The organism is Hyphomicrobium facile (genome assembly GCF_900116175.1).
Taxonomy (GTDB): domain Bacteria; phylum Pseudomonadota; class Alphaproteobacteria; order Rhizobiales; family Hyphomicrobiaceae; genus Hyphomicrobium_B; species Hyphomicrobium_B facile.
In genome coordinates, this window is sequence record NZ_FPCH01000005.1 from 116,340 (window position 1) to 231,682 (window position 115,343).

General features: G+C 60.6%; 100 protein-coding genes, 2 tRNA genes and 1 pseudogene (2 of these 103 cut by a window edge). 47 read left to right on the top strand and 56 right to left on the bottom strand.

The features are described 5' to 3' along the window. The 5 genes from BM399_RS20095 to carA all read right to left on the bottom strand — a co-directional run. Positions 1 to 516: the start of an MFS transporter gene (locus BM399_RS20095; RefSeq protein ID WP_092869579.1), read on the bottom strand. The gene continues 711 nt to the left of window position 1, outside the view; 516 of the gene's 1,227 nt are visible here — the first part of the coding sequence; the start codon lies at positions 514 to 516; its stop codon lies beyond the left edge, outside the window. A gap of 132 nt (positions 517 to 648) precedes the next feature. Then, positions 649 to 1,362 carry a hypothetical protein gene (locus BM399_RS20100; protein WP_092869580.1) on the bottom strand — a complete coding sequence of 238 codons (714 nt, stop codon included), beginning with the start codon at positions 1,360 to 1,362 and terminating at the stop codon, positions 649 to 651. Positions 1,363 to 1,413: 51 nt separating this feature from the next. Continuing rightward, on the bottom strand, positions 1,414 to 2,040 hold the full coding sequence (locus BM399_RS20105) for a hypothetical protein (protein ID WP_092869581.1): 627 nt from the start codon (positions 2,038 to 2,040) through the stop codon (positions 1,414 to 1,416). 115 nt (positions 2,041 to 2,155) lie between these two features. Then, a complete protein-coding gene (locus BM399_RS20110; RefSeq protein WP_092869582.1) occupies positions 2,156 to 3,223 on the bottom strand; it encodes a ChaN family lipoprotein in 1,068 nt (355 codons plus the stop codon). Positions 3,224 to 3,226: 3 nt separating this feature from the next. After that, the gene (carA, locus tag BM399_RS20115; RefSeq protein ID WP_092869583.1) at positions 3,227 to 4,426 is read right to left on the bottom strand and encodes a glutamine-hydrolyzing carbamoyl-phosphate synthase small subunit; all 1,200 of its coding nucleotides are present in this window, start codon (positions 4,424 to 4,426) and stop codon (positions 3,227 to 3,229) included. Positions 4,427 to 4,599: 173 nt separating this feature from the next. Between carA and BM399_RS20120 the strand changes: the two genes are divergently transcribed. The 4 genes from BM399_RS20120 (at position 4,600) to BM399_RS20135 (ending at position 10,178) form a co-directional block, all read left to right on the top strand. Then, positions 4,600 to 5,037 (top strand): GatB/YqeY domain-containing protein, encoded by a 438-nt coding sequence (locus BM399_RS20120; RefSeq protein WP_092869584.1) that lies wholly within the window; start codon positions 4,600 to 4,602, stop codon positions 5,035 to 5,037. Between the two features lie 182 nt (positions 5,038 to 5,219). Next, the gene (gene dnaG, locus BM399_RS20125; protein ID WP_092869585.1) at positions 5,220 to 7,187 is read left to right on the top strand and encodes a DNA primase; all 1,968 of its coding nucleotides are present in this window, start codon (positions 5,220 to 5,222) and stop codon (positions 7,185 to 7,187) included. Positions 7,188 to 7,303: 116 nt separating this feature from the next. Further along, positions 7,304 to 9,280 (top strand): RNA polymerase sigma factor RpoD, encoded by a 1,977-nt coding sequence (gene rpoD, locus BM399_RS20130; protein ID WP_092869586.1) that lies wholly within the window; start codon positions 7,304 to 7,306, stop codon positions 9,278 to 9,280. A gap of 394 nt (positions 9,281 to 9,674) precedes the next feature. Continuing rightward, positions 9,675 to 10,178 carry a VOC family protein gene (locus tag BM399_RS20135; protein WP_092869721.1) on the top strand — a complete coding sequence of 168 codons (504 nt, stop codon included), beginning with the start codon at positions 9,675 to 9,677 and terminating at the stop codon, positions 10,176 to 10,178. 43 nt (positions 10,179 to 10,221) lie between these two features. On the opposite strand, the gene greA is transcribed toward BM399_RS20135, so the two are convergent. Further along, positions 10,222 to 10,680 (bottom strand): transcription elongation factor GreA, encoded by a 459-nt coding sequence (gene greA / locus BM399_RS20140; RefSeq protein WP_092869587.1) that lies wholly within the window; start codon positions 10,678 to 10,680, stop codon positions 10,222 to 10,224. 37 nt (positions 10,681 to 10,717) lie between these two features. Here greA and BM399_RS20145 point away from each other — a divergent pair, with 37 nt between their 5' ends. Continuing rightward, the gene (locus BM399_RS20145) at positions 10,718 to 11,137 is read left to right on the top strand and encodes a secondary thiamine-phosphate synthase enzyme YjbQ (protein ID WP_092869588.1); all 420 of its coding nucleotides are present in this window, start codon (positions 10,718 to 10,720) and stop codon (positions 11,135 to 11,137) included. Between the two features lie 38 nt (positions 11,138 to 11,175). On the opposite strand, the gene BM399_RS20150 is transcribed toward BM399_RS20145, so the two are convergent. Then, entirely contained in the window at positions 11,176 to 11,796 is a 621-nt protein-coding gene (locus BM399_RS20150; RefSeq protein WP_092869589.1) for a TIGR02466 family protein, read from the bottom strand. 132 nt (positions 11,797 to 11,928) lie between these two features. Here BM399_RS20150 and BM399_RS20155 point away from each other — a divergent pair, with 132 nt between their 5' ends. From BM399_RS20155 to BM399_RS20165, 3 genes are read left to right on the top strand one after another with little or no spacing between them, the layout of a single operon-like run. Beyond that, on the top strand, positions 11,929 to 12,363 hold the full coding sequence (locus tag BM399_RS20155; RefSeq protein WP_092869590.1) for a ketosteroid isomerase-related protein: 435 nt from the start codon (positions 11,929 to 11,931) through the stop codon (positions 12,361 to 12,363). A gap of 14 nt (positions 12,364 to 12,377) precedes the next feature. Beyond that, positions 12,378 to 12,992 (top strand): GNAT family N-acetyltransferase, encoded by a 615-nt coding sequence (locus BM399_RS20160; protein ID WP_092869591.1) that lies wholly within the window; start codon positions 12,378 to 12,380, stop codon positions 12,990 to 12,992. Then, positions 12,992 to 13,900 (top strand): carbon-nitrogen hydrolase family protein, encoded by a 909-nt coding sequence (locus tag BM399_RS20165; RefSeq protein ID WP_092869592.1) that lies wholly within the window; start codon positions 12,992 to 12,994, stop codon positions 13,898 to 13,900. Before BM399_RS20160 ends, BM399_RS20165 begins: the two co-directional genes overlap by 1 nt. A gap of 12 nt (positions 13,901 to 13,912) precedes the next feature. On the opposite strand, the gene BM399_RS20170 is transcribed toward BM399_RS20165, so the two are convergent. Beyond that, on the bottom strand, positions 13,913 to 14,641 hold the full coding sequence (locus BM399_RS20170) for an SIMPL domain-containing protein (RefSeq protein WP_092869593.1): 729 nt from the start codon (positions 14,639 to 14,641) through the stop codon (positions 13,913 to 13,915). 192 nt (positions 14,642 to 14,833) lie between these two features. On the opposite strand from BM399_RS20170, the gene BM399_RS20175 reads away from it, so the two are divergent. From BM399_RS20175 to BM399_RS21600, 3 genes are all read left to right on the top strand, one after another. Then, positions 14,834 to 15,598 (top strand): hypothetical protein, encoded by a 765-nt coding sequence (locus BM399_RS20175; protein ID WP_092869594.1) that lies wholly within the window; start codon positions 14,834 to 14,836, stop codon positions 15,596 to 15,598. Between the two features lie 84 nt (positions 15,599 to 15,682). Next, positions 15,683 to 15,758 (top strand) — tRNA-Ile (locus BM399_RS20180). A gap of 127 nt (positions 15,759 to 15,885) precedes the next feature. After that, positions 15,886 to 15,975, top strand: a complete 90-nt coding sequence (locus tag BM399_RS21600; RefSeq protein WP_425284109.1) for a hypothetical protein — start codon at positions 15,886 to 15,888, stop codon at positions 15,973 to 15,975. A gap of 185 nt (positions 15,976 to 16,160) precedes the next feature. Here BM399_RS21600 and BM399_RS20185 read toward each other — a convergent pair whose 3' ends face one another. The 7 genes from BM399_RS20185 to BM399_RS20215 all read right to left on the bottom strand — a co-directional run bounded on the left by BM399_RS20185 (position 16,161) and on the right by BM399_RS20215 (position 22,538). Continuing rightward, the gene (locus BM399_RS20185) at positions 16,161 to 17,291 is read right to left on the bottom strand and encodes a M20 family metallopeptidase (RefSeq protein WP_092869595.1); all 1,131 of its coding nucleotides are present in this window, start codon (positions 17,289 to 17,291) and stop codon (positions 16,161 to 16,163) included. Between the two features lie 14 nt (positions 17,292 to 17,305). Further along, entirely contained in the window at positions 17,306 to 18,103 is a 798-nt protein-coding gene (locus BM399_RS20190) for an ABC transporter ATP-binding protein (RefSeq protein ID WP_092869596.1), read from the bottom strand. Continuing rightward, on the bottom strand, positions 18,100 to 18,906 hold the full coding sequence (locus BM399_RS20195; RefSeq protein WP_092869597.1) for an ABC transporter permease: 807 nt from the start codon (positions 18,904 to 18,906) through the stop codon (positions 18,100 to 18,102). Before BM399_RS20195 ends, BM399_RS20190 begins: the two co-directional genes overlap by 4 nt. Positions 18,907 to 18,984: 78 nt before the next feature. Then, positions 18,985 to 19,917, bottom strand: coding sequence for an ABC transporter substrate-binding protein (locus tag BM399_RS20200; protein ID WP_092869598.1), 933 nt, complete (start codon positions 19,915 to 19,917; stop codon positions 18,985 to 18,987). 79 nt (positions 19,918 to 19,996) lie between these two features. Further along, the gene (locus BM399_RS20205; RefSeq protein ID WP_092869599.1) at positions 19,997 to 20,950 is read right to left on the bottom strand and encodes an agmatinase family protein; all 954 of its coding nucleotides are present in this window, start codon (positions 20,948 to 20,950) and stop codon (positions 19,997 to 19,999) included. 15 nt (positions 20,951 to 20,965) lie between these two features. After that, the gene (locus BM399_RS20210; RefSeq protein WP_280140602.1) at positions 20,966 to 21,817 is read right to left on the bottom strand and encodes a nitrilase family protein; all 852 of its coding nucleotides are present in this window, start codon (positions 21,815 to 21,817) and stop codon (positions 20,966 to 20,968) included. A gap of 130 nt (positions 21,818 to 21,947) precedes the next feature. Beyond that, on the bottom strand, positions 21,948 to 22,538 hold the full coding sequence (locus BM399_RS20215) for a cupin domain-containing protein (protein ID WP_092869600.1): 591 nt from the start codon (positions 22,536 to 22,538) through the stop codon (positions 21,948 to 21,950). 466 nt (positions 22,539 to 23,004) lie between these two features. Here BM399_RS20215 and BM399_RS20220 point away from each other — a divergent pair. Then, positions 23,005 to 23,621 (top strand): annotated as a pseudogene (locus tag BM399_RS20220) (Y-family DNA polymerase). A gap of 167 nt (positions 23,622 to 23,788) precedes the next feature. On the opposite strand, the gene BM399_RS20225 reads toward BM399_RS20220, so the two are convergent. Further along, a complete protein-coding gene (locus BM399_RS20225; protein ID WP_244531409.1) occupies positions 23,789 to 24,889 on the bottom strand; it encodes an alpha/beta hydrolase family protein in 1,101 nt (366 codons plus the stop codon). Positions 24,890 to 25,523: 634 nt separating this feature from the next. Between BM399_RS20225 and BM399_RS20230 the strand changes: the two genes are divergently transcribed. The 3 genes from BM399_RS20230 to BM399_RS20240 are packed head-to-tail and all read left to right on the top strand — an operon-like array spanning position 25,524 to position 28,464. Next, positions 25,524 to 26,414, top strand: coding sequence for a glycosyltransferase family 2 protein (locus BM399_RS20230; protein ID WP_092869602.1), 891 nt, complete (start codon positions 25,524 to 25,526; stop codon positions 26,412 to 26,414). Next, positions 26,411 to 27,814 (top strand): sulfatase-like hydrolase/transferase, encoded by a 1,404-nt coding sequence (locus BM399_RS20235; RefSeq protein ID WP_143117881.1) that lies wholly within the window; start codon positions 26,411 to 26,413, stop codon positions 27,812 to 27,814. The genes BM399_RS20230 and BM399_RS20235 overlap by 4 nt, the downstream gene beginning before the upstream one ends. After that, entirely contained in the window at positions 27,811 to 28,464 is a 654-nt protein-coding gene (locus tag BM399_RS20240) for an IspD/TarI family cytidylyltransferase (protein WP_177228228.1), read from the top strand. Before BM399_RS20235 ends, BM399_RS20240 begins: the two co-directional genes overlap by 4 nt. 393 nt (positions 28,465 to 28,857) lie before the next feature. On the opposite strand, the gene BM399_RS20245 is transcribed toward BM399_RS20240, so the two are convergent. After that, the gene (locus BM399_RS20245) at positions 28,858 to 29,796 is read right to left on the bottom strand and encodes a Tim44 domain-containing protein (protein WP_092869605.1); all 939 of its coding nucleotides are present in this window, start codon (positions 29,794 to 29,796) and stop codon (positions 28,858 to 28,860) included. A 526-nt stretch (positions 29,797 to 30,322) separates the two neighbouring features. Between BM399_RS20245 and BM399_RS21445 the strand changes: the two genes are divergently transcribed. Next, the gene (locus BM399_RS21445) at positions 30,323 to 30,631 is read left to right on the top strand and encodes a septal ring lytic transglycosylase RlpA family protein (protein WP_280140603.1); all 309 of its coding nucleotides are present in this window, start codon (positions 30,323 to 30,325) and stop codon (positions 30,629 to 30,631) included. Positions 30,632 to 30,640: 9 nt separating this feature from the next. Here BM399_RS21445 and BM399_RS20255 read toward each other — a convergent pair whose 3' ends face one another. After that, positions 30,641 to 32,368, bottom strand: coding sequence for a sulfatase-like hydrolase/transferase (locus BM399_RS20255; RefSeq protein ID WP_244531410.1), 1,728 nt, complete (start codon positions 32,366 to 32,368; stop codon positions 30,641 to 30,643). Between the two features lie 464 nt (positions 32,369 to 32,832). On the opposite strand from BM399_RS20255, the gene BM399_RS20260 reads away from it, so the two are divergent. Next, positions 32,833 to 33,648, top strand: coding sequence for a glycosyltransferase family 2 protein (locus tag BM399_RS20260; RefSeq protein ID WP_092869607.1), 816 nt, complete (start codon positions 32,833 to 32,835; stop codon positions 33,646 to 33,648). Between the two features lie 14 nt (positions 33,649 to 33,662). Further along, positions 33,663 to 34,697, top strand: a complete 1,035-nt coding sequence (locus BM399_RS20265; protein WP_092869608.1) for a glycosyltransferase — start codon at positions 33,663 to 33,665, stop codon at positions 34,695 to 34,697. Here BM399_RS20265 and BM399_RS20270 read toward each other — a convergent pair. After that, positions 34,689 to 35,675, bottom strand: coding sequence for a glycosyltransferase family 4 protein (locus BM399_RS20270; RefSeq protein WP_244531411.1), 987 nt, complete (start codon positions 35,673 to 35,675; stop codon positions 34,689 to 34,691). The two genes, BM399_RS20265 and BM399_RS20270, sit on opposite strands and share 9 nt — an antisense overlap. 512 nt (positions 35,676 to 36,187) lie before the next feature. Between BM399_RS20270 and BM399_RS20275 the strand changes: the two genes are divergently transcribed. Continuing rightward, the gene (locus BM399_RS20275) at positions 36,188 to 36,448 is read left to right on the top strand and encodes a hypothetical protein (RefSeq protein WP_092869610.1); all 261 of its coding nucleotides are present in this window, start codon (positions 36,188 to 36,190) and stop codon (positions 36,446 to 36,448) included. On the opposite strand, the gene BM399_RS21285 is transcribed toward BM399_RS20275, so the two are convergent. Then, positions 36,442 to 37,200 (bottom strand): hypothetical protein, encoded by a 759-nt coding sequence (locus tag BM399_RS21285; protein ID WP_092869611.1) that lies wholly within the window; start codon positions 37,198 to 37,200, stop codon positions 36,442 to 36,444. The two genes, BM399_RS20275 and BM399_RS21285, sit on opposite strands and share 7 nt — an antisense overlap. A 189-nt stretch (positions 37,201 to 37,389) precedes the next feature. Here BM399_RS21285 and BM399_RS20285 point away from each other — a divergent pair, with 189 nt between their 5' ends. Beyond that, positions 37,390 to 38,478: a polysaccharide pyruvyl transferase family protein gene (locus BM399_RS20285; RefSeq protein WP_092869612.1), complete on the top strand. Its 1,089-nt coding sequence runs from the start codon at positions 37,390 to 37,392 to the stop codon at positions 38,476 to 38,478. Positions 38,479 to 38,487: 9 nt separating this feature from the next. Here BM399_RS20285 and BM399_RS20290 read toward each other — a convergent pair whose 3' ends face one another. Beyond that, positions 38,488 to 39,429, bottom strand: coding sequence for a glycosyltransferase family 2 protein (locus BM399_RS20290; protein WP_092869613.1), 942 nt, complete (start codon positions 39,427 to 39,429; stop codon positions 38,488 to 38,490). 144 nt (positions 39,430 to 39,573) lie between these two features. Continuing rightward, positions 39,574 to 40,830: a Mur ligase family protein gene (locus tag BM399_RS20295; RefSeq protein WP_177228229.1), complete on the bottom strand. Its 1,257-nt coding sequence runs from the start codon at positions 40,828 to 40,830 to the stop codon at positions 39,574 to 39,576. Positions 40,831 to 41,178: 348 nt separating this feature from the next. Between BM399_RS20295 and BM399_RS20300 the strand changes: the two genes are divergently transcribed. Next, the gene (locus BM399_RS20300) at positions 41,179 to 42,402 is read left to right on the top strand and encodes an MFS transporter (RefSeq protein ID WP_092869615.1); all 1,224 of its coding nucleotides are present in this window, start codon (positions 41,179 to 41,181) and stop codon (positions 42,400 to 42,402) included. Positions 42,403 to 42,408: 6 nt separating this feature from the next. On the opposite strand, the gene BM399_RS20305 is transcribed toward BM399_RS20300, so the two are convergent. The 4 genes from BM399_RS20305 to BM399_RS20320 form a co-directional block, all read right to left on the bottom strand. Further along, the gene (locus BM399_RS20305; RefSeq protein ID WP_092869616.1) at positions 42,409 to 43,551 is read right to left on the bottom strand and encodes an alpha-hydroxy acid oxidase; all 1,143 of its coding nucleotides are present in this window, start codon (positions 43,549 to 43,551) and stop codon (positions 42,409 to 42,411) included. Between the two features lie 46 nt (positions 43,552 to 43,597). Continuing rightward, positions 43,598 to 43,978, bottom strand: a complete 381-nt coding sequence (locus tag BM399_RS20310) for a cyclophilin-like fold protein (RefSeq protein ID WP_092869617.1) — start codon at positions 43,976 to 43,978, stop codon at positions 43,598 to 43,600. Between the two features lie 226 nt (positions 43,979 to 44,204). After that, entirely contained in the window at positions 44,205 to 45,446 is a 1,242-nt protein-coding gene (locus BM399_RS20315; protein ID WP_092869618.1) for a beta-ketoacyl-[acyl-carrier-protein] synthase family protein, read from the bottom strand. A gap of 92 nt (positions 45,447 to 45,538) precedes the next feature. Beyond that, positions 45,539 to 45,808, bottom strand: coding sequence for an acyl carrier protein (locus tag BM399_RS20320; RefSeq protein WP_045836129.1), 270 nt, complete (start codon positions 45,806 to 45,808; stop codon positions 45,539 to 45,541). Between the two features lie 317 nt (positions 45,809 to 46,125). Between BM399_RS20320 and BM399_RS20325 the strand changes: the two genes are divergently transcribed. Together BM399_RS20325 and BM399_RS20330 are read left to right on the top strand one after the other, a co-directional pair. Beyond that, positions 46,126 to 47,844 carry a long-chain-fatty-acid--CoA ligase gene (locus tag BM399_RS20325; RefSeq protein ID WP_092869619.1) on the top strand — a complete coding sequence of 573 codons (1,719 nt, stop codon included), beginning with the start codon at positions 46,126 to 46,128 and terminating at the stop codon, positions 47,842 to 47,844. Next, entirely contained in the window at positions 47,841 to 48,278 is a 438-nt protein-coding gene (locus BM399_RS20330; RefSeq protein ID WP_092869620.1) for a MerR family transcriptional regulator, read from the top strand. The genes BM399_RS20325 and BM399_RS20330 overlap by 4 nt, the downstream gene beginning before the upstream one ends. A 4-nt stretch (positions 48,279 to 48,282) precedes the next feature. On the opposite strand, the gene BM399_RS20335 is transcribed toward BM399_RS20330, so the two are convergent. The 5 genes from BM399_RS20335 to BM399_RS20355 form a co-directional block, all read right to left on the bottom strand. Further along, positions 48,283 to 49,602, bottom strand: coding sequence for an SAM-dependent methyltransferase (locus tag BM399_RS20335; RefSeq protein ID WP_092869723.1), 1,320 nt, complete (start codon positions 49,600 to 49,602; stop codon positions 48,283 to 48,285). 79 nt (positions 49,603 to 49,681) lie between these two features. Beyond that, entirely contained in the window at positions 49,682 to 50,986 is a 1,305-nt protein-coding gene (locus tag BM399_RS20340; RefSeq protein WP_092869621.1) for an acetyl-CoA C-acetyltransferase, read from the bottom strand. 67 nt (positions 50,987 to 51,053) lie between these two features. Beyond that, positions 51,054 to 53,075, bottom strand: coding sequence for a 3-hydroxyacyl-CoA dehydrogenase NAD-binding domain-containing protein (locus BM399_RS20345; RefSeq protein ID WP_092869622.1), 2,022 nt, complete (start codon positions 53,073 to 53,075; stop codon positions 51,054 to 51,056). A gap of 34 nt (positions 53,076 to 53,109) precedes the next feature. Next, positions 53,110 to 55,659 carry an acyl-CoA dehydrogenase gene (locus tag BM399_RS20350; protein WP_244531412.1) on the bottom strand — a complete coding sequence of 850 codons (2,550 nt, stop codon included), beginning with the start codon at positions 55,657 to 55,659 and terminating at the stop codon, positions 53,110 to 53,112. Between the two features lie 217 nt (positions 55,660 to 55,876). Continuing rightward, a complete protein-coding gene (locus BM399_RS20355) occupies positions 55,877 to 57,193 on the bottom strand; it encodes an NAD(P)/FAD-dependent oxidoreductase (RefSeq protein WP_092869623.1) in 1,317 nt (438 codons plus the stop codon). A gap of 191 nt (positions 57,194 to 57,384) precedes the next feature. On the opposite strand from BM399_RS20355, the gene soxY reads away from it, so the two are divergent. From soxY to BM399_RS20385, 6 genes are all read left to right on the top strand, one after another. After that, a complete protein-coding gene (gene soxY / locus BM399_RS20360) occupies positions 57,385 to 57,873 on the top strand; it encodes a thiosulfate oxidation carrier protein SoxY (RefSeq protein ID WP_092869624.1) in 489 nt (162 codons plus the stop codon). Between the two features lie 12 nt (positions 57,874 to 57,885). After that, entirely contained in the window at positions 57,886 to 58,209 is a 324-nt protein-coding gene (gene soxZ / locus BM399_RS20365) for a thiosulfate oxidation carrier complex protein SoxZ (RefSeq protein WP_092869625.1), read from the top strand. 378 nt (positions 58,210 to 58,587) lie between these two features. After that, a complete protein-coding gene (locus BM399_RS20370; protein ID WP_092869626.1) occupies positions 58,588 to 59,625 on the top strand; it encodes a DUF4331 family protein in 1,038 nt (345 codons plus the stop codon). A 620-nt stretch (positions 59,626 to 60,245) separates the two neighbouring features. After that, positions 60,246 to 60,929 carry an SH3 domain-containing protein gene (locus BM399_RS20375; protein WP_092869627.1) on the top strand — a complete coding sequence of 228 codons (684 nt, stop codon included), beginning with the start codon at positions 60,246 to 60,248 and terminating at the stop codon, positions 60,927 to 60,929. 144 nt (positions 60,930 to 61,073) lie between these two features. Then, positions 61,074 to 62,189: a WD40/YVTN/BNR-like repeat-containing protein gene (locus BM399_RS20380; RefSeq protein ID WP_092869628.1), complete on the top strand. Its 1,116-nt coding sequence runs from the start codon at positions 61,074 to 61,076 to the stop codon at positions 62,187 to 62,189. Beyond that, entirely contained in the window at positions 62,186 to 62,482 is a 297-nt protein-coding gene (locus BM399_RS20385; protein ID WP_092869629.1) for a MoaD/ThiS family protein, read from the top strand. The genes BM399_RS20380 and BM399_RS20385 overlap by 4 nt, the downstream gene beginning before the upstream one ends. 87 nt (positions 62,483 to 62,569) lie before the next feature. Here BM399_RS20385 and BM399_RS20390 read toward each other — a convergent pair whose 3' ends face one another. The 3 genes from BM399_RS20390 to BM399_RS20400 all read right to left on the bottom strand — a co-directional run bounded on the left by BM399_RS20390 (position 62,570) and on the right by BM399_RS20400 (position 65,914). Beyond that, entirely contained in the window at positions 62,570 to 63,424 is an 855-nt protein-coding gene (locus tag BM399_RS20390; RefSeq protein ID WP_092869630.1) for an outer membrane protein, read from the bottom strand. 349 nt (positions 63,425 to 63,773) lie between these two features. Next, entirely contained in the window at positions 63,774 to 65,405 is a 1,632-nt protein-coding gene (cimA, locus tag BM399_RS20395; RefSeq protein WP_092869631.1) for a citramalate synthase, read from the bottom strand. Then, positions 65,402 to 65,914 carry a GNAT family N-acetyltransferase gene (locus BM399_RS20400; protein WP_092869632.1) on the bottom strand — a complete coding sequence of 171 codons (513 nt, stop codon included), beginning with the start codon at positions 65,912 to 65,914 and terminating at the stop codon, positions 65,402 to 65,404. Before BM399_RS20400 ends, cimA begins: the two co-directional genes overlap by 4 nt. A gap of 292 nt (positions 65,915 to 66,206) precedes the next feature. Here BM399_RS20400 and BM399_RS20405 point away from each other — a divergent pair, with 292 nt between their 5' ends. Next, positions 66,207 to 66,707 carry a hypothetical protein gene (locus tag BM399_RS20405; protein WP_092869633.1) on the top strand — a complete coding sequence of 167 codons (501 nt, stop codon included), beginning with the start codon at positions 66,207 to 66,209 and terminating at the stop codon, positions 66,705 to 66,707. A 230-nt stretch (positions 66,708 to 66,937) separates the two neighbouring features. On the opposite strand, the gene cysS is transcribed toward BM399_RS20405, so the two are convergent. Beyond that, positions 66,938 to 68,347, bottom strand: coding sequence for a cysteine--tRNA ligase (gene cysS / locus BM399_RS20410; protein WP_092869634.1), 1,410 nt, complete (start codon positions 68,345 to 68,347; stop codon positions 66,938 to 66,940). A gap of 291 nt (positions 68,348 to 68,638) precedes the next feature. Between cysS and BM399_RS20415 the strand changes: the two genes are divergently transcribed. After that, on the top strand, positions 68,639 to 69,919 hold the full coding sequence (locus BM399_RS20415) for a DUF2865 domain-containing protein (protein ID WP_092869635.1): 1,281 nt from the start codon (positions 68,639 to 68,641) through the stop codon (positions 69,917 to 69,919). A 223-nt stretch (positions 69,920 to 70,142) separates the two neighbouring features. Here the strand turns inward: BM399_RS20415 and gltX are convergent, their stop codons facing one another. The 7 genes from gltX to rpiA form a co-directional block, all read right to left on the bottom strand. Continuing rightward, positions 70,143 to 71,513 carry a glutamate--tRNA ligase gene (gene gltX, locus BM399_RS20420; protein ID WP_092869636.1) on the bottom strand — a complete coding sequence of 457 codons (1,371 nt, stop codon included), beginning with the start codon at positions 71,511 to 71,513 and terminating at the stop codon, positions 70,143 to 70,145. Positions 71,514 to 71,666: 153 nt separating this feature from the next. Then, a complete protein-coding gene (locus BM399_RS20425; protein WP_092869637.1) occupies positions 71,667 to 73,379 on the bottom strand; it encodes an NAD+ synthase in 1,713 nt (570 codons plus the stop codon). A 330-nt stretch (positions 73,380 to 73,709) separates the two neighbouring features. Beyond that, positions 73,710 to 75,113, bottom strand: coding sequence for a class II 3-deoxy-7-phosphoheptulonate synthase (locus BM399_RS20435; RefSeq protein WP_092869639.1), 1,404 nt, complete (start codon positions 75,111 to 75,113; stop codon positions 73,710 to 73,712). 136 nt (positions 75,114 to 75,249) lie between these two features. Further along, on the bottom strand, positions 75,250 to 76,005 hold the full coding sequence (locus tag BM399_RS20440) for an SDR family NAD(P)-dependent oxidoreductase (protein WP_092869640.1): 756 nt from the start codon (positions 76,003 to 76,005) through the stop codon (positions 75,250 to 75,252). An 88-nt stretch (positions 76,006 to 76,093) separates the two neighbouring features. Beyond that, entirely contained in the window at positions 76,094 to 77,473 is a 1,380-nt protein-coding gene (gor, locus tag BM399_RS20445) for a glutathione-disulfide reductase (RefSeq protein ID WP_092869641.1), read from the bottom strand. Positions 77,474 to 77,491: 18 nt separating this feature from the next. Then, positions 77,492 to 77,983: a DUF2059 domain-containing protein gene (locus tag BM399_RS20450; protein ID WP_092869642.1), complete on the bottom strand. Its 492-nt coding sequence runs from the start codon at positions 77,981 to 77,983 to the stop codon at positions 77,492 to 77,494. Between the two features lie 2 nt (positions 77,984 to 77,985). After that, on the bottom strand, positions 77,986 to 78,708 hold the full coding sequence (rpiA, locus tag BM399_RS20455; protein ID WP_092869643.1) for a ribose-5-phosphate isomerase RpiA: 723 nt from the start codon (positions 78,706 to 78,708) through the stop codon (positions 77,986 to 77,988). 158 nt (positions 78,709 to 78,866) lie between these two features. On the opposite strand from rpiA, the gene BM399_RS20460 reads away from it, so the two are divergent. Beyond that, positions 78,867 to 79,574: an HAD family hydrolase gene (locus BM399_RS20460; protein WP_092869725.1), complete on the top strand. Its 708-nt coding sequence runs from the start codon at positions 78,867 to 78,869 to the stop codon at positions 79,572 to 79,574. On the opposite strand, the gene BM399_RS20465 is transcribed toward BM399_RS20460, so the two are convergent. Together BM399_RS20465 and BM399_RS20470 are read right to left on the bottom strand one after the other, a co-directional pair. Continuing rightward, positions 79,540 to 79,917 (bottom strand): DsrE family protein, encoded by a 378-nt coding sequence (locus BM399_RS20465; protein WP_092869644.1) that lies wholly within the window; start codon positions 79,915 to 79,917, stop codon positions 79,540 to 79,542. The two genes, BM399_RS20460 and BM399_RS20465, sit on opposite strands and share 35 nt — an antisense overlap. Positions 79,918 to 79,999: 82 nt before the next feature. Continuing rightward, entirely contained in the window at positions 80,000 to 82,279 is a 2,280-nt protein-coding gene (locus tag BM399_RS20470; protein ID WP_425284110.1) for an efflux RND transporter permease subunit, read from the bottom strand. A gap of 332 nt (positions 82,280 to 82,611) precedes the next feature. Between BM399_RS20470 and BM399_RS20475 the strand changes: the two genes are divergently transcribed. From BM399_RS20475 to msrA, 4 genes are all read left to right on the top strand, one after another. Next, positions 82,612 to 83,133: a hypothetical protein gene (locus BM399_RS20475; RefSeq protein WP_092869646.1), complete on the top strand. Its 522-nt coding sequence runs from the start codon at positions 82,612 to 82,614 to the stop codon at positions 83,131 to 83,133. 80 nt (positions 83,134 to 83,213) lie between these two features. After that, a tRNA-Val gene (locus BM399_RS20480) sits at positions 83,214 to 83,288 on the top strand. Positions 83,289 to 83,465: 177 nt separating this feature from the next. Beyond that, entirely contained in the window at positions 83,466 to 84,014 is a 549-nt protein-coding gene (locus tag BM399_RS20485) for a BPSL1445 family SYLF domain-containing lipoprotein (RefSeq protein WP_092869647.1), read from the top strand. A gap of 307 nt (positions 84,015 to 84,321) precedes the next feature. Next, on the top strand, positions 84,322 to 85,065 hold the full coding sequence (msrA, locus tag BM399_RS20490) for a peptide-methionine (S)-S-oxide reductase MsrA (RefSeq protein ID WP_092869648.1): 744 nt from the start codon (positions 84,322 to 84,324) through the stop codon (positions 85,063 to 85,065). 109 nt (positions 85,066 to 85,174) lie between these two features. On the opposite strand, the gene BM399_RS20495 is transcribed toward msrA, so the two are convergent. The 3 genes from BM399_RS20495 to BM399_RS20505 all read right to left on the bottom strand — a co-directional run bounded on the left by BM399_RS20495 (position 85,175) and on the right by BM399_RS20505 (position 90,794). After that, on the bottom strand, positions 85,175 to 86,353 hold the full coding sequence (locus BM399_RS20495; RefSeq protein ID WP_092869649.1) for a type III PLP-dependent enzyme domain-containing protein: 1,179 nt from the start codon (positions 86,351 to 86,353) through the stop codon (positions 85,175 to 85,177). A 280-nt stretch (positions 86,354 to 86,633) separates the two neighbouring features. Continuing rightward, the gene (locus BM399_RS20500; protein WP_244531413.1) at positions 86,634 to 88,928 is read right to left on the bottom strand and encodes a DUF4384 domain-containing protein; all 2,295 of its coding nucleotides are present in this window, start codon (positions 88,926 to 88,928) and stop codon (positions 86,634 to 86,636) included. 609 nt (positions 88,929 to 89,537) lie between these two features. After that, entirely contained in the window at positions 89,538 to 90,794 is a 1,257-nt protein-coding gene (locus BM399_RS20505; RefSeq protein ID WP_092869651.1) for a threonine ammonia-lyase, read from the bottom strand. A 214-nt stretch (positions 90,795 to 91,008) separates the two neighbouring features. Here BM399_RS20505 and BM399_RS20510 point away from each other — a divergent pair, with 214 nt between their 5' ends. After that, positions 91,009 to 91,671 (top strand): hypothetical protein, encoded by a 663-nt coding sequence (locus tag BM399_RS20510; RefSeq protein WP_092869652.1) that lies wholly within the window; start codon positions 91,009 to 91,011, stop codon positions 91,669 to 91,671. A gap of 169 nt (positions 91,672 to 91,840) precedes the next feature. Next, the gene (locus BM399_RS20515; RefSeq protein WP_092869726.1) at positions 91,841 to 92,722 is read left to right on the top strand and encodes an NAD(P)-dependent oxidoreductase; all 882 of its coding nucleotides are present in this window, start codon (positions 91,841 to 91,843) and stop codon (positions 92,720 to 92,722) included. Between the two features lie 99 nt (positions 92,723 to 92,821). Here the strand turns inward: BM399_RS20515 and BM399_RS20520 are convergent, their stop codons facing one another. Then, the gene (locus tag BM399_RS20520; RefSeq protein WP_177228233.1) at positions 92,822 to 93,319 is read right to left on the bottom strand and encodes an Lrp/AsnC family transcriptional regulator; all 498 of its coding nucleotides are present in this window, start codon (positions 93,317 to 93,319) and stop codon (positions 92,822 to 92,824) included. 196 nt (positions 93,320 to 93,515) lie between these two features. On the opposite strand from BM399_RS20520, the gene BM399_RS20525 reads away from it, so the two are divergent. After that, positions 93,516 to 93,947: a protein tyrosine phosphatase family protein gene (locus BM399_RS20525; protein WP_092869654.1), complete on the top strand. Its 432-nt coding sequence runs from the start codon at positions 93,516 to 93,518 to the stop codon at positions 93,945 to 93,947. A gap of 55 nt (positions 93,948 to 94,002) precedes the next feature. On the opposite strand, the gene BM399_RS20530 is transcribed toward BM399_RS20525, so the two are convergent. Both BM399_RS20530 and BM399_RS20535 read right to left on the bottom strand, forming a co-directional pair. Further along, a complete protein-coding gene (locus BM399_RS20530) occupies positions 94,003 to 94,614 on the bottom strand; it encodes a glutathione S-transferase (protein WP_092869655.1) in 612 nt (203 codons plus the stop codon). A 5-nt stretch (positions 94,615 to 94,619) separates the two neighbouring features. Further along, on the bottom strand, positions 94,620 to 95,096 hold the full coding sequence (locus tag BM399_RS20535; protein ID WP_244531414.1) for a thermonuclease family protein: 477 nt from the start codon (positions 95,094 to 95,096) through the stop codon (positions 94,620 to 94,622). 233 nt (positions 95,097 to 95,329) lie between these two features. On the opposite strand from BM399_RS20535, the gene BM399_RS20540 reads away from it, so the two are divergent. The 4 genes from BM399_RS20540 to BM399_RS20555 all read left to right on the top strand — a co-directional run bounded on the left by BM399_RS20540 (position 95,330) and on the right by BM399_RS20555 (position 99,952). After that, positions 95,330 to 96,964, top strand: a complete 1,635-nt coding sequence (locus BM399_RS20540) for a sensor histidine kinase (RefSeq protein WP_092869657.1) — start codon at positions 95,330 to 95,332, stop codon at positions 96,962 to 96,964. A 27-nt stretch (positions 96,965 to 96,991) separates the two neighbouring features. Beyond that, positions 96,992 to 97,684, top strand: coding sequence for a retropepsin-like aspartic protease family protein (locus BM399_RS20545; protein ID WP_092869658.1), 693 nt, complete (start codon positions 96,992 to 96,994; stop codon positions 97,682 to 97,684). A gap of 48 nt (positions 97,685 to 97,732) precedes the next feature. Beyond that, a complete protein-coding gene (locus BM399_RS20550) occupies positions 97,733 to 98,308 on the top strand; it encodes a retropepsin-like aspartic protease family protein (protein ID WP_092869659.1) in 576 nt (191 codons plus the stop codon). 138 nt (positions 98,309 to 98,446) lie between these two features. Then, complete coding sequence (locus BM399_RS20555) at positions 98,447 to 99,952, top strand: phosphomannomutase/phosphoglucomutase (RefSeq protein WP_092869660.1); 1,506 nt, start codon at positions 98,447 to 98,449, stop codon at positions 99,950 to 99,952. Between the two features lie 50 nt (positions 99,953 to 100,002). Here BM399_RS20555 and BM399_RS20560 read toward each other — a convergent pair whose 3' ends face one another. Further along, positions 100,003 to 100,830 carry a sulfite exporter TauE/SafE family protein gene (locus BM399_RS20560; protein WP_092869661.1) on the bottom strand — a complete coding sequence of 276 codons (828 nt, stop codon included), beginning with the start codon at positions 100,828 to 100,830 and terminating at the stop codon, positions 100,003 to 100,005. Between the two features lie 10 nt (positions 100,831 to 100,840). Continuing rightward, positions 100,841 to 101,845 carry a tRNA dihydrouridine(20/20a) synthase DusA gene (gene dusA, locus BM399_RS20565; RefSeq protein WP_092869662.1) on the bottom strand — a complete coding sequence of 335 codons (1,005 nt, stop codon included), beginning with the start codon at positions 101,843 to 101,845 and terminating at the stop codon, positions 100,841 to 100,843. Between the two features lie 260 nt (positions 101,846 to 102,105). Here dusA and BM399_RS20570 point away from each other — a divergent pair, with 260 nt between their 5' ends. Then, the gene (locus BM399_RS20570; protein ID WP_092869663.1) at positions 102,106 to 102,804 is read left to right on the top strand and encodes an SDR family NAD(P)-dependent oxidoreductase; all 699 of its coding nucleotides are present in this window, start codon (positions 102,106 to 102,108) and stop codon (positions 102,802 to 102,804) included. A 33-nt stretch (positions 102,805 to 102,837) separates the two neighbouring features. On the opposite strand, the gene BM399_RS20575 is transcribed toward BM399_RS20570, so the two are convergent. Then, complete coding sequence (locus BM399_RS20575) at positions 102,838 to 104,754, bottom strand: hypothetical protein (RefSeq protein WP_092869664.1); 1,917 nt, start codon at positions 104,752 to 104,754, stop codon at positions 102,838 to 102,840. A 461-nt stretch (positions 104,755 to 105,215) separates the two neighbouring features. Here BM399_RS20575 and BM399_RS20580 point away from each other — a divergent pair, with 461 nt between their 5' ends. The 3 genes from BM399_RS20580 (at position 105,216) to BM399_RS20590 (ending at position 108,162) form a co-directional block, all read left to right on the top strand. After that, entirely contained in the window at positions 105,216 to 105,671 is a 456-nt protein-coding gene (locus tag BM399_RS20580; protein ID WP_092869665.1) for a MarR family winged helix-turn-helix transcriptional regulator, read from the top strand. Positions 105,672 to 105,800: 129 nt separating this feature from the next. Further along, complete coding sequence (locus BM399_RS20585) at positions 105,801 to 106,802, top strand: AraC-like ligand-binding domain-containing protein (protein WP_092869666.1); 1,002 nt, start codon at positions 105,801 to 105,803, stop codon at positions 106,800 to 106,802. A 199-nt stretch (positions 106,803 to 107,001) separates the two neighbouring features. Next, positions 107,002 to 108,162: an extensin-like domain-containing protein gene (locus tag BM399_RS20590; protein ID WP_092869667.1), complete on the top strand. Its 1,161-nt coding sequence runs from the start codon at positions 107,002 to 107,004 to the stop codon at positions 108,160 to 108,162. Positions 108,163 to 108,213: 51 nt separating this feature from the next. Here the strand turns inward: BM399_RS20590 and BM399_RS20595 are convergent, their stop codons facing one another. The 3 genes from BM399_RS20595 to BM399_RS20605 all read right to left on the bottom strand — a co-directional run. Further along, on the bottom strand, positions 108,214 to 111,489 hold the full coding sequence (locus BM399_RS20595) for an O-linked N-acetylglucosamine transferase family protein (protein WP_092869668.1): 3,276 nt from the start codon (positions 111,487 to 111,489) through the stop codon (positions 108,214 to 108,216). A gap of 102 nt (positions 111,490 to 111,591) precedes the next feature. Continuing rightward, positions 111,592 to 114,765 carry an efflux RND transporter permease subunit gene (locus tag BM399_RS20600; RefSeq protein WP_092869669.1) on the bottom strand — a complete coding sequence of 1,058 codons (3,174 nt, stop codon included), beginning with the start codon at positions 114,763 to 114,765 and terminating at the stop codon, positions 111,592 to 111,594. A 15-nt stretch (positions 114,766 to 114,780) separates the two neighbouring features. Continuing rightward, a protein-coding gene (locus BM399_RS20605) for an efflux RND transporter periplasmic adaptor subunit (RefSeq protein WP_244531415.1) crosses the window boundary here: on the bottom strand, positions 114,781 to 115,343 show its 3' end. Its footprint extends 625 nt past the window's final position; only the last 563 of its 1,188 coding nucleotides appear in the window; the start codon falls outside the window, past its right edge — the gene reads right to left on this strand; the stop codon is at positions 114,781 to 114,783.

Sequence of the window (115,343 nt, forward strand, 5' to 3'; positions counted from 1 at the left end):
CCCACGCGGCAACACGATGAAGGCCGCGAGCAACGGGCCGAGCGCGGTGCCAAAATTGCCGCCGAGCTGAAACAGCGATTGTGCAAATCCATGACGCCCGCCAGATGCGAGCCGCGCGATGCGGGACGATTCCGGGTGAAAGATCGCGGAGCCGATGCCGACGCAGGCGGCTCCCGCGATGAGGACCGCATAGCTCGTCGCGTACGCCAGCATCATCAGCCCGATGAACGTCGACCCCATGCCGATGCTGGTCGAATAGGCAACGGGGCGCCTGTCGGTGAAGTGGCCGATGAAGGGTTGCAGCAACGACGCCGTTACCTGGAACGCCATCGTGAGAAGCCCGATCTGCCAAAAATCCAGGCCATAATCGTGCTTCAGCATCGGATAGACGGCTGCCAGCAGCGACTGCATCACATCGTTGAGGAGATGACAGAAGCTGACTGCGAAAAGGACAGTAAGGGAAGCTGTAGCCATCGGCGCGCGCAGCGCCGAGCGTGACGATTCTATCGTGGTCATGGAAGTCTCCGGCGCCGCTTTTAGCGCCGAAGGATGCTTCGGTCATAGGCCCAACCGGGCATACCAGCCATCTCAGGGAGCATGGCCGGTATCACAGCGAAGATGCGCGTAAAGACGGACGATGCTCGCGGCTTATTTGTCCGTGGACGGGTTAGCGGCAGGCGTCTGTGCAGCCGGCGGCGCCACCACGTCCTTCGGGGGATCGATCTTCATATCGAGCGGGAACGTATAGCTCGTCTTGAAGATCGGCTTGTCCTCGTGCCCCGGCGCCAGAAGCGTGTTGCTGACCGGCAGGCCCGTGAGCGCGTCGACGTAGAACATCCGGTACGCCTGATTGGGATCGGCGGTGGAGCCCTTTTCCATCTCCGAGTCGAGCCGGTACGAGAGGACATCACGGCCGTCGATGGTCGTGCGGCCCTTGCAGGCGTAGCTGCCGACGTCCGTCTGCTGCGTCACGACGGAGTCCTGCATCTGCTCCTTGATCTGGCTCGCGACTTTCGGCGCCAGCGGCTTCCAGCCGGTATCATCCTGCTTCGACCACGCTTCATTGCCGACGAGGATCAATTCCGTCGTCTTATTGGTCAGTTTCGCGGTGACCGTTTGATGCATGCGATCGGGAAGAACGTAATCGACCTGCATTGTCGACGGGCCGTTCTCGGTCAGCATGTGGGTGTCCATGCGGAACCACGACGACTTCCGCAGCTTTTGCAGCGCGGCCGAAACTTCATCGCTGCAGGGATTGGCGTTGGGCTTTGCTCCCGGAGCCGCATCGGGCGCCGGGGCTTGCGCCAGAACGTTGCTGGAGAAGGCTGCGACGGTAACAAGGGCGAGCGCGATGCGGCGCATAGGACTATCCTGAATAATGCCGGGCCTGAATAATGCCGGGTGCGGCTGGATTTAACGGAGCTTTTGCACGGGAGCGTTCGTTGGCGCAACGATGTCGATATCGGTCGGGTAGGAATACTTGACCTTCAAAACGGGGGTTGCCCCGTCCGCGCGGGACGCCACGACGTTGAAGGCCGGTAGTCCGCTCGTGGGATCGACATAGATCGTCCGCGCCATGATCTTCGTACGATCAGCTTCGGGCGCAGATTTGTCCGCGGTGCGGTAGGCGATGAGATCCTGGCCATCGAACTTCGCGGGGCCGAGACATTCGAAGTCGCCAAGGCCCTTCGGCGGCGCGTATACGGTCTGGTTCACCTCGGCGACGATCGACTGGGTAAACTGGGGCAGAAGCTCTTCCAAGGCGCCGCTCGTTCCCGCGAAGGCGCGGTCTCCGACCAACATCGTCTGCTGCTCGCCCGGCATCGCAGGCGACGTTACCGTCTGCAGCATACGATTGGGCGGCATGTAGTCTATTCGCATATGGGCCTCGCCCTCAGCCGTCGGCTGGCTGAATTCGACGCGGAAGGCCTTCGACGCGCGCTGCTTCTCAAATGCTGATAGAACGTCGTTCGTGCAGTCGGCGGCGAAGGCCGGTGCCGCTACAGCGAGCGAGAGGACGGCCAAGCAAAGCGCGCGCATCGATTTCCTCCAGATTTTTTCCTTGCGTTATACTCAGATCGGCACGTGAAGCGATCTTAAAGTTCAGCAAGGTTGATTTGTGGAATCGTCCTTTTGGGGCGCGCCTCAAACGGGCCTATTTTTTGCGCATCTTCTCGCAAGGGTCGCCGCGCTCAGTGCGTGCCGTAAAGACGACGAAATCGGCGGCCGGCTGGCCATCCGGACCGCGTGGTATGTAGGACTGAGCGTCGTCGTTGCCGTCTTCGACCTCGATGAACATGACGGAGACGATCTGCGTCTCGGGCGCACGCTTGCGAACGTACCAGGGCACGCCGCGATCCGTCCGCGCGTGTCCGGTGCCGGCGATCAGAAAGGCTGCGCCGTTGGTCTCGCCGGCCGCGATAACCGCGTCGGCCAGATGTGCATCGCGATAGCGCTGCGCGTAGGCCATGCCGCCGAATGCTTCTTTCGGAAGCGCGCCGCAATGGGAGTCCTCGATTTCCTTCACCGAGGCCGCGTCGAGCTTTTCGCCGAGGGGCACATCGAGACCGAGGCGCGAACGGTCCTCAGCGGCGAGGGCGCCCTCCCCTTCTTTGGCAGCCTTCCTGATTTCGGCGCGAGCGACATCGCCGGCATAGATCGGCAGGTCGAGCGCAATCGCGGCGCTGAAGAGAGGTTCGTAGACATCCTTCGGCCACTGGGACTTATCCCAGTCCACGAGGCGCTTCAGATTGTCGACGGTACGCGTCTCGGACGTGGCGCTTCCCGACAGCGCCCTGAAACTCGCGACGCCCGCCTCCTGGTCGGCGCGAAGTTGTTCGAAGACGACCGCAGGCCGTTTCGCATTCGAGGTGTCCGTGAATTCGGTGAGAGCGGCGGATTGCAGAAGATGATGCTCGGCGTTGTCGTGGGTCTCACCGAGGATCAGCGCGCCTCCGGATGACATCGCGGCGGACACGGCCGTTTTCAGACGCATCCACGGATGGGTCGTGCACGAAGCCTCCGGGGCTTCGGCAGTCGCCGGAGTAGTGGCCAGAATTTGTCCGCAAAGGGAGTGCGAACAGGTCTTGGCCTGTCGCGCGATCTCTTGCAGGAATGGGCCTTGCTCGAACGCACAAGCCTGCGCGTCCGATCCGAATGTCAGCGCCGAAAAAACGGCCGCGAGCAGGCTTCCGTAGCCTCTCGCCACCCCCGATTTTTTCACCGGTTAGCGCTCCCGGCTCGCCGGCAATCCCTTTTGCTTCCTCATCATGTTGACGAAGCGCGTGAACAGATAGTGGCTGTCCTGCGGGCCGGGCGAGGCTTCCGGGTGGTGCTGCACGGAGAACACGGGCTTGCCTTCGAGCGCCAAGCCGCAGTTCGAACCGTCGAACAACGAGACGTGCGTTTCAACGACGCCGCTCGGCAGGCTCTCGCGATCGACCGCGAAGCCGTGGTTCATCGAAACGATCTCGACCTTGTTCGTCGTGAAGTCCTTCACCGGGTGATTGGCGCCGTGGTGGCCTTGATGCATCTTCTTCGTCGTCGCGCCGAGCGCGAGGCCGAGCATCTGATGGCCAAGGCAAATGCCGAACACCGGCTTGCCGCTATCGACGAGCTTCTTGATTTCGGGCACCGCGTATTCGCCGGTCGCTGCGGGATCTCCCGGCCCATTCGACAGGAAGACGCCGTCCGGGTTGCGGGCAAGCACGTCCTCAGCTTTTTCCGTTGCCGGAACGACCGTGACTTTGCAGCCCGCTGACGCGAGGCAGCGAAGGATGTTGCGCTTCAAGCCGTAGTCGATGGCGACGACGTGGAAGTCAGGGTTCTCGTTGCGCTCGAAGCCTTTGCCCCACACCCAGCGCTGCTCATCCCAGGAGTAGCTTTGGCCGCTGGTGACTTCGGGGACGAGGTCGAGGCCCAGAAGGCCGTGCCAGGCTTTCGCCTCTGCCTTCAACGCGTCGATGTCGAACTTGCCGGATGGATCGTGCGCGATGACGCCGTTCGGCATGCCCTTCTCGCGGATGCGCGCCGTCAGCGCTCGCGTGTCGACACCCGAGATGGCGATGATCCCGCGGGTCTTCAGCCACTGATCGAGGTTCTCGGCGGCGCGGTAATTCGAAGGCTGGGTGATGTCGGCGCGCAAAATGCAGCCCCGGACACCCGAGCGCGACGCGAGATTGGACGTCTCGGTGTCTTCCGGATTGGCGCCGACGTTGCCGATATGCGGGAAGGTAAACGTAATGATCTGTCCGGCGTAGCTCGGGTCCGTCAGGATTTCCTGATAGCCGGTGATCGCGGTATTGAAGCAAACCTCGCCGACGGCGGTTCCGGTCGCACCGAGACCACGGCCCGCTATGACTGTGCCATCGTCAAGCACGAGGCGCGCCGTCAGAGGCACTTCTGTCCAGGGTTCAGGTGCGGTCATCTGTCATCCATTGAATGGGTCTTCGAGCAACGGCTCAAATCGCGCCGAACATCTAGGGGAACGACCATTCAACGTCAATTATGGTCACCTCCTAAAACTTCTGTCCTGCAACGCTTGCCGGGAGATACATGCACCTCGTAAACCAATCCCTCAGTTTCAAGGAGACGTTACCCATGCGCGCCAAGATCAGCGCCGATCTCAAGACGGCAATGAAAGCCGGTGACAAGCCAAAGGTCGCGACACTCAGGCTCATCAACGCCGCCATCCAAGCCGCGGAGATCGAAACGCGTAAGGAACTCGATGACGCGGGCGTCCTTGCGGTCATGACCAAGATGGTGAAGCAGCGCCGGGATTCCATCGCGCAGTACACAAGCGGCGGCCGCCCCGATCTTGCAGCCACCGAGCAGTCCGAGATCGACATCATCGAGGCCTACCTGCCAAAGCAGATGGACGAAGCCGCCGTCGCCGCTGCTGTCGCCGACGCAATCAAGGAAACGGGGGCCGCGTCCGCCAAAGACATGGGCAAGGTGATGGGCGTGCTCAAAGCCAAGTATGCGGGCCAAATGGATTTTCAGAAGGCGAGCGCTGCGGTCAAAGCGGCTCTTGGCTGAGCCCACCAACTGTAGCCGCAGGATCTGCTCAAAACGCGGCTCTGTGGAAAGCGGGTATGGTTTGGCGCGACAAGGCATTGAAGCGCCGTGCTTCTAGGCGAATCACCTATTCAGTTGCGTGCCGGGGCTGAGCCACAGAGGTCTCGGCATAAGAGTTCGCTTCATCGAGGCCCACCACGCCGATGCGCTTCAGTCCGAACCTTCTGGATGAAATCCGCTCCCGGCTGCTCGTGAGCCAGGTTGTCGGCCGCAAGGTTGCGCTGAAGAAATCCGGCCGTGAATTCAGGGGCCTCTCACCGTTCAAAGCGGAGAAATCGCCCTCGTTTTTCGTGAACGATCAGAAGGGCTTCTACCATTGCTTCGCGTCCGGCGAGCATGGGGACATCTTCACATTCCTGATGAAGACGGAGGGCCTCGAGTTCCCGGAGGCGGTCGAGCGGCTCGCGGCTGAAGCAGGCGTGGCGATGCCGAAGCCTGCCGAACGCAATGTCGAACAGGAAGACCAGCGCGATAGGCTTTACCGGCTGCTCGAGGCTTCGGCGGCGTTCTTCGAGGACAACTTGCGGACGGATCGGGGTTCCGAGGCCCGTGGGTATCTCGAGAGGCGCGGACTGGCGCGTGAGACGATAAAGACCTTTCGGCTCGGATTCGCGCCGAACTCGCGCTCAGCGCTCAGCGCGCACCTCAAGGGCAAGGGGTTCTCGGCTGCCGACATGGCGACCGCGGGCATGCTCATTTCCGGGGACGACATTCCCGAACCCTACGACCGTTTCCGCAATCGGGTGATCTTTCCGATCCTTAATTTGAAGGGACGTGTCATTGCGTTCGGCGGCCGGGCCCTCGACAAGGAGGCGCCCGCCAAATACCTGAACTCCCCGGAAACGCCTCTCTTCCACAAGGGCCACATCCTCTTCAACGCCGCGCGTGCCCGGGCCGCAGCCCACGACAAAAACAGGGTGATCGCGGTCGAGGGCTATATGGACGTCGTGGCGCTCGCCGAGGCGGGCTTCGTCGAAACCGTTGCGCCGCTTGGAACTGCGCTCACCGAAGACCAGTTGAAGCTCTTGTGGCGTTTTGCACCAGAACCGCTGTTGTGCTTCGACGGCGATGGCGCCGGCCGCAAGGCAGCTGACCGTGCCGTCGAAATCGCGCTCCCATTGGTCAAGCCTGGTTTCAGTGTCGCTTTCGCCTTTCTGCCAGACGGCCTCGACCCGGACGATCTCATTCGCCAGCGGGGCGCTGCCGCCATGACCGAGGTTCTGGAGAAGACGCGTCCGCTCATCGACGTTCTGTGGGACCGGGAGGTGAAAGCCCAGCCGGTCGGCACCCCGGAGCAGCGGGCGGCGCTCGAGGCCCGTCTCAAAGCGCTGACCGAATCGATTCAGGACGCGACAGTTCGCAGCTACTACTCCCGAGAGTTAAGGGATAGGTTGTATCAACTTGGACGGGAAAGGTTTTCGGCACAGAGCCGGGGCGCCGGTGGGCCATCCGTCCAGTCCTCGTACGCCCGGCCGGTGGCGGCCCCTGACTGGCGTGGACGCGAGCGCCATCGGCTCAATGGACCCGAGAAGCGCTTTCCGAAAAAGCCGGCTTATCCTGGCGCAATGACGGCCAGTCCGGAGCTCGTAAGCCATTTTCAGAGCATATTACCGCGCGAGGCTCTTATTCTGAAAACACTTATTAACCATCCATGGCTGATTGATGAGCATTCGGAGGCTGTTGCGGTCATCGAGTTCGCCTCCCCTGCGATTTCAGCGCTACGCGATGAGATTTTAGCGGTGCATGCGCGCCAGAATTCCCTTGACAGCGCAACTTTACGAACCCAATTGAGCAAATCGGGGGTTGCAAAGGTGGTGGACCTCGTCGCGCGAACGATTACGCACAAAAGCGACCGTTTTGCCGAGCCAGATGCCTCCGCCACCGATGTCGAAGCCGCCTGGCACCATATTCTTGCGCTCCAGCAGCGACAGGCCGAGCTCGGCCTTGCCCTGAAGAACGCCGAGGAGGCTTGGTATCGGGATTGCACGGAAGACGCAGAAAATCGCCTTCTCGACATCAAGCGCCAGATCGCCCGCGAAACGGCGGCAGAACAAATGGACGAGTTCGATCAACCCGACGACGACAATTCAGACTTCAAGCGCGCCGGATAGGCGTGTGGTTTGCATACCCGCTTCGGCGAGCTGCAGCATGCGGCCGTTCGAAGCCCAGGCTTTGTGAGATTTAGCCCCTCTCGTGCGGGAGCGGCGCAGACGACAAGGAACCAAGGATGGCACGCGCCCAGCAGGCAGTCCAGAAGACGGAAGACAAAGACCAGGCCGCCGACGCCCCAGAACGCGACAGCCCGCTACTCGACCTGTCGGACCAGGCTGTTAAGCGTCTTCTGAAGACAGCGAAGGCGAAAGGCTACGTCACGCTCGATCAGCTGAATTCGGTTCTGCCGTCGGAAGAGGTTTCTTCCGACCAGATCGAGGACCTTTACGCCACGCTGTCCGACATGGGCATCACGGTCGTCGAGACCGAAGAAGGCGAGGAAAAGGAAGAAGCAGCCGAAGAGCTGGCCGAGGATGAAGAGGGCCGCGCCCTCGTCACCCAGAGCAGCAGCTCTCTCGTCAAATCCGACACCAAGTCGGAGCCGGCCGAGCGCACCGACGATCCCGTCCGCATGTATTTGCGCGAAATGGGATCGGTCGAGCTTTTGTCGCGCGAGGGCGAGATCGCGATCGCAAAGCGCATCGAGGCCGGTCGCGAGGCGATGATCGCGGGTCTCTGCGAAAGCCCCCTCACCTTCCAGGCCATCATCATTTGGCGGGATGAGCTCAACGACGGCAAGATTCTTCTTCGCGACATCATCGATCTCGAAGCAACGTATGAAGGCCCCGAGGCCAAGGAAGTTTCGGCTATTCCGGGCGAAGGTCCGGCTGAGGCCGATTCCGAGAACCCGTCCGCCGAAGGCGAGGACGATGACGAGTTCGAGAACGCGATGTCGCTTGCCGCGATGGAAGCGGAACTGAAGCCGAAGGTTCTCGAGACCTTCGACAAGATCGCCGCGACCTACAAAAAGCTTCGCAAGCAGCAGGACAAGAAGCTCGAACAGCAACTCGTCGGCGATCAGGGCTCGCGCCAGCAGCAGAAAGCCTACGAGAAGATCCGCGACGAGATCATCGTCGACGTGAAGTCGCTGTCGCTCAACAACAACCGTATCGAAAGCCTTGTCGAGCAGCTTTACGCGATCAACAAGCGCCTCATCGGCCTTGAAGGACGTTTGATGCGCTTGGCCGACAGCTACGGCGTGCCGCGTCAGCACTTCATCGACGAATATTACGGCAACGAACTCGACCAGACATGGCTCGACCGCGTTGCCAACAACGGCAAAAAGTGGGGCTCGTTCGTCAAGACCGAACGCGGTCAGGTCGAGCAGATCCGTGGCGAGATCCATCAGCTCGCGACCGAGACGGGCCTCGAGATTCCGGAATACCGCCGCATCGTCAAAGCCGTTCAAAAGGGCGAGCGCGAAGCACGGCAGGCGAAGAAGGAAATGGTCGAGGCGAACCTTCGTCTCGTCATCTCGATCGCCAAGAAATACACGAACCGCGGTCTGCAGTTCCTGGATCTCATCCAGGAAGGCAACATCGGCTTGATGAAGGCCGTCGACAAGTTCGAGTACCGCCGCGGTTACAAGTTCTCGACCTACGCGACGTGGTGGATCCGGCAGGCGATCACGCGTTCGATCGCGGACCAAGCGCGAACGATCCGTATTCCCGTGCACATGATCGAGACGATCAACAAGATCGTGCGCACGTCGCGGCAGATGCTGCACGAGATCGGTCGCGAGCCGACGCCGGAAGAGCTGGCTGAAAAGCTCGCGATGCCGCTCGAGAAGGTGCGCAAGGTTCTAAAGATCGCCAAGGAGCCGATCTCTCTCGAGACGCCGATCGGCGACGAAGAGGATTCACATCTCGGCGACTTCATCGAGGACCGCAACGCGGTGCTGCCGATCGAGGCGGCGATCCAGTCGAACCTTCGGGATACGACGACGCGCGTTCTTGCTTCGCTGACGCCGCGCGAGGAGCGTGTTCTCCGCATGCGCTTCGGCATCGGCATGAATACCGATCACACGCTGGAAGAAGTCGGCCAGCAGTTCTCGGTGACGCGCGAACGTATCCGTCAGATCGAGGCGAAGGCTTTGCGAAAGCTGAAGCATCCGAGCCGCTCGCGGAAACTGCGCAGCTTCCTGGATAACTGATTGAAAGGGCCGCGAAAGCGGCCCTTTTTGTTTCCTGGCCCTGTCCGGATTCACGCCGCGCGCGCCTTGTTCCTCGGAAAGCCGCACAAAGCCGCGACATCCCAGCGCCGGCTACAGAGCCCGCGACCCGCTCGCCAGTGAACCTTTGAGTTCGCGCGCGGTAAACCATAACGTACACGCATTGCTGACCGCTGCAGCGCGCTTGAGCGCGTATTTCGGGTCCTCCATCCATGTCTCGAACCATCTCTCGAACCATTTCCGGCGCTTGGCATTTCTTGAAGAAGCCTACATCCTCGCGAAAGTTGCCGCAGGGAGCTTGGCAACGGCCTTCGATGACCCAGGCTCCCCAATAAAAAGTCTTACGCGGCCGCCAAATAAAAAATGGAGGAGCGAAATGACCCAAACACAGGAGAAGTCCGCCGACGGCATCCGAGCTGACGACCTTCAAACGATTACGCCGCATCTGGTCTGCGCAGGCGCCAGCGACGCCATCGACTTCTACAAGAAGGCTTTCGGCGCGGTCGAGATGATGCGATTGCCGGGCAAGAACGGCAAGCTGATGCACGGCGCCATCAAAATCGGCAATGCGCAGGTGATGCTCGTCGATGAGGACCCGGAATGGGGATCGCTTTCGCCACTAGCGCTCGGCGGCAGTCCCGTTACGATCCATCTGTACGTTGCCGACGTCGATGCGTTCATCGAGCGAGCGGTGAAAGCCGGCGCGATCCCTCTGATACCGATCGCCGATATGTTCTGGGGCGATCGATACGGCATCATCGAAGATCCGTTCGGTCACAAATGGTCGATCGCAACACATCAGCGCGACATGAGCGCCGCCGAAATCGAGGAAGCGATGAAGACGTTCATGCCGTCGCCCGACGCCGGCGATTGCAAATAACGATCAGCGTATTCGCCGCGATGCTTCGAGCCATTGAACGGCTCTACTCGATCTTCACGATCTCGGCTTCGCCTGTGCCCGCTTGAACGACGTCACCGACGCTCTTCTCCATCAGCGCCTGCGCTAATGGCGAGGTGTAGGAAATCTTGCCCTTCGCCGGGTTCGATTCATCTTCACCGACCAGGCGGTATTTCTGGACGCGGCCGTCGTCCCTCTCGAGGGTCACGAGTGATCCAAACGAGACGACCGATGAGCCGGTCGGCGGGTTCTGAACCTCGGCACTGCCGAGACGTTGATTCCAGTAGCGGAAATCGCGCGAAGCCCGTTGGATCGCATCCCGGTCGCCCGAACGCTGCGCCTCAGCAAGCTCCGCCTGCAGCCTTCCCACCTCGGCCTCGATGTGAGCCAAGCCTTCCGGCGTTACCAGATTACGATGCTCAGAGACGAGCTTCTCGGGAAGCTCCTCTACGGCGTCCGATTCTTTGACGAATGCTCTGCTCATCCCCCTTATATAGGCTCTCTCGGAGGCAGGCACCAGAATGCGACAGCACCAGGAAACGCTGGAAATCAAAACCAATGGCCCGGGCCTCGTGGAATTCACGGAGGCGGTGGTCCGGGTCGTTGAAGAGGCGGGCGTTTTGACCGGCTTGGTCCATGTTTTCTGCCGGCACACGTCGGCCTCGCTGCTGATCCAGGAGAACGCCGATCCGGACGTCCAGCTCGATCTCGCGGCCTTTTTCAGGCGTCTGGTGCCGGATGGCGATCCGCTCTTCTTGCACCAGTCGGAAGGTCCGGATGACATGGCGGCGCACGTTAAGAGTGCGCTAACCCAGACGACGCTCGCTATCCCCGTCGCGGATGGGCGAATGGCGCTCGGCACGTGGCAAGGCATCTACCTATTCGAGCACCGCCGACGGCCGCATACCCGGCAGGTCGTCATCCACGTGCTTGGAGCGTAGCGGACACGCTTTTCGCGCCCCTCACCCGAGGCGATCGATCAATCGAGACGATAATTGAAGCTAACCGACACGCGCTCGTCCTTGGCGTGATTGACGGGCACCTCGTGGCGGAGCCAGCTTTCCCAGAGCAACAGTGTCCCCGTGGCCGGGGCGAGCGCGACAAACGTCTTGTTCTTCTCTTTTGCCGATGGCTTGCGCGTGGGCGCGGCCATCATCATTGGCAACCGCGGATCTTCATATTTGATCGCGCTCGCGTCCTTGGGGACGGCGAGGTAAAGCGTGCCGCTGATCACCGAATGCGGGTGGATGTGCGCGGTGTGAAAGCCGCCCGGCTTCAGGACGTTGATCCATAGGCTGTCGAGGGCGAGGCGCTTTCCCGTCAGCTCGAATTCGAGCGTTTTCGCGAAGGCGCTCGCATGCCGATCCAACACCCTGACGAGATCGGCGAATGCCGGGTGCCTGTCTGGCAGGTCGTTTAGCGAAGCATAAGATGTATATCCCGCATAGTCGTTGGCCTTCGACCATGCCTGCCCTGCCCGGTCTTGGGTGGAGATTTCGCGCGCCGCCTCCCCAAGTTCTTGGATGAGCGACGATGTTGGGCCGCGCTGGAGCTCTTCCCGGTAGATCTGGGTGACGAAAAGCTCTTGAAGGCGCGCCATTGACTTCTCCCCGCTGCGCAATCGAAGGTGAAATGTCGCGTTTACCCCAGCACGCTTGCGCATGGAAGGGCCGGTTCCGACCTGCTAAACACCGCGGCAAATCAATCGTAGAGCCTTCCGGAGAGACAACCGATGTCCGACACTTCGCCTGAATCGCAAGCACGCGCCGCAACGGCTGCCCTGATCCGCGACTACTACGCGGCGTTCAATCGCGGCGATACCGACACCATGCTGGACTTCCTGACCGACGACGTGATTCACGACGTCAACCAGGGTGAGCGGCGCCAGGGCAAAGAGAAGTTCCGCGCCTTCAACGCGCGCATGACACACAATTACAAGGAAGAGCTGAAGGACATCGTCGTCCTCGTCTCCAAGGACGCGACGCGCGCGGCCGCCGAATTCAACGTGCATGGAACTTACAAGAACACGGAAGAGGGTTTGCCGGACGCCGTTGGCCAGAAATACGTTCTGCCGGCGGGCACGTTCTTCGCGATCCGCGACGGCAAGATCGCCCGCGTCACCACCTATTACAATCTGACGGATTGGATCGCGCAGGTCGCGGGCTGAGGAATCGACGAGACATGACGACTGCCGCAGGCGACAAGAAAAAACTCGACGTCAAATCGGTTACCGGGGAGGACATTCTCAAGGTCCTTCCCGATCTCAGCCGCCTGCGGATGATCGTCTTTCGCGATTGGCCGTATCTCTACGAGGGCACGCTCGAATACGAACAAAAGTATCTCGAGAAGTTCGCCAAGTCCAAAGGGGCCGTCGTCATCGCGGCCTATGATGGAGACCAGATGGTCGGCGCCTCGACCGGTGCGCCGATGATCGAGCACGCGGACGAATTCGGCGAGCCCTTCAGAAAAGCCGGCTACGACATCACGAAGATCTTCTATTGCGGCGAGAGCGTGCTGTTGAAGAGCCACCGTGGCCATGGACTGGGGCACGCTTTCTTCGATGGCCGTGAGGCTCAGGCGAAGAAGCTCGGCGGGTTCACCCATTCGACATTCTGCCGCGTCGTTCGGCCTGACGATCACCCGTTGAAGCCGGCGGATTATGCCCCACTTGATCCGTTCTGGCGCAAGCGCGGATATGCTCCTGTCGACGGGATCATCGCAACGTACGACTGGCAAGACATCGATCAACCCGGCGAGACGTCCCACAAGATGCAGTTCTGGATGAAGACCCTCTGATGACCCCGAAGCATCTTAAAGTTGCGAGCTCGCAATATCCGATCGGCCAGCCGAAGACGCTTGCCGAATGGGAGAAGAAGATCGCGCTGTGGGTGAAAAACGGCGCGGCCACCGGCGCGGAGCTTCTCGTATTCCCGGAATACGCGGCAATCGAGCAGGCTGCCTGCTTTGGCCCCGAGATCTACGAAGATTTGCAGGCGACGCTTACGAAAGTGGCGGAGCTGAAAGAGAGCCGCGTCCAGTTCCATCTGGAGCTCGCGGCGAAGCATAACGTGCATATCCTCGTTGGTTCGGGACCGACGAAGAAGATCGATGGCCGCTTCGTCAACGCCGCCCAGCTCGTTACGCCCAAAGGCTCAGTCGGCGAGCAGGAAAAGCTCGTGATGACGCCGTTCGAGCATGGTTGGGGCGTCACCGCAGGCGGCCCGGTGCGCGTGTTCTCGACATCGCTCGGCACCATCGGCGTCGCGATCTGTTATGACAGCGAATTCCCCCTCATCACGCGCGCAATGGCGGAAGCGGGAGCGGAAGTGTTGCTCGTTCCCTCATGCACGGAGCGGGTCTCCGGATATCACCGCGTTCGCACCGGCTCGATGGCGCGCGCGCTCGAGAATACGATTGCCGCCGTCCAGAGCCCGACCGTCGGCGACGCGCCTTGGTCGCCCGCGGTCGACTTCAATGCCGGCGCGGCAGGCATTTATGTGCCCTCCGAACATGGCGTATCGGATACCGGCGTGCTCGCCGAAGGCACATTGAACGCCGCTGAGTGGGTGACGGCCAGCATCGATCTCACCCGTCTCGCGCGCGTTCGCGAGACAGGCGAGATGCACAACTACGGCGACTGGTTGAAGCAGCCCGGCGGCGGAACGACGGCGAAGGTCGACGTCGAAATCGTCAAACTGATCTGATGGCGGTGGGCGCTACTTCAGCGCCCAGGTGACAGTCACGCGGGCCTCGAGCGTGCTCGTTCCGGCTTCGATCGGAACGGACATTTCGGCCTTTGCCAATCGCGGGGCGTAGGTCACAGGGCCGGTCGCCTGCGTTTCTTCCGATATCTGCAAGACGTTGCCGACTTCGGCTCCGGCGGCTGCGGCGAGAAGCTTGGCGCGCCGCAATGCGTTCGCGATGGCTTCCTTGCGGGCATCGTCCTTCAGCGTATCCTCTTTGGAAACCACGAACGACAATCCCTGAATTTGGTTGGCGCCTGCGCTTACGATCTCGTCGAGGACCTCGCCCAGTTTATCAAGAACGCGAACGTACACGACGACCTGATTGGTGACGCGATATCCCCTGAGCTGCGGCGGTTGTCCGTCCTTGGAATAATCCATCACCGGCTCGACGTTGAAAGCTGCGGTCTGGATATCCTTCGGGTTGATGCCTTTCGCTTTGAGCTCCGAGATGACCTTGCTCATCGTCTCGCTGTTGCCGGTCAAAGCTTCGCGCGCGGTCTTGGCTTCCGTCGTGACGCCTGAGGTGATGCGAGCGCTGTCGGGTTCGGCCTCGGCGGTGCCGGTTGCGGAGACCGTGATCGAGCGTTCGATAGGCATCTGCTGGGCCTGCAATCCTGTTGCCTGTGCCATGAGGAAACCCGTCACGACGGCGCCCGAGAGCGCCGAAACGAGAAATCGAGAACGCAGAGCTGTTGGCATGTTGGTCTCCTCACCTTTTCCCTGGTCGCTATAAGCGGTTCGCGGGCAAAAGAGGGCAAAATCCTGTATTTCAGCTGAACGCACGGCATTTAGCGCCGGTATGCGCTCTTGGGTTGTCTTGCGACCTTCGGTTCTCCTGATATAGCATTCACGTCAGGCAGCATGAACTCCCGAAGGCACTGAGACCAAGGAATGACTGAAACGCATCTTCGCGAGCGCGCCGCAAACAAGGCTGACGATTCAGACATTCGTCATTTCTTCGCAACGGACTTTCTCGTCGTCGGATTTTTCACTCCGAACTACGAGCCGGCCGCACGGGCCTTTGCGCAAAACCTCGCCGAGCATCAAATCTCGCATCACCTTTACGCGCGTCCGATCGTCGAAGGCGACTGGTACTCGCAGACCCGTCAGAAGCCGACTGTCCTGGCTCACGCCCGTCGCGATTATCCAGATGAAAATCTCATTTTCATGGATGTCGATTGCCGGGTCCGCGGTGATATCAGCGGGATACTGAACACGCGTGGTGACGTCGTCATGCGAACGAAGGGCACCGCAAAAGGAACGCAGCGCGCGCTGAAACCGACGACTCGCGTCCTGCTCCTTCGCCCGACGCCAGGGGCTGACGCCTTCGTTGCCGGATGGGAAGCCACGTGCCGCAGCGCGGGCCCCGGCCAATCAGCGGAATTCATGCTGATCCATGCGATGTCGGATAGTCCTGAGATTTACTCTGTCGGAACGCTGCCGATCAGGCTTGCAGGCATAGAACTGCACGATGCTCTTCCCGACGCCGTCATCGTGCACGACAGCATTCGCGACCCGACGCGTCGCGCCTGGGCGCTCCGCCGGGCCTTGCAGAAATATTTCCGCGCGGGACGTAACGCGGCTTTTCGTTTGGCGACCGGCAAAACCTATGATGAATTCCATGGCAAGCGCCGCGGGGGGCAGAAAATCCAGTAAAGTTGCGTCGGCGACAGAATGCCAACGCAGAATCGCCAGCCGGCACTGGTCCTTCTGCGAACATCTGTTAAGAGAAGCGCGCGCGGGCCCGTAGCTCAATGGTTAGAGCTGACGGCTCATAACCGTCTGGTTCCAGGTTCGAGTCCTGGCGGGCCCACCAATGAAATCAACAACTTAACTCAAGTTCTGGCGCTCGTTGCTGCCTAATATGCGCTGGTGATCTTCGCATCGCTTATGGCGCGCTCGATCGCGGTGATCGATGCAGATGCCCAAAGTGACAGGCCGGACTGACGATCATCGATCTGGCTCAAGCTGCGGGGGTCACTGAGCGCACAATTCGAAGGATCGAGGCTTGCCATTCAGAGTTAGTCCGCTGACCGTACAAAAGCGGACTTCATGCAAATCGGTTTATGGCGCTTCTGACGCGGAACTGACCTTAGCGTCGGAGCGTGGGACGATGTGCACTGTCGTTATTCGTGATCAATCTGGGGGCGCCCCTTCTTACCCCTTCCTCCGGAGGAATTTTTACCTGGGCCGTTCTCGGTGCTCTTCGGTACGGTGACTATGCGGATCGCTGCCAATCTTCGATGATCAGCTTGTACATCGCGCACGCCTCTTCGATCCTGTCTACGCTGCACCATTCGTCCGTCTGGTGCGCCAGAGAAGGTTCGCCTGGGCCGAGCAGGATCGTCGGCGCCAAGTCGAAGGCTTCGCGCAGTATCGCGCCATCGGTAAAGAAGGTTGCAGCGCTCGGCTTTTGACTTGCGCCCGTCACCGATTCAACGAGTTGCTCGACGCGCTTGACCCAAGGATCGTCGATATCGGTCGCCAAGCTCGGGACGGAGAGCTGCTGCGAAATATCGATGTCGGGGCCGATCGCGCTCGCAATCTGTTTCAGAATGCGATCCGTGCTCCTTGGCCATACCGTTCTGAGATCCAGCATGAGGCTGGCGGTATCGGGAACCGAATTGACGTTCTGTCCTCCGGTGATCGTACCGACGTTGAGGCTCGGGACACCGAGAAGCGGGTGCGGGTCCTCCGAAAATCTGAAGGCTCGGATGATCCTCACCGCATCCGCGAGTTTGTAAATAGCATTGACGCCCAAATCGGGCATCGAGCCATGAGCGGTTCTGCCCTTGGCGCTGAGGCGGGCCCAGGTCGCGCCCTTGTGTCCATGCATCACGGCGTTCGCCGTCGGTTCGGCGACGACGAATGCGCCGATTTTCCCGTATTTCCCGCGGCTCTCGGCGATTGCAGCCGCGCCCTGGCAGCCGGTTTCCTCAGACGCGCTCAGCATGAGGACGATATCGGCGACACGTTCCGTGGCGCCGGCGTAAGTCTCAGCCGCCACGATAAAGGCGGCGATGCCCCCCTTCATGTCGGTTGTTCCGCGACCCGATATCCGGCCGTCGTGAATTTCTCCGGCGAGCGGCGGTCGCGTCCAGCTCTCGGCGCCCAGTGGCACTGTGTCGAGGTGTCCGCTGAAGCATAACGCCGGTTTGCACGACGTGCCGCGCAGACGCGCGACGAGGTTGGGACGGCCGGGCGCAATTTCGCTGAGCTCTATCTCGAAGCCGGATTTAGCGAGGCGCTCAGCGAGAAGCCGCGCGCAGGCTTCTTCTTGTCCGGGCGGATTGACGGTGTCCACCCGAACCAGATCCTGGGTCAGTTGGACAGCCGGATGGGATGACATGGGTGAGGCCTAACTCAGATGGATTTGAAAACTTCTATGAGGCGCCGCTTGTTTTGCACGAATGCATCCGACACCTTGGTTGCGGCATCGCGCGGATATGGCAGCTCTATTTTGAACTCGTGAGCGACGCGGCCCGGCCTTGCCGCCATGATGCCGATCGTCTCCGACAGCAATATCGCTTCCTCGATATCGTGCGTGATGAACAAGACAGTCATGAACTCTTTGTTCCTGACGTTGAGCAAAAGCTCTTGCATTTGCTCCCGCGTTTCCGCATCGAGCGCGCCGAATGGCTCGTCCATCAGCAGGACGGCAGGTTTGTTCGCGAGCGCGCGAGCCAAGGCAACGCGTTGGCGCATGCCGCCCGAGAGTTCCTTCGGATAGGCATCGACGAACGCCGAGAGCTTGACGAGCTCGACGTAGTGCTGAGCGGCTTCTCTGCGCTCCTTCTTGCCCATGCCGCCCATCCGCATTCCGAATGCGACGTTCTCGATTACGCTCAGCCACGGGAACAGCGTGTAGCTTTGAAAGACCATGCCGCGATCGGGGCCAGGGCTCCGCCGCACGACACCATCGACGGCCACGACGCCGCTGGTCGCTTGGTCGAGGCCGGCCACGATATTCAGAAGGGTCGACTTTCCGCAGCCTGAGTGACCGATGATGGAATAGAAGCCGCCGCTCGGTACATCGAAAGAAACGCCTTTCAGTGCCTCGACGATTTTGCCGCGCGTTTCGAAGCGCCGGCTGATGTCGCGAACCGAGAGCTTGGCGACGCTTTCCGTGGATGTTGCATTTGCTCTTGCGGAAAGGTTCATCGGTCAAACGTCTCCGCCCAAGGCATGGTTTTCGATGAGATCCGCCGCATGATCTGATCGGATGCCAGTCCGAGAAGTCCGATGATGGCGATGTAGAGGAAAATCGTATCGGTCTTGAGGAAGCGCTGCGCCTCCATGATTCTGAACCCCAAACCCTGTTGCGCGGCGATCAGCTCGGCAACGATCACGTATGTCCAGGCCCAACCGAGGGTGATCCGCAAATTCTCCACGAGCCCGGGCAAGCTCGCCGGAACGACGACGTTCGTCAGCACCTGACGGCGACTTGCACCGAGCGTGTATGCGACGTTAATGACGTCGATCGGCACCGTCCGCGCGACTGCGGCCACAAGCAGTACGAGCTGAAAGTAGGTGCCGATGAAGATCATCAGGATCTTGGCCGTTTCGCCGATGCCGACGTAGAGCATGATGAGCGGAATGAACGCCGCCGCCGGCATGTAGCGAACAAAGTCCGTGAACGGCTCGAAGATCGCGTCGGCGATATGGTAGGTGCCCATCAGAATTCCGATGGGTATGGCGACGATCGCCGCCAGCGTGAAGCCCGCAAAAACGCGGAACACGCTCCATCCGATGTCGCTCCATAACCGGCCATTCTCAGCCAGAACGACGGCCTGTTTGGCAACGTCCGCAGGGCTCGGCAAAAAAAGGCGATCGACGTAGCCGCTGCTTGAGGCAAGCCACCAGATCGCAGCAGGTATAACGAATGTCGCCGCGGCAACTGTCCAGTAGAGCGCCGCCGGAATGGGAGCGCGAATGCGGCCGATTTGGCTCAACCAAGTGGGCATTTAAGCGGATGTTTCCTCGAACCGGAAAAAGGCGGCGAGTGATGCAACTTCGCTCGCCGCCAAAATGGAGTGTCTACGTTATTCCGTGACTGCACCGACAAACTGCGGCGCAACCAGCGAAGGAACGTCCGGTTTGCTATCGATCAACTTGCTCTTGAGGAGGAAGTCTGCCTGTTCATCAGCGGTCTTGAACAACGGGCCATCCGGAGCTGCGCCGAATTCGCGAACGTTATCGGCGAGCGAGTAGAGTTTGATCCCCGCGAGGTTCTGCTCCATCTCTTCCGCGCTGATCTCGGCGCCCTTGGCCATGATCTCCACCGCTTCCTTGCGGTTGGTCTTGATGAAGGCGAGCGCCTTGTTCCAGGCGGCGATGACCTTTTGGACGTCGGCGGAGCGCTTTTCGATCGTTTCCGCGCGGAAGACCAGAAGATCGGGCACCAAGCCTGGTGTGTCTGCGGTCGAGAAGACGACGCGGCCTTTGCCGTCCTTCGAAGCCTGGCTGAGATAGGGCTCCCAGGTTACGGCGACGTCGACGGCACCGGCGAGAAATGCCGTGCCTGCGTCTTCCGCCGACATGTTGACCGAGCTTACATCGTCAAGCGTCAGGCCTTCCTTTTCCAAGGCCCGCATCAGGATCAGCTGGCTGACGCCGCCGAGTTCATAGGCGACGCGTTTGCCTTTGAAATCCTTGATGCCGTCGATGCCGGTTTTGGCGATAATGCCGTCGGCGCCCGACGACTCGTCTGTGATGAGCACAATGCGTCCCGGAACGCCCTTCGATGCCGGTATGATGACGTCGGCAAGGATCATATGGGTGGCGTCGAGCTGCTTGCCGGCAAACGCGGACATATCGTCCGGATGCCGCTTGAACTTGACGATGTTGGCCTTGACGCCGACTTCGTCGAAGTAACCCTTCTCTTCAACAATCCACCACGGCATCCATCCAGGCCAGATAGTCACGCCGATCTGCAACGGAGCGTCGGCGGCTTTCGCTGCCGGTAAACCCATCATGGCTGTAGCCAAGGCCAGGGCTGTAAATACTTTCCTGATCAAGTCGCATGTCCTCCAGTGCTATCGAGAAATGAGCCCGTCAACGAGCTTGCAGCCCGTTTGCCGCGTGCGAGGCACCCAGCAAATTGAAGATGATGTAGCAGGCGAGCCGGGCTGTGATGCCCGAAGGATCGTATGCGGGGCACAGCTCGACGATGTCGAAAATGGTGACGCCGTGCCGCCCGAGCATGCGCGCCGCTGTGATGATTTCGCGTGACGTCAAGCCGCCGGGTTCAGGTCCGCTTGTTCCAGGCGCGTAGGCCGCGTCCACGCCATCGGTATCAAAGCTGACGTACAGCGCATCCGTGCCTGCGCCCGCGATGGCGATTGCTCTGTTCATGACCTCAACGATGCCGAGCTCGATGATATCGCGCATCGCGAAGACGGTGATGCCCTTGGATTTCACGTACTCGAATTGCCGGCGCGTATTGAGCGAGCCGCGAATGCCGATCATCACCATGTTCTTGGGATCGAGGTTCGGCAGCTCTGCAAGGCGGCACGCTTCCGACCAGTTCGAGAAGCGTTCGCCGTCGACCTCTTCTTCGGCGTCCATATTCGCGTCGAAGACGATGTAGCCGATTTTTCCAGGCGTCGCTTCCGAGAGCGCCTGACCGATGGGGATCGGAATGGAATGATCGCCGCCGATGAAGATGCCGGTGGCGCCGGAGCGGATGATCTCGGACGCGCCATGCTTCATCGCCGCCCGGCATTTCTCAGGGCTCGCTGGCACCATCGGCGCGTTGCCGCAATCGACGAGCTTGAAGGTCTCCAGCAAGTCGACGTCGTCGTCGAAGAAGTAGGGACCATATTGGCGAGAAGCGTCGCGGAGACCGCGCGGCCCATCGGCCGTTCCTGTGCGCCAAATGCCGCCCATGTCGTAAGGCATGCCGAGGAGAGCAGCCTTCGTGCCTCTCTCCTTCAGAAGCTTGGCGTCAGCTTCAACAAAAGGTGCACCGAGAAATGTAAAAGGAGGCGGACTGCTCGTAAGTTTCATGAAGCTAAAGATCCATCAAAGATCGTTGTCATACTGGTCTGGCCGGCGGTCGCGCACGACTTGATTGTGATCGTTCCAGCGCCGCTTTCGCCGCGCGTCGGAAACATTGACTGTGGCCAAGACGATCTCTTGCCTGTCGGAAGATGCAGGTCCGCCAACCGGCCAGCCGGTGTAGCTGACGATCAGGCTTTGTCCGATGAAAGGCTGGCCGCGCTCGGTGCCAATGCGGTCGGCAGCGGCCACGTAGATCGAGTTGGTGTGTGCGGCGGCCATTGCGATGATGTTCGCCATGGCTTCGCGCTTCGGATCTTGACCGGGAATTGGCACCCAGTTCGTTGGAATGCAGACGATGTCTGCGCCGCGCAACGTGCAGGTTCTATACGCTTCCGGAAACCACTGATCGTAACAGATCATCATGCCGATCCGGCCGAACGGTGTTGGGAAAACCGGAAACCCAAGATCGCCGGGTTCGAAGTAGAGGTTCTCATCGCCCCAAAGATGAACTTTGCGGAATGTGCCGATATAGCCGTCGGGGCCGATCATTACCGCGGAATTGAACAACCTCTCACCAGCGCGCTCGGCGATGCCCGCGACAATGTACAAGTCGCGCTTTTTCGCAGCCGCAGACCATGCCGCGACGGTTGGTCCATCCGGAATGCTTTCAGCTAATGCGAAAGCTTCGGCGCGTGAGTTGAAGACGTATCCGGTGTTGCAGAGTTCTGGAAGAACGACGAGACGAGCGCCCTTGTCGGCAGCTTCATCAATGAGGCGAATGATGCGCTCGACGTTGCCTGCCGTGTCGCCAAAAATTGGCTCCATCTGAATGCAAGCGATGCAGAGAGGTGTTTCGCCGGATCCCGCTGCCATGCTTCATCTCCACGTCTTTCGTACGTGGAAATTAGGTTGAGCATAGTTCAACTGGGCGTGCAACTCTGAAGTTGAGTTCAATTCAACTCGTCGCAGCCGCGCGAATTCTAAACTGCGCGGTGCTCGAATGTCAGAATGTCGGCGGCGTGTTGATCCAGATGACCTTCGCGATCTTGCGTCCTGGGTTGCGGTAGGCGTGATCGAGCCCCGATGAGAAAACGAAGCTGTCTCCCTCGGTTAGTCGAAAGGTTTCTTTGCCAATGGTGAGATCGAGGCGGCCTGCCAGCACGTAGCCGATTTCTTCGCCTTCGTGGGTGATCGAGCCGACGCTGCCATGGCCCGGCGGGATGATGTGGATATTTCCCTGAAGCTGATGGCCGGCGCCGTGCGGCACCAAACGCTCCAGGACGACCCCTACGGAAGCCCCGTTGGCTGCCGTATTTATGAGCGGCCTGCCATTGGCTTTCGACACATGCACCGTACTTGCCGGAACGTGATCGCAGAGTGCGCCAATATTGATGCCGAGAACTTGGACAATACGGTGCAAGGTCGCGAGAGAGGGCGATGCAGCACCGTGCTCGAATTTCGAGAGGAGGCTCTTTGAGCATCCAACTTGATCTGCCACCTCCCGCAAGAGCAGACCTTTCGACTTTCGCGCCGACTTCAACCGCTGGCCAAGCTCAATCGGTTGGTTATTCGAACGTTGGCCCCTAGCCGCCATGCTGTGAACTCACCTTGAGCGCGAGGTTTTTGAAAATTGATGCCTTCATTTGGCGGCCTTGTCTAACCGACGAGCAACCTAAGAGTAAATAACAGGCCTGCGAACAGCGATTTGCAGTGCGACTGAGATGCGCATGAGCACGACGGCGAAGCGCGCTGCGGGGGTTCGCGGCCTGGTCGCTGCGGCCGTCATGACAGCCACGCTCTCCCGATCAGCACCGTCCAGTGATACTTCGGGGCTCTTCCTCGAAGATAAACTGCGGTCTACTACACCCAAGCTCAAATCCTTGCATCCGTTAGTCCTTTCGAGACAAGCTTCGCCGTCCGAGAAAAATTTCGTTGATCGTCTGACCGAAAGCCTCGTTGATCGACATTCTTTTCGCGTCGCCGAGAGGGGAAAATCAAGAAGCACCGCACGCCCATGCGATGAGACGGGCGGTGCACATGGATCGTGCTAAACTTCCGCCATGAGTGAAGTCGCTGTTCGCAAAATCATTCACGTCGACATGGACGCCTTCTATGCCTCGGTTGAGCAACGGGATAATCCCGAGCTGCGCGGCAAGCCGGTTGCCGTCGGTTATGGCGCCAAGCGCGGCGTCGTCGCGGCCGCGAGTTATGAAGCACGCGTGTTCGGCGTGCGCTCGACGACGGCGCTCCGGCAATGCCCGATCTCATCTTCGTGCCTCCGCGCTTCGAGGTCTATCGCGCCGTCTCGCGCCAAAACAGGGAAATATTCGCCGCGTACACACCACTCATCGAACCGCTTTCGCTCGACGGGGCCTATCTCGACGTCACCGTCATCGAGATGGCCGATGAAGTCTGGGCCTGGTGCGAGAAAAATCAAAACTTCGGCGCGACCGTCACCGTGAAAATAAAATACGCGGATTTCAGAATTGTCACCCGCAGCCGCACCGAATCGCGAGTTGTCGCAACGCGCGACCGGCTTCACGAGATCAGCTTATCGCTTGTGCGATCCTTCTATCCGTTCACGACCGGCATTCGTCTCGTTGGCGTCGCCGTCTCCAAATTTGCATCCGACACCGACGGCCGGCTTGATCTCGCTTTAGATACAGAGCGCAGCTAGAAGCGCGGGATTGTCGGGGCACAACCGACGCCCGTATCTTCTGCTTTGGCCCTTGATGGAAAAAGCCCCGGCGGGTCGAGGTGAGCAAAACGAATAGTGGGAGGCGTCAGGCCATTAGCCCTGACGCCTCCCACTAATCCAACTCACTAAGTCCTTTGAGCTGCAGATCACTTGATGTTGGAGGTCAGCCAAGTGAGCAGCTTGTTGGCGATCAGGTCGCTGTTTTTGTCCATCATCATCATGTGAGTATTTCCCTTCATGCCGCTGTCGGGCAGGAGCCAGAACTTGGCGTTTCCGCCTGCCGCGTTGATCGAAGAAACGGCGGTTTGGCACTGCACGTTTCGGTCCGATGGACGGTTGTCGCCGATAATTGCCATGTAGGGCGAGCGAACGAAGGCAGAGGCGATTTCGGTTGGTGTTGCAGCGCATGAACCTTCGAGGAGGACCAGACCCTTCACAAGATTAGGTCTCTGAACCGTTGACGCCGCGCCGTAAGTGCTTCCCTGCGAGTGGGCAATGATGATGGCCGGTCCGATCTTGTCCAACAGCGCGACCATAGCGTCAGTACTGTTGTTTCCCCCGCCGGCCAGTGTGACCTCGGTATTCGGGACCAGCTGCGCTGCGTAATGCTCGAACTGCGCGGTAGGGAACTGCGTCCCAGGGTAAGCAACTCCGTACTCAGGTCCGATCCGGAAACCGACCCACGCACCTTCGAGCGTCGTTTTCACTATGCTGGGTAGGATCGCAGGATTGGAGTCGACTTTAGCCTGATTAATCACGTTAGGATCGAAGCCGGATCGTGCGCGTCCGGAATGATCGACAATGTACACGGGAAAACCTTGCCGGAGGAAATACGTCGCCCAGCCCTCGCGACCATCCGGAGTTGTCTCAAAGGTAGCCCCGGTATGTCCCGAACCGTGGATCATGATCACGGGCGGCACGTTGGTCTTTACCGTCTTCTTGCCGTTCTTCGTCGTGTATTGCCGCACCTTATCCGGGATCATGTACCGGACGTACATCTGATTGACGATCGTCTTGCCGGGTGCCGGAGAACCAGCCGTCGGGAATTGCGTGTTTTCGACTTTCCCGTTGATGAAAAAGCTACCTTCGTCCGACAGCACCAACGGCGGATTTTTGTGTGACTTTCCCTTGTCTGAATGTGCTTCGGCAGGAGGCGCCGACATCTGGGTTAAGGCGGTCACGCTGCAGGCAAGCAACATTGACCTCCCAAGCCCGCTTGAGAGACGTTTCCAAATCTTTTTTTTCATTGTGGCGAACCTCATTCAAGTTCCCGGTTTCTGACCCGGCGAGCTTATGGGTGAGGCACCTTGATAGTAATTGTTAACAGCCGGCACAGAGTGCACTTGATTGCCCCCTGAGAGAACCAAGCAATCGGGCTCTTCGGCGGATTTACGAAGACGAGGATGTGAGACCGGGAAGGAGAGCAGCGGACGTTCTATTTCCATTTATGCGACGTTTGCTGGGCATAATGGCGCTTGCGCCGGGAAGAATGGCAATGCGACGTCCATCTCCCCTCAATCGGGATCAACACATGTTGTTTTGGGAGCGCAATAGCGATCAGTCAGCGCAGGTAATGATTGATTAGGCGCGCAAAAACGTTGCGCAACGGTGGGCCTTCATAAAGATACCGATGTCATCGATGGCGTGGGGCTCTACGAAGGGTGGCGCGCGTTCACTTCTTTAAGGAGCGGACTCTCGTGCGGGCATCAAATCCCCGGTCGGGGGCGCTGTCCGAGCCTGACATTCTTGGTGGAAAACGTCGAGTCGAAGCACGTTTGCACTAGTGATCTCCAGCAACGAACCCTACCGTTCGAACCCTCTCGAAAATCGTAGCGGCCGCGTCGGGGCTGTCGTTTAACACCCTTAGCTCCACGGCCCTGCATGAACATCTTCGGTATCATCGCCGTTCGGAACGAAGAGCGATACCTTCCTGGATTTCTCTATCATCTTGCGCCGTATGTGAACGCAATCATCGCTCTTGATGATTGCTCAACGGATGCGACGGCGGACATACTCCGCTTGGAACCCAAAGTGGTATCGGTGCTGCGGGAGCACCGACCAGGTCCGGCCCATGCCCATGAAGTCTCAAATCGCCACCGTCTGATCATGGAGGCGGCGCGACTGGGGGCCGATTGGGTCCTGTGCGCCGACGCCGATGAGCGATTTGAGGAACGGTTCCTTCGACGCCTCCGAGCCGAGGCCCACATCGGCAATGAGCGCGGCGCGCCGGTTCGTCTCTTGCAACTCGTCAATCTCTGGAATTCGCGGAACCATTACCGCACCGATGGGCTGTGCCAGCCGCGCTGGTCCGCCCGCATGTTCCGGTTGCCCGACACGATCACCCGCCGAGATCCGGGAATGCACCAGCCTTGGTTCCCACCGGAAATGCAAGACTGTCCGCGCGCCAACATGCGCGCCAACCTTTATCATCTGCGGATGATCGAACGGCGCGACCGCGAGGTACGGTTCGAGAAATTCCGGAGCGTCGATCCAGACAACCACGACCAAGCCATAGGCTACGGCCACCTGATTGACGAAACCGGGCTGAAGTTGAAGCGTATCCCGCTGGGCAGGGGATATGTGGATTTGCCTGAGAACCGTCGGGCAGACGTTGGTCGTGCCATGTCATCCCGCCGGCGGTCGTTTTTTGGTTGGCGAAGGCCAGCCAAACTGGCGAAGTGGGTCGCACCAAAGCCCGTGTCAAGCCGTCCGGAACTTCTCGGCTTCGATTTCAAAGCGATTTTCGCCGATTGGCGGCAGCGCAGTTCATGACGTCGTCCCTTCGATCCAGCGCCCGGCGGAAAAACCTTCTGGTTTTTCATCTCGAAAGTGTCGCTTGGCAAAGGCTAACAGCCTTCCCGGAAGCGTTTCCGCACCTGCATCGCTTGATGGAGACGTCCCGCGTCTACCGTTCGTACTTCTCCTCGGCGACGTCGACGCAGATGGCCATATCGGCATTCATGCATGGCAACGACGGCGAATTCGATGCCGCTTCAGGCATTTCGCAGCCTGCAGGCGATACAGAGAGTTTGTTCGTGACATTACGGGAGGCGGGATACGAGACGTCCTTCTTATGCGCCACCGCCACCGTCAAACCGATGCTGCCGTTACTCTCCGCCAGCATACCTGCCGTCTGGAGCACGAACGATTTCCGCGATCTCGTGGGGCAGTTCGAACAGCGCATCGAGGGAATGCCATTCGCGATTTATATTTGGAATCTCCTGCCACACATTGAAACGAACATTGCACTCGCGCCGTATGCCGAGAGTATTGAGGATCTCATCGGCGGCGCATGCGCTGTCACCGATGCCTTACTCGGAGAGGTCCTTGATATCCTGCGTCGCCGCGGTCTGCTGGAAGACACGACCATCATCGCCTATGGCGATCATGGCGACGATCATTGGACGCATGGTTTCAAGAACGGCTTACTGCATGGGCTGGAACCTTTTACCCCGCTAGTGCACACTCCACTGGTGATATCAGATGCCGATGTGTCTGCCGGTATCGACAATAGGCTTGCCAGCACCGTCGATCTTGCACCGACCTGCCTTCAGCTCCTCGGGCTTTCCGGGATGGCGTCGCAGTACACTGCGGGGGTGAGTCTGATGGGTGCGCCATCCAGATCCGTCGCCTTTTCTCAGAACTTCGCCGCCAACCAACCGGATGCGCCTCATCTCGACGTGCGAAGGTCATTTGCTGCGATTGATCGAACACACGTCCTAATGGTCAGTTCGCGTGGACTCGAATTCTACGGCCACAAGCTCGATCCTGGAAACCACAGTAACCTGTTGCATCACTTTGAATTGACTGACGACGGCCTTCGCCTGCTGGAATTACAGCAACCGCGACATCCGCATTTCAATACGGTTCGTCACATGTGGCTGAGTAATGGCGCATTGCAGAACACATTCGCCAACTTGCGCCGGGCATTGAAAGATCATGTTGCGGCCAAAAATGCATATGTGAAGGCCCGCAAAAGCCGTCGTGATGCGCTGGAAGTTCTCGATCTTCAAATGTTTGACCGAGTTAACCGATACGGGCGCGATAGTTTCTTCGGATCGGCTGAGCCGAGACCAGAAGAGACTATCATCGGTGCAGCGCCTCGTCGCTCGCAGGTAGGTGGCGTGATGGGTTGGATTTGGGGCGCGGCTGCGGTCACGGCCGGAGAGTGATCGTTCAGGCCCTCATCCAGGCCGCAGGTAGCGGTGTGCGCCTGGGGCTTGGTCCCAAGGCATTCGTGCGCTTGGATGACTGCACGCTTTTGGAGCGCGCGGTGCGGCTGGCGAATAGAGTTGCGGCCTCCACGATCGTAGCTGTTCCAGCGTCTGAGATCGAACGAGCGACTGCTCTTGTCGGAGCCGAAGGAGTCCGGATCATCCCCGGTTGTTCCAGCAGGAGCGAAACCACCCGACGTCTGATCGCCGAGGCCACAGCGCCATGGCTTCTACTTCATGACGTGGTTCATCCATTCGTGGACCTTGATCTTGTCGAGCGATTGCTTGGCGAGGCTGCGCGAAGTGGTGCAGCAGCTCCCGGCCTGCCCAATTCCGAATTTCTATATGATAGATCTGGCGCCTTGCTGCACGGCCCGGAAGACGTTCTGATCGGGCAAAAACCGGTCGTTTTTTCTCGCGAGGCTGTTCTGGCTGGATATGCTTTCTCTCCGGCGTCCGACGGAAGCTCCGATCCCAGCCTTCTCGATATACTTGAGCGCGGTGGAGTGCGCACGACTTTCGTCGCCGGAAGATCCACCAACATCAAAATTACCACCGAAGATGATCTGCTCTTGGCTAAGGCACTTATAGAGCGAGAAAAGGCTTAGTTCGCAAGCATGGTGACGGGATGACAGATTCGCGTGCAACCCGCCTTACCAGTTTGCCGCCTAACCTCGCCCCCGCGAAGAACCAGCCGCCAGTCAGAACCTTCGACAATGCGATCGCACTTATGCAGAAGCAGAAGGAGCACCATCGTCCCCTATAAGGTGACGGCAAGACCGGTTCGGAACTATCAACAAATGCTTATTTTATCGGCGTTATTCGTGTTCCTTGGCGATCATGCGAGGTCAGGTGCGATCATGTGATATCAGACGAATAACCGTCGGGTTCCAGGTTCAAGTCTTGGCGGGCCACCAACCGTGTCAGATCCGTTTGAGATGCAAAAAAGGCGCTGACCGAAATCAGCGCCTTGAAATTTGCCCTCGCACGTCGGCTTCGGGTCACGCCTGCTGGATGGCGGAAAGCTGCCAGCCATCGGCACGAGCACGATCGTCACGACGGAACGTCCAGAGTTCTGTTGCTTCGGTGGGACGGTCAAGATCACCGGAGACGACGCGACCCGTCTCCCGTTCTACCGTTGCGTCGATGAGGGAGTAGCGCATCGCAACCGTCGCATAGTCCGAGCCGTTGTCGCGCCAAGCCTCCGCCAGGTCACCTTGCAGGAGTTTTACGCCGGAGATTTCATTGCGCAGACCCTGCTTTGCCTTTTCCGAAATTTCCTCGCTGAAATAGGAGAGCATCTCCGGCGTGGTCATGGCTCCCAGCTTGTCAACGTCCTCGCGGCCATATGCGGTTTGAATATCCCCGAGCCGTCTCTCGAACGAATCGAAGTCATCCCCACCGATCGTGAGCGCCGGTTCAGACGCACCGGCGCTGGTTGCGGAGGCGCGGGCGAGGCCGGCTTGCGCAAGCGTATCACGCTGCGGCGTCCGCCCAAGGCCCTGTGGGACGGCGCGCCCAAAAGCCGGCTGGTTGCGAATTCTAAGCAGCATCAGCACGAGGTAGACGATGCCGGCGATAAGCGCGAACTGCAGGAAAAATCCGAGGACACTCGCCAATGCGCCGAATCCGAAGATGCTTGCGAGGCCGGCTGCGAACAAACCGCCCAGGAGCAGGCCGCGCATTCCACCGAAGCGCGAGGGTTGCGCTGCCGCTGCGGCGGGCTGTGCGCTCGCGGGAGCGCTTTTCGGAGCCATGGATCTTTCGATCGGCGCGGCCTTCGGAGCCGTATTCGTCGGCGGCGGCGCCATGAAAGTTTTACCTGCCCTGCTACCGAAGCTTCTGCCGCCCCCAGCGCGTGCATTGGCGACGTCGGCTGCGACAATCGCGAACCCCGCCGCCAGAGTAAGGATGAGAGCGACTAAACGTGAAAGCGACATACATATCCCCGAATAGAAATGACTTCAGAGGGTATATGGGTGCGCGATCGCTGAATGTCACGGATTTGACCGACGCAAGACCCGTCTTTTTCGGGGTCGCAGCAGCCGCTCAATGGGACGGGTCGCAGATCTTGCGACAAACAAGTCCTCAGAGCGAAAGTGCTGGTAAGCCGGGATGAAGATTTTGGCGTCCGGCTTTGCGATGAGGTGCTGAGCGAGTGGCCCGGGTGCTGCGCCGCTTCTCGCTTCTTGTTGGCGATGCGAACGCGAATGGTCGCCATCCAGCGATCATCGAGCATTTCGATATTTGCTTCGATCCTGGGATATCTATCCCGCGCCCGTGCGTTTGCGGGAATGAGCGCAACTCAACCTTGATCCGTCAGTGGCCATAGGCTGCTGACATTCCGATCCGAACGATGCGCACGAATTTCTTTAACCACACAAATCTTGCAACCGTTTGTGTCCGCGCGTGGTTACAGCCCCGACATCGGTAAGCTGGCAGGCCAATATGCGCACAATCTTTTTTATGGCGGCTTTTGCGATCCTAGTTCCGGAGGGCGTCGCCGCCGGTCAGGTTGGGATCGCCTCTCGATATTGTCACCACGATAGTGCAAGCGGGCGAAAGATGACGTGCCGGAGCAAGGTGGCTGCGCATCGCACCATTCCCTTTGGAACGCGCATCAAGGTGAGGAACTTGGCCAATGGCCGCTCAGTGATCGTCACGATCGTCGATCGCGGTCCTTTTGTGAAAGGACGCATCATTGATTTATCGGAAGGAGCAGCGAACGCTATCGGCTCCTCCGACTTGATGCGTGTTGAACTTACCCGTCGTTAGCCGGGGCGATTATCGTGCATCGATGAGGCCCGAATCCATGAGACGGCGGTGGAACGCTAGGATTTCCTGCGATTTCTTGCACGTGAAGTAGCGTCCGTCGCAGAGACCCAAAAGGCGTAACCGTTCCTGATAGGAGTCGGGCAACGGCAACCGTGCGGCCTGTAGCATGATCGTGCCTAGATAAGGCACATCGACAACATCGACCTCCGGCAAGGACGGGGGACGGTAGTTCACGCCATCAACGGAATAGTACGTCAGCAGGCCCCGGCTTTCAGGGGTCAGCTTGATGTCTTCGGCGAACGAACTCTCGTCGAAGCCGAGCAGCATGCGCGTTGCGATCGGCTGGTGGTCGCCGTATTGCACGATGAGAAAGCGCTCGTTTGGAAAGCGTTTCGAGAGTGAAGTCCGAAATTCGTCGTAGTCCATGTGCGCCAACGCGAGACGGCGCAGATATTCATTCATTTCCGGATCGGTTCCCGGGCCGCCGCCCGAAACGTGCACGTTTGGTTCGTACGTCTTGTCGTACGGAAGGTGGGTCGCCGACGTGATGACGAAAGTGAAGAGCGGGCTGTTCGACACCGCGACGTGGCGCTCGATGTCGTTCAACGCGTTTGCATAGTAGAAGCGATCCCGCTCGTCGAAGCGCTTTGCGCCCTGCGCCCTGTAATCGAAAATCTCCGGCATTCCGACGGTCGCGTAGAAGCGATCATTGGAAACGAACGCCTTCGGAACCGGGTAGAAGACGCTGTTGTGATATCCGCAGCGCGCCAGAACCTGCGGTACGGCGTCGTGGATCTTTCCCTGCATGAGCGATTGGACGAACGTGCGCATACCGCCGAACGAATAGGAGGATACGCCGGCGAGAACCGAGAACTCGGTGAGCCAGGACGCTCCGCCGTACGTTTCTACGCGCAGCTTGTGCAGGCGCCCGTCGAACGACTTGAAGAACGGGTCGAGCCGGTGGTCGTAGTTGATTTCGGAGAAGTATGAGGGAGGAAAAACGCTTTCCTGGTGGATCAGGATAATGTGCGGCGGCTTCTGCTGCAGAGCGCATGTGGGAATTTTGAAGGGCGGCATTGGCTGCGACTTCAGCGCGTCAAACAATTGGCCTTTCCACAGCGTCTCTAAAGTCTCCGACCACGAGGAATAGAACGACGAAACGTAGAGATGGTCCCAGTAGAACTGCGTATTCCGCCGTTCTCCTTTCGCGTAGCTCGCCCCGACACTCAGGGCGACGCAAAGGACGAACAGTCCGCCGCTGAAACGACGCGGAACACGCGAGCTATCAAGGCGCCAAAGCAACAGGCCCGAGACGAGAGCGATCGAAATCATCGCCAGAAGCGCGAGCAACATCGACCTGTGGTCCGTCCATAGGTAGACGACGGTCGACCATGACGTCAGGTAAAATACAACGTCGTAGGCATGCAGCACCATCTCGATGTAGTGCTGTTTGATATCGGAGGCGATAACGATCGACGCGACCAAGAGCGCGATCAGCGTGATGGAAAAAAGGATGCGCCTGGAAAGAAACGTCAGCGCGCATATCAGAGCCGCCGTGATCGCCCCTGCGAAGATGATGGTTTGGAGCCAACCTTCATAACACCAATGGTAATAAGCAAGGCTCGCCGCAATTGCGCTCGTTGCGTACCAGACGGCGGCAGCCGAAAGCTGACGCTGAAGCGGTTGGTCACCGATGCGCGTCAGCGACCCGGTCCGATCAATCAGTTCGACACTCATGGGAATGCAGTCGCCTTGGAGACCCCCGGTCGGCGGGCAAAACAACGTAGCTCTCGTCCAGTTTAGTTCAATACGTTTCTTCTCATTCCGCGGCGGATTTGAGGGTGATGATGAATTAGCCCTCATGCTGCAATGCAACCGCCCGGGGCGACATCCCGGTTGCGCAGGCGCATCTCGTCATCCAGGAAGGCAGAATCGAGAAAGGCAGAGGATCCGCACGATTGTCCTGGAGAGGGCGCCGGACGGACGCTCGCACTCCGCCCGATGGGGCGCGCGGAATATCCATTTGCCGTCGAGGATTTTTTCCCGCGGACGGCGCGGATACCCGTTGCCGGCGTCCGTCGCGCAGCGAGCGAAGTCGAAATCATACAAGTCTGTAACTATCCGAACGCAACGGAAACGCAGACGCACATTGCGCTCGCGCACGCGACGTTTATATCTTCCGGGCTTTGCGGAGACCGTTTATGGACGACGCCGTGTCTCGTCTTCCCATTTCTGCTTTTATCATTTGCCTCAACGAAGAGCGCTATCTCGGCAATTGCATAGAGAGCCTCGCCGATTGCGCGGAGATCGTCATCGTCGATTCCGGATCGACGGACGGCACGCTCGCGTTGATCCGCACTTACATCGACCAGGGATGGCCGATACGCGTGTTCCAGGAGGCCTGGCGCGGTTACGCGGCGCAGAAGCAGTTCGCGCTCGATCAATGCAACCAACCTTGGGCTCTCAACATCGATGCCGACGAACGTTTGGATGCGACGCTCGCCAAGGCGTTACCGGAGCTGATCGGAGCGGACGTCGCCGTCGTCGGCTGGCGTGTGGCGCGCCGGCCCTATTTGATTGGTCTCGGCTACACGCCGGAGCACGTGCGTGAGCGTAAAAACCTTCGTCTTATCCGGAAAGGCAAAGGCGCTTACGATCTATCGCAAACGGTTCACGAGGGCATTATCCCCTCGGGGCAGGTCAACGATGCCGGGGCCGGCAGCATCCTGCATTTTCGTCCGCTCATCATGGATGAGCAAATTCTGAAGGAAAATCGTTACTCCACCCTAAAGGCTGATCAACAGGTGGCGCAAGGAAAGCCAGCGAGCGTGATGAAGCTCATCTTCAGTCCGCCAATTTATTTCCTCCGGCTTTATTTTAGACACGGTCTATGGCGCTGTGGCGTTCCGGGCTTCATCCAATCTGCAACCGGCGCGGTGTATGCGTTTTTGACTCAAGCCAAAATCTATCAACGTCACGCGATGAAGCGCCATCCCACTGTCGACACAGCCGGATAATTACGGGTTCGCGAATGCACGTGATGCACTATCACTTTGGCAAGGACGGCGGCGCGGAGCGCTTTTTCGTTCATCTCGTTCGTGCGCTCGCCCGCCGCGGCCTGGAGCAAACCGTCGTCATTCGCAAAAACAGGAGTTGGCGCAGCGAAATCGAAGGTTCCGCAAACATCATCGAAAGTAACTTCCGCAATCTTTCGCCCGAACGGATTTTATTGCCGCTCAAGGTCAAGCGCATCGCTCGCGCGACGAAGCCCGATGCGCTTTTCGCATGGGCAACGAGGGCAAGCCGCCTCATGCCGAATTACAAGGACTGCATCCGGATCTCGCGGCTCGGCGACTTCCCGACAAATCTCGGCTATTTCAAAAATTGCGATGTTCTCGTCTGCAATACGCCCGCGATTGGCGAGCATGTCCGAAAGATCGGATGGACGCGCGGCGTCGAGGTCATATCCAACTTCACGAACACCGATCGTTCCGTTTCCGCCGATCGCACGGCACTCGGCACGCCGCCTTCCGCGCCTGTGGTCATGTCCATGGGGCGCTTTGTTGAGCGCAAGGGCTTTGCGCAGCTCATCGCTGCTGTTTCGCTGCTGCCGGGCGTTCATCTCTGGCTCGCAGGCGACGGCGAAGAGCGCGCCAATCTTGAAAAGCTGGCAACGGATCTTGGAATGTTCGATCGGACGCGATTTCTCGGCTGGCAATCCGATCCGCGTCCGTATCTCGCTGCTGCCGACATTTTCGTTATGCCATCGAGCCATGAGCCGCTCGGAAACGTCATCCTCGAAGCTTGGGCGCAACAAAAGCCGGTTGTATCAAGCCGTGCGGAAGGGCCGTCCTGGTTCATGCGGGATGGCGAGAACGGATTGCTCGTCGACATCGGCGATGTGAAAGGTCTCTCGAATGCGATCGCGCGATTGATCGCCGACCCGGATCTCGCGGCGCGAATTGCCGAGAATGGCAGTAGGACGCTTACCGACTGGTTTTCCGAAGAAGCAGTCGCCAACGCCTACATCGATCTCTTCAAGCAGAAGCCCTCGGCACTAGCGTAGACTTGCCTCGCCTAGCTGCCGCTCGCTCAATGCGTGAGGTTGATGATCGAGCCCGCTTGCGCTCGCTTCCGCGGCCGGCGCCGGGTATCGCAACAAGGCTCGATAAACTTCGAGGATCTTGCCTGCTTCGGTTTCAATCGAGAACTCTGCTGCGACGCGGCCGCGGCCTGCTGCTCCCATTTCCGCAGCGCGTTCCGGATTGTCCAGCAAGCGGGCCGTTGCTGCCGCGAGTGCCTCCACATCCGATGGCGCGACCAAGATACCGGTATCATCGACTACGATCTCAGGAAAAGCTCCGACCGTCGTCGCGACGACCGGTAAGCCACTTGCCATGGCTTCGAGCGGGGTCACTCCAAATCCCTCCCATCGTTGCGGAGCGACAAAGACATCGAGCGCGCGATACCAGCGCGGCATTTCCGACGTTCCGGCTTCCGGCAAAATCAGAAACCGTTCGTCAAGCCCCGCGGCTGCGATCTTATCCCGAAGCTCCGCCAGAAATTCCGTATGCGCAAAGGTTGCACGGCCTACCAATACTGCGCCGACGCCGGGGCGCGACGGGAGTACGCGCAGCATAGCGTCCACGAAAACATCGCTCCCTTTTCCGGGGCGAATGCGGCCAAAGCAGCCAACCAGCTTCAGGTCCGGAAGGCCAAGCTCGTCGCGCGCAGCAGCCCGACTTTGCGCCGGATGAAACGCGTCGGTGTTGATGCCATGGCCAATCACTGTCGCCGGATATTGGAGGTACGTTGCCGTTTTGGTGGACGTCGCGATCAAGCCGTCCATGCGGGCGATCAACGAGCGGGTCCAGCGGGTATGATGTCGTTGCGATGCCGAAGTGAACACGAGCCGCAGAGGAAAGCCAAGCACGTCCCGCAACACGACTCCGGCCAGCATCTCGATATTCCGGCGCGCGTGCCAAATCCGGTAATCTCCGTCGGCTGGCTTTCGCCAGAGCATCGGCAAATCGAGAACGCTCATTTTAGGCGTCGAGGGCGCCAACCCAGGACCCAATGCAGCAATTCTCGCGCTGCGCGCCAATACAGGCAAAATCCGTTCGAGCGTGGACGTGACGCCCGACAGGCGCCGGGTGAAATTCGGCGCGACGATCTCGAGGTCACGTACGGATACCGGCGTCGAGGGTCCGGCCGCGTTACCGCCTGGCGCAGTACCACTACTCTTTGTACGTCGGATGGCAGTCAGAATATTTCGGAGTCGGCCCGCCGGCGGTTTATCCTTGTGGAAGCCGCTGCCGCTTCCAGCTTGATAACCCTGATAAAGCGACCCGATGTGTCCGGGGGAAAACGCCCGCCTTTGACCACTTCCCATTGTGCCTCCCGGCAAGCCACTAAAATGGGCTCGTCAGGAGTTCTTGGTGGTCAGCAAAGGCTGAATAGCGTTCGTTTTGTTACGGTTTTGTATGCGTTGCGTTACTAACTATTCCGTGATGGCATCCGCGCAACAATAACAGCATCCATTGACGGGATCAGACGGTGCCTCAAGGCGAACAACCCGATTTTGCGCCGATCGCGCTGGTCTTCCTGGTCGTGCTGGGCATCTTCGGAATCGTCCATGCCTTGCTGGGGGATGGCCGCAATCTCGTCGATTACGCAATTGCGGTCGTACTTTGGCTCGGCGCGTGTTTGCTCGTCGTTGCTGCAGTCAATCAGGCTTTTCGCGCGACACGGGCCATTGCCGAGTTCATCCGGTCGCGAAAGGCGAAGAGAACCGTCGGCCGTACGATCGATCAATAATGCGGCGGGATACTGAATTCGGCGCGAATTTCGTCGTTGATGTAAATACGGCTGAGGAGTCGGCGAACGAGATTTCTTGTCTTTCGGAACCGCAGAATTGATTTCCTCGCCAGACTGACATTGTCACCGTGATGTCTAAGATAGATCGCCGCAGGAAACGGAACTGCTTCTAACCTCCGCCCCATTGCTGCGCTGTGTTTTGCGTACTCGGTGTGTTTTCCGTTTTCTATGATCGCGCAGACGCCGACGCCCGGCGTCAGATCATTTTCTCCAAGGTAGAAGACGCCGCATGTGCCGCAATGGCTTGGGAAATCATTCGTCAGGCAAAAATTTTGCCCTGCGACATTGAACAAATATCCGGCCTGAAATAGGTAGCCGATCTTATTGTCCGTGAGCGTTATGTGCCGCGTCAGACGATTACTGACGAGATCGTCCGCGTCCATCATCACGACGTACCCGCCACCGCGACGGCAAACTTCATCGGCGATCCTGCGAAGCTTGATCGTCTTATCGCGTATTTTTTCGCCCCAAGTCTGAGGGACTGCCCCTTGTACGCGAAGAAATTCTAATCGAGGATCATCGATGAACCGGGAAGCCGGAACGTCGTTGCATGCCACCAGAACCCGAATGTTTCCTTCCTGCGTAAGTACGGACTGAAGGGTCTGGTCCAACAACTCGACGACATGATCCCAATTGTTTGCTGCGAGCCGGCCAATCAGCGGCATGCAAAAATATATCGTATCTTCGGTCATTCAAAAATCGCTTCTGCTCACCGCAGGAAGGGGGCGCAAGTCCCATCCAATGCGTTGTCCTATCCCGGCTTGAATAGTCGATGACATGGGCAGCCGCCAACGGCTTCGTGGCGCTCGACAGGATTCATTGCTATCGAGTATTTCACAGGGAACTTTGGTGATATTCGAGCAGGACAGTTCAGAAGGCCAATGCGGAAAGTAGGAATCGTATGCGCGTTCAACCCCGGCAACACAGGCATGTTCTCGGTTGATCTCGCGGCCAGCCGGGTGTTCGACGCGTGGAACATCGAACACACCCTGATCAACTTTCAAAAGCGACGCTGGCGACTGCCCTTGAAGTATCAGGTCTCCAGGACTCCAAACAAGCTTGCACAGTACTCACACCTCCTCTTTTGGGGCGATTTCCAAAACAATCCCGTATACGGCACGCGGGACTTTGCGAACCGGGAAGTCAAGTTCGGGTACGCGCGCACAGCCACTGAGGGCGTGGCCAACTGGATTGGTCTGCATCTCGAACTTTCCAGTGTTTTGCCGAAGACCACGGTCGTCGCCTCCATCGGCAACTGCTTTCTTGGATCACGCGAGGCGGCGACACGGCACAACCTCTCCGCATCGCTGGCGACCTTTGCCGACACTGCAACACGGATCTTGCCGCGAGAATCCCAGTCCGGGGCGGAACTTGTGGAGGCCGCGGGGGGCTCACCACGCAGCAACATTTCAACCGGCCTTGACCCGGCATTTTTGCTGGATCCCCAGAAGAGAGAGGATTTTCGGGAGAGCAAATATTTCGGATACTGCTTTGCGAGATCCAAGGTCCAAGATGTCGCCGAGGGGCTCGACGCTATCAGCAAGGCGACGGGATTGACCGCTATTGAAGTGCCGTGGAGCGTCGGCAAGCGAAGAATATCGCAGAAGAAGATTTTTTCCGGCGCGTTAGAAGCGTTCGCACAATGCCGGTTCATCGTGAGCGACGTCTATCATCTTACGGTGAATGCGATCAATCACGGCATCCCCGTCATCGTTCTGAGCCGACGGCAGGAAATGACTCAATCGTCCGTCGATGATCAGAAAAAATCTGCACTGACAGATCAAATCGGAGCAAGCGGTTTGCACGTCATGCTGGCCGACGACGCCTCGTTCGTGACGCAGGTTCCGGCAGTCATCGAGGCATATGAAGCGCTGATGGACGGCCAGACGTCCTTCGACGAGATCACGGAAGGTCTCATGTCTCAAAAAATGCGCTATCGATCCGCAATCAAAGAAATCTTGTGCGCTTGATCACGGCAATTATCTGCCGTCGATGGATCGATAATAAGCGCTGTAAAATCCAAAGCCGCCCAAGATCTGGCCCGCGGCTTTGACGATACGGAGAGCTCCACCATAGAACAATGCTTTTCCGGCTGTGGGGAGAATGATCCATACGATCGCGCCGCAGAGCAAAACGAGGCTTCCTAGGACAAGTCCGCGCGATATCTTTGGGAGCAACGTCAGAAAGCCCCTGACGGCTCCCTGCTGAATTCGTAAAACCTGAGCTTGCGAAGTCGCGACCATGTATGTCCGCGAAATGCGCTTTTTGACGGAAAGGCGAGACGCCGGCAGCTCCTCGCGGAGCCGAGCTTCGGCCACCCAGATGATTTTTGCACCATTGCGTGTTGCCCGCCGGAAGAACTCGACATCTTCCGAACCGCCCAACAGCCGTTCGTCAAATCGTAGCGCCAAGCCGTCTTTGCGCACCAAATGCGCACGCATCAAAATGTTGTTGGTTGGCGCTCCTCGCAGAATTTTTCCCGTCGGACGGCACGGCCTGACGCGCGGCGTCCACCAATCGGGGGGCTCTCCCACGCAGATCTGTTCGACGGGTCCATTTGCTACATCGGCTTCAAATGTAACGCAGGCTTCATAAAGTTTTATCAGCCAGTCAGGTTCGGCATATTCGTCATCGTCGATCAGCGCGATCCAGTCGGCACCAAGTGCGTTTGCCAAATCAAGCGCTGCGTTACGGGCAAACGGAATTCCCAATCGTTGTTCGAGCCGGTAATGGATTTCTATCGGTGTTTGTTGCTGTATGGCAGACACGATTTCCGCTGAATCCGGCGTCAACGCGTTTTCGATAACGACAATGCGAATACGCGCATCGGACGGTGCTGTCAGATGTACGAGACTTTCCAGACATCTCCTCAGCATTTCCGGTCGCTGCGCTGTGCAAACCGCGACAACAAATTCAGTCATCTGCTCGTCACCAGCATAGTCAATGGCATGAAATCGATGTCTTAAACTGAAGCGATTCGAGCCTTAAAGCCCGAAATGCCTCTCGCGGTTTCAATATGCTGGGAATACCGTGTTGATAACTCTGCAAGCGTCAATTCATCGGTTTCAGCGACGTCGAGAGCGCGAGCGCCCTTCATGTTCATCGAACGCCGCTCCGAACAATCCGCATTCAAAGCAGGAAGTCTTTTTTCCACACTCATTTGCCCAACACCTGACTGGCTCAACGGCATCAAGCATCAGCCGCTCGAGGTGCAAATTTCTCGCAGACTTCAATAAAATAACTTCGCCTTCTTGAGCGGTATCCGTCAAGTGCCTGGCCAGCGCCTCCATGCTCGCGAACGCCCGGAATTTTCCGGTCTCGACGTCGTGACGTGGCGCATGCGCCTTATGTGCCCTCGCACCGACAAAGCAAACTTCGTCGGCTACTTTGGCCGCGGCCTGATACGTGTCGCGGTACTTTCTGTCGGAGTTCCCCCTGTAGTCGCTGATCTGACCCAGAATGAATCGCTTTTTGGTGGCGGCGATGGTTCTCAAGGTCTCCAAGGGCAATCCGATACTGTGATATGGCGCCTTCTCCGTATCGAGAATAAACTTCCGTCCATTCACACTGTAGACGCTCATTCGACCGTGCACGGCTGAGAAACTTGCGACTTTCTCGGCAATTGTATCGGCCGACACTCCCAATTCGAGCGCGCACGTTACGGCTGCGGTCACCGACAGCCAATTGTGCTTGCCGAGCAGCTGAGTTCGAAGAGGCATGCGGCCGTGGCGACTGTGTAGAACGAAATCAAGAGTGCCATCTGACGATAAATTCAAATCGGTGGCCCGATACTCACCGCCCTCCACTCCGAAAAACACGCATTTTGCACGAGTCATTTCTGCCATCGCGCGACAGTGCGGATCGTCGAAATTTAAAATGGCTCTCCCGTTGACAGGCAGAGTCCGAACAAAGCTGGCTTTCTCTTCCGCAACAGCTTCGATCGTTCGAAATGCCGTGCAATGCTCGATTGCGACGAGTGTGACGATCGCGATATCGGGCTTTATCAGCTCTGCAGCTTTAGGTAATTGACCTGGCGCCTCCGTTCCCTGCTCGAGCACGACGAAAGCGTCTCTCCGCCTAAGGCGCCGGAGGGTATGAACGGCGTCCCGAAATTGATTGGCAACGAACTGTGACCGAACACTGCCTTTTTCAGATAGAATGTGCGCCAACAGAGCGACGGTTGTCGTTTTGCCGCTACTTCCGGTAACCGCGATAACTTTGGCGTTCGTGAGCCGGCGATTAACGCGGGCTCTGACTTCGCGAATTTTTTTGCGCAGGCGTTTGAAGGCGTGACGAACGGCATTTGGCTTCGCGGTCGTCACCCCATAGCCTCCCCCTGACGGCCCTCGCCGCATTAATTCAGTCGCGCTTTTGCGCAGTCGATCTGCGGAAATTGAGCCCAAGAGACGAGCAGCTTTCTGTGTGCCGCTATCGATTTCTGGCTGACGAAATAGATCTAGCACGTTGAGCCGCGGACGCACAAACACGCTCGCGCATTACTTCCGCGATAGCGAACAACCACCGCTTCATTGTTTTTGCTCGCCGTTTGACGGTCAGAGCGGTTCGTACTAAGCCGTCGCGAGGCCACCATTTCCGCGGTCGCTTGAGGCGATCCGTCGCCGCGGAGGCTTCTCGATCGAAATCGCGACGGAGACGGCATTAGCCGACCGATGCCACCTGTTATTCTTCCTCAGACGCCGGGCCTTTGGGGCCATAGACCGCTGCAGGTCTTCCTTTGGGCGCGCGGTTTCTCGAAATTTTCATCGCAAATCCTGACGGTCGCTGTCGGCTGGCAGATCTACGACATGACGAGCAGCGCGCTTGCCCTCGGCATGGCCGGTCTCGCGCAATTTCTGCCGACTGCAGTTCTGGTCTTCGTCGCCGGACACGTGTCTGATCGATATGACCGCAGGCGGTTGATGCAGCTCTGCCAGCTCATCGAGGCCGTTATCGCGCTCTTTCTCGCGTGGGGCAGTTACGAAGGCTGGCTGACCGTGCCGCAGATCTTCGCCGCCGTCGCGCTTTTCGGCGTTGCCGCCGCGTTCGAGAGCCCTTCGACGGCTGCGTTGCTGCCGGCCGTCGCGCCTACCGGCATGCTGCAAAAAGCGACCGCGCTTTCAACCGGGGTCTTTCAGCTCGCGGCCATCACCGGTCCGGCTGTCGGCGGACTTTCCTACGGTGTCTCCGCAGCATTGCCTTACGCGATCATGGCGGGGTTCTGGGCGACAGCGGCAATCCTCAATGGCGGGATCAAAATCGAGAGGCCGGTCAGCGCGCGAGAGTCACCGACACCTGGGGCCCTCTTCGCGGGCCTGCATTTCGTTCGCAATAATCCCGCCATCCTGGGCACGATCTCACTCGATCTCTTTGCGGTTCTGCTTGGCGGCGCTTCCGCGCTGCTGCCGATCTACGCTCGCGACATCTTGCAGACGGGGCCGTGGGGGCTCGGAATGCTACGCGGCGCACAGGCCGTCGGCGCCTTATTGATGACGGGGTTTCTCAGCCGCCACGCGATCATCGACCGGGTTGGAATGCGCATGTTCCAAGCGGTCATCGTGTTCGGCGTTGCGACCGTGATCTTCGGACTTTCGCATACGCTTTGGCTGTCGGTGCTGGCGCTCGCGGTGATGGGTGCGGCTGATACGATCAGCGTCATCATCCGGGTTTCGCTGGTCCAACTCGCAACGCCCGACGAGATGCGCGGCCGCGTCGGCGCGGTGAACTTCCTTTTCATCAACGCGTCGAACCAGCTCGGCGAATTCGAAAGCGGAATGATGGCCGCTCTTCTCGGCGCCGTTCCGGCAGTCGTGTTCGGCGGCGTTGGAACGATTGCGGTGGCGCTGCTGTGGATGAAGCTGTTCCCGGCCCTGCGCGATCTGAACCGGCTCGAATAGTCTCGTTCAGGTCTCGAGGGTGTTTGGCGTTATCGCGTCGATGGTGCGTACGCCTGCGAGCGCCATCGTGACGTCGAGTTCCTTGGCGATGATGTCTATGGCTTTGCTGACGCCCGCCTCGCCCGCGGCACACAAGCCGTAGAGATAGGCGCGCCCAATAAGGCACGACTTCGCTCCAAGCGCCAACGCGCGGAACACATCCTGGCCGGATCGGATACCACCGTCGAACATGATCTCGATGTCCGATCCGACTGCGTCGACAATGCGCGGCAGCATGGAGATCGACGATACGGCACCGTCGAGCTGGCGGCCGCCGTGGTTCGAAACGACGATTGCGCTCGCCCCTGTTTGGACCGCGAGGCGTGCATCTTCGACGTCGAGGATGCCTTTGATTATGAGCTTGCCCGGCCACTGCTTGCGCACCCAGGCGACGTCGTCCCACGACAGCGCCTGGTCGAACTGACTGGCGATCCAATCCCTGTAGGAGGCGAGGCCCTCGGTCCCGGCGATGCGTCCTTGGACATTTCCGAAGGACTTCCTTTTGCCCATGAGGACATTGGCGATCCAGCCAGGTTTCGAAAGCGTGTTGGCTATCGTGCGCAGGCGGAGGCGCGGCGGCACGGAGAGGCCGCTGTGAATGTCGCGGTGGCGTTGACCTAAAACCTGAAGGTCGACCGTCAGCACGAGAGCGGAGCACTTCGCAGCTCGCGCGCGGGCAATGAGATCGGCAACGAAGCCGCGGTCCTTCATAAAGTAGAGCTGGAACCAGAACGGCTGCGTGACTGCGGCGGCTACGTCCTCGATGGAGCAGATCGAGAGCGTGCTGAGCGTATACGGGATGCCGGCTTTCGCGGCGGCACGGGCGGCTCTGATCTCACCATCGCGATATGCCAATCCGCTCATGCCGACCGGCGCGAGCGCGAACGGCAGACGAGATTTCTCGCCGAGAATGGTTTGCCTCAGATTCCGATTGGCAGCGCCTGCGAGAACGCGTTGGCGGATGTTTATATTCGCGAGGTCGCGGAGATTGGCGTGAAGCGTCCGCTCCGAGTACGAGCCCGATTCGTAATAGCCCATGACGTCGGCCGGCACCCGGCGGTGCGCCAAACGCCGAAGATCTTCGATGCAGGCAACAGTGTCGAGTGTCACGCGGTCCGTCCGAAGAACTCAGCCGCCGAATTTCAGTGAAGCGAAATCATGCATCGGCTTCGCTGACAGAAATGGCTACGCCCGGGTGGACGGATTTGAGCTGGCGAACGTCATCGAGAGCCTGTGCCCAGACGTTGCAAGGTCCGGCGAGGCGAATTTCTCCGCGCGTTTTCGATAGCGGCGTCGGCCCGAAGCCAATCGAGATCGCATCGCCGTCGGGCCAAAAGACGATGTCGCCCGCCTTGACGAGGACGCGCGCGTCAGGCTCAGCCGCGGAGCTAACCGGCGCGTCGAAATAAATTTCTTCGCCCCACGTGCGCGCCGCGGACTCGATGGGGAGGGCCGCCCAAATGCGCTCGGCGGTGGGCGTGTCGAGCAGCCTCGCTCGAATGGCAACACCCCCGGCCCGGATGACGATTTTTCGCATACCGCTCAATCCCGATCATGCCGCGCGACCGGGATCATCTGCGGTCGCAGAGGCGAAGTCTCTCATCGAGGCTCTCCGCCCACAAGGGGCTTCACGGCTCCGAACCCGAACAAAATGCCACTCGCTGGCTGAAAGTTGCCTAGAATCGTCCGGCGAGCAATGCATGGCCAATGCTGCAGATGCGAAAAGCACCTGCGAGGCACTTTCAAGCGCAGAGGATCTGCGATCAGGGAGCGGGTCCGAAGACCAGCGATGTGTTCAGACCACCGAACGCAAGCGAGTTCGACATCGTGTACCTGAGCTTCATCTCCCGGCCGACATTCGGGATGTAGTCGAGATCGCATCCCTCACCCGGCTCATCGAGCCCGATGGTCGGCGGTGCCCAGCTCTCGCGCATCGCCATGATGGTCGCGACGGCTTCGATGCCACCGCCTGCACCAAGGGGATGGCCGTGCATCGACTTCGTCGAGGAGATCGCGAGCTTGTAGGCGTGATCTTTGAAGACGTTCTTGATCGCCTTCGTCTCGTTGATGTCGTTGTCGGCAGTCGCCGTTCCGTGGGCGTTGAGGTAGTCGATCTGGTCCGGCGTGATGCCTGCTTCCGCGATGGCCGACAGCATGGCGACGCTCGGGCCTTCCACGGTCGGCTTGACCATGTCCTGGCTGTCGGACGCCATGCCGTATCCGCAAAGCTCAGCGAGGATTGTCGCTCCGCGCGCCTGAGCATGCTCAAGGCTCTCAAGAACAAGGATACCCGCGCCATCGGCCAGAACCGTGCCGTTGCGCTTCTTGGCGAACGGGAAGCAGCCTTCCGGCGAAAGAACATGAAGCGCCTGCCAGGCCTTCATCGTGCCGTAGTTGATGACGGATTCGGACGCACCTGCGATTGCAACGTCGGTCATGCCATCGCGGATGTAGTCGCGGGCAATGCCGATGGCGTGCGTTGCCGTCGAGCACGCCGAGCAGGTTGCGAACGTCGGTCCCTTGACGCCGAATTCGATGCCGACGTGAGCGGCGGCCGACGAACCGATGATGCGCAGAAGCGTCAGCGGATGTGTCGCGCGCTTATTGTGAATGAAGAGGTCGCGGTAGGCGGTCTCGAATGTGGTGAGTCCACCGGCGCCCGAACCGATGATGCACGCCGACCGATAAGGATCGGCGAGCGGCATTTCGAGCCCTGCCATTTTGATCGCTTCTTCGGCAGCTGCCGCAGCGAACCAGGAATAGCGATCGGCAAGCGTGATGATGCGATCACGTTTGAAATGTTTCAGGCGCTGCTTGGGATCGAAATCCTTGATCTGCGCAGCGATCAGAATTTTGAGATCGTCCAACGGAAATCCGGCGAGCGGGGTCACTCCGGATTTCCCCGCCTTCAGACTGGCCCAGAAATCAGGGACATTCTGCCCAATCGGGGTTACAACTCCGAGACCCGTGACGACGACACGGCGCCCCGGTTTACCATTCGACATCAATCAATCTTTCTTGTCTGACGAACGCACAGAAGCCCCATAAGGGGCCTCCGGCATTCATACCCGTTACGTCCGAAGACGCCGCGAGACCGTTAAGCTTTGGCTGCGGAAGCCTGCTTCGCGGCGATCAGCGACTTCACCCGATCCACGACCGAGCCAACAGTCTTGAAGGCTTCGACTTCCTCGTTGGCGTTGTATGGGATCTCGATCCCAAAGCCATCTTCGATGTCGAATACGATCATCGCAAGATCAAGAGACTCGATCTTGAGATCTGTTAGCTGGGTGTCGAGCGAGATGTCGTCGCGCGGCTCCTTCATATGCTTCTTGAGGATTTCGATAACCTTCGTCGCGACTTCGTCCATCGGCCTCTCCCACCCTCGCAATGTCTGCGATGGGCCAGTTTTGCTTGGCATCTACCTAAGCCAAGACCATTTCTTCAGCAAGCGGGGGGGTCACTTATCCTTAAACAACCGGCAAGTCTAGACGCGGACCGTCGCGCACCATCCGGTACCCCACTGTAGGTGCCAAAGTTGTACTATCCTAGAGGGGATAGGTTCGATCGAACGCTAGCTTTCGGAAACCTAATTTGACTAATATTGAGCGAGCGCTGCAAGCGTTCGAAAGTTCAGCGAAGTAAACGGGATCCGGACAACATAAAATCCTAACATACCGGGCGGATATGAAAGCCGAAACAACTCAGGCGACGATGATATCTCCCCTGTGGGTCGATCATTACCCGCGCGGCGTCGATTGGCACATGCCAATACCGAAACGGACGGTGCCGGAGCTTCTCGAACGGGCGGCGAACCAGTTTCCCGGTAAACCCGCCATCAGCTTTCTTGGCCGGACAACGAGCTATTCGATGCTTGCATCGGAGGTCGATCGGGTCGCGGCAGGCCTGCAGTCAATTGGAGTAAAGCGGGGCACCAAAGTCGGCCTCCTACTTCCAAACACTCCGACGTTCATTGTATATTATTTTGCAATACTGAAAGCAGGCGGCACAGTCGTCAATTTCAATCCGCTTTATACTCTCGAAGAACTGACATTCCAAGTCAAGGATAGCGAGACTGAGATCATGATAACGCATGATCTCACCCTGCTATTTTCCAAGACTGAGGCACTGATGCTCAGCGGCGTTATTGCGCGATCGGTCGTCATTCCGTTCGCCAGCGTGCTCCCGCCGCTAAAATCTGTGCTCTTTCGCCTACTAAAAAGGAAAGATGTCGCGGACGTCCGAGCGTCGCGCGCGGCCAATCGCGTCATCGATGGCGTGGCGCTGGCCGCGACATCCGCGCCGATGACGCCCGTCGCCATCGATCCGGACGAAGATGTCGCGGTGCTGCAGTACACCGGCGGGACCACGGGCACGCCCAAAGGCGCGATGCTGACGCACGCAAACCTAACCGCCAACACCGCCCAGATCGCGGCGTGGGCTGTCGATCTCGAGCCCGGAAACGAAAGCATTCTCGGGGCTCTGCCGCTGTTCCACGTCTTCGCGATGACCGTCGTGATGAACATGGGCGTCGAACTCGCGGCCAAGATCATATTGATTCCGCGGTTCCAGCTCGTCGAAGTTCTCAAGCTCCTCAATCGCGAGCGGCCGACGGTTTTGCCTGCTGTCCCGACGATTTTCACTGCGATGCTCAACTATCCCCAATTCAAATCGTACGACGTCTCGTCGCTGCGCTTTTGTATTTCGGGCGGCGCGCCTCTGCCGATGGAGGTCAAGCTCAAGTTCGAAGCGGTGTCGGGGGCAAAGGTCGTCGAAGGCTACGGACTTTCCGAGGCTTCGCCCGTGCTCACCTGCAATCCCGTTCAGGGGGAGCCCGTGGCGGGCTCCATCGGGCCACCGATGCCCGGTACCACCATTTCGCTTCGCGATATCGAAGACCCGACCAAGGAAGTCGCGCAGGGCGAGCGCGGCGAACTGTGCGCCAAGGGCCCGCAGATCATGAAGGGCTACTGGAAAAAGCCTGCTGAGACCGAAAAGCAATTCGTCGGAGAATTTCTGCGCACGGGCGATGTCGCGATCATGGACGAGCACGGGTATTTCTCGATCGTCGACCGGATCAAGGATCTGATCATCTGCTCCGGTTACAACGTCTATCCGCGGCGCATCGAGGAAGCGATCTACACGCACCCGGCAGTCGAAGAAGTGACGGTCATCGGCATCGCCGACGACTACCGGGGCGAAGCGCCCAAGGCTTTCATCAAGTTGAAAAACGGGATGCAGGCGACTGCGGAAGACATTCTCAAGCATCTGGAGCCGAAGATCTCCAAGATCGAGATGCCGGCTGCGATCGAGTTTCGCGATAGCTTGCCCAAGACGATGATCGGCAAGCTTTCCAAAAAGGAGTTGGCCGCCGAGGAAGCTAAGCGCGGCCGCCCGGCGTCATGACCGGCAAAACCGCGAACGCGCTTCCGTTGCCGCCCTCCGCCCATGAGGATGCGCATCACGAGCCCTCCTACACCATTTCGGCGCTCGCCAAGGAATTCGGAATCACAACGCGGACAATCCGCTTCTACGAGAGCCGCGGACTGATATCGCCGGAGCGTATAGGTACCGCACGTCGGTATTCGAAGCGCGACCGGGCGCGGCTCATCCTGATTTTACGCGGCCGGAACCTCGGCTTCACGGTCGAAGACGTGAGCGATTATCTTTCGCTCTACGATTCAGATCCGGGCCAGCTCGCCCAGACGCGTCACCTTCTCGACAAGGTGAAGGCTGCCATCGCGGAGATCGAGACGAAGCGGCACGACATCGAGCGCTCGCTGGCGGACCTCGCCGAGATCCGCGCACGCTGCGAAGCGCATCTCAAAAAGAACGCTTGAGCCCTTAGCGATAAAGATCGGCGCGCGTTGGCGGCAGAACGGGGTTCGGCTTGGCGGACTTCGATGCGAGCGTCTGGAAGAGACGCAGCGTACCGCGCGAAAACGCCAAGCTTACGCCCGCCAGATACGCAACCCAAATCCGGTACTTTTCTTCGCCGACGTAACTGATGGCCTGCTCGCGGTTGGCGGTCAGGCGTTCGCACCAGAGCTGGCAGGTGCGCGCATAATGAAGACGCCAGCCTTCGACGTCGTGGACCTCGAACCCTGCCCGCTCCATTGCCGCGATCGAGTGGCCGATGTCGTCCAACTCGCCGCCTGGGAAAATGTACTTCGCGATGGCCTTTTTTTCCGGGCGCATGCGCGACTTCATCCAGCCGGTTTTCGGTTTGTGCGCGCGCCGTGAGATGGCGTGATTGAGGAACAGGCCGTCGTCGGCGAGCAGCGAGCGAACCTTCCGCATGTATTCCGGGATGTTCTTCAGGCCGATGTGCTCGTACATGCCGATCGAGGCGATCTTGTCGTAGGTGCCCGTCAGTTTCGAGTAATCGTTCAGTTCGAACGTCACGCGGTCATCGATGCCGAGGCGCTTGGCCTTGGCGCGCGCAAACGCGAGCTGCTCTTCCGACAGCGTGACGCCGTGCGCCACGACGCCGTAGTTCTTCGCCGCGTGGCAGAGGAGGCCGCCCCATCCGGCGCCGATGTCGAGCATCCGCTCGCCGGGCTTCAGGCGCAGCTTCCGGCAGATCATCTCGAGCTTGTCGTGTTGCGCCTGCTCGACGCCGTTCGACCAATCCGTGTAGTACGCGCACGAGTAGACCATCTCGGGGTCGAGGAAGAGCGCGTAAAAGTCGTTCGACAGGTCGTAGTGGAACTGGATGTAGGCCTTGTTGTCTTCGGTCTTGCGGTTCTTGCCGGTGATCTCGCCCCCGAAGCCGTGAGCGTCGCGTGCGTCCGCGGTTTTGGCGAAGAGGAACGGTGACAGCTTCAGAGCGAGGCTCGCGAACTCGCCAGGCTTCATCTTTATGGACTTGGCCTTGCGGCCATCCTGGAGGCCCAAACCGAAATCGACGAGGGTACCGCCCGAAAAGTCGATGCCCTTCTCGACGTATTGGCGAATGATCGAGTCGAGCGATGGACGGCGGAGGATGGCGCCGATGACACCCGGATCGCGGATGGAAATCTCGAAGTCCGATTTCGGCGCGCTGCCGAGCGGCAGGCGGGTGCCGTCCCACAATCGCACCCAGCCGTCGGCATTGAGGCGGCCTGCGAGATCGCGGACCAGCGCGCGCGCCGCCTCGAGTTGCCTGTCGTCCTTCGCACTCATGCGCGTCCCTCGCTTGCCTTCGGCCGCAAGCTCAATAGCGCATCGAAACGGCCAAGTCTTCTCTTCCACATCCGGCGCATTACGCCGCGGCGCGGGCCTCGATCGTGGCCGGGGCTTCCATGATTGCCGCGACGCCCATGCCGCCCGCGGTGCAGACCGAGATGAGGCCGCGGCCGCCCTTGGTCGACAAGAGCTTGGCGAGGTTGGAAACGATACGGGCGCCGGTCGCCGCAAAGGGATGGCCGAAGGCGAGCGAGGAGCCTCTGACGTTGAGTTTCGCGCGATCGATCGAGCCAAGCGGGGCATCCTTGCCCATGTGCGTCTTGCAGTACGCCGGATCTTCCCAGGCCTTGAGCGTGCACAGGACCTGCGCGGCGAAGGCCTCGTGGAGTTCGTAGAAGTCGAAGTCCTGCAGCGTGAGGCCGGCGCGGTCGAGCATCTTCGAGACGGCGATCGTCGGCGCCATCAGCAAGCCATCGCCGCCGACGAAATTGTTGGCGATGTGCTGGCCGAACGTCAAATACGCGAGTACCGGCAGATTGCGCGCCTTCGCCCACTCTTCGGACGCGAGCAGCACGGTCGCTGCGCCATCGGTGAGTGGCGTTGAATTGCCGGCCGTCAGCGTGCCCCGCTCGGATTTTTCAAAGGCGGGTTTCAGGCTCGCCAGCTTCTCGAGCGTGATGTCGGGGCGCAAGTTGTTGTCGCGGAAGACGCCGGCGCATGGAACGATCAGATCGTCCATGTAGCCTTCGTCGTAGGCGGCAGCGCCCTTCTTGTGGCTCTCGTAGGCGAGTTCGTCCTGATCGGCACGCGGGATGTGCCACTCCTGCGCCATCAGCTCGCAGTGCTGGCCCATCGTCAAACCGGTGCGCGGCTCGGCGACGCTCGGGGGTTGCGGCGCAAGCTCGGCCGGCGAAAGCCCCTTGAAGACCTTGATCTTGTCGAGCGCCGTCTTGCCCTGCTGCGCGCCGACGAGGCGCTTCGAGAATTTTTTCGAGAACACGATCGGAGCGTCGGATGTCGTGTCGGAGCCGACGGAGATCGCGCTTTCGATTTCGCCCGTCGCAATCTTGGCAGCCGACATGAGCGCCGATTGCAGCGAGGTGCCGCAAGCCTGGATCAGCGTGACGCCTGGGGTCGATGGCGCGAGCTTCGTCGACAAGACGGCTTCGCGCGCTAGGTTGAAATCCTTGGAGTGCGTGACGACCGCACCGCCGACGACCTCGTCGATGTGCTGGCCTTTGAGGCCGAACCGGTCGACCAGGCCGTTCAAGGCGGCGGCCATCATGTCGAGGTTCGAGAGATCGGCATAAAGCGTATTCGAACGGCAGAACGGGATGCGGACACCGCCAATCACTGCAACGCGCCGGAGTTCTCGTGCCATCAGTATCTCCGTTCATTCCCCTCCCCTCGACGGGGAGGGGTTAGGGGTGGGGTGAGGTGAATTCGAATTACTCTGCGGCTGCTGCAGCGTGCGGAGCGGACGCAGGACCGGCCGCATTCAAGCTCTTTTTGTAATGCAGCGGGCCGCCGCGGAACGGCGCGAAGCCGGTGCCGAAAATCATGCCCGCATCGACGAGGTCGGAGGTTTCGACGACGCCGTCGTCGAGTGATTTCTGCGCTTCCGCGATCATCGGATCGACAAGCTCGCGTCCAAGGCGGTCGAGATCCGCCTTCTCGAATTTCTTGTCCGACTTGACGGGCTTGCCGTCCTTCCAGACGTAGAAACCTTCGCCGGTTTTCTTCCCGAGACGACCAGAGGCAACGAGCCGGTCAAGCCTGGAGCCTTCGCTGCTCTGGCCCAGAATTTTCGCGACGTGGGCGCAGATGTCGAGACCGACGTTGTCCGCAAGTTCGATCGGGCCCATCGGCATGCCGAATGTGCGCGCGGCTTCGTCGATCTTTTCCTTATCCTCACCCTCTTCGAGACGCTTCATCGCGGCGAACATGTAGGGCGTTAGCACCTTGTTGACGAGGAAGCCCGGGACGTCCTTCGTGATCAGCGGGAACTTGTCGATCGCGGTGACGAACGCCGCGCCTTTTTTCACTTCCTCGTCACGGGTGTTGGCTCCGCGCACCACTTCGACGAGCGGCATCTGCGCGACGGGCGAAAAGAAGTGCAGCCCGATCAAACGGCCCGGGTCTTTCAGCGGACTGGCGATGTCCTCAAGCTTCAGCGAAGACGTGTTCGTCGCGAGCACGGCACCCGGCTTGATCTTCGTTTCGAGGTCGGCGAAGAGCTTCTGCTTCACATCGAGCCGTTCGACGATCGCCTCGATGACGACGTCGGCGCGCGAGATGCCCTTGCCTTCGGGGTCCGCAATCAATCGCGCCTTCGCGGCGTCGCGCGCGGGCTTCATCTTGAATTTCCGCGCGAAGAGCTTGCCTTGCGCCTTGATGCCCTTCTCGAGCTGTTCGGCGGAGATATCCTGCAACGTCACTTCCATGCCGGATGCGACGCAGACGCCTGCGATATCGGCGCCCATGGTGCCGGCGCCAATGACGTGAACGCGGCTCGGCCGCCATTTGAAGCCCTTCGGCGCCTGGCCCTTCAGCAGCTCCGTCAACCGGAAGACGCGGCGCAGATTGCGCGAGGTATCCGACACCATCAGCGGTGCGAAAGCCTTCGTCTCCTCGCGCTTCATCGTGTCGAGATCGCCGCCGAATTTCTCGAACAGGTCGATCAGGCGGAACGGTGCGGGATAGTGGTCTTCACGAACCTTTTTCGCCGTCTCCTGACGCATTTTCTTGGCGATGAGGCCGCGCACGGGCCACCTGGTCAGCAACATCTTGGCGAGACCCGCAGACTTCGAACGGCGGTCCTGCAGCACGGCCTTCCGCGCCGCCCAATGCAGCTCTCCGGGGCTGCCGACGAGCTGATCGATGAGGCCCTGAGCTTTTGCGACGGTCGCCCGGATCATGCCGCCCGTCAGCATCAGTTGCATTGCCGCCATCGGGCCGGCCTGCTTGATCGAGCGCGCGGTGCCGTTGAAACCGGGGAAGATGCCGAGCTTCACTTCCGGGAAGCCGACGCGGGTCGAGTCATCGCGCGTCGCGATGCGGTAATGGCAGGCGAGGATCAGTTCGAGGCCGCCGCCGACGCACACGCCATGAATGGCCGCAACGACCGGCACGGGAAGTTTTTCGATCCGGTCGAGCAGATCGTTCACCGGCTTCAGAGCGGCGATGACATCCTGCTCGCTTTGGAACGTCTCGAACTCGCGGATGTCGGCGCCGACGATGTAGCCGCGCTCCTTTCCCGACATGATGACGAGGCCGCGAACATTCTTCGCGCGAACTTCCGCCTCGACGCGCTCGATGATCGCGTTCAGCTCTTCGATGGGGCGGCGCCCGAGAGAGTTCGCGCTTTCGCCTTCGCGATCGAAGGTCGCCCAGGCGATATTTTCGCCGTCGATCTTGAAGCGCCAGTCTTTCAACTGCGTTTCATTCGCTTCAGCCGCTGCGTCCATCATCACTCACCTCAATCGTTCGAGACTTCAACCCGGCTCATTCCGCTGCCAGGCTCTCGGCTCCGCGCGCGTTATGACCGAGCTTCACATAGTGTGGTTTCAATTCTTCCGGATCGAAATGATCGACCGCGATCACGCGCGCGACAAGCTGTTCGACCTCGCGGAGCTGATCGGCCTCCGCCGCGGTGATGACGCCCTTCGCTTCAGCCTCGGCGAACCAGTCGATGCCGTGATACCGCCGTACGACGCCGTCGCGGATAGCCTTTTCAAGCCGCTTTTCGATGGGTTCGGCGGCGATCACCTTTTCCAGCGTCACTTCGAGGATGCCGGTCGGATCGTTGACGTCCTTCGATACGAAAATGTGCCGCGTCAGGCGGTCGCGAGCATCTCCTGGCTGCAACGCGTGGCGCGCCACGAGGTGGCCCTGCACGTCGGACGCGGGTTTAAAGCGGCGTCCGAGCGGGAAGACGACGACGCGCATCAGTGGCCGCGCCAACCGGACGGGGAAGTTGTCGATCGTGCCGCCGATGGCTTCCTGGAAGCGATACAGCGCGTTCTGTGCGGCGAGATCGACGATGTACTCGTCGCCTGCCGGGCGGCCATCGTCGTCGTAACGCTTCAGTATCGCCGCGAGCATGTAAAGCTCGGAAAGCGCATCGGCCATCCGGCCGGTGATCTTCTGCTTCGTCTTGAGGCCGCCGCCGAGCAGCGCAACCGTGAGATCGGCAACGAACGCAAACGAGCGGCTGGCGCGCCCGAGCTGGCGGTACCAGTGGGACATGCGCAGCGCGCCGGCTGGCGCCGCGACGAAGGCTCCGCCCGTCAGATTGTGGACGAAGCCGCCCGTCGCATTCGAGAGCGAAAAGGCGATGTGATTATTGAACGCGTCTTCGAAGGCATCGAGGCCACGCTTTCTATCGGTGTCCTGCGCAGCCTGTACCTCCCTGTAGAGATAGGGATGCGAGCGGAGCGCGCCCTGCGCAAACGTGATCAGTGTGCGCGTCAGAATATTCGCGCCTTCTACCGTGATGCCGACGGGGACCATCTGGTAGGCCGACTGCAGATAGTTCGCGGGGCCGTCGCAGATGCCGCGGCCGCCGTGGATGTCCATCGCGTCGTTGACGGCGCGGCGCATCTTCTCGGTCGTTTGGTATTTCATCAGCGCGGAGATGACCGATGGCCGTTCGCCTCGCGACACCATCGCGGCGGTCATGGCGCGGGCAGCCTCGTTGACGTAAGCGGCTTCGACGATGCGCACGAGCGGTTCTTCGACGCCTTCCATGCGAGAAACGGGAAGCCCGAACTGCTTTCTGATGCGGCCATAGGCGGACGTTACGCGCAGCATCATCTTGGCACCCGCCGTCGCCGACGACGGCAGCGAGATCGCGCGTCCGGCGGAGAGGCATTCCATCAGCATGCGCCAGCCGTGACCGGCCATCGTCTCGCCGCCGATGACCCAATCCATCGGGATGAAGACGTCGTTCCCCCAGTTGGGGCCGTTCGGGAATGCGGCGCCCGACGGCAGATGTCTGCGTCCGATGTTGACGCCCGGATGGCTCGCCGGGATGAGCGCGAGCGTGATGCCGACGTCTTCGCCTTTGCCGAGCAGGTTATCCTGGTCGAAAAGCCGGAACGCCAGGCCGACGAGCGTCGCGTTCGGCCCGAGGGTGATGTAGCGCTTGTCCCACGAGAGGCGGACGCCGAGCGTATCCTTCCCCTGGTAGGTGCCGCGCGTCACGTGGCCGATGTCGCGCATGGTGGCCGCGTCGGAGCCGGAAGTCGGGCCGGTCAGCGAGAAGCAGGGAACTTCCTCGCCTTTCGCCAGTCGCGGCAAGTAATAATGCTTCTGTTCGTCGGTGCCGTACTTCTCGATCAGCTCGCCCGGTCCGAGCGAATTCGGGACCATGACGATCGTCACGACGTCGGGCGAGCGCGAGGCGATCTTGCCGAGAATGAGCGATTGGGCCTGAGGCGAAAATCCGAGACCGCCGTGCTCCTTCGAGATCAGCATGCCGAGAAAGCCGTGCGCCTTGACGAAGTCCCAGATGTTCTCCGGGATTTCGTGCAGGTTATGGCGGATCTGCCAATCGCTGATGAGGCGGCAGAGTTCTTCGGTCGGGCCGTCGAGGAACGCCTGTTCCTCCGGCGTCAGTTCAATCGGCGGAATGGATTGGAGCTTGTCCCAGTCGGGCGTGCCGGAAAAAAGCTCGGCGTCGAAGCCGACGGTACCCGCTTCGAGGGCTTGGGACTCGGTGTCGGAGACTTTGGGGAGAATTTTGCGGATGCGGGCGAAGACGGGCGCGACGACGAGGTTCCGGCGGACGGACGGAATCGAGAGCGCTGCGAGCGCCAAGAACGGGACCCATGCGATCCATGCTAAGAGCCCGGAGCAACCGCTGGTCGCGAGCCACGTGAAGACGCCGACCGCTGCAGCCCAGCCCCAAAGCGGCGCGCGGATCATTCCCAGCGCCAGGAAGCCGATCAAAGCCACCAGTAAAAGTACGACGGGCGCCATTTCCGTGCCTCCCATACGGGCTGCCGCCGCAATCGCGGCGAGCCCAGTCATCAGCGTTAACGTATAGGTCAATCTAGGGATTTCTCGCGAGCAGTCCAGACGGGGCGCCATAATGGGCGCCACGACGCGTTCCTGGCCTCAGGTATCCTGCAGTCGTTCGGCCATGTCTCGCGCCCAGTTAATCACGTTTCTGCAACGGAACCTAACTTGCAGGTACATCGCCCTCATCCATCCCGTTCCCAATCCGCCGGAACAGATGCTGCGCGCTAATCCTTAAGGATTGCAGAAATCAGCGGACGGGCTTCTCGGGGGCCTCGCCGAAAAGATCGGCGACGAGGGTTTGATACCACTCGGCGCTCTCCTGATAGGTCTCGCGGCGAAGCTCGGCGCTATCGTCAGGTTTGGAAATGAACGGCTCTTTGACTTCGAGATAGGGCTTTCCATCCTTTGTTGCCGGTACGTAGTCGCCGCCGATTTTAGCACTGTTGTCGGGCGCGAGCATTGACCAGCACGTATTTCTGTATTTGCCGGGGGCGCGGGGCTTGCCCTCGAGGCTCGCAAGGATGTCGGCTGCGACGACGCCCGCCTGGCTGACGGCGGAGTATGCGGATTTCGGCATGTCGTTTGCTATCGCGGCATCCCCGAGGACGTAGACGTCCCTCGCCTTGGTCGACGCAAAATTCTCCGGGTGGACCGGACACCAGTCGTTCTCGGTGAGGCCCGCGTGGGCCGCAATCGATCCCGCCTTCTGCGCCGGGATGATGTTTGCGAGGGCGGCCCGTTCCGTGCGGCCGGCCTTCGTCGTCACGACCCCGGTCGCCGCATCCACTTTGACGACCGCGAAATCGTCGATCTCGTTCGTCAGGTTTATCTCGATGATGCCCTTGTAATACTCCTCGAACGCCTCCTCGAAGACGGCCTGCTTCGAATATGTTTTCTTGGCGTCGAAAAGGATGAGCTTGGCTTTCGGCTTCTTCGTTTTTAAGAAGTGCGCGATCATGCAGGCGCGTTCGTAGGGGCCCGGCGGGCAGCGGTACGGATTGGGCGGAGCGGACATCACGACGAGGCCGCCATCGGGCAGCGCCAGCAGCTTTTCCTTGAGCAGCCACGTCTGCTCGCCCCCTTGCCACGCGTGCGGCATGATCTTGGCGGCTTCCGGCGAGTAGCCTTCGATCGTCTCGTATTTGAAATCGATGCCTGGAGCGACAACGAGCCGGTCGTACTTCATGGGCTCAGAGCCGCGCGCCAGCGTCACGGTCTTTGCCTTCGTGTCGATTGCCGTCGCGGTATCAGTGACGACGTCGATGCCGCGCTTCTTCACGCCCGCATAATCGTGCGTGATCGATTTGAAGGACCGGAACCCGCCGAGATAAAGGTTCGAATAAAAGCAGGTCGTATATTTTTCCTTCGGCTCGACCAGCGTTATGTCGAGGCGCGGGTCGGAAGACTTGAGGCGATTTGCGACTGTCACGCCGCCGGGGCCGCCGCCGATGACGATGATCCTGGCCGGGCCTGAGCCAAGTGCCGGTCTTGGCAGCCCGGACGCCGCAACGAGACTTGCGCCTGCGGTCAGCAGAGAAAATTCGCGGCGCGTGATCTCGGTCATTCCCCCGCCTCTCATTTCAACATCCGGCCTGAAGCCCGGCCCGCGCCTTTTGACCGTCAGCTTAGGCGTTTCAAAGGCTCATTTGCCACGGGCAGTTACCCGGTGTCAGGAAAATAAATCGTAAGGAAGCTGGAGGTCGCGCGAGCGGGTATCCTATATTACACGCAACCTTCAGCTTCGAGGCCCGGCGCGTGCCAGATCCCATCGATATTTCAATTCTGAGCCGCCGTGAATTCGTTGCAGCGGGCGCCGCAGCGGCGGCCTTTGCTCCCTTCGTTGCCCGTGCCGAAGACCCGGCGCCCGGCGCGCCGCTCCCCAGCCAAAAATTCAAGGATGATTTCGCCCGGATCACCGGTTCCGCCACACCGGTCGAAGGCAAGATCACGGTTGATTTGCCGGAGACCGCCGAGAACGGCAATTTCGTGCCGATCACCATTGTCGTCGACAGCCCGATGACGGACACGGATTACATCAAGGCGATCCATCTTCTCTCGACGGAAAATCCCGCCGCGCATGTCGCCACGTTCCATTTGTCGCCGGTCAACGCCGTCGCGCGCGTCCAGTCGCGGATGCGGCTCGCGAAGACGCAGGACGTCGTGGTCCTGGCGGAGCAATCCAATGGCGAGATGCTGATTTCGACGACGCGCGTCAAGGTCGTCATCGGCGGCTGCGGGATTTGAGGGGCAAGCACCATGGCAGCCAATCCGCGCATCAAGCTTCCCGAGACCGCCGCCATCGGCGACGTCATCGAGATCAAGACGCTCATCACGCACGTGATGGAAACCGGCAATCGCCACGACAAGACCGGCAAGCCGATACCGCGCGACATCATCCATGCTTTCGTTGCGAAGTTCGACGGCCGCGAAGTATTCCGCGCCGAGTTTGGGCCGGGCATCTCCGCGAACCCGTATCTGGCGTTTCACATGCGCGTTCCGGGCCCCGGCATTTTCGAGATCGCGTGGACGGACGATCACGGCGTCACGACGGTTGCGACGGCTCAGCTGAAGTTAATTTGATTGTGCGCGTGTTTGATTGTGCTCCGCGACTCGCGTTCCTGCCAAGCCAGCCGCCGGGCACGGCCGTGTTGAGCGCATTGCTCGATCAAGAAGCAAGTTAGCGGCCGCGGCGTACTCTCGGTGAAAAATTCACCGAGGCAATCTGCGGATGAGATGCATTCGGATTAAATTCGACGAATTGAGCACAGCCTACAGCAGTCAACATCACGGGATAGGTTTTCCCGGTCCCAGAAACGGCGATAAGAATTCCGCGCGCCTCAATTGTTTCGACGCGACAAGCCGTGAGGGCGGATTAGCCCCTCAGACTATTTCATCGCCAACGCGCCCAGAATTCGAAGACTGAACCAACTCGCAGCGAACGCGAAAGGGAAGATCGTCATGTCTCATCATCTCGATTCACCGTTGGCTCGTCAGGACATTCGCCTCGACATTACGGATCTCTATCTTTTCAGAGGTGAAGTCGGGACTGTCTTCGCCATCAATGTCTGTCATTCGATCTTTGGACCAATTCCGTCGCCCGGCTACCATCCAGAGGGCATGTACGAATTCAAGATCGATCTCGATGGCGACGCGGTAGAGGACATCACCTATCGCATCACCTTCGACGAACGCGACACCAACGGTAAACAGCGCTTCGTGCTGGGCCGTATCGCCGGCGCCGAGGCGACCGACCCCCATGCTTCCGGCGTGGTGGTTGCCGAGGGTGTCACGGGCGACGAGGTGAAGACCAAAACAGGTCTACGCATCTGGGCCGGAAAGGCAGGAGATCCATTCTGGATCGAACCGGATGTTCTGCACGCCGTAGGACACGCTTTTCAGGATGGAACGACCATCGACTTATCCAAGTGGGATGCTGCCCAAGCGAAGAATCTGTTTGCTGGCCATACCGTCTACTCGATCGTGCTGGAGGTGCCGGACAAAGAAATTCTGAACGGTACCGCAGGCGACAATCACCTCATCGGGGTGTGGGCCGTTGCGTCACTCGCCACCGATGCGGGTGGTTGGCGTTCGATCAATCGTGTCGGCCTACCGATGATCCACCCGCTATTCACGCAATTCAATGAGGACTTGGGAAACAATCTGAATGCTGGCCAGCCTGCCGATGACTTCAAGACACACGGCGAACTCGTCATCAAGTCGATTGCAAACACCGTCGGCGCGTATGGAACCGCAGATGATCCGAGGGCATATGCAGAGACGGTCGCGCATAGGTTCTGCCCGAATATTCTTCCCTATACGGTCGGTACTCCTGCGGTGTTTGGCTTTGCCGAATGGAACGGCCGATCACTAACGGACAACGCGCCGGACGTGATGTTCACGATCGCCGCAAATACGCCGATCCGTCTTGGGATCGGCAGGGAATCGGTCGCGTCGAAGCCGTCGAAAAAATTCCCCTACGTTCCGGCTGCCATTTGAGACCTTTTGCTTTGTGCCCGGCGACACGCGTTCCGCGATCCGGCCGCCGGGCACGGGGGTGCGCGCCAACTCTGCGGAACAGAACCGGTTGAAAATAGAGCGAAGGGGCAGATCGGCGCGGCCTCGTGTTTTTTTATTTTTATTCGGGATGCAGCCTTCGCCGATCCGCGACACGCAACGGAGGTGGGCCCCCATTTCGAACCGTCGACACCGCCATCCGCCCGCGCATTCCGATTTTTCGAACGGGCGTTGAACCACGGCGCCACATAGCGGCTACCGCAGCCGGCAGACGACCCCGGATCCAGCTGATGGGTCCCGGCAGTCCGGCGCGCTCCTTGCCGCCCTCAGGCGCCCAGCTCGAGCCTTGAGCCCTTCGCACGCGGCAGGATCAGCGGAGTATGCGGCGGGCTGGACAAGCGGGGATAAGTTTTTATCTCCAGCGCACGCTGCCTATTCGCCACCCACTTCAATGGGGCGCGGGAGGTATTTTTCAGATTGCGGATTTTTACCGGTTCTGCCTGCAAACGCTCCACAAACGAGCATTCCTTCGCTTGCGCGGCGCAATACATTCGGGCGACGATTATGCGCAGAGCAAGGGAACTAATCGCGGGGATTTTTCTATGGATCAGCGTTCGAAGCGGCTTCTCTTTGGGATCGCCGTGATGGCTGTTGGCTGCCTCGTTCCCTCAGTCGGGCTTTCTCTACTCGCGGGTATCGATACCGGCCGTGCGATTGCTGAGCCTTCGGAAAGTACCGAAGAGGATGCTTTCAATGCCGCCAAGGAGCTTGGCACGGTTGAGGCGTGGAACGCCTTCCTGAGAAATTATGCTACGGGCTATCACGCTGATCTGGCCCGCGCCTATCTCAAGAAGCTCGGCGATCCGGCCGCCGACGTTCCCTCGCCTGCGGACGATTTCCCTGTGGCCGCGGGGTCGTGGGGTGGGATCGTCCGGGACGGGCCTGGCCAGAACTACCGCCGGATCGATACCTTGGTCGAGGGTCGGCGCGTGACCCTCATCGAACGAACAGACGTCGTATGGAACGGCTTTCCGTGGTTCAAGATCGCCTACGGGAAAAAGGGACACGGCTATCAATGGGGTGGAATTCTCTGTTCCACGGGAGCTGAACGCGCGGGCATCTACGAGACCTGCCCGCCTCCTCCATCCGCAAAGAGCCAGGGGCCCCCCCCCCACGGCGAAACCCGCTGCGCGTTGAATCGGCCTAGGCGGTCGGCTCCCTGTTTGTCGGAAGCCCGGCGTCCAGCCTGGATCGCGGTGAAAAGAGCGAAGCGTGCCTGTTCATAGGCGGCTCTAAGATTGTTGGCTTTTTTTCCGAAACCTGTGTCGGAGTGGCCCCTCGCCGTTCGTCCTGGTGCGGTGATGGACTTCAAAATGATCTCGGGCGAGGCAATAATCGGGCTTCGCCGGGCAGGATGACAGGGAGGCGACATGACAGGCGTACGGGTCTTGGTTGGAACGCGGAAGGGCGCATTCGTGTTGACGTCCGACGGCACGCGAAAATCCTGGGACGTCAGCGGCCCGCATTTTCCCGGTTGGGAAATCTACCATCTGAAGGGCTCTCCGGCCGATCCCAACCGTATTTACGCCTCGCAATCCAGCGGTTGGTTCGGGCAGCAGATCCAGCGATCCGACGACGGCGGCAAGACCTGGGCGCCCGTCGACAACAAGTTCGCCTATGACGGCGTTCCCGGTACGCACCAATGGTACGACGGCACCCCTCACCCGTGGGAATTCAAGCGGGTCTGGCACATCGAGCCATCGCTCACCGATCCGGATACGGTCTTTGCGGGCGTCGAGGATGCAGCCTTGTTCCGCACGAGCGACGGCGGAAAATCGTGGGCCGAAGTTCCGGGTCTTCGCGGTCACGGATCGGGGGCGCATTGGATGCCCGGCGCGGGCGGCATGTGCTTGCATACTATTCTGCTCGACCCCGTCGATCCAAAGCGGATGTTCATCGCGATTTCGGCCGCGGGCGCGTTCAGAACGGATGACGGCGGTGAAACGTGGCAGCCGATCAACAAGGGGTTGCGGTCGGAGTACATACCGGACCCGCACGCCGAAGTCGGCCACTGTGTGCACCGCCTCGCGATGCACCCGTCACGGCCCAACGTTCTTTTCATGCAGAAGCATTGGGACGTGATGCGGAGCGACGATGCCGGCAATTCGTGGCACGAGGTGAGCGGCAATCTTCCGACGGATTTCGGGTTTGTCATCGACGTGCACGCGCATGAACCGGAGACGATCTACGTCGTGCCCATCAAGAGCGACGCCGAGCACTTCCCGATGGACGGCAAGCTGCAAGTCTGGCGCAGCCGCTCGGGCGGAAACGAATGGGAGGCTCTGACCAAGGGTCTGCCGCAATCGAATTGCTACGTGAACGTCCTCAGGGACGCGATGGCCGTCGATACGCTTGACACTTGCGGCGTCTACTTCGGGACGACGGGCGGACAAGTCTATGCCTCGGCGGACGCGGGCGATACGTGGAGCGCCATCGTTCGCGATCTGCCGGCTGTGCTCTCGGTAGAAGTTCAGGCTCTCAAATGATCCGCGTCGTGCTGCCGTCGCATCTCAGAATGCACGCGAACGTCAACGGCGAGATCCTGCTCGATGTGGACGGGGAAGCGACGCAGCGGTCGCTGCTCGACGCGCTCGAGGCCCGCTATCCCGTGTTGCGTGGAACGATCCGGGATCACGATACGCAAAAGCGGCGGCCGTTCCTGAGATTTTTTGCCTGTCAGCGAGATCTTTCGCACGAGCCCGCGGACGCGCCACTGCCCGATGAGGTCAGGAGCGGATCGAAGCCCTTCCTGATCGTCGGCGCGATTGCGGGAGGGTGATTGCGCGCGCCGCCAATAAATAAAAAGGGGCACCTCCGACGCGATACTTCGGACGAGGTGCCCCGAGTGAATGGTATCCGGGAGCTGCTATTTCAGTGGTTCGATCGGCGTTGCGTCGGCCTGTAACTTCCAGACAAGCACGGCGCGGACCGACTGCACGGTTGCGTCGTCGATATCGAAGCGGGCCTTTTCGTTGGCGCAATGAAGCACCCACCATTTGTACGCTTCGCTCTTGTCCGAGCCGCTGCCACTTTCACCGTCGAATTGCGAATACCGGTATTCGACCTTGAGAGACAGTCTCTTGTCGATCCTGTCGAGCTTGGTCTCGATGCCGCCGCCGACCGTCCAGCCATCGAGATCGCCGGCTTTCAAAGTGACGCTCGTCGGTAATTTGAAGTTGTCGAACTCAGCAGTCACTTCGCCGTTCTGGTTCATGCGCGAAAAGCCGCCCAAGCCGTAGACCAGGAGATCGGGTCGCACCAGGACGCCAAGCCTGCCGCCGACGGTCCAAACCCCCGCGCGGTTAAGCTCGCCGGAGAGCGATCCGTGTTTCGTGCTTCCGGAAGAACTTTCGTCGCCGTTCGGGTAGAAGTCGTAATCGGCAAAGGCGCCGATCAGGATCCGGTCGCCGAGGAGGCGGTCGTAGCCTACCTGCACGGTGCCGAAGACCTTCCAGGCGTCATCGTTCATGCCCCCTGAGAGGTAGTCGTCCTTCGGATAGGAGCAACCCCACCAGTACAAGCAAAAAATATCCGTTCGCTTCGCGGCTGCCGAGGCATTCTGATCGATGCTGACGCCGCCGATGCCGGCGCCTACGGAAAATCCGGACCAACCGTCGGCTGGCGGTGGAATGGGTGCAGGCGCGTCCTTCAGGCTGCCGCCCGCAAACGCTCCGGTTGACTGAAACAAAATAAACGCGACCAACGCAACACTCTTACGCATCACAATACTCGCTCCCCGTTTAGTCTCCCCGTTTCTTTTCCCGATGCGGATATCAACAGGTTATCCACGAGTTGTTGCTACCGATGGAGCTTTGCGGCAGCAAGTTGTTCGTACACTGAACACAGTGATTCTAAGTTTCCGCTGCTTTTTGATCACTATACGGACGGCTTCTATAGCGCAGCATTTCAACGCCGCGATTTAAATAATCCGAGCAATGATAATTGTTTAATCGTCAGACCGTTCATTGGATCTGATTTGTGACGCTCGTGCGCGACGAGCTAAGCGCAAGCAGCCGCTTCCGCTCGCATCAGCGGGGTCGCCACATTTCTCCACAGCTGTGGATGAGGCGTCAGCCGACCTGCGCTTCGTCCTTCAGGAGCTTGTAATTGATGCTGTCGAGAAGGGCCTCGAAGCTCGCATCGATGATGTTCGGCGAGACGCCGACCGTCGTCCAGCGTTCGCCGGTGGTTGCATCGTGGCTCTCGACGAGGACGCGCGTCACGGCGTCGGTGCCGCCTTCGTGCGTCTGCGTCAGGATGCGGACCTTGTAGTCGACGAGTTCGACGTTCTCGATATGCTTCTGGTAACGGCCGAGATCGCTTCGCAGCGCTTTGTCGAGCGCATTGACCGGGCCGTTGCCTTCGCCGACCGAGACCAGCGGCGCGTCGTCGCCCGCGATCGATACGGTGACGACCGCGTGCGAGACGGTTCCATTGCCGTTCATCGCTCTCGATCGCTCTTCGCGCCGTTCGACGGTCACGCGAAAATTGTCGACCGAGAAATAGCGCGGCACGGTTGCGAGCGCGCGGCGCGCGAGAAGTTCGAACGATGCCTCGGCTGCCTCGTAGGAATACCCCTGATCCTCGCGCACCTTCACCTCGTCGAGGAGCGCTTGCACGCGCGCATCGTCCTTGTCGGACGGCAGGCCCAGCCGCTCCAGCGCGGACGTCAACGAGGAACGTCCGCCTTGCTTGGAGACGAGAATGCGCCGTTCGTTGCCGACGCTTTCGGGCGGAACGTGCTCGTAGGTTTCCGGCGCCTTCATCAGCGCGGAGGCGTGAATGCCGGCTTTCGTGGCGAAGGCGCTTTCGCCGACGTAGGGCGCGTGGCGGTTCGGCGCCTCGTTCAGAACTTCGTCGAGAACGCGGCTCGCGTGCGTGAGGGTGCGCAGCTTGTCGGGCGTGACGCCTGTCGTGAAGGCGTCCGCGAATTCGCTTTTCAGAAGCAGCGTCGGGATGATCGATGTCAGATTGGCGTTGCCGCAGCGCTCGCCGAGGCCGTTGAGCGCGCCCTGGATCTGGCGACATCCGGCGCGGATGGCCATCAGCGTGTTGGCGACGGCGTTGTCGGTATCGTTGTGCGTATGGATGCCGAGGTTTGCGCCCGGAACGTGCTTCGCGACATCGGCAACGATACGTTCGATTTCGTGCGGCAGCGTTCCGCCGTTGGTATCGCAGAGCACGACCCAGCGAGCGCCGGCGTCATAGGCCGTCTTGGCGACGGCTAGCGCGTAATCGCGGTTCGACTTGTAACCGTCGAAAAAATGCTCGCAATCGATCATCGCCTCGCGCTGCGTTTCGACGACGGCGCCGACCGATTGGCGGATCGTTTCGAGGTTTTCCTCGTTCGTGATGCCGAGGGCGACGCGCACCTGGTAGTCGGACGATTTCGCGACGAGACAGATGCTGTCGGCGGAGGACTGAAGAACGGCCTGCAGGCCTGGATCGTTGGATACGGAACGGCCCGAGCGCTTCGTCATGCCGAACGCCGTGAAGCGGGCAGACTTCAGGTTCGGACGTGAAGAGAAGAGTTCCGTGTCGGTGGCGTTGGCGCCCGGAAAGCCGCCCTCGATATAGTCAATCCCGAGGTCGTCCAGCACGCGCATGAGGCGGCGCTTGTCTTCAAGCGAAAAGTCGACACCCGTCGTCTGCGCACCGTCGCGCAGCGTCGTATCGAAGAGGTAGAGGCGCTCTTTGCTCATGACGCTTCTTGAGGCTCAGCTTTGGCCGGACTTCCGGCGAGACGCTTTACCATGGTCGTGTTGGAAAGCCATTGATCATCGAGGGGAATGGAATTGCGTTGCGCTGCGACGTAGCCGCGACGCTCAAAAAACGGCACGGCCGTATCGCTCGCATCGACTGTGACCCCCTCGGCTCCACGTGCGGCTGCGATCTTCTCGAGCGCGTCGGCAAGCGCGGTGCCAACCCCCTCGCCCGCGAAGTCCGGATGCACATAAAGCATATCAATGGTTTTATTGTCCTTAAGGGACCCGAAACCGAGGTATTCGCCGTCGAGCTGAACGACGAGCGTCAGCGCCGCCGCGAGCCTGTCGCGGAAGGCGGCCGCATCCTCAGCTGTCGCGACCCATGCGAGCCGCTGATCCTCGTCGTAGTCATCACCCGTCAGCTCATCGATGCTTTGCGCGAAGAGATCGCGCAGCACCATGGCATCGGCTGGGAGGAAGGGACGGAGCGGGTAGTCGTCGGTCATGGTTTACCAAAGCGGTTTTGGCGGCCGGTTTTGCCGGCTCGGTTAAGGTTCTGATGGTCCTCGGGTGCTGCGGCTTCGGCCTATCCCCATGTCGCCATTGGCGCAAGGCCTTGCAAGGTCGCGCTCACTATTGTTGGCCTTGGCGACACGCGTGCCGCGCGCCGGCCGCCAAGGCGGGTGTTCTTCCTGGAGCCGGCCGCCAGCGGGGACGTTCAGCCCTGCATTTGAATGTTGCCCGCTGAACGTGTAGCAGGGCTGCGAATCGGGATCGTGACCTACGGGGCAAGGAAGAATGCAGAAGATTTTCGCTCTTGCACTGCTGATGTGTTCTTGTTCCTCGCTCGCACATTCAGAAGACGATCAGCCGGGCGCTGACATGCCGAAAGACTGTGTCGCCAAGGCTATGGAAATAGGCCAAGAGACAGATTCCGAATTCAAACGCATGTCGCACACGGTGATCGCCTTCCAACCGCCGTTAAGGGGCACAAACTTGCTTACCGTTGATTGCGGCCCGGGGTCGGCTATCGGCGGTCCGGGAATAAGCCTTTATTGGCAGACTGCCTTTCCGCCTGCTGCGTACTACGAACTCTTGGCCAAGGCGGGAGCGGTACTGACAGGCGAAAGTCAATCCGCGCTATTAGCGGCGACGAAGTCCTGCGCGAAGCAAGCTCTCGCTGAGGAAACAGAAATGGCCGATCAGCTGACGGCAAAAGCCAAGATCGAGTGTCACGCCTTCGTCCGGAACGGAGGATCTGTCGGCACCTTCATCTATCTACGCGACAAGGACGATTGAAATTTAATCCAAGTTCGTGGCTGAGGTGGCTAGCATCATTTGGGCAGCGCATGCGGACGAGCTGCCCGTTGACTGGATCCCGGCTTTCGCCGGGATGACGGTGGGTGGTGATGAGCGCGGGCTGACTGACACCGTTTGGCATCTTCGGCTTGGCCCGAAAATGACGGTGGGTGGAGTGGCGCCGTGGGTCCTGGCTCTCCGCCGCGCCGCGGCCGGGATGACTGAGGTTGCTAGCGCGCGATTTCCCAGGTGGTTTCGATCTCGCCGGTTTCCTTGTTCTTCGTGTCCTTGAGGGCAATGCCCATCTTGGCGAGCTCGTCGCGGATGCGATCGGACTCGGCGAAGTCCTTGCGCTTTCTCGCTTCGAGACGGGCGATGATCATGGGTTCGACGGTGGATGCCACGGATTGCGCGGTTTCCGCCGCGCGCGCGTCCGCCTGTCTCAGCGTTGCGCCGTCGAAGCCTAGAAAGCCCAGCGCCGCGCCGAGGTTTTTGAAGTCCTTGGCGGCGGCGTAGCCGTGAAGCTCGGCGATGGCTTTCGGCGTGTTGAGATCGTCTTCGAGCGCTTCGATAACGTCACGCGGCAAGCTTGTGCGGTCGTCGGTATCGAGGCCTTCGTGTGCAAACCAGCCCGTCAGGATCTTCTGACTTTCCTCGAGCCCCTTCTTCGTCCAGTCGATCGGCTGGCGATAGTGCGTCCTCAGCATGTTGAAGCGCAGCACCTCGCCCGGCCAGCCGTCGGTCAGCAGCTCATGAATCGTCACGAAGTTGCCGAGGCTCTTCGACATCTTCTCGCCTTCGACCTGCAGGAAGCCGTTGTGCATCCAGACGTTGGCCATTTTCGACGTGCCGTGGGCGCAGCGCGATTGTGCGATCTCGTTCTCGTGGTGCGGGAACGTCAGGTCGATGCCGCCGCCATGAATGTCGAATACGGGGCCGAGCAACGCGCCCGCCATTGCCGAGCACTCGATGTGCCAGCCGGGGCGGCCCGGAGTCTTGATGCCGCTCGGTGAAGGCCACGCGGGCTCGCCCGGCTTCGAAGGCTTCCAGAGCACGAAGTCCATCGGGCCTTTCTTATACGGCGCGACCTCGACGCGGGCTCCGGCCTCCATCTCCTCCAGCGTGCGGTTGGAGAGGCGCCCGTAATCGGGCATCGAGCCGACGTCGAAGAGCACGTGATCTTCCGCGACGTAGGCATGGCGGCGTTTCACCAGGGCTTCGATCAGCGAGACCATGTCCTCGCGGCCGTCCTTGCGGCGGATGTACTCTGTCGCGCGCGGCTCGTAGGTGGGCGGCAGAACGCCTAAGGCTGCGATGTCGGCGTGGAACTGGTTCTCGGTCGCTTCCGTGACTTTGCGGATCGCTTCGTTCAGCGGCAGGCCGGGGTAATCGCGCGCGGCGCGGGCGTTGATCTTGTCGTCGACGTCCGTGATGTTCCTGACGTACGTGACGTGATCGGGGCGGTAGATGTGGCGGAGCAGCCGGAACAGCACGTCAAACACGATCACCGGGCGCGCGTTGCCGATGTGGGCGTAGTCGTAGACGGTTGGACCGCAGACGTACATGCGGACGTTCGACGGGTCGATCGGCACGAACTCGGCCTTTTGCCGGGTCAGGGTATTGTAAAGTTTGAGCGCCAAACTGGACCTCTTGCGTCGCGTGTCTCTGCGGTTCGGCCGGAAGATATTCCGGAAACGTGAGTATGCCATAGGCCGCCTTGGGCGGCACAAGGGCGCCGTCGCGCCTTAGTCGGTTGTCCCCTGCCCCGTCAAGCCGCGTCCAAGTTTTTGAAACCCCACGTAAAATGGGTCACGTCGCAATTGCTCCGCATTGACCCGCTAGCAAATCGCTGCTTAGGGTCCGGAAAGTGCCGGTTCGGATGGCTTCATCCGGAGCGCGAAAGCCGTCAAAAGGGGCGTCGGGGAGCAGGCGTGAGCCAAGGGAATTCGATCAATATTGCCGCTCGCCGGTTGCTGCTCGTGGCGACGGCGACGCTGCTCGCCCTGCTTTTGGTGTCGGAAGTGGCCTCGGCGCAGAGCTGGTGGCCCTTTGGCGGCGGAGGCGGCGACCGTGAGGACAGCGAGCGTGCGCCAGTTCCGCAGGAGCCCGTTTACCGAGAGCCGCCGCCACCGGCACAGGCCCCACCGCCCTATCCCGCTCCCGGCCAGCAGCAATACCCGCCGCAGTCCCAGTATCCGGCTCAGCCGCAATATCCGAATTCTCCGGCAGCGCCTGGTGCGCCTGCCGCTCCGGGCGCCCCTGGGGCTCCGGCGCAGCCGGCGACGAACTGGTCCGCCAAGAACCCGATTTGCTACCAGCTCGAGCAGCGGCTCGTGCAGGAAGGGCAGAAGAGCGGTCAATCGCAGAGCGATCTGCCGCGACTCGAAAACGAGATCCGGCAGCTCGAGCGCGTCGCCGACCAGACCGGCTCGCAGCTCGATCGCGGCTGCTACGAGTATTTCCTCTTCACCAAGTCGCTGAAGAACACTCCGCAGTGCAAGGACCTAGCACGGCAGTCGGACGCGACGAAGCGGCGGCTCGCCGATCTCGACGCCCGGCGGCGCGATATTCTCGGTTCCGCCGGGCGCTCCTATCAGGACGACATCATCCGCGAACTTGCGCGCAACAACTGCGGCGCGAACTACGTCGACATGGCGCGCCGCAGCCGCGGCGATAGCGGCATGTGGGAAGACGAGGAATCGAGCGGCGGCAACGTATGGAACCCCAACGCCGCAAACGGGGCGCAAACGTACCGGACGCTCTGCGTTCGACTTTGCGACGGCTTCTATTTCCCGGTGAGCTTCTCGACGCTGCCGAGCCATTTTGCCCAGGACGCCGATGCGTGCACCTCGAAATGCGCGGCGCCGACTGAGTTGTATTACTATCCAAACCCTGGCGGCACGGTCGAGCAATCCGTGGCGCTCAGATCGCAAGAGCCCTACACGCGGCTCAAGTTCGCCTTCCGCTACCGGAAGGAATACGTGAACGGCTGCTCGTGCAAGACGGCCGAATACGTGCCGCCGCCGGAGGGTGCGCCCGACAAGAAGGCCGACGCGACGACGCCCGGCTCGAAGACGCCTGCGCGCCGTGCCGAGGGCGCGGGGACGACCGCGATCACGACCGGTTCGACGGCTGCGCGCTCACCGGCCCCCTCGCCTGTGGCTCAGCCCGGCAACGCCGGTGGATGGCAGACCGAGGCCCAGCCTCAGTAGCGCTCCCCACTGACGTCATGCCGACGGAGGTCGGCATCCAGACGAGCTTCAACTGACCGGGTGGATGCGGGAGCTGCGGGACGTACCGCCCGCACCGAAGGCGCTGGCCGTTGCCTCTCTCAGCAACGTCATGCCCGCGCAGGCGGACATCCGACCAAGTCTCTGGCTTGGATGGATCCCGGCCTTCGCCGGGATGACGGTGGGTGGAGACGCGCGATGCGCGTCAAGCGCGTTTGCCTTCGAGGCGCGCGAGCACGCGGTCGCGGCCCATCAACGGCAGTAGCGTCTTCAGTTCCGGACCGGCTTCGCGACCGGTCAAGGCGAGCCGCAGCGGATGGAACAGGGCCCGGCCCTTGGCGCCCGTCTTCGCTTTGACGGCGGCCGTCCACTCCGACCAGGTGTTCTCGCTCCACGGCGCGTCCGGCAAGACGCTCGCGGCGGCGACGGTCAACTTCGAATCTTCGATCACCGGCTCGATGTCGCCCGCGACCACGTTCCACCAGATGCTGGCGTCGCCGAAGGTCTCGAGGTTGCCGCGGACGGCATTCCAAAAGTGCTCACGGCCTTCGATGCCGGCGGCGCGCAGACGCTCCGCGACGGCTGCGTATTCGAGCGTGTGAAGGAGCTTGCTGTTCAGCACCTTCAGCTCGGCGACATCGAAGCGTCCGGGGGCCGTCGAGATTTTCGAGAAATCGAGCTTGGCTGCGAGGTCATCGCGCGACTGCAAGGGCTCGATCGCGTCCGACGTGCCGACGAGCGCCGCATGGCAGAGGACCGCCATCGGCTCAAGGCCTTCGTCGCGGAAGCTTTGGATCGAGAGCGCGCCGAGGCGTTTCGACAGCGCCTGTCCGTCGGCGCCGACGAGCAGCGAGTGGTGACCGAATGCGGGAGGCGTCGCGCCCGCCGCTTCGAAGATCGCCATCTGCACGCCCGTGTTCGTCACATGATCTTCGCCGCGTACGATGTGCGTGATGGCGAAATCGACGTCGTCGATGACGCTCGTGAACGTGTAGAGGTACGTTCCGTCGCCGCGGATCAGCACCGGGTCGGACAGCGAGCCGAGATCGACCGACTGATCGCCGCGGATCAGGTCGTTCCATGAAATGAGCGTCGGCTGCGGTGTGAGCCCGCGTCCTTCGGAAGTGTTCGGCAGCCTGAAGCGCCAATGCGGCTTCTCACCGGCTGCGATTTTGGCGGCGATCTCTTCCGCTGAGAGCTTCAGCGCGGCGCGGTCGTAGATGGGCGGCCGGTGCATCGCGAGCTGGCGCTTGCGGCGGCGGTCGAGTTCCTCTTCCGTCTCGAAGCACGGATAGAGCGCCCCTGAGGCTTTGAGCGCTGCTGCTGCTTCGTCGTAGCGGGCCGTCCGGTCCTGCTGGCGCGCGAAATCGTTCCAGGTGAGTCCGAGCCAGGTCAGGTCATCGCGGATTGCGGCGGCGAATTCCTCCGTCGAGCGCACCGTGTCGGTATCATCGAGGCGCAGCAGGAAGCTGCCGCCGTGCTTCCTGGCGAACAGCCAGTTAAGCGCGGCCGTCCGGATGTTGCCGATGTGGAGCCGCCCTGTTGGGCTCGGTGCGAAACGGACGCGGGGTGTCATGTCTGGCCTTTGATCGATTCAGCGCCGCACCCTACTTCCTGCTAGGCCAAACGCAAGGGAGGGCCGGCGTAACCGTCATCCTAGGCGGGCATCCGCCCAAGTCTCTGGCCTGGATCGCTCCCGGCCTTCGCGGGATGACGTTGGAAGTAGGAACTACATGCCCTTGCCGCCAGCTTTGGTTGCAGGCGCGGCGATCGCTTGCGCCACATCCTCGCGGAATTTGTTGGTGATCGGATAGCGGCGATCGCGGCCGAAGTTCCGGGCCGAAATCTTGACGCCGGGAGCCGCCTGGCGGCGCTTGTATTCGGCGAGATAGAGCAGCCGTTCGACCTTCTTCACCGTTTCGACGGCGTGGCCGCGAGCGATCACGTCGGCGACCGGCATCTCCTTTTCGACGAGGCATCTGAGGATGTCGTCGAGCGCTTCGTAGGGCGGAAGCGAATCCTGATCGGTCTGGTTAGCGCGGAGTTCGGCCGTCGGCGCTTTCGTCAGGATGCGTTCGGGAACGACGACGCCCGAGGGACCGAGCGCGCCTTCCGGCACATGGGCGTTGCGCCAGCGCGTCAAGTCGTAGACCTCGGTCTTGTAGAGATCCTTGATCGGATTGTAGCCGCCGTTCATGTCGCCGTAGAGGGTCGCGTAGCCGACGGACATTTCGCTCTTGTTGCCGGTGGTGACGACCATGCCACCGTACTTGTTCGACACGGCCATCAGGATCGTACCGCGCACACGGCTCTGCATGTTCTCTTCGGTGATGTCGGCATTGGAGCCGGCGAAAAGATCCTTGAGGCTCCAGGTGAGGCCAGCGACGGTCGGTTCGATCGAAATCTTGTCGTAGCGAATGCCGAGCGCCTTCGCGCAGGCGGCGGCATCGTGCAAACTGTCGTCGGACGTATATTTCGAAGGCAGCATGATCGCGTGGACGCGCGCGGGTCCCAGCGCATCGACGGCGATGGCCGCGACGAGCGCTGAATCGATGCCGCCGGAAAGTCCGAGTACGACGCCCGGGAAACCGTTTTTCTCAACGTAGTCCCTGAGGCCCAGGACGCAGGCCTGATAGGCGGACGCCGGACCTGCGGGAAGCTTCGCGACGTCTCCCCGCTCGCACCGCCAGCCGTCCGCGGACTTTTTCCACTCGATCAGAACGATCGCTTCGCGCCACGCGGGAAGCTGGATGGGCAAACTGCAATCGGCGTTCAGCACGAACGACGCGCCGTCGAATACCAATTCGTCCTGGCCGCCGACCTGGTTGAGATAGGCGAGCGGCAAGCCGCTTTCCGTCACGCGTGCGACGGCGACGTTCATGCGGTTATCGGGCTTCGGCCAATCAAACGGCGAGCCGTTGGGCGATACGAGGATTTCGGCGCCGGTTTCGGCAAGCGTCTCGACGACCTCCGAGCCCCAGATGTCTTCGCAGATCGGCACGCCGATGCGGACGCCACGGACGTTCAATGGCCCCGGCATCGGCCCCGCCGCGAAAACGCGCTTTTCATCGAAGACGCCGTAGTTCGGCAGATCGACTTTCAGCGTCGTTGCCTGGATGCGGCCGCCATCGAGCAGTGCAACGGCATTATAGACCTTGCCCTCGTGGTTCCAGATCGCGCCGATCAGAATCGCCGGGCCTTCGGCGCAGGCGGCGGCCAACCATTCGAGCCGCTCGCGCGTCGCCTGTTGAAACGCTGGTTTCAGGACGAGGTCTTCCGGCGGGTAGCCGTTGAGAAAAAGCTCGGGGAACACGACGACGTCGGCGCCAAGCTCCTTGGCTCGGGCGTGGGCGGCTGCGGCGCGTTCGGCATTGCCGTTCAAATCCCCGACGACGGGATTGAGCTGAGCGAGGGCGATCTTGAGCGAATGGGGTGCGGTCATGCCCGGTATTTAGAGTGCACCGCAATCCAGGTCCAGGACCACGACGTCCTGGCCAGAACGCAGGATGCGCTCAACCCGAGTCATCTCAACCCGAGTCATCGTCGCAAGGGACCGGGAATTCGACGTCCGGGTCCCAGCAGATATCGCTCTCGTGGATGCGTTGATCAACCGGCGCCGGTCGCGCGTGGGCCGTGGCCGCGGAAATTCCCGCGATCGCGGCCAAGATCAGAAGGAGGCGTATTCGCATTGCCGCAAAACCGAATTGGCGGCTCGCAATCGCAAGCCGCCAATCAGTATACAGCATTTGCCGCCGGCGGGAAATTTCGCTGGCTATGCGGTCAGCGTTTTCGGTTCCGGCCGCCCGTCAGCATCTCGCTCTTTCTTCAATTGCTCAGCAACGAGGAAGGCAAGTTCCAACGCCTGGTCGGCGTTGAGGCGCGGATCGCAGTGGGTATGGTAGCGGTCCGAAAGGTCCTGCTCGGAAATCGCCGTCGCACCGCCGGTGCATTCGGTGACGTTTTGGCCGGTCATCTCGACGTGGATGCCGCCCGCGTGCGTTCCCTCGGCCCGGTGGACTTCGAAGAACGACAGGCTTTCCTTCAGGATGCGATCGAAGGGCCGCGTCTTGTAGCCGTTGACGGCGGAGATCGTGTTGCCGTGCATCGGGTCGCAAGACCAGACTACGGAACGGCCGGCCTTCTTAACCGCGCGAATGAGCTTCGGGAGGTGCGCTTCGACCTTGTCGTAGCCGAACCGGCAGATGAGCGTCAGGCGGCCGGGCTCGTCCTTCGGGTTCAGAAGGTCGATCAGGCGCAACAGACCGTCGGCGTCGAGCGAGGGGCCGCACTTCAGGCCGATCGGATTCTTGATGCCGCGGCAGTACTCGATGTGGGCGTGATCGGGCTGGCGCGTCCTGTCGCCGATCCAGATCATGTGCCCGCTCGTCGCGTACCAGTCGCCGCTCGTCGAATCCTTTCGCGTCAGCGCCTCTTCGTAGCCGAGAAGCAGCGCTTCGTGGCTGGTGTAGAAGCTCGTCGTGCGAAGTTGCGGCGTGTTGTCGGACGTAATTCCGCAAGCGCGCATGAACTGCAGCGTCTCGGAGATGCGGTCGGCGATCTCCTGATAATGATGGCCCTGCGGGCTATCCTTCACGAAGCCCATGTTCCACTGGTGCACGCGCTCGAGGTCGGCATAGCCGCCCGTTGCGAAGGCGCGGATCAGGTTCAGCGTCGCCGCCGACTGGCGGTAGGCTTCGAGCTGACGGACGGGATCAGGGATGCGGGCTTCCGCCGTGAACTCCGGCCCGTTGATGATGTCGCCGCGATAGCTCGGCAGCTCCAGACCGTTCTTCTTCTCGGTCGGCGCGGAACGCGGTTTCGCGAACTGCCCGGCGATGCGCCCAAGCTTCGTAACGGGCTCGCCGCCGGCATACGTCAGCACCACCGCCATCTGCAGAAAGACGCGGAAGAAATCACGGATATTGTCGGCGCGGTGCTCGGCGAAGCTCTCGGCGCAGTCGCCGCCCTGGAGCAGAAAACCGGTGCCCGATGCGATGACCGCGAGCTGCTTTTTCAGCTCCCGCGCTTCACCTGCAAAAACGAGCGGGGGGAACGTCGCGAGCTTGGCTTCGGCGTCGGCCAAAGCCTTGGCGTCCGGATACTCCGGCACCTGCATGATGGGCTTGTTGCGCCAGCTGTCCGGCGACCATTTTTCGAGTGGGGCGTTCGACGCCATAGTTAACTCCTGAAGAGCACATATTGGGCGCGTACCCAGGGGCCGCGCCTTCAATTGCTCTGTGGCATATTATCTCGGGGCTTATAGGAGATATCCGCGGCCCGCGCTAGCGCCAGAGTGACCTGCCTTTAAGCGCTCAGAGTCCGGCAGACATGCCGCCGTCGACGGCCAGTTCCGAGCCAGTGCAATATAGGCTGTCGTCGGAGGCAAAAAAGACCGCGGCTCCGGTCATGTCTTCGGGGCGGCCGAGGCGGCCCATCGGCGTCTTATCGATCAGGGCCTTCTTGACCGGCGGTAGCTTCAAGAGGCGATCGGTAATGCCGGTTTCGACATAACCCGGCGCGACGGAATTCACGCGGACGTTAAAGGGGGCGTATTCGACCGCGAGGCCCTTGGTCAAGGCCGTGATCGCGCCCTTGGTCGCCGTGTAGGCCGCAAGCGGACGCAGGCCCCGGTTCGCCATGATGGACGAGATATTGATGATCGACGGCGCCTTCGACTTCCGCAGCAGCGGCAGCCCGTCGCGCGAAAGCCTCAGTATCGCATCGAGGTTGACCTCACGTAGCTTCGCCCAATCGGAATCCGACAACTGACGAATTTCGCCGCGAACGAGAATGCCGGCGTTATTCACGAGGATGTCTGCGTATCCATGCGCCTTCTCGACATTCCGGAGGAGCGCCGTCGTATCCTGCCCCTTTGAGACATCGACGAGCATCGCGGTTGCGGCGCCGCCCTTCGACTTGATGTGGCGAACCGCCTCTTCCGCGGTTTCGCCATTGATATCGGTGACCCAGACATGCGCGCCTTCGACGGCAAAGCGCTCGGCGATGGCTCGCCCGATGCCGCCGCCCGAGCCCGTTACGATGGCGATCTTTCCGCTGAGCCGCGTCATGTGTTCCCTCTGGTCGTGGCGCCCGGCTCGTCATGAAGCCGTCTCGTCGTGAAGTGGGGCGAAGCCATACGGCGGGGCCAACCCGCGATCAACCGGCAGCTTCGCCAGGTGCGATCCATTTTTCGCGAAGTGTGACCAGTTCCTCTGCGGCGGATGGATGCAAGGCCATCGTCTGGTCGAAATCCGCCTTGCAGGCGCGCAGGCGGACGGCAACTGCCGCCATCTGCACGATTTCGGCCGCATCCGGCCCGAAGACGTGGACGCCGACGACGCGGTCCGTTGCGCCCTCGACAACAATCTTCACGAGCATTTTCTCGTCGCGGCCGGCCACGATGGCCTTCATCGGCCGGAAGCTCCCTTTGTAGATATGGACGTCGGCGTATTGGGCGCGGGCTTCCTGCTCGGTGTAGCCGACGGTGCCGATCTCGGGCGTCGAGAAGACGGCGGTCGGGATCGTTGTGTAATCGACCATCCACGGCTTCTTGCCGAATAGGGTGTCGGCGAACGCGTGGCCTTCGCGGATCGCGACCGGCGTCAGGTTCACGCGATTGGTGACGTCGCCGACGGCGTAGATCGACGGCACCGACGTTTGCGAGGCGTTGTCGACGACAATGGCGCCTACGGGATCGAGATGAACGCCGAGGGCTTCGAGGCCGAGATTCTTCGTGTTGGGAGAACGGCCGATAGCGAACATGATCTGATCGGCTTCGAGCGTCTCGCCTCCCGTGATCGTGCCGGCGAGACCCGATGCCGTCTTCGCGATCTTCGTGAACACTTGCCCGTTGATGATGCGGATGCCGCGTGCCGTCATTGCGGCAGCGAGCCCGTCGCGCAAATCCTCGTCGAAGCCGCGAAGGAATTTGTCGCCGCGATAGATCAGCGTCACCTCGGAGCCGAGGCCATGGAAGATCGAGGCGAACTCGACGGCGATGTAGCCGCCGCCCGCGATGACGATGCGGCGCGGCAGTTCTTTCAGATTGAACGCTTCGTTGGACGTGATGACGTGCTCGACGCCCGGGAGCTTCGGATCGATGTTGGGGTGTCCACCGGTCGCCACCAGAATTGTCTTCGCAGTGACGATCCGCCCCGACGTCGCGAGGCGAACTTCATTGGCCGAGACGAGTGTTGCCCTTTCGGCGAAAACCTCCACTTTGAATTTTTGCAGCGTGGCGCGATAGGCGGCTTCGAGGCGCGATATTTCCTTGTCTTTCGCGCGTATCAGGGACGGCCAATCGAACGTCTCGCTGACGGTCCAGCCAAAGCCCTTGGCGTCTTCGAAGTCATCGGCGAAGCGGCTGGCGTAGACGAGGAGCTTCTTGGGAACGCAACCGCGGATGACGCAGGTGCCGCCGACCCGATATTCCTCGGCGATGGCGACCTTTGCGCCGTAGCTTGCCGCAATGCGGGCAGCCCTGACGCCACCGGAGCCAGCGCCGATGACGAAGAGATCAAAATCAAAGTTTCTCATGGCGCGGTCTGATGTGAACTATTTCTGATCGGCGGGCGGCGGTGTTGCGCCAGCCCTCATCTCGTCGGCGATCTTGCTTGAGTATTTCATGCCGATCTCGGCGCCCTTCCGCATCAGCTCAGGCGTTTTCTGGATGAACTTGGCGCCTGGGCCCGAGCGATAGAAATCGGTGACAGCTTTCAATTCTTCGGCCGTGAACGTCTCGGCGTAAAGGTTGGCGCAATCGGTGATCAACTGCTCCTGATAGTCGAGGAGCTTCTTCATGCCCTCATCGAATTGCTCGGAACGCTTTTTACCAGCTTCCGATGCGTCGGCACCGACGCCTTGGGCGAAGCCGTGCGTCATGGCTTCGATCATGCCGGCCATCTGCTTCTTTACGCCGGTCACTTCGAGCAGTTCGCGCGCGGCGGCGACGCGCGCGGGATCGGGAGGCGGCGTGGCATCATCCGCGAACGCTGCAGTCGTGAAGCAGATAAGGCACAAAGCAGCTATTCGCAGGGCTTGCCCCATGATCAGAAGTCCTCTTCGAAATCGGTTTCAATGCCGGACAGCACTTCAACGCCTTTTGGCCCGGCAATGATCCCGACGTCTGCAATTCCTATGAACAAGCCGGATTCGACGACGCCCGGCACCAGCTTCAGAGCGTCGTCCAAGGCTTCCGGATCGTCAATCAAGCCGAAGGCGCAATCGAGAATATGATTGCCGTTGTCGGTTACGAATGGCTTGCCGTCCGTGCCAACGCGCAGCTTTACCTCGCCTTCGCACCCGCAATCGGCTGCAAGCTTGACGATCAAGTTCTGTGTCGCCCCCAGTCCGAACGGGACGACTTCGAGCGGCAGCGGGAAGAGGCCGAGATTTTCGACGCGCTTTGAGTTGTCGGCGATGATGACGACGCGATCGGAGGCGACGGCCACGATCTTTTCCCGGAGGAGTGCACCGCCGCCGCCCTTGATGAGCCGCAGGTCCGAATCAATTTCGTCGGCGCCGTCGATCGTCAAATCGAGTTCCGGCGTCTCGTCGAGCGTCGTCAGCGGGATGCCCAGCGCCGCCGCCTGAGCGCGCGTCGCTTCCGATGTCGGCACGCAAACGACCTTGAGGCCGCTTTTCACTTTGGCGCCGAGAAGATCGACGAATTTTGCTGCTGTCGAGCCCGTGCCGAGGCCGAGCTTCATACCGTCTTCAACGTACGTCAGCGCCTGTTCGGCGGCTTGTCGCTTCCAATCGTCAGTGCTCATTACGGCCTCAAGCTTTTGCAAAAATCGCGCCCTCCGCGCGGGACCTCTCTAGGCTCCGGATGCGGCTCTTTCAAGCCAGCCATCCGAGCGAGCCGTCGTGACGCCGTGACAGGGCCGCCTGAGATGAATACGCTACTTTGAAAATGCGAGGAGAATTCATGCAGGGCTGGACCATCGTCTTCGATCTTGACGGGACGCTCATCGATACGGCTCCCGACCTCGCCGAAGCGACGAATCACGTGCTCGCGACGCTCGGTCTCGACCGCATCAACGAACTCGAAATTCGCCCGTTCGTCGGACACGGGGCGCTGGCGATGATCGAGGGGGCGGTGAAAGCCCATGGCCGGAAGCTGTCGGAGCGGGAGCTGCACGACCTCTTCGAGGTCTTCATCGTCTATTATTCCGCACACATCGCGGACTATAGCGTCCCCTATCCGCACGTCATCGCGACGCTCGAGGGGCTTAAGGCCCGCGGCGCCACGCTCGCGGTCTGCACGAACAAGATGGAAGCGCAAGCGCGCGCCGTTCTGGAGACGATGAAGCTCGACCACTATTTTTCGGCTTTGACCGGCCGCGATAGCCTCGGCGCCTATAAGCCCGATCCGCGGCACCTGACGGGCACCATAGCGCTGGCGGGTGGGCGGCCAGAGACCAGCATCATGATCGGCGACAGCGAGACGGACATCAAGACGGCGAAAGCCGCTTCGATCCCGGTCGTTGCGGTCAGCTTCGGCTACAGCGTCGATCCCGTTGCGTCGTTCGGGCCCGACGCCATCATCGACGACTACCGGCACCTGCCGCGCGCGATCGAGACGTTTCTCGGCAGTGCCGTCAGTATGTCAGAACCCGGCAGTCGCTCGACATGATTTCCTCGATGAAATGCGCGGCGCCGATGACGCCGCTGCATTCGGGGATCACGTCTTCCTTGCGCATGGCGCAGACATCGAGCCCGGGCGAGAAGCAGAAGAACCTGACGCCTGCGGCGTGCGCTTCCTTGATGAAATCATAAATCGAACGGGCTTCGTCGGGTTTCAGCCGGATGCTGCCGGCAACGCCGGTTTTCAGAAGCGTCGCGGCGGTACCCGTGCAGATGACCTCGACGTGATAGTCCATTCCGGCGGCGACGGACGCCTGGAAGAGCGGTGCACTCAAGCTCTCGCCGCTTCGCGGATCGGCGTTCGCCAGGACGATAATGAGCTTCTGCGGCATCGCTGCCCCTCGCTCCGCTGAGGATGAGGGACACACTACGCCCGCGAGGACGCCTGCTGCAACCTTGCGGCAACCCGCTTCGTCAAACGTCGTGGCCGCTGATGTAACGGCGATAGACGAGAATCGTCGCGGGCAAGAACACGAGATCGGCGACGAGTGACGCGAGAAGCGTCACGCCGCAGACGAGGCCGAAGAGCCGAAGCGACGGCAGCTCGGAGAAAATCGTCACGCCGAGGCCAAAGGCGAGCACGATCGTCGTCAGGATGATCGCGGGGCCGACGAGCACGCGGGCGTTGCGGATCGCAACCTCGGGAGCGACGCCCGGCTTTTCCTCCAATCGCAGGCGATTGAGGAAGTGAATGAGCGCGTCGACGCCCAATCCGAACACCACGATCAGCGCGACGACGGACGAGAACTCGAGGCCTCCTCCGAGAAACCACAGCATCGCTCCCGTCGTGACGACCGGGAAAAGGCCGGGTAGAAGGCTGATGACGCCGACAAAGAAGGAGCGGAAGGCGATGGCGAGCAGCACTGCGGCGATAAGCACGCAAATCGGGATGCTTTCATCGAGCTGCGTGATCATGCGGTGGCTGTTGCGGGCGGCGATCGCCGGCAGTCCCGTCACTGATATTTCATAGGCCGGATAGGCTTTGCGGACCGGATCAAGCGCCTCGTCGACCTTATGGACGAGCGGCAGAATCTGGCTGGCGTCGACGTCCGGCAAACGGCCGGTGACGAGCACCGCGTCCTGCTCCTTGGCGATGAAGCGGCGGACGAGATGATCGGGAAGCAGATTGACGTATTTCTTCACCGTTTCGACGTTGTCGTCGCCGTTTTCGCGCAGCCAGCGCCTGAGGCTTTCGAGCGACCAGACGTTGCCGAGGCCGGCCGCCTTCTCAAGCGCGAGGTGCGTCTCCTCGATGACTTTGAGCGTGCCCGGATCGTAGAGGCTGGCGCCGTTCTTCCATTGGATCATGACGTGGAAGGGATTGGCGCCGGTCAGCTTGGAGTCGATGCGGCCGGTCGCTGCGAGCGCCTGCTCGCGGTCGGGCACCTGATCGGCGAGCCGGTAGCGCGGCTCAAGTTGCAGATGGAGCGAGGCGAAATAGATGAAAAGCCCAACTCCAAGGAGCGTGTAGAGGACCGAGTGCTTGATGACGCGATCGACGATGGCGCCGACGAACGTGCCAAGCGCGTCCATCATACCGTCGGCGGGCGCGTGATCGCGCGCCAACGTCTTTTCATTGCGGATGAACAGCAGACCCAGGATCGGCAGGACGACGATTACGGCCACGAAGGAGATGCAAACCGCCATGGCGCCGGCTTCTCCGAACGTGCGGATGAGGCCCGATTCGGACAATAGAAGAGCGAGGAACGCCAGAAGCGTCGCGCCATGCGCCAGTACGCATGCGGGACCGACGACGTTCACTGCGAACGTGACGGCCTGAAGCTTGGTATCCCCCTCGCGCAGCCGGATGCGAATGGCGGACACCATCTGCATGCTGTCGGCGAAGCCCATCACCAGGATGAGCGGCGTCATCACGTTCAGGAAGAGATTGAGCTTGAAGTTGAACCAGCCGAGCAGGCCCAGCGACCAGCAGACCGCGATGACGGGCGGCAGCGCGGCGACGAGCATCAGCGACACGCGCCGGAAGAACAGTGCCGCGATGGCCGCGCCGAACAACAGGCCGAGGCCGTTATAGACGATCTGATCGCGCTCGACGGCGTTGCGGATTTCGAGTTGCATCACCGGTGCGCCGGCGAGCTTCACGCTGAGACCGGCGGGTTCCAGATCTTCCTTCGCGGTCTTCTCGATGTCGCCGATGACGGTTTTGGCGGATTTCTCGGCGACCTCATCACGATTGAGCGAGAGGACGATCAGCGCAAGCTGGCCGTCTTCCGACAGGAACTTGCCCTTGACGATGTCGTTCGATTTCAGCGCGTCCATGATCTGGTCGAAGGCCGGGCCTTCGGGCAGCTCATCCGGGACGATGGGCGGCGCGTATCCCGTGGGATCGGGCTTGCCGCGGGCCGAGAGCATCGAGACGATGCCGTTGACGCCGTCGGCCAGCTGCAGATCGGCGGCCGCGGATGCGAAGGCCTTCAGGCCATCGTGGGTGAGAAGGTTCTTGCCTTCGACGACGACCAGCACATCGTATTCGCTGGAAGGGAAGCGGCGGTCGATCTCTTCGTAGGTATGGAATTCCGGCGTATTCGTGCGGAACAGCTCAGAGAGGCTGTCGTCCACTTTCAAGCGCGTCAGCCCGGTGACCGCAGCGGCGGTGATGAGCAGGACGATAATGGCGGCAAGGATCGGCGCCTTGATGCCAATGAGGCCGAGCTTGTTCAAGCCCAACGACATCAGATGCGGGCGTTGCGGCTCCGTTGGCTTCAAAGCATCCTCCCCAACGACTTCGATCTAAGAAGCCGCCCTGGCGCCCCCTGCAATCGTGCGTTTGTTTGCGGGAGACATCGCATTTTGCTGGGGTTGGGTGCAAGGACTACATCGCATGGAACGCAGCGGTAAATGAGCAGTCAACAAGCGTGCGCCGGCATTGCCGACAACTTTGGCTAGAGATGCGCGTTAAAGGGGACGCGAATCACACCGGTTGCGCAAACTCTCCTTGCTTCAAGTCCGCGGGTTGTGGAACAGCCTCATGCTCATCCCCCATCGGCTTCGATCCAGGATCTTCGATGCTCAGAACCTCGCCGCTTCCGACTATCGCCACCCTATTCTTCGCCGCAATCGCCTTGGCCTTCGCGGGAGTGCCGAGTGCCTTCGCGTTGAAAAAGGCGGTCGTCGGGCCCGTCGCGCTCGAGGTGGCGGACGATTTCAAAGAGGTTGCGGGCGCTGAAACGCCGACCATCCACCAGGATGCTTCGGGCATCACAGTCGAAGTCTCAGAGCTTCCGCCGGAAGCGCTGGAGGAATTCAGGGGACAGCCGTTCCTCGATTTTCTCGCGAGCCTCAAATATACGAACGCCGCGTACGCCCCCGGTGCGCTGGACCGGCGGGACACCTACAGCTACGTCCTGGCCGATGCTGTCGGGGCCAAGGGGCCTGAGTCGCGGTTCCTGCTGATTCTCGGCGATGCCAAACGGGCCGCCATCATCACCGCCTACGCGCCGAAGAGCGAGATCGACAACGGCCACGCGACCCGCGCCGCGATAGAGGCGATCCTGTCGAGCGCTGCTGTCCTTCCGGCGAAGCGCTGAGGCGCCGAGCGCGGGACGCGCGGCGATCCTGACAGCTTGACAGTGCCATGCGACGCCTCGCATATGGGCCATCCCAAAACGGGCGGTTAGCTCAGCGGTAGAGCACACGCTTCACACGCGTGGGGTCATAGGTTCAATCCCTATACCGCCCACCATCCTTAACGCTTCGCATATTGAACCACGTGTCCACTCTTTCGCGTGCGCGAAGGGAGACGCGCGTGGTCTAATCGTACCATTGAAAGCCATTTATCGCGATTTCGCCACATTCCGCGCAAATTCGGCCATCAATCGCGGTCACTAAGGTCAACCGGGGTGGTTCGAGGGAGAACACTATGTCTATCAGGGGAATAAGCGTCGCGTTGTTGGCGCTGTGTGCCATCGTCATGGCTACACCAGAGAGCCGTGCGGCATCCGCGCACGAGATCGATGGCAGCGTGCACGAAACGCTCGAGAGATTTTTCTACAAGGTCGGCGGCGCGCGTGACCTTGCGAACAAGGCTGCCGGTATTCTCGTTTTTCCGTCCATCGTGAAAGCCGGCTTTGGCTTCGGCGGCGAATACGGCGAAGGCGCGCTTCTCGTCCATGGACGTAACGCCGGTTATTATAACACGATCTCGGCCTCGTTCGGCTTTCAGCTCGGTGTGCAGGAGCGGTCCGTCATCATTGCGTTCATGACGCCCGAAGCCCTCGATCAGTTTCGGCGCACGGCCGGATGGAAGGTCGGGGTCGACGGCTCCGTCGCCATCATCACCGTCGGCGTCGGCGGCTCGATCGATACCAACAAGATCACGAGCCCTGTCGTCGGCTTCATCCTCGATCCGAAGGGCTTGATGTACAATCTCACGCTCGAGGGATCGAAGATCTCGCGCATTTCAAAGTAAGTCCGGTTCTCAGGGCTTTGGCTGGGCTGTTCCGCAGGGAACAGCCCGGTCAGCCCGATAAGTGCTGTGCTGCCCCCGTTCACGAAGGGGCACGTATGCAAAAATCATTTTTGAAGGGCCGCGCATTTGGCGCTGCCGTTATCGTGTTGGCCGGCATTGCAAGCGGCGTGGCACGGATTGATCATTTCGAATTCCGGATCCGATCCCGGGCGGTAACGAAGCCCGTAGATCCAGCGTACACGCCGTAACGTAGTCATTTTGCAGCGAGCCCCGCATCAGCGCAGCCCTACTGCCGGAGCGACCCCCTATGGCACTGAACAGCAAATCGTTTTCGAAGCCAGACCGCTGGTTCTTTTCGCTCACCCTCGCCGGCGCGATCCTCGGTGTCCTATCATTTTTGAGCGGATCGCGGCTCGTCGCTGAGGAAGGCGTGCCTATCCCGGCGCCGGTTGTCGATGAGCGCCCGGCGGCGGATGCCGGTTTGGAGACAACGGTGCTGGCCGGCGGCTGCTTCTGGGGCGTCCAAGGCGTGTTCCAGCACGTCGAAGGCGTGGCCGGCGCGACGTCCGGCTATACCGGCGGCAAGCGGGAAGACGCGCACTACAATGTCGTCGGCACGGGCGATACGGGGCACGCCGAGTCCGTTCAAATCAAATTCGATCCCAAGAGGATCAGCTACGGGAAGCTTCTGCAGATCTATTTCTCGGTCGCGCACGATCCGACATTGCTCAATCGCCAGGGACCCGACACGGGGACGCAATACCGGTCGACGATTTTCCCGCAGACGCCGGAGCAGGGCAAAATCGCGGAGGCGTATATCGCGCAGCTCGGAAACGCTCACGTCTTTCCGGGGAAGATTGCGACGACGGTGGAATCCGGCCGCACGTTCTATGCAGCCGAGGACTATCATCAGAATTTTCTGACGCTCAATCCGACCTATCCGTACATCGCGATCAACGACATGCCGAAGGTCGAGAACCTGAAGAAGCTTTTCCCGGAAAACTATCGGGCCGCGCCGGTGCTGGTCGTGACCGCGAAGCCGACGAATTGAAGCTGGACGTCATGCCGACGAGGGTCGGCATCCGGGCAAGACTCTGGCTTGGACGGATCCCGGCCTGCGCCGGGATGACGTTTTGCGAGATGCCTCGAACGCCGCGCTCTTAAGCGTTGCGCACCATCGGCTCGAGGTCTTCGGTATAGATCGAATACATCGGCTCATCCTGCAGGATGACGTCGGTGTATTCACCGTAACCGTTGAAGCGTGTCGCCATGGCGCGCGCGTAGGCACCGAGATTGCCGATCTCAATGTAGTCGCCTTCGCGGACGGACGCGGGCAGCATGAACGGCCCTTTCATGTGATCGATCGAGTCGCACGTCGGTCCCCAGAACTCGAACGGCTCCAGCGGCTCGTTCGGATCGAGGCCCGGACGGATCAAGCGCACGGGGAAGATCAAGTCCAGATGGGCGCTGTCGAACAGCGCGCCGTAAGAGCCGTCGTTGATGAACAGCTGGTTGCCGGGCTTCCTGAGATCGACTTTCACGATCAAGCTCTCTGCCTCGGCCACGAGCGCCCTGCCCGGTTCGCAGATCAGGCGGCAGTGCTCGGTCACCGGCATCTTCGCCATCGACGATTTGATCACGTCGATGAAGTCGGAAAGCCGGGCCGGCACACTGTCGGTGTAGCGAGACGGGAAGCCGCCGCCGATGTCGATCGCGTCGACGACGACGCCGGCTTTCACGATGTGCTTTTTGACTTCCTCGAACGCCATTGCGTAGGCGTCGGGGGTCGTCGTCTGCGAGCCGACGTGGAATGTAATGCCTAGCTCGTCGGCGACTTGACGCGTCTTGATGAGCAGGCGCTGCGCGCGCTGGCCCGTGATCCCGAATTTATGCTCGAGAGGCATGCGGCTGTTTTTCGCCGGCACCGAGATGCGGACGAACAGCTCGAGGTCTTTCGCGCCCTCGGTCTCCTCGACGATCTTCTGCAGCTCGTCCTCGCTGTCGAGGGCAAAGCACTTGATGTCGTAGTCGAAGTACGCGCGCCGGATGGCGTAGCGGGATTTGACCGGATGCATGAAGTGGAGCCGCACGCCCGGAATGGTCGCGGCGTCTTCGAGTTCGGCGACGGAGGCGACGTCGAACTGCTTGATCCCCGCGCCGAAGAGAGCGCCGATGAGAAACACGGAGCTGTTCGCCTTGTAGGCGTAGGCCACCTCGCCCGGAAAATTCTTGATGAACCAGCGGGCCGCACGGCCGGCTGCATGGGGCCGAGCTGCGAAGACCGGAAGATCCGGCTTCATCTCGGTCACCATTTCGAGGGCGGTGGCAAACTTCTCCATCGCGAAAGAACCTCCTGCGGAAGACCTATCCGGTTTCGCTCGCGGCAGCCGAGCAATGTCGGCTCTGGATGCTATATTGAAGGGGTGCATTTAGGTATCTCGGCCCCCGCTGTAAAGCCTTTCGGAACCCAAACGCTCTCCATGGTTGCTGGATTCTCGCTCCGTGGCGAGGGACTGCCGCGAATGACGCACCTTGCGATGCCTTTTGGCACCTCTCACGCGCGACAGATGTCAGTTTGATGAAGGTCTTGATGAAGGTTCGGCGAACGCGAATCGCCGGCTAGCTGCGCCCGAGAACGAGAATCGCTCGTCCGTCCCTCAGAGACTTCTCGCTCGCCACGTCCGGCCGCGGTGCCGGGATGCGTTCGCCGCGATCCTGCTGGCGACGAAGGGCGCCCGATCGCGCGATACGGGCGCGCTCGGCCTTTTCCGGATTCGTCCGCATCTCCCAATCGGTGACGAGCGTGTCCTGGAGGAAATTCTCCCAATTGCCGAGAACCGTGAAACGCTGCCGTTCGAAATCATGCTCGATGCCGACAGGCGGCGTCGCGCTCGTCGAACAGCGTCCGAGGATCGTTTCGCTGCCTTCGGCCTTGTAGCGCAACTGAAACGGCGCGTCGGAGGGCGGGATGCTGACGGCTTCACCCGCGGTGATGAGGTTGTCGCTTTGGAAGTCGCTCGGGAAGAGTACCGTCGCGACGCCCGCTCCATCGACGCTGATGACGGTCAGGTAGCATTCGTTGTCGGCCTCGGCCTTGATCGTCACGAGGTCGCCCGGCGCCGGCCGCGGTTTGTCGAACCACATCGTCAGCCCGATCTCCGACTTGACGTCGCGCAGGAAGCCCGCCGACGCCGTGGTTTGGACCGGCGCATCCGTGCCTTTCAGAAGCGAAAAGAGGTGCTCAAGCTCATTGCGGGAGAGCACGCCATGCAAGAGGCGGCGTGCGAGCGGCGCGGCCGCGCCCTTCGCATCGGCCAGCTCCTTCAGAAATTCCGGGCGTTCAAGACCTGTCTCGCCCAGCGCCACCTCGAAGTCGGCGCCCTCGCGATAGCGGCGCGCCAAGCCAGTGACCAGTTCGTCGCCGTGCACTCTCGCGTCGAGATCAATACCTGCGGACTTGGCGGCGGCGCGATAGCGATCCCATCCGCCGAGCATCAACAACGCATTTTCACTGTCGGTGCCAAAGAGCGGCAGAGCGGCACGACGGTCGGGCGTCATCGGTCCCGCGGCGATATCGACTGGACCAGCGGCGCGGAAATCATCCTTGGCTTGCACCAATCCGTCCGTGTGGCACGCAAAGCAATTGGCGCCGGCTTTCGTTACCGGTTCGACGGCATCGGCCTCGACACCGGCGTAGGGCTTTTCGATTCCCGGCAACGCGCGGTCGACGCGATTGCCTGCGGCATCGAAAAGCGCGAATGCGTAAAACCCGTTCGGAAGCGCGAAGAGCGCGCGTATCTGATCGGGCCTGAAGGGCTGCTTCGCCTTCATCGCCGATTTCGGACCTTGCGGGTGCTCGAAGACATTCTGCTCGCCGGTGCTCGTCGCGAAGTCGTAGGCGAGCCAGAGACCGGCCGGCTTTCCTGGGTGCCTTTCGATCAGCCGGTTGCCACGCGTCACGGCGCTTTCCCCGATTGCAATGCGGCGCACCGAGCCCGCTCGAATGTTCGCATCGAGGTCGGTTCCGTTCATTGTCCCGAGGTCGGCGAGCTTAGCGGGAAGCCCGAGCAGCGCGTAATAGAGCGGCGTTTCTCCGGCTGCGGCTGCGAGCCAATCGCCGTTGACCACGACCGCCGGGCTGTCGGCGGTTTTCACGACGTCCGGCGCGACGACGTGCAGGAGAGCCGGAGGATATGCCTTTTCGATCAGCTTCCAGCGCGCGTCATCCCAGCCGTAATCGGCGAGGCGGAAGGAGAACATCGTGCCCGCGTCGTCGAGCGGCGTCAGCTTTACCGGCTCAGGCGCCCACGACAGACTGTTCATCAGCTTGTTGAGCGCTTTGCCGTAAGCCGTCATTTCGGCAGCGGTGGCGCACGAGTTGTAGAGATGGACGAGCGAGACGAACCGCACGTCCTTGCCTTGATCGCGTTCGAGGTGCTGGGCCTCTCGCATCAGCTTATCGATCGCAGCCGGGCGCACGGGCTGGCGCGACGGGCAGCTCTGCACGGCGGGGGCAAGATCCTTGATCCACCGGCGAACGGCTTGGATGTCGTCCGGCGTCGGCTCAGGCTTCGCGTCAGGGCCAGTGAAAATTTCGAGCGGCGCATGGCGCGTTTCGAAAACGTCGTAGAGACGCGACGCGTCCGGAAGACCGGGCTTCACCAGAACCGGATCGCGCGCGTGGTCATCGATCGCCAGAATGTTCGCGAGGCCGCCTGATGGGAGGGGGCGCTCCAGCTTGCCAGCTTGGTGACAGCGGGCGCAGTGGGTCTCCAGCACGCCATAGGCCTTCGCGGCGCGCGGCTCGTCGGGACGGGCCGGTACCGAAACGGCCGCGTTCTTCGTGGCGTTGGGGCTCACCTCTGCGAAGCTGAGATTGCTTGCGAGCGCCAAGCCGAGGAGGCTCGCGATCACGCATGCAGAATTTGTCAGGTGTCTCAACCGCACGTCCTTGGGGCCCCCGCCCGTGTCTTTTTCGTGTCCGCCGCTCCCTAGCGGCTTTCTTGTCCGCCGCTCCCTAGCGGCCGGGCGCGGCACCATCGTGGCGTGGGCTCACGAGTCGCCGCAGCGTGCCGTCGTTAACAGAGATGAAGAATTCGTTAAATCGCTGAAGTGCGAGTTAGGCATTCGGAGACTTCAAAATCGACCCGAAATCAAAGATCGGTTACAAAGATCTTACTTCAATCAATCAAACAGGCGCAGGCAGTTAAACGATGGACCTCAAGGCAGCAAGGGATCGGAATTCGCCAGCCGACCGCTTAGCTTTAGCGACCATGATGATCTGCTTCCTTGCGACCGGAGCACTCTTGATCACGACGCTTGCCCGTACGCCCCACGCTCAAGTTCGAGACGCAAAGATCCCAAGCACCACCACGACGAAGTAGTCACTTGCCTATCTGACTTTCCCTTCGATCCTGACTTTCTAGATCCGATTGGGCCCCTCGCCATCAAGCGCGGGGCCCTTTTTCATTCGTGCTCGACTTGCCTGCTCGATTGGCCTGCTCGCCTGAGCAGGCTCGTCCCTCAAGGCGTGCCGGCGCCTGTGCTTTTCACAATCACCACGTAGCCGCCGGCCTTGAGCTCAGCCACGACCTGCTCGAGGTGTCTTCTGTCGCGCGTCTCGATGACGAGATTGAGCTCGGTGCCCTTCGCCGGCACGTCGGTGAAAACGCGCTGGTGGTAGACTTCGACGACGTTCGCACCGGCTTTGCCGATAATTCCGGAAACCCTGGCGAGCTGGCCGGGACGATCGGGAATATCGATGGCGAGGCGCGAGAGGCGTCCGTCGCGCGCGAGTTCGCGTGTCAGCACGCTCGCGAGCAGCCGCGTATCGATGTTGCCGCCGCAGAGCACCAAACCGATTTTCTTGCCCTTATAAAGCCTGTTGGCTCCGATGAGCGCCGCCAATCCAGCGGCGCCCGCGCCTTCGACGACGGTCTTCTCGATCGTTATCAGCAGTGAGACGGCGCGCTCGATGTCGACTTCCGAGACCAGGAGAATATCGTCGACGAGGGTCTCGATGATCTGCTGCGTGAGGCTTCCCGGAGCCGTGACCGCGATGCCTTCCGCAAGCGTATCACCACCGACGGGCAGATGCGATTTTTTCACCGCGTTGAGCATCGACGGATAAAGCTGCGCCTCGACGCCGACGACCTTGATGTTCGGGTTGATCGCTTTCGCAGCGATCGCCATGCCCGAGATCAAGCCGCCACCGCCGATCGGCACGATCAGCACGTCGAGATCGGGGGCGGCTGCGAGCATTTCGAGCGCCACCGTCCCCTGGCCCGCGATGATCGCGGGGTCGTTGTAGGGGTGAACGAAGGTCATTCCGCGTTCAGCGCCGTAGCCGACGGCAAAGCCGTAGGCTTCCTCGAGGCTCTGGCCTTCGAGAATGACGTTCGCGCCGTGGCTGCGGGTGTTTTCGACTTTGATCGTCGGCGTCCAGGCCGGCATGATGATTGTCGCGGGGATGCCAAGGCGATGGGCATGGTAGGCGACGCCTTGCGCGTGATTGCCGGCCGACATCGCGATCACACCATTTTGGCGCTCTGCCGGGGACAGCGAGAGCAGCTTGTTCAGCGCGCCTCGCTCTTTATAGGACGCGGTGAACTGCAGATTTTCGAATTTCAGCCAAATCTCGGCATTGAGCAGCGCGCCGAGCGTCCGGCTCTGCTCGAAGCGAGTCGGGATCACCGCGCCCCGAATGGCGTCGGCGGCGCGGACAATGTCGTCATAGCCGACGGCAAGCTCAGGCGGATGAAACGTCGCTAATTTGGTCATTATCTTCCGGCAGGTTTGATGAGTTTTGCAGGTCTTATCACACTCGTTATCACACTGGCAGGCGGTTCGCCCTCAGCGCTTTTTTCGAAGCCTTTCAGCGCGCGGTGAGCCGAGGCCGAGGCGTTATACCGTTCAGCGTCCGCTCAGGTAGGCTCCCTTTCAATTGCGGGCGCAGAATTCAATATGTCTGTGACTTCTGCTGCGGAGATATTGCATGGCTGCCCTGCCCGCGAAGACGGTTTTTGCCGTAGCCGTCATTCTTGCCGCCGTTCTCACAGCAAACCCATCACTTGCCGATCCCGCCGGCTCGAACACAGCGCAGACGGGGCGCAGATTCGAGTACGGCCCCTATGGCTCGCCAAACAACTCCCCTGGCGGCGGCCATGCATTCCCGCAAAACAACGCCGTTGATCCGGCTGGCAACGACGATGGCGGCGCGGCCGAAAGGCCGTCTACCGACGATAGGAGCGAGGCGCCCGCTTTTCGGGACGACTACCCCGGCCGGGACGGGCGTGGAAATGCTCACTCGGGCGCAGACGACAATGACGATGATGCGGACCGGGCTCCGGTCGATGCCGCCGGACCTGCGCCGGGCGACGACTACCGCGAACTGTCTCGCGTCGAAGTCCGCGCCAGTGCGCCCGACAGCAACGTTCCCTACGAGATCCGCGAGCACGATGCGCGGAGTGCGGCCATCGAAGCGTGGCGCAGCAAGGTCGCGGATCGCTTCGGCCCCGAGTTTGCACATTGGCGCACCGCCGCCGACAAACACGTCGACTGCACGCCCGACGCCCGCGAGGGTCTCGTCTGCATCGCGAGCGGGGTGCCTGTGCGCGGATTTGACCGGTACGGACGATGGCACCGCGAAGGCCAATAGTACGCCCTCGCGATCGCTTCACTACGGCCGCGAACGATCACTGTTGATCATCTCCGTCAATCATCTCTGTTGATTTCGGGACTTCTTTTTGCCATCAGCCGCAGAGGTCGAGCCGCGCTCCCCGTGGGCCACTCGCCCCGGTCGATTGGCGTAGATGGGAAATCACAACATGGCGAAGGTTGCGTGGCTGGGGCTCGGTGTCATGGGCTATCCCATGGCGGGTTATCTGAAAACGCGCGGCGGCCACGACGTCGTCGTCTACAATCGCACGTCTGCCAAGGCCGAGAAGTGGAAAGAGCAGTTCGGCGGAACCGTCGCGGCGACGCCAGCGGACGCGGCGCGCGATTGCGATGCCGTATTCGCCTGCGTCGGCAACGACAACGACGTGCGGAGCGTCACGATCGGGCCGGACGGCGCTTTCTCAACGATGCGGCCCGGCGCGATTTACATCGATCACACGACGGCTTCGGCGAAGGTCGCGCGCGAATTGTCGGAGATCGCATACACGAGGGGATTCAAATTTCTCGATTGCCCGGTATCGGGCGGACAGTCCGGTGCGGAGAACGGAACGCTGACAGTGATGGCGGGCGGCGACGAAGCTGCTTTTGCAACCGCCGAGCCCCTGATCGCGAACTTCGCACGCAGCGTTCGGCTTCTCGGCCCGTCGGGATCGGGACAACTCGCGAAGATGGCGAACCAGATCGCGATCGCGGGGCTCGTGCAGGGCTTAGCCGAATCCATTCATTTCGCTGAGTGTGCCGGGCTCGACATAAAAGCGTTGATCGAAACGATCTCGAAAGGCGCGGCGCAGTCCTGGCAGATGGACAATCGTTGGCAGACGATGCACGCGCGCAAGTTCGACTTCGGCTTTGCCGTCGACTGGATGCGGAAGGATCTCGCGATCTGCTTCGACGAGGCTCAGTCGAACGGCGCCGATCTGACGGTTACGAAACTCGTCGATCGATTTTACGCCGAGGTTCAGGAACTCGGCGGGCGCCGCTGGGATACATCGAGCCTCATCGCCCGGCTCGACGCGAAAAAAGAAACCTGAGAAAGCTCGCGCGCGACTCCCCACTCGGGAGCCGGCCGCACAAGAGTCTTGGTTGCCCCGTGCGACTCCCCTCCGGGGAGCCGGCCGCACGCGGATTCGTCAGGCCTCTGCCCGCTCGCTCTTCGACGAGCGTTCGGTGATCGCGAACTGCAGCGGCAATGCGGTCGTATACTTGATCTGCTCCATCGCAAAAGCGGATGAGACCTTGGCGATGTCGACGCGGGAAATGAGCTTCTTATAGAATGCGTCGTAGGCAGCGATGTCGGGGACCGCGACGCGGAGCAGATAATCGATGTCTCCCGACATGCGGTAGAATTCGACGACCTCGGGAAATTCGGCGACGGCTTCGTGGAACTTCTCGAGCCAACTGAGCGAATGCTTATCCGTTTTGATGGAGACGAAGACCATCACTCCCGCGTTCACCTGCTGCGCATCCAGGATCGCGACGCGGCGCTGGATGACGCCCGATTCCTCGAGTTTTTGAACGCGGCGCCAGCACGGTGTGGTCGATAAGCCGACCTCCTTGCCGATGTCGGCTACCGGGCGAGTACAGTCCTGCTGGAGAATTCGCAGGATCTTGACGTCCATTTCATCCAACATTCGGCCGCCCTTCGATCAGGAAACATGATTTTGCGTAATCTGCGATTTTGAAATTAATATTTTCTAATTTGCCGGTGTCAATGAGAGAATTAGCATTTTTTTTCGTTTGAACGACATTCTATCTTGATCGGGCCAGGTGTCTCCCACATGTATTGTGCTTCCCCTTGGCAATAACGGTACTTGGATTTTCACGATGCCCCCCATCAGGCCCATCTCTGACAGCGTCGCCATTAGCGGTTGGCTGGACGAAGAGGACTTCGCGGAGGTCAAGTCGCTTGGCTTCGACAAAGTCATCAACTTCCGCCCGGACAACGAGGCTCGCGACCAGATTCCGAGCGCTGAAGCCGAAGCCGCCGCCCACCGCTCGGGCCTCGACTACGTGCAGATCCCGGTTACGCGGCAGGACCTCTTCAAGGACGATGTCGTCGAGCTCGCAGCGAAGGAATTCGCATCGGGCGGGCGCACGCTGGCCTATTGCGCGTCCGGCCAACGGGCCGCCATTGTCTGGGCTGCTGCGACGGCGCGATCTCATCCCGTCGACGAAGTTCTTTCCACGGTTGGGGCCGGCGGCTTCGACCTCCGTCTCATCCGCGACGATCTCGAGGCGCAGGCCCATCGCGGGTAAACGTCGTAAGTTGTGCTCGGCGACTCTCGTTCCGAGAGCCGGCCGCCGAGCGCGTTTAGGCCTGAGCGCTCGGCCTAGCCGAGACCTCGCGATGCCAGCGCATCACATTGCCGAAACCTTCCGGCCGGCCGAGGCGCGCCGGCTTCATGAAGTCGATCGCGACGAGAGCTGTTATGTCGGCAATCGAATAGCTGTCGCCTGCCAAATAGGGGCTTTCGGCCAGGCGCGCGTCGATGCGCGTCAATTCGTGTGCCACCTTTTCCTTATTGGCTTCGCCCCACGCCGCGACTTGCGGCACTTCGAGATGCGCCATCTTGGGGTGCAAATGCCTGAAGACGGCAAAGACCGCGTTGAATAATCCGAATTCTGTGCGCCTGTTCCACATCTCGACTTCGGCTTTGCCGACCGGCCCGATGCCGAACAGCGCCGGTTCCGGCGAGATCTCTTCGAAATAGCGGCAGATGGCGACGGTCTCGGAGATCGCGCGACCATCATCGAGAATGAGGACCGGCACGCGAGCCCAGGGATTGAGCTTCGCGAAGTCGCCCGTCGTCAAATCGTCCGTCATCATGTTGAGTTCTTCCCGCGGGACCTCTATCCCCTTTTCGGCGAGGAAGATGTTCACGCGCCTTGGGCTTGGCGCTGCATGTGTTTCGATGATCCGCAACTTCTTTACCTCGCGTCTTGGAAATTGTGCCGCGCACGCCATTGTTGCGGCGCTTCGAATTCGCCGGACCAGACGCCGCGTCGCGATGAGCGGGCATCTGCTTCTTCGTCATCATAGCCGCCAAAGGCGACCGCCATGCCTGCGCGGACCATGGCGGCATTGATGTCACGGCCGCCAGCGGTGCAGCGCGCGAGAAGCCGGCCGTATTGATCTCGTTCGCGGACGTCGCATGCAACGATCTCGCCGCCGATCGCGCGGGCGAGTTCGCGCTTCGCCTCCTCGCCGCAGTTCCATATCTGCTCGTTCCGCGAACAGGTCTGGCGGCCTTCGGGTGCGTCTATTCCGTGAAGCCGCACCTCGTTTCCACCTACGAACAGGCTGTCGCCATCGATTGGCCGGGCGGCGCCGCTGATGCTGGCCGGGAACGGTTCGTTCTGTGGCGAGCGGACGCGCCAATGGTCGCGGCCCATAAAAATGGCCACTACCGCCAGCGTTAACGTCAATCCGAGCCTTACATAAGCCCGCCGGGGCTTTACAAGGCCGTATATTGGGCGACCTCGAGACGCCCGCCGCCTGGGCGGCTTGGGTTGCATCGCAAATTCCTCAACCGAGTCGGCGAGACTTTAAGTCTTGCTTTAACAAATTGACGCCAATTTACAGGCGGTGCGCGGGCACAGCCCCCGTGCGACCTCATCTATAGGACGCGGCTCGCGGTATGGACGATAACGCCTACAGCGTCGAACCGGCAGCTGAAATGCCAGCTCGCCCGGCACGACGAGGCCGTTCTCGGGATGATCTCAAATCATTCCGGGATAAGCTGACTCACGGCACCGTCCATAAGCCGGAATTCGAATACGAACTGCTCACGATGTTCGCGCGCAACGAGACGAGCGCGCCCTTCGCGATGCCGGCGCTTTGCTTCATCTTTTACATCACGTCGATGTTCTGGGCGTCGTTCACGGAAGCGACGACATGGATCGCCATCGTTTCCATCTCTCGCGTCTACATGCTCGACCAGTGCCGGCGGTTGCTTTCCATTCCGCGCACCGAAGTCAACGTCGGCCAGTGGCGCCGCCATTTCAACCGCATCGAGCTCGTCAACGGGTTCGCGCTGGCGGCTTTCGCACTCATCGGCATCTCGATCCACGATACCGACGGCGCATCGCCGGCGACATTCTCCTCGCATGTCTTCATTTTCGCGACGTTGATGGTGGTCCTCGCGATCCGCATGACGTTCGCGTCGACACTCCCCCGGCTTTTCCTCGCGGGCACCGTTCCCATGACGGTCGCGGTCGCCGGCCGGCTGTTCACGCTCGGCGATCCGTTCTATTTCGCGCTCGCCTCGATGGCCATCGGTATCCATGTGTTCTTCGTCTATCTCGCGCGCGGCTTGCACTCGACGGCGCTCGCCATGGTGGAGTTCCGCGCCGAGAAGGACAACCTGATCTCGGAGCTCGAGGAAGCGAGCGCCATTTCGGACGAAGCACGCCGCCGCGCCGAGGCTGCCAACAAAGCCAAATCGCGCTTTCTTGCGACCATGAGCCATGAGCTTCGCACGCCGCTCAATGCGATCATGGGTTTTTCCGAAGTGATGGAAAAAGAGCTGATCGGACCGATCGGCAACGACATTTACCGGGACTATGCCCGCAGCATCTATCAGAGCGGCGATCACCTTCTCTGCATCATCAACGAAATCCTCGATCTCTCGCGGATCGAAGCGGGCCGCTATGATCTGCACGAGGAAACGATGCGCCTCACGGACATCGCCGAGGATTGCCAGCGCCTCGTCAAGATCAAGGCCGATGCGAAAGCCCTTGTGATCGTCGAAGACTTTGCTCCGGACTTGCCGCATATCTGGGCCGATCCGCGGGCGCTGCGTCAGATCTGTCTCAATCTGCTGTCGAATGCATTGAAGTTCACGCCGAAGGGCGGCCGCATCACGCTGATCGTGGGTCACACTCAGGATGGCGGACAGTTTCTAACGGTCGCGGATACCGGCCCCGGCATTCCCGAGGAAGAAATTCCACGCGTTCTCCAGGCCTTCGGCCAAGGTTCGCTCGCCCATGAAACGGCCGAGGGCGGAACGGGTCTTGGACTTCCGATCGTTCAGAACCTCATCCATTTGCATGGCGGCACGTTCGATCTGCAGTCGGAATTGCGCAAGGGAACGGAAGTTACCGTGACGCTTCCGCCCCAGCGCGTGCTCCATGCCATTGCGCCGTTGCAGCCGCTTGGCCAGGAACGTCACCGCGATCCCGCGCCGCGTCCGGCGCGCCAGCCGCGCATGCGCATGGCCCCGGCCGGCGTCCCCGATCACGTCGCCTACCGGATTTCGGGCGATGCACGATAGTTGTTTTGCGTTTGAGGTTCGGCGTTGATGCTCGGCTTTCTCCTCATGGTCATTCTGGGTCTCGGATCGCTTCTCGCCGCGACCGTTTTCGGCGGTGTGAAGCTCGATGCCGTTCCGGATTTGCCGATTGCCGCGACGGTGATTGCGATACTCGTCGCCCTCTATATGGCGACGCTGCTCAATCATCGCGGCGAACGGCGGCTTGCTCTATGGCCGACGCTCGCTGCTTGCATCTCCGGCGCCGTGCTCGTCGCGGGCGCGTTCAACAAGAGCACGCCGCTGGTCCTCGCAGACCTCTTCGCTGGAGCAACCACTGCAGCAGATGCCCCTCCGACAAGGCGGGATGCGCCTGCATCCGTACGCATCCGCCGAACCGACGACGGCACTTTTTTTGCCAATTCCGAAGTCAACGGACAAGCTATGACGATGCGGATCGACAATGGATCGGCGACGGTCGTGCTCCGGCAATCCGACGCCGAGAAGGCGGGCATCGATGTCAGCAATCTCGCTTTCGATACGCCTCTCAAAACCGCGAACGGAACGAGCTACCTCGCACCCGTTCGATTGAAGTCGGTACGCATCGGGCCCTTGGCGATCGATGATGTCGAAGGGCTCGTCGCGCGTCCCGGAACCCTTAACGAAAACCTGCTCGGTACAAGTTTTTTAAGACGTTTAGCGTCTGTTGAACTCACGGCAAATTTTGCAACGCTTCGGCAATAGAACGCCGATCACGATCTCGAACTGCTCTCTTGGACAAGGGCATCTGGAATGTCATCGGCAACGGTCAGCCTCTTCGGGTCTTTTGCACTCGCCGCTCTCGGCGCAGCGGGCCTCGCCTATACGCTGACGCATCCCGGCGTTCTCGTCTCGGCATTCGATCATGCGAAGGCGACCTCGGGTCTCTCCGCGCAGTCACCGGCCGGTCACAGCGATGATCCCCTCCTCGATGCACAAGATGCGACGCGCACTCAACCCGGGACCGTGACATTGCCAGCCGGCGACTATGGGCACTTCCGGGCCGAGGCCGACATCAACGGGCGCGATATCGATGTGATGGTCGACACCGGTGCTTCCCTTGTCGCGTTGACTTTTGAGGATGCGCGCCGGGCCGGCATTCTCGTGAAACCCTCGGACTTCACCCACACGGCCCAGACGGCCAACGGAATCGCCCGCGTCGCGCCTGTCACAATTCCGCGCATCAGCATCGGCGACATAACGGTACGGAACGTTGCCGGGGTCGTGTCGGAGCGTGGCGCGTCCGAACGGACGCTGCTCGGCATGTCGTTTCTGGGGCGGCTGTCCCGTGTCGAAATGCGCGGTGGAACGCTCGTGCTGCAAGAGTAACTTTCCCCATTGCCGCAATTTTACGCTCCACTATTCCACTATTCCGCCCTCAACATTGCTGATAGAGCGCACCCCGGAACCCCGCCCTGGTCTCAGCGCGTTAGGTTCCCCGAATGAATCACGTTCGAGGAGAGGCATATGCTGCCGAAGCCACGCGCCGACCTGAAGCCGAATACCGCCGACTTTGAGCGCTTGCCCCTCGTCAAGCCGACCGGCTTCCGCGAATACGATGCGCGGTGGCTCTACCCGCAAGAAATCAACCTCATGGGCCTCAATGCCGTCGGCCTCGGCATGGCGACCCTCTTCGCCCGGCGCGGCGTTCCGAAGCGTCTCGTGGTGGGCCACGATTACCGGTCGTATTCCGCCGCCGTCAAACAGGCGCTCATGACCGGCCTCTTGGCCGGCGGCTGCGAAGTTCACGATATCGGATTGGCCCTTTCGCCGATGGCGTACTTCGCGCAGTTCGCGCTCGACGTCGAAGGCGTTGCCATGGTGACCGCGAGTCATAACGACAATGGCTGGACCGGCATCAAAATGGGATTGGCGCGTCCACTGACGTTCGGACCCGACGACATGTCGGAATTGAAGTCCATCGTTCTCAATGGCGAGTTCGAGCCGAAGACTGGCGGCCGGTATATCTTCGTGCCGGATCTGGCCGAGCGCTACATCAAATCGCTGACGGATCGTCCGAAGCTCAAGCGCCGCCTCAAAGTCGTCTGTGCGAGCGGCAACGGCACGGCGGGCGCCTTCGCGCCGCAAGTGCTCGAGGCGATCGGCTGCGAAGTCGTGCCTCTCAACACCGACCTCGATTACACGTTCCCGAACCACAATCCCAATCCCGAAGACATGAAAATGCTTCACGCGGTTTCGGCGAAGGTTCTCGAAACCGGCGCCGACGTCGGGCTTGCCTTCGACGGCGATGGCGATCGCTGCGGCGTCGTTGCCAACGATGGGCATGAGATCTTCGCGGACAAGGTCGGCGTGATGCTGGCTCGCGATCTTTCCGCGATCTACAAGAACGCGAAGTTCGTCGTCGACGTGAAATCGACGGGGCTTTTCTCGACCGACCCGGTACTGATCGCCAACGGCGCGACCACGAGCTACTGGAAGACGGGTCACAGCTACATCAAGCGATATAATTTCGAGCACAAGACGCTCGTCGGCTTCGAGAAATCGGGTCACTTCTTCTTCAACGAGCCGCTCGGCCGGGGCTACGACGACGGGCTCGTTTCGGCCATCGCCATTTGCGACATGCTCGATCGCAGCCCGGGCAAGACGGTCGCCGATCTGCGCGACGCGCTGCCGAAGACGTACGGCTCGCCGACGATGTCGCCTCATTGCGATGACGAGAAGAAGTACGGCGTCGTCGACCGCATCACCGAACATTATACGCGTCAGAAGGAGAGCGGCGGACACGTCGCCGGACAGGCGATCCGCGAGCTCATCACCGTCAACGGCGTGCGCGTGATGCTGGAAGACGGTACGTGGGGTCTCGTTCGCGCCTCCTCGAACAAGCCGGAACTCGTGGTCGTCGTCGAAAGCCCGACGTCGGAAGCGAACATGAAGGCGATCTTCAAGGACATCGACCAGCAGCTGGCGCGCTTCCCAGAGGTCGGCGAATACAATCAGAAGATCGCAGTCTAAGTTTTGCGCCGGCGACTCCGCTGCGCGGAGCCGGCCGCCGGCGCGAGAGATCAGTGTAGCAATGTCCAAAGGAAGCGGGCGACGACGGTCGAGATGAAGACCGCGAACGCCAGTTCGAGCGTCCGTTTCGAGATGCCGTGCGCGACCTTCACGCCCAAGGGCGCCGTCAACACAGCGAGCGGGGCGATAACGCACGCGCCGAGGTTGACGTAGCCGAGCGATAGCGGCGGCAAGTTCGGTTCGCCCCAGCCCGAAATGATGTATCCGGCGATGCCGGGAACGGCGATGACCGTGCCGATACCGGTCGCGGTTCCCACGGCTCTCAGCAGCGGCATGCCGTAGAGCGTGAGCAGCGGAACGGTGAATGTCGCGCCGCCGATCCCCATGAGCGTCGAGACGAGGCCGATGACGCCTGCTGCGCCTTCGAGCCAGGGCGGCCGCGGAAGCTTGCCGGCAATCTGCCAATCATCCCTGCCGAGAAACATTTTCGCGGCGAGCGCCGTGCCGAAGACGACCCAGATCCAGCGGAGCGCTTCGCTGCTGGCATAATGCGCAATGACGATGCCCGCGATCACGCCGAGGACGATCCAAGGGCCCATGCGTTTCACGACTTCAATATCGACGGTCCCTCGCACGCGAAATGCCGAGAAGGATCGAAACACCGTCGGCGCGATGACGCCGAGCGTCGTCCCGAGCGTGACGTGCATCCTGACGTCCTCGGGGACGCCCACCACGCCGAAGGCTTCGTAGAGCACAGGCACGAGAACGCCGCCCCCGCCGATGCCGAGCAGCCCTGAGAGAAACCCTGCTAGGAGCCCCGCGACTGAGAGCAGCGCGAGCAACGCGATCAGATGGTCCGTCGATATGGCGGCGAGCATCAAAGTTGCCTCAAGCGGCGTCCGACTGGTCTTCCCGACCGAGGCCGTGCTCGGCGAGTGCAATCGCATCCTTGAGCACGTCGACTGCGGCGGACGGATCCGTCACTCGCTCGCTCAGCAGGCGACGGAACGCCCGTCCACGCGGCTGGCCATGATAAATGCCGAGGATGTGCTTCGTGATGTTCGACAGGCGTCCGCCGTTCTGGATATGGCGTTCCGCGTAGGGAATGAGTTTGGAGAGCGCTTCTCCTCGAGACGCCGGGGCAGAATTCTCGCCGAAGATCCGGCTATCGACGTCTGCGAGAATGAAAGGATTTTGATAAGCGGCGCGGCCGAGCATGACACCGTCGACGTGGTCGAGATGACGGACGGCCTCGTCGAGCGTTTCGATGCCGCCATTGATGACGATCGTGAGTTCGGGATGGCGCGCTTTCAAACGGTAGACGCGCTGATAGTCGAGCGGCGGAAGTTCGCGGTTCTCCTTCGGCGACAATCCCTTCAGCCACGCCTTGCGCGCATGGACGATGAACGTGCTGACACCGGTCGCCGCTACGACGTCCACAAAGCGCTGCAGGTCGGCTTCGGCATCCTGATCGTCGATGCCGATACGGCACTTGACCGTCACTGGAACAGGCTGGCTCGCGCGCATTGCCGATACGCATGTGGCGACGAGTTCGGGCTCGGCCATGAGGCAGGCGCCGAAGCGGCCCTCCTGGACGCGGTCCGAAGGGCAGCCGATATTGAGATTGATTTCGTTATAGCCAAGATCGGCGCCGATGCTTGCTGCTTCGGCGAGCTTTGCCGGGTTGGATCCTCCGAGCTGCAAAGCGATCGGATGCTCGACGGGAGAGAAACCGAGCAGGCGCTGACGATCGCCGCGGATGACGGCGTCCGCCGTCACCATCTCGGTATAAAGCAGCGCACGCTTCGTCAGCCCACGGTGGAAGACGCGGCAATGCCGGTCAGTCCAATCCATCATCGGCGCGACGGAAAATCTATGTGGTTGGTATTGCAAACCGGGTCCTGGTTTCAGCGGGCATCGGAAGCTTGCAGATTGTCAGGCTTAAATGTCCGCGTTAGTAAACGTCCGCGCTCATGGTGCACGCAATGCTCGTGAGGCACGGAATAGTGTGAGTTGGCAGTGTTCGCAATGCGCTATGAATGCTTGAGCGGCGCGCCGGCCCCGCTCTTGGGGCGGATTACCGAACGTTGACGCATTAACTTCTATATCGTCCAGCAGAATCAAGCCTGAATTCGAAGTAGGAATAACGTCCAATGCCCGATGCCAAACCAAAGGCCCTTATCGTCGGCGCGTCCCGTGGGCTTGGCCTTGCGATGGTCGAGGAATATCTGTCGCGCGGCTGGGATGTCGTCGGCACCGTTCGGGGCAACGGCCGGACCGGACTTCACGAGTTGAAGGAAAAGCAGGGCGCCGCGCTTCAGATCGAAACCGTCGACATCGCCGAGCAGGGTCAGATCGCTGCTCTTCGCGAAAAGCTCGCGGGCCAGGCCTTCGATCTTCTGTTCGTCAATTCGGGCGTCGCCAACGGCCCGGACGAAGCGGTGAGAAACGTTTCTACCGACGAATTCATCCGCGTGATGGTCACCAATGCGCTCGGCCCCATGCGGGTCATTGAGACGCTCGACGACCTCGTGACGCCGACGGGCACGATAGGCGTGATGTCATCCGGCCTCGGTAGCGTGGCCGATAACGAGGATGGCGGCTGGGAGGTCTATCGCGGCAGCAAGGCCGCGCTCAACACGTTCATGCGCAGCTATGCCGCCGAGCACCGGAAAGGCGGCCGGTCCATGGTGATCATCTCACCCGGCTGGGTGCGCACCGACATGGGCGGACCTCACGCGACGCTCGACGTCAGCGAGAGCATTCCGCGCGTGGTCGACGTGATCACGGCGCAGTCAGGCAAACGTGGCCTCAGCTATCTCAACTATCTGGGCAAGACCGTCCGCTGGTGAGCGGGTGACGTCGCCCGGCCGTCACCTCGGCGCTTATGGCGATGCCTTCACGGTCGAGCCGACGACGGCCGCTACGGCTTTTGAATCTTTGGGACCGGGTTCGCGATCGGCGGGCTCATCCGTGGTGCCCGGAGCATTCTCGATCTCGTCGAGCCATCTGGCCGTGCGCTCGAAATCGGGGTCGGCCTTGAAGCGTTCGCTTGGAGCAAAGCCTTCGGCGCGGCTGATGGTCTGAGCGATCAGCTTGCGGAATTCGGGAACATCGAAATACGAGGCGTGCACGAGTTCCTTCCAGGTGAAGTACGTGCTGATCGCCGTGTCCGCGGTATGCGACGGAACCGCAAACCTGATCTGCCCGATGGCGCGGCGAAACTTGGCAATCGACTGGCTCGCCGCGGCATTGCTGTAATCCGTTATGAGGTCCGCGATGGTCGAGGGAAGGCGCGGCAGAGATTTTTCGAGCCACATCGGGCGATCCAACGCGCCGATGGCAATTTCTCCTTCGGTGTCGTTGCCGTAAGCGGCGCGCTTCACCTCGGCATTGGTGATGCGGTTCAAGAACATGCTCGCGACAGCACTGATGAACGTCGCGAATGCCTGAATAACGACCATCAGAAGAAGCGCGACAACGCCCAAAATCGCGGGGACGATAATCGCGGGAACAAACAGCGACCAGAACCAACGCTTCCGCCGATCCTGGAGATCGGCGGCTCCGAGCGCCCATGATAGCTCGTCGGTCACGACATGAAGCAGGAGGCCGCTGTTGGTGGCAATGTCACGTCCGCCTCCACACAACGTGCCACCGTCGCACGGGCGTCCCCTGGATTCGAAGAAGCGCCTCTTGAAGCGCATGCCCCGCTCGATGGCGTCGAGATTCGGATATTGGGTTTCAAGTTGCTCGCGCCTTTCGCGATACTGCCGCCACGCGGCCTGGCGGTCCACCGGCGTCTGTACTTCCGCTCCGCTTTCCGTCGTTATGGCTTCGCCATCGCCTTTGTGCGCGACCATGAGCTGCTGGCGGAGCGCGCTCAATGCCGCTTCGGCCTCGGGAGATGCATTTGCGTCGTAGATTTCCGTCTTGAGCCATTCGGCTATGCCGACCATGGCTGGAGGCGACAGCAGAATGACGAAATACATCACAGGCAACGTGATGACGGATAGCAGCGTGATCGACGAGACGGCGAAGGATTTGTCGAAAAAATTCAGCCGGGCGTCGGGCAGCAGCGCGAGGCCTTGGATAGCTTCATCTTCAGGATGAGACAACGGCAGCCAGCGCGACCCAAAGCTGTTTTTCGCGCGCCGCGTTATCCTGGAATGATAGTTCAGCAAGCTCCGGCTATCGAGCCAGCGCAGCGCTAAGTAGAAAGTGAGCGCGGGCAGGCTGGCGAGAACGCCGGTTGCAACCCAAACGCGCGGGAAAGTTCTCCCGAAGATCGTCTGGTCGCCGCCGAGCTGAGTCGCCAGAACGTAGACGATGAACATCAAGAGCAACATCATCGACGCGACGAAAATGACCTTGCGCATCAAACTCAGCCGCGTGAGAAGCCAAAGCTCTCTACGTAGCTTGAGAAACGGCGTGCCGACGGTAATCCAACGCTTGAGATTCGCGAGCGGCCTCTTGCGGGCTGCATTGTCGAGCAACGCATCGGAAAGAATCGAGCCGCCGTGGCTATGGCCGACGATGCAATAGGGCTCGCTCTTGGCTTCGAGCTCGCGCATGGTCTTGGTCAGCCGTTCGCCGGCGTCGCGCCGCTTCATTTCGCTGTTGTCGCCGGCCCAGGGAAAGGGCAGGAAGTTCAGCTGACCGTCACGCGCGTCGATGAGAGCGCGCATATCGTTTTCGAAGACGCTGCCTTTTTCCCACCATTGCAACTCGGGCGGAGGTGCGTCGTCGGGGCCGGCAGCTGTCGGGGCCGCGAACGTGCCGTGTACCGCAATGATCGTTGCCAACGCCCCCTCCTCCGTCCCCGCTACGCAGTCCCCTGCAATCGCGATCGATCGCGTTCCGCGCTCGTTCGCTTTACGGGATTTTTGTCTCGCGAAAAATAGTGCTCACATGCCGGATTGGCGGCGGATGATGCCCCACTGGACCCAACGCGGCATCACGGTAAGCTGCCGCCGGACCACGAATTCAGGCGCCTGTGGCCTCAATGCACTTGCCTCTCATGTGCATGAGCGAAGAGCTGGAACGATCCCAATCCATCTTATGTCGCCGACGGCTTAGTCTCTATTCGAGAACAGCTGCGCCCAATGCGCCGTGATGGTTTGCCGCGATTTGGAGGCCATCTCCCTCTGATCCGATTTTCATCCCCCGATGAGAAGAGACTGCGGCTGCTGAAACCTGTTTTCTTCACTGAGTATTTGCGTGCTGACCAACTGCCGCGATACGAAAACCAAGGAAAAAAAGTTCAATGAGCCAACCGCCGTCTACCAATCCCCAGCGTTCCGTTATCCATCTTCTGCGCCGCGTCGATCAGTGCGCTGCTCAACTCTATTCGACCGAAAGCGCCGACAACGATCTCACGCTGCGTCAGCTTGCGATCCTCACCGCGATTTCGCGTCAAGAGAACCTGAGCCAGACCGATCTCGTCGCGATCACAGGCATTGACCGCTCAACGGTCGCAGGTATCGTCAGCCGCCTCATCCGGAAGGGCCTTCTGGAACGCAAGCGTTCGCCGCTCGATGGCCGCGCCTACTGCGTCCGTCTTTCCAAGCGCGGCGCAAAGGCTGTTTCCGGCGCCGATCGCCTTTACTCGCGGGTAGAGAAGAAACTTCTCGCGTCGGTTCCTGCTTCGGAAGCGACAAAGTTCGCCTCGACCCTCAGAACGATCCTCTCGGCCCACTCAGAAGACGGCGCATCCGCTTAGTACTCTGAGTTCGTTCGCCATCCAAAGGTCGCCGGCAATTCATCCATAGAATGTCGGCGGCCTCTCGAATTTGCAATTGACGTGTCGCGATTGCCACCTATCTTCCAAAAGTGATAGGGGATGAGGGCTATGTTGCGCACGCAGTTGGACTGGCCGAATCCGTCGTCAGACGGACTGGTCGAGTATTCCATCCACACATCTGACGTACACCCGCGGGACCGTTTCCAATATTGGTACGAGTCGAGCCGCCGTGTGTTAGGACCTTACGAGAACCGTCCAGATCAGCGGGCTGGTTTCGAAGGAGATTTGCGCTATCTTCCCGTGCCGGGGATGTCGCTCATCGTCTTCCGCTGCAACGGCATGCGCGCGTGGCGCACAGAACGTCAGGCGAACATCTTCGGCGATCTCGTTCATATCATCATGCCCCTCACCGGCACGGTGAAGCTGAGGCAGGACGGTCGCGAGGCGGAACTCGGGGCCGGAGACATCTGTCTCAACGATGCTGGGCGGGCATCGACGTTCATTCAATCGCCGCAAGCCCGTTGCCTCGTTGTTGAATTCCAGCGGCGCGAGTGCGAGGCGCGTCTCGGTCAGCTCAGCCGGTGGACGGCGCGGCGTATCGACGGCAAGCAGGGCGGCGGTGCGCTGGCATCCGCATTTGCGAGACTTCTTCCCGACCAGATCTCCTTCATGAGCATACAATCGCAGGCGGAGATCGCGCGGCAATTCCTCGATCTCGTCGCATTAGCGGCGAAGGAAATGGAGGGCGTCGCTTTTGCTCACTCGTCGGCGCGGCTTGCGTCTTTGCTGCGTCTCAAGGCGGTGGTCGATTCCAACCTGACGAACAGCAACGTCACCTGCGAAGAGCTCGCGGCTGCAGCGGGTATTTCGGTTCGCTATGCCAATCAGTTACTCGATGCGGAGCAAACTTCGCTGCAGAAGCTGCTGTTCAGCCAGCGCATAGAGAAATGCCAGGCGGCACTTGCAGATCCGGCGCAGGCGCATCGGCAGATCAGTGATATCGCGTACTCATGGGGCTTCGGCGACGTTTCGCATTTCGGGCGCCTCTTCAAGGCGATGACCGGCATGACGCCTCGCGATTACAGGAAACTCAATATCCTCGCCCGTTGACGAAATCTGAACGAAATTCTGGTACGATATGTGGCTTGCGGAACCTTCCGCGGGCCAATTTACTTTTGTTTGGTCCTGGGACCATCTGTGGTCAAAATTTCCAACTATAGAAGTGAAGATTGCGCGCGGGCGCATTGTAAAGGGTAACAGCCAGTAGGATCCCGTCTTGAGCGCGCAACAGGAATTGTTAGCCCGTGCGATGGCGCTTCGATCCAAGGCCGCAAGCAAGGCACATAGCCTTGCCATTCGCTATTCGATCACGCTCAGCCGCGTCGTCTTCCTCGGCCTGTTGCTGCTTCCGCTGCTCGAGCCCAACAGCTTCTACATCATCCGTGCCGGCCGCGTGAGCCTACCCGCCGAGCAGGAGTTGCATGCACGATCAGAGGTCAGCCCCTTAGCGCCTGCGGTTTCACCGGGCGTCACCGCGGAGGCAGAGCCACCTCCGGCGCCGGCAGCCGGCGAACCGCCATCTGCGAAGACAACCGACAGTAAAGGCCCGGACTTACCGTCGGCGGATACACCTGCTCCGTTGCAGCCGCTGAAGCCGGGAGATCCGCAGGCTGCTCCCACGAAACCGCTGCCGCCTTCGAAACAGGCCGCGTTGCCTTGGACGGATGCGGAGATCGCGGCCGCGAAAGCCGAATGTGCGCAGCTTCTCGCAAACGTCACGGTTGTTTCGGAAGAACTTCCGCCGGCCCGCGAAGGAATTTGCGGCGCGCCGGCGCCTCGCGAACTCAGGAGTGTCGGTGAGAGCAAGGTGAAGATCGAGCCGCCTGCAACGCTCAATTGTCAGATGATTGCGGGGCTTAGCACCTGGATCACCGACAAGCTGCAGCCCGCGGCTCAAAAAAGCTTCGGTTCGCCTGTCGCGCGCGTGGTTGCAGAATCCTACTCATGCCGAAATCGGTACGGCCTCGCCCGGGCGCCGCTCAGCGAGCATGCCTTGATGGATGCTGTCGACGTATCGGCGTTCGTGCTCGCTGACGGAAGGATCATCCGCATTTCCAAGGGATGGGGCCCGACCGCCGGCGACCTGAAGCGGGCCGCTGCCAAATCCAGCGAGGCGCCGGCCGACGAGAAGATCAAAGGCAACAAGATCCTTGTATCGGCGTCCAAGCTCGGCGCGCACGACATCGCGAAACAGGGCGACGCAAAAAAGGGCGAAGAGAAGCCGAAGTCGGAGGAGGCCGAGAAGGACGCCGCGGCGAAATTCGCGTTGTCAACGTTCCTTCATCAAGTGCACGATGACGCCTGCGATATTTTCGGCACCGTACTCGGGCCTGACACCAATGACGCGCACCGCGATCATTTTCATCTCGATATGAAAGTCCGGAAGTCCCAGCGCGGGCTCTGTCAGTAACTCCGCCGGTAAGACCGCACGCGTTCGTCGCACCCGTTGCAGGCGCCGGGCTCAGATTTTCAAAGCGATGAGATCCATGGAACTGCGATGGCGATCACCGATGTCGTACTCGGCGAACTTGAAGCCTTGTGACTGGAGCAGCTGGACGAGCCTCGCGCGTGTGAAATGATGATAGCGCTCGATCTCAGCCCAATAGGGGTTTGTTCCCGTCGCATCGAGCGCTCGCCACACAATCGAATCCATGTTGAGCGATGAGATGAAAAGCGCGCCTCCGCGCTTCATCATCCTGTTGACGATGCCGAGCGTCGTTGCCGGAAATGGCGAGCGGTCCAAGACGTCGACCATGCTGACGACGCTGAAGCGGTCCTCGGCGGCGAGGGCTTCCAGATCGCGGTGCGCCTCGTATCCGAACTTTTTGAGCTTCGCGACGCTCTCTTCGCTTGCGTCGATTCCGGCCGGGGAAAATCCCCATTCCGCGGCCGTGAAAAGGAGCGACGCGTTGCCGAAGCCGACGTCGAGCCAATCACCCGACGGCACATGGCGCGCGACGCGGGCCACGATTTTCGCCGACACCTTGCGTTGATTTTCGGCGTCCCTTCCGACTTTCTGTTCGGTCTTGGCCGCCGGATAGACGATGTCGTGACCTTCCGGTGTCAGGTAGCCTTCGGTGAAGACGTGTGCGCAGGATCCGCAACGACACCATTTGAGCATCTGCGGAAGCATCGAGTTGTAAGCTGAATGGTTCGTTATTCGCGCTTCATTCGCGCGCGAGATCTCGCGGCTTTCGCAAAGCGGACAGGCTTCGTAGATTGCCCGAGGCCCCTGGGGCTGCGGCTCAATCGTTTTCACAGGCGGCGGAACGGCCGTGGGTTCGACAACCGCAAATGCCTGAGGGGCTTGGCCCGATCGCATGATTTCCACCATCTTCTCAAAGGATGCTTCGAGGTTGCGCGTGTAGCGGGTTGAATCGAATATCGGCGCAGTATCTCTCGTCGATACGAGCTTTTGCCGGATCCGGTCGAGCTTGCCCTTGTCGCGCGCAAGCTCGAGCGCGAGACAAGTGTAGGCATCGAGGTCGGTTGTGATCAGTTCCGGAACGCCCATCGCGGAGAGGAGACTTCCGGCGACGCGGCCGGCAAACGTTTCGCCGAGACACGTCAGAACGGGCAAGCCGGCCCAAAGGGCGTCGCTCGCGGTCGTGTGGGCGTTACAAGGAAGTGCATCCAAGAAGAGATCGGCGAGGTGCTGCCGCGCGAGATGCTTCTCGACCGGCATGCGATCCGCAAAAACCAAGCGACTCGCATCGACGCCACGGCTAGCTGCCTCTCGCCTCAAATTGCTGGCGCATGTTTCGTTCGGAACGAGGAGCCACAGCACGGAGCCCGGCACCTCTTTCAGAAGGTGCATCCAGACGTCGAACATGGTGGGGGTGAGTTTGTAGCTGTTGTTGAACGAACAGAATACGAAGGCGTTTTCCGGCAAGCCGCAATCGGCGCGTGTTATGGGTTCATCGGAAATTTTCCGCTGCCGGTCGTTCGGCTGATAGGTATGCGGCAGCTGGACGATCTTTTCGGAATAGTCGGCCTGGTGCTCCATCGGGGTCACGATCGCATCGGCCACGATGTAATCGATGAAGTCTGCTCCCATCGTTGCGGGATAACCCAAGTAATTCACCTGGATCGGCGCCGGGCGATAGCTGAGGATTTCCGGACGACCGTCCCTCGTATAGCCCTTGAGATCGACGAGGATGTCGATTGCATCCGCGTTGATCGTCGCGGCCGCCTCGCGGTTCGTCATCTCGCCAATTTTTCTGACGTGCTCAAATGCCTTCAGCAGGCGCCCGCGCATCGCGCTGCCATCCTCCGGACTGAAGCAGTATCCGAAAATCTCGAAGCGGTTTTTGTCGAGCTTTTCGAGGACTTCGGAGAATAGAATCGCCGTCGCATGCTCAAAGAAATCGCAGGAGAGGAAGCCAAGCCGGATGCGCCGGCCCACTCCAAGACTGTTTTGATAGGTTTTGAACCGGATCTGCTCCGGCACAGCCATGGGCTTGATGTAGTTCTGAGCTGCTCTCAGTTGATCGGCACGCGTCGACCCCAGCGAAATGAGCTGGAAGGGCGCGAGGTGCATCGGCTTCACCCGGAAGTTTTCAAGGCAATAGCGCGCTTCCTCGTCGACACCGTCCCAATCGCATTGGAAATGGAGCAGATTTAGAAATTCGAACCGGTTGACGAACGCGTCCGGCGCCAATTCGCGACATTTTTGGAAGGCGGCCTTCGCTTGATCGTACTGCTGGCGCATCTTGCATACGATCGCCAGGTTATAATGAGCGTGGGGAGACGTTGGGTCGAGCTTGATCGCGTGTTCAAGTGCTTGGATGGCGCCAACTTCCATCTTCAAGCTCTGAAGCAAACCACCGACGCTGGTGTAAGCTTCGGCGCGGTCCGGCTCAATTGCGAGACCGGCCTGGTAACTCTCGAGAGCTTCCTCAGCGAGGCCTCGCCCTTCGAGTGCGAGAGCCAGATTGAAGTGATAGTCGGCTTTGCCTGGTTTGATGTCGGTGGCGCGGCGGCAAAGCTCTATCGCTTCGTCGTACCGGCGGCCCTGGCGGAGAAACGAAGCTAGCTCGTCGAGCCGCTTCGCAAGTTCATCGTTGCTCTTCGATTCTGCCTCGATCTCGGCCGCAATCGACGTCACGGGGCGTGTCATCGCCGATATTCGGTGGCCGAGAACGCGTGCTTCCTCGAATTCCGGATCGAGTTTGAGAGCAGTCTGGCAATGCGCCACCGCCGCTTCCACCTGGCCCGACTTCAGCATCAGATTGCCGAGCCGCACGAGCACCGCGGGCTGATCGGGCTTCAGATCGAGCGCTTTGATATAGGTCGCCATCGCCTCGGAGTCGTTCTCAACCACCGTGAGGAGGTTGCCCAACACGGTGTGGACCTCGGCATTCTGAGGCTGCAACGCGAGACACTCGCGGCAGGCGGCGATTGCCTCGTGGGACCGACGCATCTCACCCAGGATGATCGCGAGGTTTAGCCACGCCTCGTGATAATCTGGCTGCTGGGCGACGCTCTGCCGGATGTATTCGACGGCATCGTGCGTTTCCTGCCGCTTATACGCGATTAGGCCCAGGTGGTGCAGGCTTGGCGCGTGGGTGGGTAGACGCGCGAGGACGCGCCGATGTGCAACTTCCGCTTCCGCCAAGCGGTCGTTTTTGAGGTGTTGGACTGCCTGATGATAATCGCGTGCGACCTCAGGATCGTCGAGGCGTTGAGGTGCACTCCGTGACGTCGCGTGCGCGAGGCGCCGATCTCTTCGATTCATGTCGCAGTCCCGATTCGCGTCAGCCTATGGAAAACGCCGGAGTCTGTTCTGACTCCGGCGTCCTGTGCGAGGCTTGCGCGAACCCGAAAGGCGGCTTTCCGCCTATTCGGCCGGATGAAGCGGCGTCTCGTGAGATGGCGCCCGTGACCTGCGGCCGAGATCGGACAGCCAGCGGCACACCACGTAGAAGACCGGCGTGAAGATCAGCCCAAAGAAGGTTACGCCGATCATGCCCGCGAAAACCGCGGTTCCGAGCGCTTGGCGGAGCTCGGCGCCGGCGCCGACCGCCCAAACCAGTGGCGCCACGCCGAGGACGAACGCCAGCGACGTCATGATGATCGGCCGCATTCTCAACCGGGCCGCTTCGGTCGCGGCTTCGAATCGGGATTTGCCCTGAGCTTCGAGTTGCGCCGCGAACTCCACGATCAGAATAGCGTTCTTCGCCGCTAGACCTATGAGAACGATGAACCCGACCTGGGTCAGGATGTTGTTGTCCATTCCCCGGAGGATGACGCCCGAGATCGATGCGATGAGACTCATCGGGACGATCAGGATGACCGCTAGCGGCAACGTCAGGCTTTCGAACTGTGCGGCGAGGACGAGGAATACGAACAGGACGCCCAGAGCGAAGGCGAAGATTGCCGTGTCGCCGGCGCGGATCTGCTGGAAGGCGAGATCGGTCCATTCATAGCTGAAGCCCGGCGGGAGCGTTTCGGCCGCCATCTTCTGCATGATGTCGATCGCCTGCCCCTGCGAGTATCCGGGTGCTGCCGAACCATCGAGTTCGGCCGACGGATAAAGGTTGTAGCGGGGAACGCGCGCCGGGCCCGAAATATCGGTCACGGTCGTGAACGAGCCGAGTGGGACGGCATCGCCGTTCGAATTGCGCACGCGAATGCTCAGCGCATCTTTCGGCGTCAAACGAAATTCGCCGTCGGACTGCGCCGTCACCCGGAAGGTGCGGCCGAGAAGGTTGAAGTCGTTGACGTAGATCGAGCCGAGATACGTCTGTAGCGCCGTGAACACGTCCGGGACGCGGATACCGAGCATCTGCGCCTTGACGCGATCGATGTCGAGATAGAGCTGTGGCGTCGACGTTTCAAAGAGTGAGTACACCTGTCTCACGCCGGGCGTCTGAGCCGCCTTGCCCATCATCGCATTGACAGCTGCCTGCAGTGCAGCGGAGCCCGCACCCGATCGATCCTCCACCATCATGCGGAAGCCACCGGAGCTGCCAAGCCCGCGCACGGGGGGCGGCGCAACAACAAGCACCAACGCTTCCTGGATCTCAGAAAACTTCTTTAAGAGCGCGCCCTGAATGGCTTTCGCCGACATGTTCGGATCTTTGGCGCGCTCTTCGAAAGGTTTCAGCGTGACGAAAACCGCGCCCGCGTTCGAGGCATTGACGCGCGTTGCGCCGGAGAAGCCGACGATATTGACGGCGTGGGCGACGCCCGGAACGGTGAGCGCCAGTTCGACGGCGCGCTTATTGACCTCGTTGGTACGAGCCAAAGAAGCGGCAGGCGGAAGCTGGGTGATCGTGATCAGATAGCCGCCGTCCTGGTCGGGGATGAAGCCGACAGGCGTTTTGCGGAATTCATTCAATCCGAATGCGATGAGGCCCGCGTAGAGGACCAGCATCAGGACGGAAAACCGGACGGCGCGTCCAGCCAGCCAGCCATAGCCGTGGGAAAGCCTATCGAAGCTCCAGTTGAAAGCATCGAAGAACTTGCGGATGGGCCACGTCAGGGGGCTATGGCGATGCTCCGTCGAATGCGGCTTCAAAAGCAAGGCGCAGAGCGCGGGCGATAGCGTCAACGAGACGATCAGCGAAATCACCGTCGCGCCGGCGATCGTCAGCGCGAACTGGCGATAGAACTGGCCCGAGATGCCGGTGATGAATGCCGACGGGACGAACACCGCGCACAACACCAGCACGATGGCGATCAGCGCGGTACCCACCTCCTCCATGGTTCGGTAGGAGGCCTCTCTGGGACTCATGCCGTTCGCCATGTTGCGTTCGACGTTCTCGACCACAACAATCGCGTCGTCCACGACGATGCCGATCGCCAGCACGAGGCCGAAGAGCGACAGGTTGTTCAGCGAGAAGCCGAACATCGACATCAGGAAGAAAGTGCCGACGAGAGAAACGGGGATGGCCACGATCGGGATGATCGCCGCGCGCCACGTCTGCAGGAAGAGCAAGACGACGAACACCACCAGAGCGACGGCTTCGAGGATGGTGTGAACCACGGCGTCGACCGACTGCTGAATGAAGTCGGTCGGGTTGTAGACGATGGTGTACTCGAGCCCCGGCGGGAAGCTCTTCGACATCTCCGCCATGGCTGCTTTGATGTTCTTCGCCGTTTCGATGGCGTTCGAGCCGGGCAGCTGGAAGACACCGAGACCGACCGCTGCCTGCTTATCGAGATACGAGTTGATGCCGTAATCAAGCGCCGCCAGTTCGACCCGCGCCACGTCCTTCACCCGGACGACGGAGTTGCTGCTCTGCTTGACGACGATATTGCCGAATTCATTCGGATCTATCAGGCGGCCTTGCGTCTGCACCGTGATCTGGAATGCACCCGGCTTTTCGAGCGGCGGCGCATTGAGCACGCCGGCGGCCACCTGGACGTTCTGCCCCTGCAGCGCCGCGACGACGTCGCTTGCCGTCAGCGCCAACGACTGAAGGCGGTCGGGATCAAGCCAGACGCGCATCGAGTAATCGCGGCCGCCGAATACCGTGATCGAGCCGACGCCTTGTACACGGGTCAGCGCATCGACGATGTTCACGCTCGCGTAGTTCGAAATGAAAAGCGTGTCGCGCGAGTTGTCGGGCGACAGCAGATGCACGACCATCATGAGGTCGGGCGATGCCTTCGCCACGGTGACGCCGATGTTGCGCACGTCTGCGGGCAATCTCGGTAGCGCGATGGCCACGCGGTTCTGAACCTGAACCTGCGCAATATCGAGATTAGTGCCGATATCGAAGGTGACGGAGATCGAGAAGCGGCCGTCATTCGTCGAATTCGACGATATGAAGAGCATACGCTCGACGCCGTTGATCTGCTGCTCGAGCGGCGTTGCGACAGTCGCGGCCACGACTTCGGCGCTGGCGCCCGGATATTGCCCCGTGATGTTCACCACTGGCGGCGCGATTTCCGGATACTGGGCGATCGGCAGCCGGGTAACGGATACGAGGCCGATGATGACGAGCACGATGGAGATGACGGCCGCAAAGATCGGGCGGTCGATGAAGAAGTGCGAGATGCGCATTGGACGGGCCGTTCTTTATTGGGTCCGGACCGTCTGGTCCTTCGGATTGGAAGCGTCAGCGGCTGCCTGCTGCGGCGTGACTTTCGCGCCGGGTCGGATGCGCATCAGGCCGTTCACGATGATCGTGTCGTCGGGCGTGAGGCCGGTCACGACGCGCAGTCCATCGACCAACGGTCCGATCGTGACGTATTTCGGTGTCGCGACATTGTCGCTGCCGACGGCATAGACGAACTTCCTGACCTGCTCGGTGCCGATGGCGGCATCGGGAACGAGCAGCGCCTCTGCCGGTTCAGAAGCCACGATCCGGATTCGGCCGAACATACCCGGCGTGAGGCGTCCGTCGGTATTCTTGAAGACCGCGCGGCCGCGGATCGTGCCCGACGACTTGTCGATGGCGTTGTCGACGAAGTCGATCTGACCTTCGTGGACGAAGTCCTTTTCATCAATCAGCTTCAGCTGAGCGGACATGCTGAGGCCACGCCCGGTGCTATCGACCGACTTCGCCGACGCTGCCTTCAGGTAACGAAGGTATGACGCCTCATCCATCGTAAATTCGAAGCGGATCGGATCGACCGAGG

Coding starts and splice junctions, on each gene's coding strand:
- BM399_RS20120 (WP_092869584.1), top strand. CDS start 4,600: ATGCGCGCCAAGATCAGCGCCGATCTCAAGACGGCAATGAAAGCCGGT.
- BM399_RS20310 (WP_092869617.1), bottom strand. CDS start 43,978: ATGCGAAAAATCGTCATCCGGGCCGGGGGTGTTGCCATTCGAGCGAGG.
- BM399_RS20165 (WP_092869592.1), top strand. CDS start 12,992: ATGACCCCGAAGCATCTTAAAGTTGCGAGCTCGCAATATCCGATCGGC.
- BM399_RS20375 (WP_092869627.1), top strand. CDS start 60,246: ATGGATCAGCGTTCGAAGCGGCTTCTCTTTGGGATCGCCGTGATGGCT.
- cimA (WP_092869631.1), bottom strand. CDS start 65,405: ATGAGCAAAGAGCGCCTCTACCTCTTCGATACGACGCTGCGCGACGGT.
- BM399_RS20190 (WP_092869596.1), bottom strand. CDS start 18,103: ATGAACCTTTCCGCAAGAGCAAATGCAACATCCACGGAAAGCGTCGCC.
- BM399_RS20340 (WP_092869621.1), bottom strand. CDS start 50,986: ATGGCACGAGAACTCCGGCGCGTTGCAGTGATTGGCGGTGTCCGCATC.
- BM399_RS20495 (WP_092869649.1), bottom strand. CDS start 86,353: ATGGAGAAGTTTGCCACCGCCCTCGAAATGGTGACCGAGATGAAGCCG.
- BM399_RS20550 (WP_092869659.1), top strand. CDS start 97,733: ATGTCATCGGCAACGGTCAGCCTCTTCGGGTCTTTTGCACTCGCCGCT.
- BM399_RS20525 (WP_092869654.1), top strand. CDS start 93,516: ATGCCCCCCATCAGGCCCATCTCTGACAGCGTCGCCATTAGCGGTTGG.
- BM399_RS20390 (WP_092869630.1), bottom strand. CDS start 63,424: ATGCGTAAGAGTGTTGCGTTGGTCGCGTTTATTTTGTTTCAGTCAACC.
- BM399_RS20560 (WP_092869661.1), bottom strand. CDS start 100,830: ATGCTCGCCGCCATATCGACGGACCATCTGATCGCGTTGCTCGCGCTG.
- BM399_RS20155 (WP_092869590.1), top strand. CDS start 11,929: ATGTCCGACACTTCGCCTGAATCGCAAGCACGCGCCGCAACGGCTGCC.
- BM399_RS20385 (WP_092869629.1), top strand. CDS start 62,186: ATGATCCGCGTCGTGCTGCCGTCGCATCTCAGAATGCACGCGAACGTC.
- BM399_RS20545 (WP_092869658.1), top strand. CDS start 96,992: ATGCTCGGCTTTCTCCTCATGGTCATTCTGGGTCTCGGATCGCTTCTC.
- BM399_RS20585 (WP_092869666.1), top strand. CDS start 105,801: ATGTTGCGCACGCAGTTGGACTGGCCGAATCCGTCGTCAGACGGACTG.
- BM399_RS20345 (WP_092869622.1), bottom strand. CDS start 53,075: ATGATGGACGCAGCGGCTGAAGCGAATGAAACGCAGTTGAAAGACTGG.
- BM399_RS20330 (WP_092869620.1), top strand. CDS start 47,841: ATGACCGGCAAAACCGCGAACGCGCTTCCGTTGCCGCCCTCCGCCCAT.
- BM399_RS20335 (WP_092869723.1), bottom strand. CDS start 49,602: ATGAGTGCGAAGGACGACAGGCAACTCGAGGCGGCGCGCGCGCTGGTC.
- BM399_RS20470 (WP_425284110.1), bottom strand. CDS start 82,279: ATGTCGTTGGGCTTGAACAAGCTCGGCCTCATTGGCATCAAGGCGCCG.
- BM399_RS20225 (WP_244531409.1), bottom strand. CDS start 24,889: ATGAAAAAAAAGATTTGGAAACGTCTCTCAAGCGGGCTTGGGAGGTCA.
- BM399_RS20510 (WP_092869652.1), top strand. CDS start 91,009: ATGGCTGCCCTGCCCGCGAAGACGGTTTTTGCCGTAGCCGTCATTCTT.
- BM399_RS20400 (WP_092869632.1), bottom strand. CDS start 65,914: ATGACCGACGACTACCCGCTCCGTCCCTTCCTCCCAGCCGATGCCATG.
- BM399_RS20100 (WP_092869580.1), bottom strand. CDS start 1,362: ATGCGCCGCATCGCGCTCGCCCTTGTTACCGTCGCAGCCTTCTCCAGC.
- BM399_RS20450 (WP_092869642.1), bottom strand. CDS start 77,983: ATGGGGCAAGCCCTGCGAATAGCTGCTTTGTGCCTTATCTGCTTCACG.
- BM399_RS20505 (WP_092869651.1), bottom strand. CDS start 90,794: ATGACCAAATTAGCGACGTTTCATCCGCCTGAGCTTGCCGTCGGCTAT.
- BM399_RS20245 (WP_092869605.1), bottom strand. CDS start 29,796: ATGTCGCTTTCACGTTTAGTCGCTCTCATCCTTACTCTGGCGGCGGGG.
- BM399_RS20255 (WP_244531410.1), bottom strand. CDS start 32,368: ATGAGTGTCGAACTGATTGATCGGACCGGGTCGCTGACGCGCATCGGT.
- BM399_RS20540 (WP_092869657.1), top strand. CDS start 95,330: ATGGACGATAACGCCTACAGCGTCGAACCGGCAGCTGAAATGCCAGCT.
- rpoD (WP_092869586.1), top strand. CDS start 7,304: ATGGCACGCGCCCAGCAGGCAGTCCAGAAGACGGAAGACAAAGACCAG.
- BM399_RS20485 (WP_092869647.1), top strand. CDS start 83,466: ATGTCTATCAGGGGAATAAGCGTCGCGTTGTTGGCGCTGTGTGCCATC.
- msrA (WP_092869648.1), top strand. CDS start 84,322: ATGGCACTGAACAGCAAATCGTTTTCGAAGCCAGACCGCTGGTTCTTT.
- BM399_RS20160 (WP_092869591.1), top strand. CDS start 12,378: ATGACGACTGCCGCAGGCGACAAGAAAAAACTCGACGTCAAATCGGTT.
- gor (WP_092869641.1), bottom strand. CDS start 77,473: ATGAGAAACTTTGATTTTGATCTCTTCGTCATCGGCGCTGGCTCCGGT.
- BM399_RS20515 (WP_092869726.1), top strand. CDS start 91,841: ATGGCGAAGGTTGCGTGGCTGGGGCTCGGTGTCATGGGCTATCCCATG.
- BM399_RS20555 (WP_092869660.1), top strand. CDS start 98,447: ATGCTGCCGAAGCCACGCGCCGACCTGAAGCCGAATACCGCCGACTTT.
- BM399_RS20205 (WP_092869599.1), bottom strand. CDS start 20,950: ATGAAACTTACGAGCAGTCCGCCTCCTTTTACATTTCTCGGTGCACCT.
- BM399_RS20195 (WP_092869597.1), bottom strand. CDS start 18,906: ATGCCCACTTGGTTGAGCCAAATCGGCCGCATTCGCGCTCCCATTCCG.
- BM399_RS20235 (WP_143117881.1), top strand. CDS start 26,411: ATGACGTCGTCCCTTCGATCCAGCGCCCGGCGGAAAAACCTTCTGGTT.
- BM399_RS20325 (WP_092869619.1), top strand. CDS start 46,126: ATGAAAGCCGAAACAACTCAGGCGACGATGATATCTCCCCTGTGGGTC.
- BM399_RS20270 (WP_244531411.1), bottom strand. CDS start 35,675: ATGAGCGTTCTCGATTTGCCGATGCTCTGGCGAAAGCCAGCCGACGGA.
- BM399_RS20210 (WP_280140602.1), bottom strand. CDS start 21,817: ATGGCAGCGGGATCCGGCGAAACACCTCTCTGCATCGCTTGCATTCAG.
- BM399_RS20460 (WP_092869725.1), top strand. CDS start 78,867: ATGCAGGGCTGGACCATCGTCTTCGATCTTGACGGGACGCTCATCGAT.
- greA (WP_092869587.1), bottom strand. CDS start 10,680: ATGAGCAGAGCATTCGTCAAAGAATCGGACGCCGTAGAGGAGCTTCCC.
- soxZ (WP_092869625.1), top strand. CDS start 57,886: ATGGCAGCCAATCCGCGCATCAAGCTTCCCGAGACCGCCGCCATCGGC.
- BM399_RS20260 (WP_092869607.1), top strand. CDS start 32,833: ATGGACGACGCCGTGTCTCGTCTTCCCATTTCTGCTTTTATCATTTGC.
- rpiA (WP_092869643.1), bottom strand. CDS start 78,708: ATGAGCACTGACGATTGGAAGCGACAAGCCGCCGAACAGGCGCTGACG.
- BM399_RS20170 (WP_092869593.1), bottom strand. CDS start 14,641: ATGCCAACAGCTCTGCGTTCTCGATTTCTCGTTTCGGCGCTCTCGGGC.
- BM399_RS20475 (WP_092869646.1), top strand. CDS start 82,612: ATGCTCAGAACCTCGCCGCTTCCGACTATCGCCACCCTATTCTTCGCC.
- BM399_RS20230 (WP_092869602.1), top strand. CDS start 25,524: ATGAACATCTTCGGTATCATCGCCGTTCGGAACGAAGAGCGATACCTT.
- BM399_RS20440 (WP_092869640.1), bottom strand. CDS start 76,005: ATGACGCGGCTCAGCGGAAAGATCGCCATCGTAACGGGCTCGGGCGGC.
- BM399_RS20425 (WP_092869637.1), bottom strand. CDS start 73,379: ATGACCGCACCCCATTCGCTCAAGATCGCCCTCGCTCAGCTCAATCCC.
- BM399_RS20300 (WP_092869615.1), top strand. CDS start 41,179: ATGCCACCTGTTATTCTTCCTCAGACGCCGGGCCTTTGGGGCCATAGA.
- BM399_RS20285 (WP_092869612.1), top strand. CDS start 37,390: ATGCGGAAAGTAGGAATCGTATGCGCGTTCAACCCCGGCAACACAGGC.
- BM399_RS20215 (WP_092869600.1), bottom strand. CDS start 22,538: ATGGCGGCTAGGGGCCAACGTTCGAATAACCAACCGATTGAGCTTGGC.
- BM399_RS20580 (WP_092869665.1), top strand. CDS start 105,216: ATGAGCCAACCGCCGTCTACCAATCCCCAGCGTTCCGTTATCCATCTT.
- BM399_RS20290 (WP_092869613.1), bottom strand. CDS start 39,429: ATGACTGAATTTGTTGTCGCGGTTTGCACAGCGCAGCGACCGGAAATG.
- BM399_RS20145 (WP_092869588.1), top strand. CDS start 10,718: ATGCGACAGCACCAGGAAACGCTGGAAATCAAAACCAATGGCCCGGGC.
- BM399_RS20315 (WP_092869618.1), bottom strand. CDS start 45,446: ATGTCGAATGGTAAACCGGGGCGCCGTGTCGTCGTCACGGGTCTCGGA.
- BM399_RS20265 (WP_092869608.1), top strand. CDS start 33,663: ATGCACGTGATGCACTATCACTTTGGCAAGGACGGCGGCGCGGAGCGC.
- BM399_RS20200 (WP_092869598.1), bottom strand. CDS start 19,917: ATGATGGGTTTACCGGCAGCGAAAGCCGCCGACGCTCCGTTGCAGATC.
- BM399_RS20150 (WP_092869589.1), bottom strand. CDS start 11,796: ATGGCGCGCCTTCAAGAGCTTTTCGTCACCCAGATCTACCGGGAAGAG.
- BM399_RS20590 (WP_092869667.1), top strand. CDS start 107,002: ATGGCGCTTCGATCCAAGGCCGCAAGCAAGGCACATAGCCTTGCCATT.
- BM399_RS20465 (WP_092869644.1), bottom strand. CDS start 79,917: ATGCCGCAGAAGCTCATTATCGTCCTGGCGAACGCCGATCCGCGAAGC.
- BM399_RS21285 (WP_092869611.1), bottom strand. CDS start 37,200: ATGACCGAAGATACGATATATTTTTGCATGCCGCTGATTGGCCGGCTC.
- BM399_RS20380 (WP_092869628.1), top strand. CDS start 61,074: ATGACAGGCGTACGGGTCTTGGTTGGAACGCGGAAGGGCGCATTCGTG.
- BM399_RS20405 (WP_092869633.1), top strand. CDS start 66,207: ATGCAGAAGATTTTCGCTCTTGCACTGCTGATGTGTTCTTGTTCCTCG.
- BM399_RS20370 (WP_092869626.1), top strand. CDS start 58,588: ATGTCTCATCATCTCGATTCACCGTTGGCTCGTCAGGACATTCGCCTC.
- BM399_RS21445 (WP_280140603.1), top strand. CDS start 30,323: ATGGCGGCTTTTGCGATCCTAGTTCCGGAGGGCGTCGCCGCCGGTCAG.
- BM399_RS20175 (WP_092869594.1), top strand. CDS start 14,834: ATGACTGAAACGCATCTTCGCGAGCGCGCCGCAAACAAGGCTGACGAT.
- BM399_RS20600 (WP_092869669.1), bottom strand. CDS start 114,765: ATGCGCATCTCGCACTTCTTCATCGACCGCCCGATCTTTGCGGCCGTC.
- gltX (WP_092869636.1), bottom strand. CDS start 71,513: ATGACACCCCGCGTCCGTTTCGCACCGAGCCCAACAGGGCGGCTCCAC.
- dnaG (WP_092869585.1), top strand. CDS start 5,220: ATGCGCTTCAGTCCGAACCTTCTGGATGAAATCCGCTCCCGGCTGCTC.
- BM399_RS20595 (WP_092869668.1), bottom strand. CDS start 111,489: ATGAATCGAAGAGATCGGCGCCTCGCGCACGCGACGTCACGGAGTGCA.
- BM399_RS20320 (WP_045836129.1), bottom strand. CDS start 45,808: ATGGACGAAGTCGCGACGAAGGTTATCGAAATCCTCAAGAAGCATATG.
- BM399_RS20570 (WP_092869663.1), top strand. CDS start 102,106: ATGCCCGATGCCAAACCAAAGGCCCTTATCGTCGGCGCGTCCCGTGGG.
- BM399_RS20185 (WP_092869595.1), bottom strand. CDS start 17,291: ATGTCATCCCATCCGGCTGTCCAACTGACCCAGGATCTGGTTCGGGTG.
- BM399_RS20135 (WP_092869721.1), top strand. CDS start 9,675: ATGACCCAAACACAGGAGAAGTCCGCCGACGGCATCCGAGCTGACGAC.
- carA (WP_092869583.1), bottom strand. CDS start 4,426: ATGACCGCACCTGAACCCTGGACAGAAGTGCCTCTGACGGCGCGCCTC.
- BM399_RS20105 (WP_092869581.1), bottom strand. CDS start 2,040: ATGCGCGCGCTTTGCTTGGCCGTCCTCTCGCTCGCTGTAGCGGCACCG.
- BM399_RS20435 (WP_092869639.1), bottom strand. CDS start 75,113: ATGGCGTCGAACGCCCCACTCGAAAAATGGTCGCCGGACAGCTGGCGC.
- BM399_RS20355 (WP_092869623.1), bottom strand. CDS start 57,193: ATGACCGAGATCACGCGCCGCGAATTTTCTCTGCTGACCGCAGGCGCA.